The organism is Xanthobacter flavus, from assembly GCF_017875275.1.
Classification (GTDB): Bacteria; Pseudomonadota; Alphaproteobacteria; order Rhizobiales; family Xanthobacteraceae; genus Xanthobacter; species Xanthobacter flavus_A.
This window is the reverse complement of sequence record NZ_JAGGML010000001.1, coordinates 1-112867: the sequence shown is the minus strand read 5'-3', so window position 1 is coordinate 112867 and position 112867 is coordinate 1. Positions and strand designations below refer to the sequence as shown.

The window sequence follows — 112867 nt, the reverse complement described above, 5'->3', positions numbered from 1 at the left end:
GCTGCCAGCTCTCGTATTGCTGATATATTTCCCTCATATAAATCATACGCCTCTTGAAATAAATCGTGGGCGGCTGGAATCAGCCCCCTCATGCGAAGCTGAAATCCCTGAAGATATTTTACATTGCTGCGTATCCAGTGATCCTTGGATCGTGCCTGCAGTTTGGCGATCGCGCGAGTGAATACAGGGTCGTTTCCCGTTCGCGCCGCAGCAAGACAAACAGAACGGCAAGCGGAGATCAGTCCATTTGTTGAGAGGCGTGCTTCGCCCTTGAGAGCTTCCAGGCCGAATCGGATACTCTCTAGCCAATCGCGCTGATCGTAGCGGAGTTTCGCTAGCCAGACGTAGTGAGAGGGCAGCAAGAATGCGGCAGCCAATTCGGTTAAAGCCTCTCCGCTTTCCACGCTGGCGAGGACAGCCGAATCGACGAGCGAAACTGGCGCGGTTCCGTCTTCTATCCGAAGGCTCAGCGAGTGAGCCACAACTGAGGTGGCTTGCACTTGCAGGTCGGGCGGCATCTTGATGCGCGCGTCTCGTTCAATCGCTGTCCTTAAGGCGGGAGATAGGCGAAAGCGATCGCCTTCGCTATCTACGACATGTAGAAGCGTCAGCTTCTGCAGGCAGTCCGACAAAACATCCGGAGCAGTTTTCAGAGCCGCCGAAATGGTATCAAAATCTAATACCGGAATGTTCTTCAAAATTGTTAAAACGAAGCAATCGACATCAGAAAGATCAATTTTTTCAATATACTCGGATGTCTGGAGATGTTTCCATTCGATATAATTTGAGGGGTTTGCCAAAAACGCTTTGACGCCAACTTCATGAATATCTTCAACTATTCGATAGATATTGAATGGGTGCCCGTCTGTAAGGGAAATAATTTGGTTTAGTGAATTTTCGTCAATTTCGACGGATTTCCGTTTAAGAAGGGTTGATGTTAATCTAAACGCGTCGCTCCATTCCATAGCCGTGATGGGTAGAAAGGCGACGTCCGGGAATTGTGTACGATAGCGCTTGGGCACCATTCGCGGGGAAATGAATGTGGCTGGTGGATGTGGGCGAGCTTCGAGGTGCTTGATTAGCATCGTCATTTCAGGTGTCAGTGCGCCCGCCTGTGTAAGGACGCCGCCTTCATCAATCAAAAATGCCGCTTCATTGCTCGGTAGTAGAGAATTTAATAGATGAGCGGCAATGGTCATTATTTGATCGGCGCTCGAAATTGAAATGCTCGTCATTCTTGTTCTCAGATCGCTGACTGAAATTGTAGGTCTGAGCTCCCTTAGAATGTTGAAATATAGTTCATATGCGCCATCATATTTAGATATATGGACTTCAGGAAATATGCGTCCCACATGTGTAAAATGATTTTCGTAAAATTTAGCTGCGAGAGACCGCCGGCCAGTTCCAGAATTGCCAGATATATAAAGGCATTTTAGTGGAGGTCGTTGGTAGTCGGAGGCCTGTGCTTCGAGATTCTTAAGTTCGTCGGTCCGTCCAACAAAAGGGTGTGTGAAATGTTCAAGCTTATTGGACGCGGAAACTAGTTGCCCCATTATAAGGCGGGCGGATGCTTCTGGCGTGAGAGATTTGCGAACTATATTGTAGAATTTAATATTATCGCTCGCCAGAGTGAAAGCCTCATCATCGAGGCAAATTGCTATAAAGCGAGAAATGGAGCCGCGCGCGAGAAATTCGGTTCCAAGCAATACCTCGAAGTCAACATAGGAGGATCGTACGGATGAGCGTGACAGAAAAAGGCAAAATAGATCGCACCGCTTCAATGCCGCCTGAATTGCTGCGGAGTTCACAAGCCCCGCATCGAATGTGATCGAATCTAACTCATACGTGCCCGCCCGCATGGTTTCAGCGACAGCCTCCACGAAGCCCTTGTCTAAGGACGAATGAGAAAGAAATGCTCGCAAATCTACCTCCCCCAGGCGTGGCCGCGAGCTGATCCTACGACATTGCCTGGCCCATGGCCTAGTGCCTGGTGCCACGCCAGGAGTTTGGACCCTATCAGCTTGCCCTGACCCCCTATATCTCGTGGCCGGTTCTCCTTTTGTTCTCATAGGATCCATAACAGCAGATCAGCGCCGGAGACGACCATGTCCAGCGAGCCGCAGCCCGCCGAGCGAACCCCTTTTGACGTCAGCGGTGCGGAGATAAACGAGGCCTTGGAGGCCTGCGATGGGGATCCCCGGGCGACGATCCGCGCTCTCCTGGTCGGGCAAGCTTACCTTGAGCAGGATGTTCTGCGTTTAGGCGGATGCACCCTCGGCTCTCTCCGGGGCGCATGTCGAGGCTGAACAGCGTGCGAGCCGCACCGATATCGGCTAAGCGCCATCCTTTTTAATTCCTCGCGCCAGGATCTGCAGCGCACCGGCCGGCAACGGTCGTTGGAGCGCCTTCGCGTCTTCCCACGGTGCGTGCATCCAGGCGTCGATCTCTGTCGGCTCCGTCAGGATGACGGGCATCGCCTTCGGATGGATGCTGGCGACGGGTTCGCTTGGCTCGGTGGTAAGGAAGCCGAACAGGTCTACGGTCTCCACGCCGGTCTTCATCTTGCGGACGCAGGTCCATCCGGCCGTCCAGATCCCGGCGAAGAAGGCGAGGGGCCTTTCCTCCGAGAAGGCGAACCACACGTCCCCCCCGGCGGCCTTGTTGAATTCGCTGAAGCTGGTGAACGGCACGAGGCAACGGTTCTCGGGCGCCAGCCAGCGCTGCCAGTGCCTGCTCGAAGTGTTGCGTATGTTCGTGGTGCCGCTGTCCGGCTCTAGGCGCAGCAGCTCCTTGAAATCGACGGCCTGCCCCTTGGCCTCCAGCTTCGCCGCGCGCTTCTTTGCCGCCTCGATCAGCGCCAGTTGCGAAGACGGCATGCCCCAACGCGCCATGGCTATCTCGCGTGCGCCGTCGGCACCCGTCTTAACGATGGGCGCCTCATAGTCCGGGAAAATCCCCGGCTGCGGAGCCAGATTGCCGACGAGGCTCCGCGTGGCGCGCGTCAGGTCGATGATCGCTTGGACGTTCGAGGTGTGGCTGTAGAGGTTGCACATGGGCCGAAGCTACGGCACAGCGCCGGCCATGCGCCAGCCCCTATATCTCGTGGCTTGTTCTCTTTTCGTTCTCATGGAATCCATAGGCGCAGATCAGTGCCGGAGATGACCATGTCGAGCGAGCCCCAGCCCGCCGAGCGAGCCCCTTTTGACGTCAGCGATGCCGAGATAGACGAGGCCTTAGCGGCCTGCGACGGGGATCCTCGGGCAACCATCCGCGCCCTGCTGGTCGGACAGGCCTATCTCGAGCATGAGATGTCCCGGCTCATGGTGTTGGTGTCGGCCGGCTTCCGGCGCGGTGGGGCGGCGTCCGGATCATGACTCGCCGCACAAAGCGTCATTGGTCAACGACCCAGACGGAGGAGTTCATCCAGACCGTCGCAGCGGCCCGGCGTAGCGTTGTTCAGCTGATGGCCATCGCGCCTATCAGCTCTCCCGAGTATCGGGCGCTGTCCGCGTTCCTCGCAGCGATCCTGGAGGCTGCTATCTTCCTGGATAAGGACTGGACGAAGCCGGAGCAGAGCAGGGCAGGGCGGGAATGAGTCGTGCGGCGACATCGGCGGCCATTCTGAGCCTTGCCGCAATGGCGGCTGCCAATGCCGAGTCTCTTGCCGGCCGGGCCTCTGTGATCGACGGGGACACGATTGAGATCCATGGCGCCCGGATCCGGCTGGAGGGCATTGACGCGCCAGAGAGCCGGCAGACGTGCATGTCCAAGGAGACGGGCCAGGTGGTCCGCTGCGGCCAGAAGGCGGCCTTCTTCCTCGCCGACCTTCTGGCGGAGCACACCGTCACTTGCACGGAGGCTGGAAAGGACCGCTACGGCCGGATGCTCGCCCATTGCGCGGTGGAGGGGCAGGATGTCGGCGCCTCTATGGTTCGCGCCGGCTGGGCGCTCGCCTTCGTTGGGTACAGCCGGGAATACCTCCCTCAGGAGGACGAGGCGCGCACCGCCGGCGCGGGCATGTGGGCTACCGAGTTCGTCGCCCCTTGGGACTGGCGTAAAGGGCATCGGTGACGTTTCGGCATGGTCGAACGTCGTCGCCCCGGGTGATAACCTCCCGCCTCCGGCTTCGTCCGTGGGAGGGAATCATGAAGACGCTCGTAATCGCGCTCGCCCTGCTGTCGCTTTCGGCTGCCGCCGCCTCGGCGGATACCTGCGTCGCAAACGCCGACGCGAAGAAGCTCGCCGGCGCGGCGCGCACGAGCTTCCTCACCAAATGCCAGAAAGACGCGACTGCGGCCTGCACCACTCAGGCGGCCGACAAGAAGCTGCACGGCGCCGCGCAGACCAGCTTCACCACCAAGTGCGTGAAGGATGCCGTGGGGCAGTGAAACCGTCGGCAGGTCAGCTCGCCGGCTGGGCCGTGGGCTCGCCCGGCTTTGCCATTGGCGCGTGCCCCTGCGGCCAGACAATGTTCGGTGCGGCGTCGGCGGGCTTCTTCCCCTTTGGATAGAGGATGATCCGCAGCGGGTTCGGGGTGTGCTCCAGGGTCGCCCCGGACGCCGCATCGGCGGCGAGGCCGATTACCCCGCCCACGATCGCGTTGCCGACAATCCCCGCCGCGGCGCCCTCACCGGCGATTCGCGTCTTCACCTCGACCTCCTCCGGCTCGAAGCCCGCCTTGGTGAAGGTGACGGAGAACTCGTCCTTCCTGTTCACTGTCATGGTGCACGGGGTGGTGCAGGTGAAGCCGGTGGAGGTGCGGACATCCGCTCCGCTCGGCTCAGACTGGATCTGCACCTGGCTCGTGGTGCCCCGTGTAATCGTCGCGCAGGCGGCAAGCGACACCGTGGCGCCCATTGCGAGCGCCAGCCTCATCTTCTTGTTCATGAATAACCCCTGACCTAGCGGAACAATGCCAAGGGCCGGGTTGCGAGTCTATCGCAATTCTACCGCTGGGTCAGGCTGAGCAACTGCGCTTGCGCCGATTCGAGGAACGAAGCGGGATCACGAGGGGCGCGAGGTAGGTATGGGTGCGCTCAAATCGCGCCCCCGCAACCATCTCGACTTGCGATCGGCCCGCCCCTCTGGCGGGCCGTTTGCTTTTGAGCGAAATCGCAAGAGTTTCAGCCACTTCGCACGTCGATCCGAAGCTCGCCTTCTGCCGGCGTCAGGATGATCTCCTTCACCGGCGAGCAAATCAGGTCGGCCGCCGTCATCCGCTTTTCCTCCGAAACCTCCTGAAGCGCCGCATACAGCTCATCCACCTGGGCGTGGTTGTGATGCGCCATGTTTGGATGCAGGAGGGGCGGCGGCTCCTGGGCGTCCTGCAGGAACGCTTTTAGCTCCTTCTGGCGAGCCTCCAGCTCCTTCATGTGCTTCATCATCGGGGTGGGGGCGTCGTCGCTGTCGGACGCGAGGATGAGCTTCATCAACTTGTCGAGCTCCCGGTCAATTCGCTTGATCTCTGCCTCGGCCGCATCGAGGCCGGGTGCCGGCCGCTGGCGCTCGATGGCCATGGCGAGGGCTTCCAGCGCGATCTGTGTGTGCAATGTCTCGCGCATGGACCAGCCGACCAGCTTGCGGGTGTGCATGTCGAGCACGCCGGCAAGGGTGAGCCAGCCTTCGCCTGTGGGGATGTAAGTGAGGTCCGCCAGCCAGACCTGGTTCGGGGCCTGGGTCATGAAGTTGCGGGCGAGCCGGTTGGGAGCGATCGGTTAGGAATGGCGGCTGTGGGCGTCCGCGTGCGCCTTGGCACGGCGGCCAGGCCCCGGATGCCGGCGCGGCGCATGAGCCGCTCGATCCGGGACCGGCCCACGCGCCGACCGTGCCCTCTCAGGACCGCATGGATCCGGGGCGCGCCATAGGTCCCGCCGCTCTGCGCATGGATCAGCCGGATGTCGTCGGTGAGTGCCCGGTTGGTCTGCGCACGCAAGCTCTCCGGCCGGGCGCGCCAGGCATAATAGCCGCTGGCCGACAGCCCGAGGGCCGCGCACATCACCCGAACCGGCCACACAGCGCGATGCTCATCGACGAACCCGAACGTCATCGGGAGGCCGCTCCGAAGATGAGCGCGGCTTTTTTTAAGATGTCGCGCTCCATCCGCAGGCGCTCGTTCTCCCGCCTGAGCCGGGCGTTCTCCGCCGCAAGGTCGGCCGGCGACGGGCCCGCCGCCTGCAGGATCGGGCGCCGCGCCGGCCCCGTCGCCTGTGGTGCCAGATCTCTCACCCACCGCCGCAGAACCGTCTCGTGCAGCCCCAGCTCCTGCGCCACCTGCCCGGCGGAAAGACCGCTGGAGGTTACCCGCTCAACGGCCTCCCGCTTGAACGCCTCTGGAAACACCCGGCGCCGTGTGCCCATCGAACACTCCTCTGAAGCTCGCAAAAGCTAACATGGGTGTCGAAGCCGAGCGCGTTCTGGTCACCGGCGACGCCCTGCACGAGCACGTTGTCGTCCTCCGAAGCGGTGAAGCCGCCGCGGCTGGAGTGTTCCTTGCCGACGATGGCGGCGGTGAAATAGTCGTAAGTGCCGGAATCGACACCTGCTCCGTAGAGCGCCAGCGGACGATCGGGGAAGCTGTCGCGGACTTACTTCCAATTGGTGATCTTGCCTTGGGCCTCGGGCTCCCAGATCTTCTTCAGCTCCGCAACGGTCATCTCGCTGGCCCATGTATTGGACGGGTGGACGATGACAGTGAGAGCGTCGAGCGCCACGGGCAATTCGATATATTCGATGCCGGCTTCCTTGCAGGCCTTCTGCTCGCTCGCGGTGATCGGCCGCGAGGCGTTGGAGATGTCGGTCTCGCCGCGGCAGAACTTCTTGAAGCCGCCGCCCCTGCCGCCGATGCCGACAGTGACCTTGATGTCCTTGTTCTGCTTCTGGAACTCCTCTGCCATGGCCTCGGTCACGGGGAACGCCGTAGACGACCGTCAGCCTTGACCAGAGCCTGGGCCGCCGCGCCGTTGAGCGCCGCGCCGGCGGCAAGTAGCGCGAAGGCGCTCGCGAGAGTGGTGATCTTCATGGATGCGTTTCCTGGACGATGTCGCCAGGGCCTTGGAGCTCGCGCCCAGCATAAGCGGCTCTAGTAATTTATGTAACTAAATGATGACATTTGGTGTATATATAGAATTTCCGTCAATGTTGATTGTAATATTAGGCGTTCTTAAAATTATATATTCCATTCTTGGTGGAATAAGTACAATACAAAGTTCGACAATGGGATGGATTCAGGTACAATATGATACTAGGCGACAGTATATAGAGACGGACTCGCGGGATAATAACATCCTGAATCGGTCGAATATATAAATTCTACGAGTGAAAAATGCACCATGTGCGAAACTGTACCTTGAGGCAGTCCGCCATGCCTTTTAAATTATTTCTGCTAGCATGGACGCATCGACAATTGCGCTGTCGCTGCGGAAGGTGTGCCTCTCAGGTGCGTCACGGAAGTGACATAAGCATAATATAGCGATCTGTCTACGCCAATCGACATAACGACGCTGATAGGGTAAGCCTTGGAGCGGTTGTCGATGGAACAGGGAGGCAGCCGTGAACCGCATTTTTGCCTTGACCACCGCCACTGCGATTGCGGCCATATCCTTTCTCACGCCTGCCGCTCATGCGGGCGAGGTGCGGGGTGCCGGCTCCACCTTCGCCTATCCCATCATTTGGGAGTGGGCAGAATTGTTCCGTGAGCGAACGGGCCACCTTGTCGGCTACCAGTCGGTGGGCTCATCCGCCGGCATCAATCGCATCAAGGATGGCGCCGCCGATTTCGGAGCCTCCGACAAGCCCCTGAAGCCCGACGAATTGGAGAAATACGGCCTCGGCCAGTTCCCTATCGTGTTCGGCGGCGTCGCACCGGTGTTGAATGTGGACGGCGTGGGCCCTGGCCAGATCCGGTTCACCGGAGCCCTTTTGGCCGACATCTATCTGGGCAAGGTCGCCACCTGGTCCGATCCCGCCATCAAGGCCCTAAATCCCGATCTGAAATTGCCCGACGCGAAGATCGTGGTGGTGCATCGTGCCGATGGATCTGGCACCACGTTCAACTGGGTGTCTTATCTCGCCAAAGCGAGCCCCGAGTGGAAGCAGCAGGTGGGTGAAGGCAGCTCCGTGGCTTGGCCCGTAGGGACGGGCGCACGTGGCAACGAGGGCGTGTCGACCGAGGTCAAGCGAGTCAAGAATTCCATTGGTTATGTCGAGTTCACTTACGTCGTGCAGGCGAAGCTCGCCTACGGCCTGGTGCAGAATCGCGCCGGCAAGTTCATAGCGCCGAGCGCAGCATCGTTTCAGGCTGCAGCATTGAGCTTTGATTGGACCGCTGCGAGGGATTTCTTCGTGGTCATCAACGATTCCGCTGCGCCCGACGCTTACCCGATCGCTGCGACGACCTTTGCGCTCATGTACAAGGAACCGAAAGTCCCGGCCAACAGCCAGGTGGCGTTCGAATTCTGGAGGTTTGCTCTCGGGGACGGGGAAAAAGCCGCCTCGGAGCTTGGCTATGTTCCCCTGCCGCCGGCGCTGGTTCAGCAGGTGAAGGATTATTGGGCGAAGACCTTTAAAGGTGGGGTCTGACAGGTCTGGCCCTCGTGCACAGACCCATCTGTTCGGTGAGGTGAGATGGACGCGACACGGTTGAACGCAGACGACGCAACCCGGATTTTCGATGCGCTCTCCCAGGGCACGCGTCTCGAAACCTATCGCCTGCTGTTGCGCTATGTGCCCTATGGCCTACCGGCAGGCGACATCGCGCGCCTGTTGGCCGTGCCGCACAACACCATGTCCGTCCATCTCGGCTTGCTGGAGCGCGCGGGTCTCGTGACGTCGCGGCGCGAGGGGCGATCCATCATCTATGCCGCCAGCCTGACGACAGCCCGTCCGGTGCTGGCCCAAATGATGGCGGAGATGGGCTTCGCTGTCTCTCCCGGACGCGGAGCACGTGCCGCCGCCTTCCCTCAGCTCCGGCCTGCCGCCGCGAACGACCGTGTCTACAATGTGCTGCTCGTCTGCTCGGCGAACTCCGCCCGCTCGCTGATCGCCGAGGCGCTGCTCAACCGGGAGGGCCGCGGCCGCTTCCGCGCGTTCTCGGCGGGCAGCCGGCCGAAGCTGAAGCCGCATCCGATGGCGATCGACCTGCTCGGCTCGCTCGGCTACGACACCGCCCCCCTTGCCTCCAAGAGCTGGAACGGCTTCGCCGAACCGGACGCACCGCAGATGGACTTCGTCATTACCACCTGCGACGCCGCCGCGGGCGAGATCTGCCCCGCTTTCCCCGGGCATCCGCTGCAGGCCCATTGGGGCCTACCCGATCCTCTGGCGGTGAAGGAAAGCGAGGCGGAGCAGAAGGCGGCCTTCCTTGCCACCTACCGCCGGCTTGCCGGGCGCGTCTCCGCCTTCGTCAACCTGCCATTCGAGCAGCTCGATCTGGCGTCGCTGAAAGAGCGCATCGGCGAGATCGGCAAGATGGAAGGCGCGACGGATCTTACACTTGCCGGGCAGGCGGCGTGAGCCGTCGTCATCCTGAAACAGACCGCGCCCACGCTGTCGCCGCCGCCGGCCGCAGATCGTAGCCCTGGGAGATTCCACGCCGTGTCCGTGTTTGAACGCTACCTCACGCTCTGGGTCTTCCTGTGCATCATCGCCGGCGTCGCGCTCGGCGCGCTGGCGCCGTCCGTGTTCCAGGCCATCGGGGGGCTGGAAGTGGCGCGGGTCAATCTGCCGGTCGCGCTCCTCATCTGGCTGATGATCGTGCCCATGCTGGTGAAGATCGACTTCGCCGCGCTCAAGGAGGTCGGTCGGCACTGGCGCGGCATCTCGGTGACGCTGCTTGTCAACTGGGCAGTGAAGCCGTTCTCCATGGCCTTCCTCGGCTGGCTGTTTATCGGCCACCTGTTCCGGCCCTATCTGCCAGCCGACCAGATCGACAGCTATATCGCCGGCCTCATCCTTCTGGCGGCGGCCCCCTGCACGGCCATGGTGTTCGTCTGGTCGAACCTTACCAAGGGCGAGCCGCATTTCACCCTGTCCCAGGTGGCGCTGAACGATGCCATCATGATCGTCGCCTTCGCGCCGGTGGTGGGACTGCTGCTCGGGCTCTCCTCCATCACCGTGCCGTGGGACACGCTCTTGCTGTCGGTGGTGCTCTACATCGTCGTGCCGGTGATCGCGGCGCAGCTTCTGCGCGGACGCATTCTGGTGCGCGGGGGGCAGGGGGGGCTCGATCGCCTCCTCGGCGTGCTCCAGCCCCTTTCCCTTGTGGCGCTGCTTGCCACCCTGGTGTTGCTGTTCGCCTTCCAGGGCGAGCAGATCCTCGCCCAGCCGCTGGTGATCGCTCTTCTGGCGGTGCCGATCCTGATCCAGGTCTATTTCAACTCGGGCCTCGCCTATCTGCTGAACCGCATCAGCGGTGAAGCCCATTGCGTGGCCGGCCCTTCGGCCCTCATCGGCGCCTCCAATTTCTTCGAGCTGGCGGTGGCCGCCGCCATCAGCCTTTTCGGCTTCAAGTCCGGGGCTGCGCTCGCCACCGTGGTGGGCGTGCTCATCGAGGTTCCGGTGATGCTGTCCGTCGTGTGGATCGTGAACCGTTCCAAGGATTGGTACGAGGCCGGCGGCGTGAAGGTGACGGACGTCGCCGATCATACCAAGGCCTGAGGCCGCCGCGGCAACGCCGCACCATCTCAAGATCACAGGGAATGACGCTGCCATGAGAGTTGGGATCAACGGCCTCGGCCGCATCGGACGATTGTCGCTGCGCGCGGCCCTGGGGGCGGCGCACCGCCCGGACAACGACCCGCGTGGCAACAACCGGCTCGACATTGTCCACCTCAACGAGATCAAGGGCGGCGCCGAGGCGTGCGCCCACCTGCTGGAATTCGACAGCGTGCAGGGCCGCTGGCGCGCGCCCATCTCCCACGATGAGGGCAGCGTGCGCATCGGCGAGAAGGCCATGTCCTTCTCGTCCCATGCCAAGCCGGAAGACATCCCCTGGGGCGACCTCGGGGTGGATGTGGTGCTGGAATCCACCGGCAAGTTCCTCACGCCGCAGGTGCTCGAAGGCCACCTGAAGCGGGGCGCCAAGCGCGTCATCGTCGCCGCGCCGGTGAAGGACCCGTCCGTGCTCAACGTGGTGGTGGGGGTTAACGAGCAGCTCTATGACCGCGAGAGGCACCCCATCGTCACTGCCGCCTCCTGCACCACCAACTGCCTCGCACCGGTGGTGAAGGTGGTGCACGAGGCCATCGGCATCCGCCACGGCCAGATCACCACCATCCACGATCCCACCAACACCAACGTGGTGGTGGATGCGCCCCACAAGGACCTGCGCCGGGCCCGCTCGGCCATGCTCTCGCTACAGCCCACCACCACCGGCAGCGCCACCGCCATCGCCCTCATCTATCCCGAGCTGAAGGGCAAGCTGAACGGCCATGCGGTGCGCGCCCCCGTGCTCAACGCCTCGCTCACTGACTGCGTGTTCGAGCTGAACCGCGAGACCACGGCGGACGAGGTGAACGCGTTGTTCGCCAAGGCCGCCGCGGGTGCGCTCAACGGTATCCTCGGCTTCGAGCCGCGCCCTTTGGTGTCGGCGGACTATGCTCGCGACACGAGGTCCGCCATCGTGGACGGACCCTCCACCCTCGTCACCGACGGCACCCTGCTCAAGGTCTATGCCTGGTACGACAACGAGATGGGCTATGCCTGCCGCATGGTGGACCTCGCCTGCCATCTCGAACGGGCGGGCCTGTGATGGCGGCGTCCTCCTCCGCGGGCCTGCGCAACTACGCCATCGTCACGGCGGCCTATTGGGGCTTCACGCTGACCGACGGCGCCTTGCGCATGCTGGTGCTGTTCACCTTCTTCAAGCTCGGCTACTCGCCCTTCACCCTCGCCTTCCTGTTCCTGCTCTATGAGGCGGCGGGCATCGGGGCGAACTTCATCGGCGGCTGGCTCGCCGCGCGCTTCGGTATCACCCGGATGCTCACGGTGGGGCTCACCACCCAGATCGCCGGCTTCCTGCTGCTCTCGGCCATGTCCCCCTCGTGGGAGACCGCTTTTCTGGTGGCCTGGGTGGTGGCGGCACAGGGCGTGTGCGGGGTGGCCAAGGACCTCACCAAGACCGCCTCCAAATCCGCCATCAAGGTCACGGAAGCGGAAGCGAAGGGCAGTGCCGAGGGGCGCCTGTTCCGCTGGGTGGCGTGGTTCACCGGCTCGAAAAATGCCATGAAGGGCTTCGGCTTCTTTCTCGGCGGTGTATTGCTGGAGGCGTTCGGCTTCCGCCTCTCGCTGTGGCTCATGGCGGGTGTGCTGGCGATCGTGCTGCTCGGCGTCCTGCTGTCCCTGCCACCCATGATGGGCAAGGCCAAGGCGAGCAGCTCGGCGAAGGAATTGTTCGGCAAGAGCCGGGGGGTGAACCTGCTCGCTGCCGCGCGCGTCGCCCTGTTCGGCGCGCGGGACGTGTGGTTCGTGGTGGGTGTGCCGGTGTTTCTCTATGGCACCGGCTGGACCTTCCCCATGGTTGGTGGCTTCCTGGCGCTGTGGACCATCGGCTACGGCATCGTTCAGGCGGCAGCCCCGGCGGTGGTGAGCCGCAGCCCGGACGGATTGTCGAAGGAGGTTCCGGCGGCGCGCTGGTGGGCGCTGGGCCTCGCCCTCGTTCCCGTGGCCATCGCCGTGCTTCTCGCCGCGACGCCCATACGGCCGGACCTGATCGTGGTCATAGGGCTCGCCATTTTCGGCGTCGCCTTCGCGGTGAATTCCTCGCTGCACTCCTATCTGATCCTCGCCTATGCAGGATCGGAGAAGGCGGCGGAGGACGTCGGCTTCTATTATGCCGCGAATGCCGCGGGGCGCTTCGCCGGAACCCTCCTCAGCGGCCTGCTCTACCAGGTGGGGGGCATCACGACCTGCCTCGCCGGCTCCGCCGTCATGCTCGGCATCTGCTGGCTCACCACCCTGCTGCTGCCGACCCACGCCAGCGCCCTGGAGAAGGCCAGGCCCGGCAGTGCCCTGCCGAGCAGTTGAGCCGGCCGCATCGTAGTCGGTGCGTCACACAACAGTCGTACTCAAGATGCGATCCAATCGGAGATGAAGCCATGTCGCTCCTGCGCTCCCTGACCTGTGCCGCCATGCTCGCGGCGACCATGCTGGCGCCGTCCTTTGCCCAGGCCGAATTCAAGCTCGACCCGCGCTTCACCGACACCAATGGCGACATGGTGGCCGATACCCCGTCGGACCCGGCGAAGCAGCTCGACCCCGACACCCTCATCTTCGCCTATACCCCGGTGGAGGATCCCGCAGTCTATGCGAAGGTGTGGGCCGAATTCCTCGACCATCTCGCCAAGGTGACGGGCAAGAAGGTGCAGTTCTTCCCCGTGCAATCCAATGCGGCGCAGCTCGAAGCCATGCGCGCCGGCCGCCTGCATGTGGCCGGCTTCAACACCGGCTCCAATCCCATCGCGGTGGCCTGCGCCGGCTTCGTGCCCTTCACCATGATGGCGTCCAAGGACGGCGCCTATGGCTACGAGATGGAGATCATCACCTATCCCGGTTCCGGCATCACCAAGGTCGAGGACATCAAGGGCAAGAAGATGGCCTTCACCTCGGAGACCTCGAACTCCGGCTACAAGGCGCCCTCCGCGCTCCTGAAGTCGCAGTTCGGCATGGAGGCCGGCAAGGACTTCGAGCCGGCCTTCTCCGGCAAGCACGACAATTCCATCATCGGCGTCGCCAACAAGGACTATCCCGCAGCGGCCGTCGCCAATTCGGTGATGAAGCGCATGATCGCCCGAGGTGTCATCAAGCCCGAGCAGGTGGTGACCATCTACAAGTCGCAGACCTTCCCCACCACCGGCTATGGCTATGTCTACAATCTGAAGCCGGAGCTGGCGGCGAAGGTGAAGGAGGCGTTCTTCAGCTTCAACTGGGAGGGCACCGGCCTGCAGAAGGAGTTCAAGTCCGCCGAGCCGCCGCAGGAGAAGTTCATCCCCATCACCTTCAAGGACACCTGGGCGGTGGTGCGGCAGATCGACGACGCCATGGGCGTCAGCTACACCTGCAAATAGGCTCCGGCGTAGGCCCGGCATGAGTGAGACTGCGGGATGCTGACCATCGCCGGCCTGTCGAAGCGTTATGCCAAGGGGGACAAGGCCCTCGACGATGTCTCGCTCGGCATCCCGGCCGGCCAGGTGGTGGGACTGATCGGTCCTTCCGGCGCCGGCAAGTCCACCCTCATCCGCTGCGTGAACCGGCTGGTGGAGCCCACGTCCGGCTCCATCCGCCTCGGCGACACCGAGATCACCCGTCTCGGTGGGGCCGGCCTGCGGCGAGCGCGGCGGCGCATGGGCATGATCTTCCAGGAATATGCCCTGGTGGAACGCCTCACCGTCATGGAGAACGTGCTCTCCGGGCGGCTCGGCTATGTGGGCTTCTGGCGCGCCTTCCTGCGTCGCTTTCCCCAGGCCGACATCGACCGCGCCTTCGCCGTGCTGGAGCGCGTCGGCCTCCTCGATCATGTGGACAAGCGCGCCGACGAGCTTTCGGGCGGCCAGCGCCAGCGGGTGGGCATCGCCCGCGCCCTCGTGCAGGAGCCCGACATCCTGCTGGTGGACGAGCCCACCGCCAGCCTCGATCCCAAGACGTCTCGCCAGATCATGCGCCTCATCGTCGAAGTGTGCGCCGAGCGGCAGCTGGCGGCCATCGTCAACATCCACGACGTGGCGCTGGCGCAGATGTTCGTCCAGCGCATCATCGGCCTCAAGGCCGGGCGCATCGTGTTCGATGGGCCCCCGGAGGCCCTCGACACGGCCGCCCTCACCGCCATCTATGGCGAGGAGGACTGGTCGCGCACCATCCGCGAGGTGGAGGCCGACGCGGCCGAGGAAGCCGCCGCGGCCGACGCGGTTCGCGGCCTGAGAGCGCAGACGACGCCCGCCGCCGCCGCGAGGGCGCTGTGACAACGGCCCATGTCCCGGCGCGCCGCTGGCGCCCGCCGCCGCTCATCGCCAATCCGTATCTGCGCTATGCGCTCATCATCGGCGCGGCGCTCTATCTGGCGCTGGCCCTCGGCAGCGTCGAGGTCAATTGGGCGCGCCTCTCGGACGGGTGGGCACGCGGCCTACGTTTCGTCTCCGGCTTCCTGGAGCCGAATTTCTCCCGGCGCTGGGACGACATCGTCCAGGGCATGATCGAGAGCCTGACCATGACGGTGACATCCACCGTGGTTGGCATCGCCATTTCGGTTCCCATCGGCATCGGCGCCGCGCGCAATGTGGTGCCGCGGGCGGTCTACTACGTCTGCCGGTCCATCATCGCCGTGTCGCGGTCCCTGCAGGAGATCATCGTCGCCATCCTGCTGGTGTCCATGGTGGGTTTCGGCCCGTTCGCGGGCTTCCTCACCTTGTCCTTCGCCACCATCGGCTTCCTCTCCAAGCTGCTGGCGGAGGACATCGAGGACATCGACCCCGCCCCGGTGGAGGCGATCCGCGCCACGGGCGCGCCCTGGCCCGCGCTGATCGCCTTCGGCGTCCTGCCCCAGGTGGCCCCGCGCCTGCTCGGGCTGTCGCTCTACCGGCTCGACATCAATTTCCGCGAATCCGCCGTGGTGGGCATCGTCGGCGCCGGCGGCATCGGCGCCACGCTGAACACCGCCATCGACCGCTACGAATTCGACAGCGCCGCCGCCATCCTCATCCTCATCATCGCCATCGTGATGGCGAGCGAATATGTCTCCGGCCTCGTGCGCGGGCCGGTGAAATAATGCCGGTCATAGCCCTCCCCGAAGGCCGCCGGTCCTGGCAACGGCGCACTTCGCGCGGCCAGATCGCCGTGTGGTTCGGCTGGCTTCTCGCCGTGGCCTTCACCGTGTTCTGCTGGCGGGTGATGACGGAAGGCACCATCTGGGCCTTCGTCTGGGATGCCCCCACCCAGGCCGCCGACATCGGCGCGCGCATGGTCCCGCCGCGCTGGTCCTATTTCCCGGCACTGCTCAAGCCGCTTTGGGACACGCTCAACATTGCCACCCTCGGCACGCTCATCGCCATCGTGCTGTCGGTGCCGGTGGCCTTCCTCGCGGCACGCAACACCACGCCTAGCGCCGCCTTCGTGCGGCCGCTGGCGCTGTTCGTCATCGTCGCCTCGCGCTCCATTAATTCCATCATCTGGGCGCTGCTGCTGGTGGCGATCCTGGGTCCGGGCGTGCTGGCCGGCATCATCGCCATCGCGCTCAGGTCCATCGGCTTCATCGGCAAGCTGCTCTACGAGGCCATCGAGGAAATCGACGAGAGCCAGGTGGAGGCGATCCGCGCTACCGGCGCCTCGGGCGCCCAGACCCTCGCCTACGGGATCGTGCCGCAGATCATGCCCGCCTTCGCCGGCATCAGCGTGTTTCGCTGGGACATCAACATCCGCGAATCCACGGTGCTCGGCCTGGTTGGCGCGGGCGGGATAGGACTCAACCTGGAAAGCTCGCTCAATACGCTGGCGTGGCCGCAGGTGACGCTGATCCTCATGGTGATCCTCGCCACCGTGGTGGTGAGCGAATGGGTGTCCGCCAAGGTCCGCCACGCCATCATCTGATCTTCGGAGCCTGAACGATGACTGAGCATTCCCTTGTCACCATCTGGCACAATCCGGCCTGCGGCACATCGCGCAACACGCTCGCCCTGATCCGCAACGCCGGTATCGAGCCGACGATCGTCGAATATCTCAAGACCCCGCCCGCGCGGGAAGAGGTCGCCGCCGCCATCGCCGCGGCGGGCCTCACGGTGCGCGCCGCGACCCGCCAGAAGGGCACACCCTATGCCGAACTCGGCCTCGACGATCCCGCCCTCACCGACGACACTCTGCTCGATGCCATGATGGCCCACCCCATCCTCATTAACCGGCCGTTCGTCTTCACCCCGCTCGGGGCGCGGCTGTGCCGGCCGTCGGAAAGGGTCCTGGACATCCTGCCCGCGCCGCAGAAAGGGCCGTTTACGAAGGAGGATGGAGAGGTGGTGATCGATGCCGAGGGACGGCGCGTTTGCTGACGCGGGGAGCGCTTTCAAGTATGCCTTGATGATTGACACATTGATGATCGATGTATAGCCTTCCTGCATGTCTCGAACCTCTCCATCGGCCACCCCATCCGTTCCGCCGTCGCCCGCCCCGGTGCCGAAGCCCGGGCCCGATTTCCTGAGCCGTGCCTACTGGAACGGCACCATCAAGATGAGCCTGTCGAAATTCTTCATTCTGTGCGTGCTGCATCAGCGGCCCATGCACGGATACGACGTGGCACGGGCAGTCGAGGCAACGACGAACGGCTGCTGTTCCCCTGCAGAGGGCACCATCTATCCGGTGCTGCGGGAGTTCGAGGAGGGCGGATATGTCACCGCTGCAAGCGAGGTGGTCTCGGGCGCGAGCGCAAGGTCTACACCCTCACGGACAAGGGCCGCGCCGCCTTCAAGGTGGCGGTGGAGGCCTGGATGGACGTAACGCGCTGTCTGGTCGACGCGGAGAAGATGATTGCCGACGCGCCGGCCGAACACGCGGGCAACGCAAGATGCTGTCGGTGAGCCGCTTTTATTTGCTTTTATACATCGATCATCAATGGATCGATCATCGGAGTCTCCCGGCGTGACCCTATCTCTTCCCGTCGCCATCATCGGAGCCGGCCCCGTGGGGCTTGCCGCCGCGGCGCATCTCATTGCCCGCGGCCTCACGCCCCTCGTCTTCGAGCGGGGCGCCGGCGTCGGCACGTCGCTCAATGCCTGGGGCCACGTACGGGTGTTCTCGCCCTGGGCCTACAATATCTCGACGCGGCCGCCCGCACACTGTTGGAGGAAGCCGAGTGGAGCGCGCCTAACCCCAAGGCCCTGCCGCTCGGCGGGGAGATCGTGCGGCGCTATCTTGAGCCGTTGGCGGCTCATCCCGCCCTTGCGCCGCACCTGCGGTTCGGGGCACAGGTGAGCGCCATCGCCCGCCACGGCCTCGACAAGATGTCATCCGAGGGGCGCGCGGACACCCCGTTCGAGATCCGTTGGCGCGACCCGGACGGCGCTGAGCACCGTTCGCTCGCCTGGGCCGTCATCGACGCCTCCGGCACGTGGACCCAGCCCAACCCCATGGGCGCGGACGGCCCGCCGGTGCCCAGCGAAGAAGAGGCCGCTGCGGATATCGCCTATGGCATTCCCGACGTGTCCGGCACTGAGCGCGAGGCTTATTCCGGCCGGCGCGTGCTGGTGGTAGGCTCCGGCCATTCGGCCATCAACGTCGTGCTCGATCTTCTCCGCCTGCAGGAGGCGGCGCCAGCCACCGGCGTCACGTGAGCGCTTCGGCGCAACCGTATGGAGAAGCTGCTGGGCGGCGGCCTCAACGACGCGCTGCCCGCCCGCGGTGCCCTCGGCCTTGCGGCGACCCAGGCCATCGCCGCCGGCCGGCTCGATGTCCTTGCGCCATTCGCGGCGGAGCGGATTGTTCGCGGCGCGACGGGGCTGGACGTGTGCGGCCGTCTCGGCACGGAGCCCTGGACCGGGACCGTGGACCGGATCGTGGTGGCCACCGGCTTTCGCCCCGACCTTGCTCTGCTGCGCGAGGTGCGCATCGCCCTCGACCCCGCCGTCTAGGCGCCGCCGGCCCTCGCCCCGCTGATCGACCCGAACCTGCATTCATGCGGCACCGTCCCGCCCCATGGCGCGGTGGAGCTGGCCCACCCCGAGCCGGGCTTCTACATCGTCGGCTCCAAGTCCTACGGCCGCGCCCCCACCTTCCTGATGGCCACGGGCTATGAGCAGGTCCGCTCCATCGCTGCGGAGATCGCCGGCGATCACGACGCGGCGCGGAGCGTCCATCTGGTGCTGCCGGAGACCGGCGTCTGCAGCGTCACGCCGGTGACGCGAGGGGCATCCGGCTGCTGCGGTGGGCCTGCGCCTCAGGACGCCGATGCCTGCTGCGTGGATGATGCCCAGGCCAAAGTGGAAGGCGAGGACGGCTGCCGCCGCGAAACCGCGCCGGTGCAGGCGGAGGCGCCCCCCCTTCTGCGGTACGGCCGCGTGACCGGTGGCCTGGGCGGCGAGCTCGCGCAACCGGTGCCGGCGCGTCCGCTCTCGGGGCGCAGCCTGTTCATCACTGGCGTCGCCATCGGCCAGATCTGCTCCTGGGGCTCGCTCTACTACAGCTTTCCCCTCGTGGCGGAGGCCATGGAGCGCGACCTCGGCTGGTCGAAGCCGGATCTGTTCGGCGCCGCGACGCTCGGCCTTGCCCTCGGGGGCATTGCCGCCTTCCCCGTGGGCGCCGCCATCGACAAGGGGCACGGCAGGTGGGCAATGGCGGCTGGTGCCGGCCTTGCCGACCTCGCTTCCTGACGCCAACGCAGGATGTCAAATCTCATTTCGGTACTGGCCGCACGGACCTCCCAAGGCTCGCCGCACTGAAGCGTGTTTGGCGGGTGTCGATGGCCAGCCTCGTCTTTGCCGCTGACCGTGCCGGCAAGCTGACGCCGGCTCAGAAGAACTATATCTGGCAGCAGTTCTCGATCACCAAGATTCGCATGGCAGAACCGCCACTGATCCTCCCCCGTTTTTGTGGACACCCATGTTAGCTTTTGCGAGCTTCAGAGGAGTGTTCGATGGGCACACGGCGCCGGGTGTTTCCAGAGGCGTTCAAGCGGGAGGCCGTTGAGCGGGTAACCTCCAGCGGTCTTTCCGCCGGGCAGGTGGCGCAGGAGCTGGGGCTGCACGAGACGGTTCTGCGGCGGTGGGTGAGAGATCTGGCACCACAGGCGACGGGGCCGGCGCGGCGCCCGATCCTGCAGGCGGCGGGCCCGTCGCCGGCCGACCTTGCGGCGGAGAACGCCCGGCTCAGGCGGGAGAACGAGCGCCTGCGGATGGAGCGCGACATCTTAAAAAAAGCCGCGCTCATCTTCGGAGCGGCCTCCCGATGAAGTTCGGGTTCGTCGATGAGCATCGCGCTGTGTGGCCGGTTCGCGTGATGTGCGCGGCCCTCGGGCTGTCGGCCAGCGGCTATTTTGCCTGGCGCGCCCGGCCGGAGAGCTTGCGCGCGCAGACCAACCGGGCACTCACCGACGACATCCGGCTGATCCATGCGCAGAGCTGCGGGACCTATGGCGCGCCGCGGATCCATGCGGTCCTGAGGGGGCACGGTCGGCGCGTGGGCCGGTCCCGGATCGAGCGGCTCATGCGCCGCGCCGGCATCCGGGGCCTGGCCGCCGTGCCAAGGCGCACGCGGACGACCCACAGCCGCCATTCCTAACCGATCGCTCCCAACCGGCTCGCCCGCAACTTCATGACCCAGGCCCCGAACCAGGTCTGGCTGGCGGACCTCACTTACATCCCCACAGGCGAAGGCTGGCTCACCCTTGCCGGCGTGCTCGACATGCACACCCGCAAGCTGGTCGGCTGGTCCATGCGCGAGACATTGCACACACAGATCGCGCTGGAAGCCCTCGCCATGGCCATCGCGCGCCAGAGGCCGGCACCCGGCCTGATCCACCACTCAGATCGTGGGATTCAATACGCTGCCGAGGCCTACCGCGGGGCACTTGCCGCAGCGGGCATCACCCCATCCATGAGCCGCAAGGGCGACTGCTGGGACAATGCCCCCATGGAAAGCTTCTTCCACACCCTGAAAACCGAGCGGGTCCACCATCGCCTCTATGCCACCAGGGCCGAGGCGCGACGCGATCTGTTCGGATACATTGAGGGCTTCTACAATTCCCGCCGCCTGCACTCGGCCCTCGGCTATATCAGCCCAGCCGAGATGGAACGCAGAGCGGCTTAACCCCGTCCACTTTCTCGGGGGAAGATCACTCCTTGAGGTCTTGGGCGCTCGAGCCCCGTGCCTCCCGGTTGAGGCGGCCAGCGCGGTCGGCCGACGGAGATTCGGACTGCCGGCATGCGCCAGACCGTATGTTGTTTTATTATTTAGAACACTATTCTATATAGCGCCCTGCGCTCGCTTGTGACCGAGACAGCATTCCGACTGCGGACGAAGGAATCCGATCATGGCCGACGCCACTCTGACCTGGTCTCTCGACGACGCCGTGTGTCGCATCGTTCTGAGCCGGCCGGAGAAGGGCAATGCCCTTAGCGGGGCCGCGGTGCGCGACCTTGATCGCGCCTTCGATGCCGCCCTCACGCAGGGCGCGCGTCTGGTCGTTTTCGAGGGCGCGGGGCGCCATTTCTGCACTGGCTTTGACCTGTCCGATCTCGACAGCGAGAGCGACGGCGACCTTCTGCTGCGGTTCGTGACCATCGAGGGGTTTCTGCGCAAGGTGTTCGATGCGCCTGTCGTGACCGTGGCGCTCGGGCGTGGCAGCGTGTTCGGGGCGGGCGCCGATCTCTTCGCAGCCTGCGATCATCGCATTGCGGTGGAGACGCCCCGTTTCGCGTTTCCCGGCTCCGGCTTCGGACTGGTGCTCGGCACCGCTCGCCTTGCCAGCCGCGTCGGTCGCGACCGTGCCCGCAGCATTCTGTTGCGGGGCGAGGTCATCGACTCCGCCCGCGCCCAGGCCATCGGTCTCGTGACGGAGCAGATCGCGGAGGAGGGCATCGATGCCGCGCTGGCGGACCTCGTGCGGGAGGCGAAGCGCCTCGACCCGCAGACAGTAGCCGCCTTGCGCGGAGCCACCAAGGTAGGGGATGCCGATGCAGAGCTTGCGGACCTCTGCCGCTCCGCCGCCCGCGACGGCCTCAAGGCGCGCATCGTCGCCTATCGCGCTCACGTTCTGGCCTCGGCCAGACAGAAGACGGCCTGATCCGGCCGGCCCCGGTTGAGCAGGACCTGCCCAAGCTTGACCTCTCCGGGGAAGGCAGTTACGCCCTTTAATGCTCCGTACTGAATAGTGATACAGTGGATCGTACACTTCTCAAGGGACTGCGCGTTCTGGAGCATCTGGCCGGTCGACCCGCGCCCGGAGGCGTCAGCGAGCTCGCGCGCGAGCTCGACATGACCAAGAGCAACGCGCACCGCACGCTTCAGACGCTCGTCGCCGCCGGCTTCGTGCGGGCGTTGCCGGGCGGCACTTATGACTGCACGCTGAAAGTCTTCGAGTTGGCGGGGCAGGTGCTGGGGCGGCTCGATGTGCGGCAGGTCGCCGAGCCGTTCATGCGCACGCTGGCGGATGCGACCCTTGAGACGATCCATCTTGCGGTCCTCGATGGCGCCGAGGTCATCTATCTCCACAAGATCGAGAGTCCGCATCCGGTGCGGGCCTATTCCTCCATCGGTGGCCGGGCGCCGGCGCATTGCGTCGCGTCCGGAAAGGCGCTTCTGGCCTACCAGCAGGACGAAGCGCTGCGCGTCTTCTCCGATCCGCTCGCGGTTTTCACGCCGAATTCCATCTCCACGCTGGGCCGGCTGCGCGAGGAACTGGCGCAGATCAGGGATGCGGGATTTGCGGTGAATCGCGGCGAATGGCGCGAGAGCGTGTGGGGACTGGCGGCCATCGTCAAAGACGGCACGGGAGCCCCCGTCGCCGCGATCGGCATTTCCGGCCCTGTCGACCGGCTGCAGGACAGCTTCCCGGCGCGATACAGGGACGTGGTCATGCGGACGGCCGTCGATCTGTCACGGGCGCTCGGCCACAATCCCGCTCTCATGTCGGCGCGCGCGTTCAACCCGCCGAAGCCGATGGCCTGACGGGCCTGACCTGCGGCCGGCCGGTGACATCGCCGGCCGCGTTTTGAGCCCCCTAAGCCGTCTCGCGGCTCGGGGCCGTCTGGAAGACCTCGTCATTGTGCTCGCCAAGCTGCGGCGGCGGCCGGTCGATGCCGAAGCCCTTGCCGGAAATGCGCAGGGGCGAAACGAAGGTCTTGGTCATCACGCCCGAGGGAAGCTGCACCGGCTGAACCCATTCCATGTGGGCGACCTGCGGATCGGCCAGGGCCTGCGAATAGGTGTTGATCGGCGCGCAGGGCACCCCGGCTTTGCGGAACATCGCCAGCAAGTCCTCGCAGGTGAAGGCGGCGAATTCCTGTTCCAGGATCTCCAGGAGGTCGGCCTGGTTCTGCGCCCGCAGGCCGGTGGAGGCGAAGCGCGGATCCTCGAACAGATCGGGGCGGGAGATGGCCTCGCACGCCGCGCGATAGAGCGCATTGTTGCCGGCGGCCATGGCGAAGTAGCCGTCCTTGGCCCGGAAGGCCTGATACGGCGCGTTGCGGGGGTGCGCCGAGCCGAGGCGCCGCGGGTCCCTGCCGCTGCCGAAATATTCGCTGGTCTGCAGCGCCCCCATGGCGAGGGAGGCGCCGAACATGGAGGCGTCGATATGGCCCCCCCGCCCGCCGCCCCGCACATGGAAGAGCGCCGCGGCGATGGCGTAGGCCGCATAGAGACCGGTGCCGAAATCGGAGATCGGCACGCCGCACTTGACGGGTGGGCTGCCTGGCTCGCCGGTCACGCTCATGACGCCGCTCATCGCCTGAAGCGTGAGGTCGAAACCCGCCTCGCGAGAGCGGGGCCCTTCCTGTCCAAATGCCGAGATCGAGCAATAGACAAGGCCCGGGTGTCCCTCGCTGACCGAGGCATAATCCAGCCCGAGACGCGCCATCACGCCCGGCCGGTTGTTTTCCACCACGACGTCCGCCGCCGCGATCAGATCCAGCGCGCGCTGCTTGTCGCGCGTGCCCTTGAGATCCAGCGTGACCGATCGCTTGTTCCGGTTCAAAGAGGCGAAGTTCTCGCTGAACCCCTCGCTCAGCGGGGGCCATTGGCGCATGGAGTCGCCGCCGTCCGGATTCTCCACCTTGATGACGTCTGCGCCCATGTCTGCGAGCAGCATCGCGCAGAACGGGCCTGCGGCCACGGTGCAGAATTCGACGACTTTCACTCCGGCAAGGGGTTTCAATCTCTTCTCCTGAAAACAGGTCAGGCAGGCCATCGCCCGGGCTTTGGGGGATTGCCGTGCAAACTCAATGGATCTTGACGGCGGCCGCGCCCGCCGGCTCTCTACTTGTGCTCCCAGAAATTGGGCGTGACATTGAGAGAATAGCCGCTGCGAAATGTCTTGATATTTGCGTCTCTGGCGTACGCGTGACGGTTTATCGCGCCGATGTTTCCGCCATAGAGGTGAATGGAAACAGAGGATTTGCTGAGGCTCCCATTTTTCACCTTGTGAATGTCTCCGATGGTCGGCGAGACCATGTCGATGTCGCCGCTTTCGAGAATTTCGATGGCCCCTTCGGGTTGCATCGCCCCCTCGGCGATCTGGTAGCGCTGGGAGGTTTCCGATCCGCGCAGGACGCCAAGCAGGCCCCAGACCGTGTGGTCGTGGATCGGCGTCTCCTGGCCTGGCCCCCATACGAAACTGACCAGGCTGAACCGCTCGAGCGGGTCGCAATGGAGCAGATACTGCTGGTAGGTGCGCTCGTCCGGGCGGGCGAAGGCGTCGGGCAACCATTCGTCGTTGGAGATCAGGTCGCTCATCAGCGGCTTTGCGGCCTGCAGCATGGCCGGCTCGTCAAGGCGCTGGTCCGCGAGCAGGGTGAGCTCACGGATGAAAGTGCGGAACCTGCTGCTTCCTGACATGGGCACTCCTGCCGTCCGTGCGCCGATCTTGTCCGCCGGAAAGGCTGCCTGATGCCCCCGGGGTCCGGCAACGACCACCGTATCAATATTTGGAACGTCTTCCCATATTCTAGTCGCGGTGACTGGGAGGTCAATGATCGCGCGCCACATAGATGCGCCAGCGCCCGTCTTTCTCTTCAGCGAGCCGATAGAGGGCGCTGGATACGAAGGGATCGGCGGTCCACGCGCTGTCCTGCGGCGTGACGACAACGCCGCCGCAGCCAAAGGTCCGGCGCAGGGTCGCGACATCCTCCGCCGTTCCCATCCCGGCGAACACCCGGCCGAAGAGGGCCGCCGCGTCCGTCCGCGCCGATGCGGAGAGGGGCGCGAAGGCGAGCGCCATCTCCTCGCCGCCGAAGCACGAACGGCGGCGCGACAGGAGCGCCCACGACAGGTTGATCGGCCAGGGCGTCAGCTTCTCCAGCCGCGCCGGATTGCTGGCGATCCGCTCCTGCGGTCCCACGTGCCGCCGCACCGCCTGCCACAGCGCCGGATCGCCAGCGAATGTTCGGCCATCGGCGCTCTGTTCGCCCGCGATGTTGCGCCGGGCGAGGGCGAGGGTGTCCGGCAAGCCGATGGCAATGAGCGCGAGGCCGGCGGCCAGCAGCGCGAGCCCGGTCCGGGCGCGCGTCGTCTCGACCGCCCGAGACAGTCCCGCCGCGAGCGCGGCGCCGGCAAAGGCCGCGAGCACCAGCACCGCCGGCAGGACGGCGCGCCAGCCGAGATCGTTGTTCTCCCCCACGGTGCTTTGCAGGGCCGCGCTGACCGCCAGAGCGACAATGACGAGCGCCGCGAGCGCCCGAGCCGTCTGCTGCTCGGCCCTGCCGGCCACTCGCCCGGTAAAGACCAGAGCGAAACCCACGACGCCGGCGAACAGGACGCCGGGAAACTCCACCGGCAGCAGTACCAGCCCATAGGAGAGGGGATCGAGCACCGCGCGCAGAGCCTGCGGCCATCCCGGTCCGAGCACGGGGAAGGGGACCATCTGGACGGGCATGCCGCTCCCCCGCGCTGCCGCCGCATGGATCTGCGCCATCAGCAAAGGGGCCACCAGCGCCAGCGCCACCAGCGCCGCGCCGGCCAGTGCCGCGAGGAACCGCAGTCGCCCCACCGGAGGAGGTGAGAGGCCCAGCACCAGCGCCGCCGCCGTTCCCGCCAGAGCGAAGGTCACCCCGCCCACCCACAGGGAACTGCCGAACGCAGCCGCAGCCGCCAGCCCGATCAGGCCCGCGAGCACCGTAGCCTCCCCGGCGCACCGCCCGGCGCGCAGCCGCGCCATGAGCAGCACCGCGATCACACAGGCGGTGGCGGAGCTCACATGATGCGGGCTCCAGCTCGTCTGATAGAGAAGGCCGGCGAGGCCCGAGGCGGGATCGAGCACGTGGTCCACCCGCGCCCCACCGAACAGCGCCGCAAGGACCGGCCGCAGGGAGCCCGCCGATGCGGCGAGGAGCGCGAGGAAGGGCGCGGATAGGCTGGGGTTCAGACGGAAGGCGAGCCCCGCCACCAGCGCCAGCGCGGCGAAGCCGGTGAACCAGGTGGCCGCAGCATCTGCCGCCCAGCCTTGCGCGCCGGAGAGGAGGGCGAGTTCCGCCGCGCCGAAGTGCCAGAGATAATAATAGGCCACCGTCCCTGCCGCGCCGCCTGCCCCGAACACCGGGTTGGCTGGGGGGATGGCCCGGTTCTGGGCGATCTCGTCGATCAGGATGATCTTGGCATGATCGTAGATGGGTGAGGCGAGGGCGATGGCGCCGTCCGCCGTCACCTTCGGCAGCACCCCCAGCATGGGCACCAGAGCAAGGAGCCCCGCGAACACGAGCGCGGAGAGCGGAAAGGGCGCTTCATCCCGCGTGCGCGGCAGGGCGAGCGCGCACAGGCTCACCAGCGCCGCTGATCCGATGACGACGACCGGCGAGAGGCCGAACAGATGGGCCACGGCGAGGGCAGCCGGTGTCTGCGTCGCCCATCCGAGCGCCGGAGCGAGCGCCAGCGCCGCGGTGCGGCCTTGCCCCAGTCGCCGCGCGAGAAGCCAGCCGGGCAAGGCCCACAGGAAAAACGCCAGCAGGATGCACGGGAGAAGGCTCGGAAGGGAAACCATCACCGGGCAGCGCCGGCCGTCACAGGCCGGCGAACCAGTTGAATCCCTGCTTCTCCCAGAACCCAAGAGGGTAGGTGTTGGTCACTTCGATGGCGCGGATCCATTTGGGATTCTTGTAGCCGAGCTTTACCGCGGTGCGCAGCCGCATCGGGGCGCCGAACGGGTCGGTGATGGGTTCGCCCGCATAATGGGTGGCGAGGATAGTTTGCGGGTGGAGCGCCGAGGCCATGTCGATGCTCTCCATGTAATCGTCGTTGCCGTAGAAGGCGATGTACTTGGCCGAAAGGTCCGCACCGACGCGGGTGAGGAAATCCCTCAGGTTCGGCCCGGACCACTGGCCGATATAGTCCCAACCCTCCACGCAGATGTGGCGGATGATGACTTCCTGCTGCGGCAGGGCATTGATGCGGTCCAGCGTCCACGGCCGCTTGTCCTTGATGAGGCCGGAAAGTTCCAATTGCCAGGTGGAGACATCCACCGGCTTCACCTCGTCGATCTCATAATAGGCGTTGAAGCGGGGCGGCTTCACCACGAGGTCGCGGGAATAGGTGGGGGCGAGCCGCTTCGGGTCGAACAGGGCGGCCTGCACGCCGTCGTTGAAGTCGGAGACTGTGCGCAGAACGCCCTGAACCTCCTCGCGATTGGAGATGTCGCAGCCGGCGAGGAGCGACAGCGCGCCGAGGCTCAGCGAGCCGCGCAGCAGCTTGCGGCGGTCGATGCGCTCAAGGAGGGCGCGGTTCTCGACCATGAGGCTCTGGTCGGGCCGCGCGATGGAGGCCCGGTTCGGCCGGAAGAAGGAGCGGAGGGACATTGGCGTGGCCTCAGGTCAGCGCGAGGGATCGGGCGCGGGCGCGCCATCGGCGTGCAGGGGGGCGGGCGCGGGCAAGCGGGGGCCGCCGGTGAACATGGCGAGGAGTGTCTTCGGCACGAGCAGCGCAAGGGTGACGTGGACCACCATGAACAGCACGATGGCCGCCATGCCGAGGAAGTGGATCAGCCGCGCGGACTGGAAGCCGCCGAGCATCGAGACGAGCCCGGAGAACTGCACCGGCTTCCAGATGGCGAGGCCCGAGGCCACCTGCACCACGATGATGGTGATGACACCCACATAGAGCACCTTCTGCACCGCATTGTAGTGGGTGAGATCCTGGTGCTTCAGGCGAAAGCTCAACGCGGCGACGGCATCGGCGATCACTTCGCGCGGGCGGATGGGGAAGAACAGGCGGGCGAAGCGGCCGGTGGCGACGCCGTAGGCGAGATAGGCGAGGCCGTTCAGCACCAGCACCCACATGCCGAAGAAGTGCCACTGGAGCGCGTGCTGTGCCCACACCCCGAGCACGATGGCCTGCGGGAAATGCAGAAAGCCGAAGATCACCTCGTCATTGTAGATCTTCCAGCCGCTGCCGATCATCACGATCATGGCGATGGCATTGGTCCAGTGCATGATCCGCAAGGGGAGCGGATGCATGCGTCTTGATATGTTGTCTTTCATGTGCATCCCTCGCGTTTCGGGATTATTGAATTTCATTTTGTGTCACGTAATAAATATTGACCATTCATCGTAAATGATGACGTATATCGTCAATAAAACTATCTTGGAGACTTCGCATGCGCCCCAGTCGTTCTGTTCTCGCGCTCGCACTTGTCTTCGGCGCCACCGCCGCCGGCGCGCCGTCCTTCGCCGCCGGTCCGCCCCACGCCAGCACCCAGACGCAGCCGGCGGAGGACGCTCTCACCCCTGCCGAGCGAATGGCCGCGCGCTTTCCGCAAAAGGTGCGGGTAGGCGATCTCGTGGGCCTGCCGCTGCTCGATTTCGATGACCGCACGCTGGGCTTCGTCACAGAGGTGGCGCGGACGCCCGAGGGTGGCATCGTGCTGGTGGTGCCGGTGGGCGGCTGGTTCGGCCGCGGGGGCCGCCCCGTGCCGGTGCCCATCGAGACGGTGGCGATCCTCGGGCGGCAGATCGCACTCCTCGACATTCCGCGCGACGACCTGCCGAAGCTCGCGGCGTGGACACCGGGGGCGGGCCAGAGCGTGCCGGCGGACGACATCATCCGCATCGCCATCACCCGGCGCTGATGGGGAAAGGGCGCGGTCACGGCCGCGTCCTTTCCGTTTCCGCCAGCAGGTTCGCCGCCTCGATGGAGGGGATCTGCCACCGGTTCAGCGCCAGATGACGGCCGAAGCCGAGGGCGCGCCGTTCCAGCCGCGCGCGCAGGACCACATCCGCGATGGTCTCGAACTCGGCGATATGGGCGAGGCCGAGGATGCGGCGGATGATCTCCATGCCGGCGAAGCCCAATGCGTCCTGCCAGACGCCAGTGAGATGCGTCGTAAGCGCCACCGTCGCGCCGCCCTCATCCCCCTGCGCCTCGAACAGATCGAAGCCACCGAGGATGCCGGTGCGCTCGTGTGCCCACAGGCGCGAGAAGTCCGCCTCGAAGGTCCGCCACAGGGTGCCGGCGGTGGCGAGCAGGAATGCGCTGTACGAGCCCGCCGCCCGCGCGTCGGCGCGGTGGGCCTCCTGCGCGAAGGCGGCCATCCAGAGGTTGGCGAGGCATACGCCCACATCGAACCCCATGGGGCCATAGAGGGCGAACTCCGCGTCGATGACCCTTGTGTCGGTGGGCGTCGCCATCACCGAACCGGTGTGGAGGTCGCCGTGCAGCAGGGTCTCGGCGCAGGTGCAGAAGCGCGCCTTCATCTCCACCGCCGCGAGCTTCAGAGGGCGGTCGGCGCGGAAGGCGCTCGCGATGTCCTCCAGCCCCGGCGTATGCCGGTTGAGAGGCGCGGCCTTGAACGGGTCCGAGAAGACCAGTTCCTCGGTGATGCCGGCGAGTTCCGCATTGCCCGCGAACAAGGCGAGATCGGCCTTGCGCGCCAGCGTGGGCATGCACCAGTCCGAGCCCCGGAACAGCGTGCGGGCGAGATAGAGCCCGAGATGGGTGCCGAGCAGCGGCAGCTCCTCCCCCGCCATGAAGGCGCGGCGCACCACCTTGTGCGGTGTCAGATGCTCCATGGCGAGCATCGCCTGGGCGGGGTCGAAGAAGAGGAGTTCCGGCGTGCGCCCGGGATCGCGCCTGCCAAGGCGCGACAGCGCCTCGTGCTCGAAGAAGGCGCGATCGAGGGACATGGGCCAGCTCTCGCCCACTACGCGGGCATAGGGCAGGGCCTGCTTCACCACGACGGAGCCCTTCGGCCCCTCGACGATGAAGACGAGGTTGAGGTTGCCGTCCCCCACCTCCCGCACCTGCCAGGCCTCGGCCGGGCCGAGCCGGTCCAGAAGCTCCGGCCGTCCGCCGAGGCGGTGGGGCAGGCTTTCGGCGTCGAGGGCGAGATAGGCGGTGCGGTCGAGCATCGGGGCCGTCCTCTCAGCGGGGGTGAACGGCGCAGTGCGCCATCCAGGCCGTGGCGAAGCCGGCGGCGAGGGCGATGGAGCGCGCCGCGCCGTTGTCGTCGCCCTTCTCGAAATCGCCATGCACCTGGCCGAGTTGGTTGGTGACGTGCGCGAGGCAGAGCACCGGCCTGCCTTGCGCCTGCGCGAAGGCGTAGAGCGCGGCCGCCTCCATCTCCACCGCCAGCAGCCCCTCGGCCTTGCGCCGGGCGATGGCGGCCTCGGTTTCACGGAAGGGGGCGTCGGTGGTCCAGGTGGCGCCGGTCAGCACCGGTCCCGTGTCCTCGCTGCAGGCGGCGCGGGCGATGGTGATGACTTCCGGGTCCGCCGAGGCGAAGGGCGCGGGCGGCAGATAGTGGTAGCTCGTCCCCTCGTCGCGGAGCGCCCGGTCGATGATGATGTGGTAGGAGGGCGGCGCGTGCGCGGCGATCTGCCCGGCGGAGGCCACCGAGATCAGCAGCTCGCAGCCGCAGACGAAGGCCTGCTCCGCCACCAGCACGGAGAAGGACGCCCCCACCGCATAGCCAACGATGCCGAAGGAGAGGCCCGCCGCCTCCCAGGTCCACATGTCCGTGTGGTAGCAGGCCCAGTAGGGCGAGCGGACGGCGCCGAAATGCGCGCGCACATAGTCCACCATGTCGCCATCGGGATCGAGCAGCACCACGCGCGGCACCGGGCCGGCGTCGAGCCCCTTCTGGCGGCGCGCCTCGCGCATCATGTTCTCGGGCCGGAACACCGATGGCGCGCGATGATCGGCCCGCTCGATCAGCGGCAGAAAGCCGGAGGGGACAGGCACGGCGCGGATGCGCGAGAGGTCGTCGGTGTCATCGAGCGGCTGGAGCAGCATGGCGGTCACTCACATCTTGTTCGGCGCGACGGCGGGCGCGGCGCTCTGGGTCGCGACCCGCAGGAAGGTGGAGACGATGCGGCTGCCGGCGGTCAGCGTGGTGGAGAGGTTGCCGGCGACCTTGGAGACGCCGCCCCTGCGGCGGCGGTAGGCGACGGGAATCTCGACGATGGCGAGCCCGGCGCGGGCGGCGCGCATCTGCATCTCGATGTTCCAGCCGTAGGTGAGTTCCCGCATGCCGAGGCCGAGCAGCGCCTCCCGGCGGATGGCGCGGAAAGTGCACATGTCCGAATAGGCGACGCCGTAGAGCGCGCGCATGCCGATGCCCGCCGCCCGCCCCGCCGCCACCTGATGCCAGGCCATGGCGCCCGGCTCGCGCACGCCGCGGGTGCGGGACGCGATGACGAAATCCGCCTTGCCCTCGGCGAGCGGTTTCAGCAGGGCGGGCAGGAAGGCGGGGTCGTCCGCCCCGTCCGCATCCATGAAGGCGATGATGTCGGCGTCGCGCGCCTCGCACACGCCTGCGAGACAGGCGCGGCCGAAGCCGCGTCCGGAGGCGAGGACGGTCGCGCCGGCTGAGGCCGCGATCTCCCGCGTGCCGTCTGTGGAGCCGCCATCGGCGACCACCACGAGATCGACGATGCCTTTCGGAATCTCGGCGAGGGTGCCGGCGATGGCCTCGGCTTCGTTCAGCGTCGGGATGACGAGGGCGATCCTCGGAGCGTCTGCGCGGGCCATCTAGAGGCTCCAGCGCAGGCCGCAATTGGCACAGGCGGCCGGCGGCGTTTCGGAGAGGAGGCCGGCGCGGAACGCCTTGTAGGCGTCGCCGTGCCAGATGTCGGAGAGCGGCTGGGTTGTCGCGTCGCCCAGCGTGTAGTTCTCGTAGCCGCGCTGGGAAAAGGGGGCGATGCAGCAGGGCAGGGCGCGCCCGTTGGCGGTGAAGTACATCACCGTCCACGGCCGCCGGCACATGGACCAGGGCGAGCCGTCCTCCGATCGCTTCAGGCTCATGCCGGGCTCGGAGGCCGCGCCGGAGGCGGAGAAGACCATCCCCAGCTCCGCCGCCACCCGCGCCGCCTCGGCGATATAGGCGGCCTCGTCGGTGTTGATCTGCTCGTAGAGCGCCTGGTCCGGCCTGGCGCGGCCGATGGCTTCCTGCTCGAAGAAGACAAGGCGCTGGAGATAGACTTCCCGCACGCCGAGGTCCGCCGCCACGCGCACGAAGTCCGGCAGCTCACAGATCGTCTCCTTGAGCCCGGTGAGCCAGGCGGAGACGCGGGGATTGGTGTGGCCCTCGCGCTCCTGAAGCTCGCGGAAGGCGCGGACGTTCTTCAGGATGCGGTCGAAATAGTTCTTGCCCCGGATGGCGCGGTAGGAATGCGCGTTGGCGGCATCGAGGGAGACGCGCAGTTCGTCGAGGCCGGCGGCGATCATGGCGCGGCCGTTCTTCTCGGTCAGTACCGTGCCGTTGGTGTTGAACAAGACGTAGGTGCCGCGGTCCTTCAGGTAGCGGACCATGCGGTCGAGGTCCGGCACCAGCATCGGCTCGCCGACGCCATGGAGGACGCAGCGTTCGAGATCGGGGATCTGGTCCACGATGGAGGTGAACAGCTCCCAGCTCATGTCCGCGGGCGGTTCAAGCTCCTCATAAGTGCGCGGGCAGGTCGTGCAGAGTAGGTTGCAGCGGTTCGTGGTCTCCAGATAGAGGCAGACCGGCTTTCGCACCGGCACGCTGGTGCGCTCCGTTTCCGCCCGCTCGAAATAGCGTCGCGAGACGGCGGGTGCGCCGGGGGTGAGAGCATTCATCGGCAAGGTCCGTTGCTGGAAGTCAGGGGCAGTCGCGCTCAGGACGCGCGGCGGCAAAGCGGATCGGTGTCGGCGACGGGCAAGCCCAGCCGTTCGGCGAGGTCGGCGTGGGCGAGGAGGCGCCTCAGGAGGTTGGTGCTGTTGCGCGCGTCGCCCCGGGCATGGGGCGCGGGGCCGAATGGAATGCCGGCGATCAATTCGCCATGGAGCAGCCGCAGGGCATGGGCGTCGTCCACGTCGTACCAAGTCGGGAGCACATGGACGGGCAGGCCGATCTCGGTGGCGCGCGCCATCGTCTGCGCGAAGACGCGCTCAGTGCTCCAGTCGATGTCTGCGAACAGGTGCCAGTGGGGCGCTTTCAGCCCCAGCACGTAATAGCCGCCATCCGTGGAGGGGCCGAGAACCGCGCGGTCGCCGGGCTGGGCGAGCACATGGGCGAGTTCCGCGAGCAGGGCAGGGGGAAGCGTCGGGCTGTCCGCGTTCAGCACCGCCGCCGCCGGATGTCCCAAAGCGAAGAGGTGTGCGAGGGTCATCGTGAGGCAGGCGCCGAAGTCGGGGGCCACAGCCTCCATCCGGCCGACGCCGGGCGGCAGCACGGCATCGAAGAAATGCGCGGCCCCCGCCGGACCATAGGCCACGTAGGGCGTGACGGGCGTCATACGCCCGGCGGCGAGGATGTTGCCCACGATGTCCTGAATGAAGGCGGTGTTGAACGCCGCCGCTTCCCGGGGATCGAGCGGCGGACAGAGCCGGGTCTTGGTGCGCCCCGCCGCCGACGCTTTCGCCATCACGGCGATGGCACAGGCGCGCACGTCCTCGCACAGGTCGGTCATGGCACGCCCCCGTTCCGGCTGCTTGTCTGAGAGAGATTTCGCGGGGGACACGGCCTCCGTTACGTCGCTCACGAACGAGTGAAGCGGGGGCGTGGCGTCACATGCTGGCTTCTCCCAGACGGCCGCGCAGGCGGGCGACTTCCGCCTCCAGCGCGGCGATACGCGCCTCGCGCTCCTCCAAGGCGGCGGCGACCAGCGGCGCGTCGATCTTCTGCGGGATGTGCTGCGGGCAGTTCACGTCCCAGGCGGAGACCTTGAGGAGCAAGGCGCGCTCCGGAATGGCGCCGTAGTCTTCCGGCATCAGCCGCGCCACGAGGTCCGCGTCGCCCTCCACCACGGAGAGCTCGCCCCACACCTTGATGCGGCGGCGGTGGGTGTAATCCATCAGGAACAGGAAGGCCTTCGGGTTCTCCGAGGCATTGCCGACCGTGACGTATTGCCGGTTGCCGCTGAAATCCGCCATGCCGAGGGTGTGTTCGTCCAGCACGCGGATGAAGCCCTTCGGCCCGCCGCGATGCTGCACATAGGGCTGGCCGGCGGCGTTGGCGGTGGCGAGGAAGGCGGTGTCGATCCCGCCGATGAACTGCACGAAATCCGGCGTCAGCTCCGTGCGGAAGCCGCCGCGTGCCTCGACGCGGGCATAGGCCTGGCGGGAGCCACGCGCCTGCTGCGCGGCCTTCACCGCCGCCGTGAAGGCGACATCGCTGGAGGGCGTGATTGCAAGGGGTTCGGACATGGCAGCCTCCTTCGGAAAACAAACTGGCTTCTGGCCCTGTGGGGAGCCCGGCGGTGAGGTTTCGGCCGGCACCCGCCCGCGCTCCGCTGTTTGGGGGCGGTTCGCCCGGAAGGGTGCGTTCGGATGCCGGCCGCAGGCCTCAGGCGGCCCGCGGCGCGCCGGAGCGCACCACGGGGAAGTCGATCTCGGTGCCGGCGACGTTGTTGAGGTAGTTGGTGAAGATGTTCACGGCGACGTGCGCCACCACTTCGACCAGCGCGCCGTCGTCGAGGCCGGCGGCGCGGGCGGCGGCGAGGTCTGCATCGCTCACCTGGCCGCGACGGGCGACCACGGCACGGGCGAAGGCGATGGCGCCTTCCGCCTTGCTGTCCGCCGCGCGGCCGGCACGGGCAAGGGTGATGTCGGCCTCGGAGAGGCCGGCGCCCTTGCCGATGAGGGTGTGGGCGGAAAGGCAATAGTCGCACCCATTCACCTCGGCGACGGCAATGGCGAGGCTTTCGCGCGTCTTCGCCGGCAGGGCGCCGCCACCCAGCGCGCCGGACAGGCCAATGAGGCCTTCAAGAGCGGCCGGGGCGTTGGCGGCGACCTTGAACAGGTTGGGGGTGGCGCCGAACTTCGCCTGGACGGCGGAGAGCAGGTCCTTCGCCTTGCCAGTGGTGGTGGCGGGATCGAGGGCGGGGATGCGGCTTGAAGAGTGGCCCATGGGAGTGCCTTTCGCGTTTCGCTTCGGGTCGGGCCGGCGTTCGTTCGCGGCCCGGTGACGAATAGCTAAGGCTTCCCGCTCTTGTGCAGAACGGCTATAATCTGAAAGCAATTGTTTCACTTTTTGAAATCGAGCCATGGACCGCATCGACGCCATGACCGCCTTCGTCGCCGCGCTCGACGAAGGGAGCCTCGCCGGAGCGGCGCGGCGTCTCGGGCGCTCTCCGGCGGCCATCACGCGCGCCGTGGCGCTTCTTGAGGAGCGGCTGGGCACGCGCCTCCTCCACCGCACCACCCGCGCGCTGCACCTCACCAGGGCGGGGGAGCGCTATCTCGCCGCCTGCCGCGCCATCCTGGCCGAGCTTGCCGAGGCGGACCAACTCGCGGCGGGAGAGCGCACCGATCCGCGCGGTCTCCTCTCCCTCACAGCGCCCGTCACTTTCGGGCGGTTGCATGTGGCGCCGCTGGTGGAGGAATTGCTGGAGGCGAACCCGAAGCTGGAAGCGCGCCTTCTGCTGGTGGATCGCGTGGTGAGCTTGATCGACGAAGGCCACGACGCAGCGGTGCGCATCGGTCATCTGCCGGATTCCAGCCTCGTCGCGACGCGGGTGGGGGAGGTGCGGCGCGTGGTCTGCGCCAGCCCCGCCTATCTCGCCGCCCATGGCGTGCCGCAGGTGCCGGCGGACCTCGCCGGCCACCGCATCGTCTCCTTCTCGCAGGTCACGGACAATGCCACCTGGAGCTTCGCGCCCGGCCCCGGCGGCGGCTCGCGCAAGCAGGTGAATGTGCGCGCGCACTATGTGGTCAACGGCGCCGAGGCCGCCATCGATGCCGCCGTGCGCGGGCGCGGCATCACCCGGGTGCTCTCCTATCAGGTGGAGGAGGCGGTGGCCGCCGGGCGCCTCGTGCTGCTGCTGGAGGACTATGAAGGCCTGCCTTTGCCCGTGGCCATAGTCTATCCCGAGGCGCGCCTACCGGCGGCGAAGCTGCGCGCCTTCGTGACGTTCATCGTCCCCCGCCTCAGGAGCCGGCTCGCCGCCTTGCCGGTGTCGTCTGCCTCCAGACATCTGTCCGGTCGGGATTGAGCGGGCCCCGTTCCGGCGTCGGGGCATCGGCCGTCCGCGTCAGCCTTCCGTGCGCAAGGCCACCAGCTCGGACAGGCTCGTCACCACCACGTCCGGCGCATGACCGAGAGCTTCCTCCTGCGTGCGCAGCGCGCGGTAGAAAGCTGAAGCCGCCAAAGGCCCGGGCGCGGCCAGCTCGGCGGCGAGGGCAGCTTCCGGCACGCGCGAGATGCGAGCCACGTTGAAGCCGAACTTCTTCGCGCCGGCGATGTCGAAGCCGTTGGAGGAGACGAACATGACCTCGCCGGGCGTCACGCCCAGCCGCTCCTCCACCAGCTCATATGCGCGGGGATCCGGCTTGAAGCAGCGCTTGGCATCGACGCTGATCGTCTCCTCGATGAACGGCGCCAGCGGCGATTGGCCGACCAGCGCCTGCAACATGGCGGGGCTGCCGTTGGAGAGAATGGCGCGGCGCACGCCCGTCAGCCCGGCCAGCGCCTCGGCCGCGTCGGGATAGGCGGCGAGGCGGTGGTAGGCCTCGGCGACATCCTCGAACAATTGCTCCGTGGGCCTCAGCCCGAGGATGCCCAGCGTGTAGGTGAGGGCGCGGCGGGTGACGGACCAGAAATCCTGATAATCCCCCATGAGCGAGCACAGCCAGCTGTATTCGAGCTGCTTCATCCGCCACACCTGGGTGATGATCTCGCCATGGCCCGGAAAGGCCGCGTCCGTGACGGCGCTCACCGATTGCACATCGAACAACGTGCCATAGGCATCGAACACATAGGCCCGGATCATGGGCGGCATCCCGACATGGAGGGGCTGGGATCGCGCGCCGGATCAGACCGGCGCGCGCGGATTGAGGGCGGCGAGGGCGGGCTTCACCACCCCCTCCAGCAGGTCGCGGCCGGGGCGAAGGCGCGCCAGCACGCGCAGGCCGAGATGGACGCCGAGGAGCATGCGCGCCAGCTCCTGCGCCGGTTCCCGGTCCTGGATGGTGCCATCGGCGCGGCCGGCCTCGACGCGGCGAGTGAGGAAGGCTTCCACCTGCCCGAGGGAGGCGAGCGCCGCGGCGCGCAGCTCGGTGTCGTGCGGCCCCATCTCCACCGCCGCATTCACCACGAAGCAGCCCTTCATCTCCGGGTCGTCGATCGCCCGCTCCAGCGTCTCGCGAAAGAAGGCGGCGATGGCCTCGCGGGGGGAGATGTCGGGTGCTTCCAGCCGGCGGATGCGTTCCGCCATGCTATGGCTGGCATAGCGCTCCAGCGCCTTCTCATAGAGCGTGCGCTTGTCGCCGAAGGCGTTGTAGAGGCTGGCACCGGTGAGGCCCATGGAGGCGGCGAGATCGCGCACCGAGGTGGCCTCATAGCCACGGGTCCAGAAGCAGCGCAGCGCCGCATCCAGTACCTCGCCCTCGTCGAACGCCCTCGGCCGCGCCATGGTCCCCGTCTTTCTGCCTCTATCTCCGGCACAGCGTAACCCGCGCCGGAGAAGGCGTCATCCGGCCGGCCGGGCGGTCTGGCCGAACAGGACCTTCTTGCCCTCTTCGGTCACCGTCGGCCGCTTGGTGAAGGGTTCGCCCTTGGCATAGGCGGCGATGGTCGCCGGCCGCGCCGCCACCGCCTCGAACCAGCGCTTCAGGTTCGGGAAGGTGTCGAGGTCCTGCTGCTGGCGCTGGTGCGGCACGATCCACGGATAGATCGCCATGTCGGCGATGGAATAGTCCTCGCCCGCCACGTTGGCGCTCTTGCCGAGGCGGGTGTCGAGCACGCCGTAGAGACGGTTCGTCTCCTTCACGTAGCGCTCCATGGCGTAGGGGATGCGCTCCGGCGCGTACTGGACGAAATGATGGTTCTGCCCGGCCATGGGGCCGAGCCCGCCGACCTGCCAGAACAGCCATTCCAGCACACTCTTGCGGCCGCGCACGTCGGCGGGAATGAAACGGCCGGTCTTCTCCGCGAGATAGAGCAGGATGGCGCCGGATTCGAAGATCGAAATGGGCGCCCCGCCGTCTGCCGGTGCGTGATCGACGATGGCCGGCATCCGGTTGTTCGGGGCGATGGCGAGGAAGTCGGGCTTGAACTGGTCACCGGCGCTGATGTCAACCGGGATGATCTTATAGTCTAGGCCTGCTTCTTCCAGAAACAACGTGATCTTGTGGCCATTCGGGGTTGGCCAATAATGCAGGTCGATCATGCGGGATCATCCCTCTACTGGCATTCACGCGATCTAAAACCGCGCAGAACGCATTTTCCGATGCCGACAGCTTGCGCAGCCGTCTGATGCGTGCATTCTATATCAGTCGTTCTAAAACGCAATGCGCCGCTTCGGCGTCTGCCAGCGAAGGGTGGTCCCGGTGATCCGCTTCTATTTTCATCCCACGCCCAACCCGGCGAAGGTCGCGCTCTTCCTGGAGGAGACCGGCCTTCCCTACGAGATCGTGCCCGTCGACACGGCGAAGGGCGAGCAGCACGAGCCGGCGTTCCGCGCCATCAATCCCAACGGCAAGGTGCCGGCCATCGTCGATACGGAGGGGCCGGGGGGCGGAGAGGCGCGGGTGTTCGATTCCACCGCCATTCTCATCTATCTGGCGGAAAAGACGGGCCGCTTCGGCGGTGATCCGAAGGACCGGCCGGAGCTGCTCTCCTGGCTGCTCTTCATCGCCAGCGGGCTCGGGCCGTTCTCCGGCCAGGCGGTGCACTTCCAGCACGCCGCGCCCGAAGGGCTCGGCTATGCCGTCAACCGCTACCGGCGCGAAGCGGAGCGGCACTATCAGGTGCTCGACGACCTGCTGGCGACCCGCCCCTATGTCACCGGCAACGACTACACCATCGCCGACATGTCGCTTTGGGGCTGGGTGCTTCGGGCCGGGCGGGTGTTGAAGGGCGAGGAGGATCCGCTGGCGCGCTTCCCACACATCAAGCGGTGGTTGGCCGAGATCGATGCCCGCCCCGCCGCAGTCCGTGCCCGCGAGGTGGGCAAGGACCACAGCTTCAAGCCCATGGGCGACGAGGAATCGCGCAAGGCGCTCTTCCCCTCCAATTACCCGCCGGCGGCGTAGAGATCACGCCTCCACCCGGATGCCCACGTCGCCCTGTCGGTTGATCACGGACAGGGCGGCTGTGGCGTCCACCCGCTCCACCTTCACGTCGATCCGACCGTCCGCGACGGCGAGACCGGTGAGGGTGAGGGTGTCCAGGAATTCGGGCAGCATCGGCCGCTCGAACACCGCGCGCCGCTCGGCCACGTCGAAGCTGAGGCCGAGCGAGGCCTGGAGAAGCGCGAGTGGCGCCGCCGCTGCCCAGGCCTGGGGGGCGCAGGCGACCGGATAACCCACGGGCCCCCGATTGCGCTGGCGGGCGAAGCCGCAGAACAATTCGGGAATGCGCCTCAGGTCGAAATAGACGGACGCGCGAAACAGCCCCTCGAAGATGCGCGCCGCCTCGGCCCGGAAGCCATAGCGGGCGAGGCCCATCGCCACCACGGCGTTATCGTGCGGCCACACCGAGCCATTGTGGTAGCTCATGGGATTGAAGCGCGCCTCGCCCGCCGCCAGCGTCCGCACGCCCCAGCCGGAGAACGAACTGGTGTCCATCAGGCACGCCGCCACCGCTTCCGCCCGCTCGGGCAAAGCGATGCCGGAAAACAAGGCGTGGCCGGCATTGGATGTGCGCACGCGGCAGGGTGCCTTGTCGCCATCGAGCGCCAGCACGTACGTGCCCAAAGCCGGATCGAAGAAGGCGGCGTCGAAGGCTGTCCGCAAGTCGCGCGCCCGCGCTGCGTAGGCCTCCGCCGCAGCCGGTTCGCCGAGTGCCCGGGCGATGGCGGCGGCCGCATTCCACGCGGCATAGGCATAGCCCTGCACTTCGACGAGCGCGATGGGGCCGTTGGCGAGCCGGCCATCCGCGTGGAAGATGCTGTCGTGGCTGTCCTTCCAGCCCTGGTTCACCAGCCCGTCGCCGCGCCGGCGGCCATATTCGATGAAGCCGTCCCCATCGCGGTCGCCGTGCTCACGCATCCAGCCCAGCGCCGCATCGAGAGACGGCCACAGCTGGCGCAGCGTCTCGATGTCGCCGGTGCGCTCGAGATAAGCGCCGGCCAGCATCACGAACAGCGGGGTAGAATCGATACTGCCGTAATAGCGACGGAACGGCACCTCCCCGAGTTCCGCCATCTCGCCGAAGCGCACCTCGTGAAGGATCTTGCCGGGCTCGGCATCCGCCTCCGGATCAAAGGTGGTGGCCTGATTGGCGGCGAGATGCAGCAGTACGCCGCGCGCCAGTGAGGGTGTCACCCACAGGGTCTCGAACGCCGTGATCAGGGCGTCGCGCCCGAACACGGTCGAGAACCAGGGCACGCCCGCGTAAGGGTAGGGGCCCTCCGGCAGATCGGTGATGAGCACGTTGAGGTCGCTCACCGCCCGCCGCAATCCCTCGTTGAAATGATCGTTGGAGGAGGACACGCCCGCCGAGCGCGCCGTTCGCGCCCGCATGTCGGCCCGGATGTCCTTGAGGCCGAGCCGGAACGCCTGCCGCGCATCACGCCCCGGCTCAACACCGTCACAGCGGATTTCCACGAAGATCAAGAAGCCCTCGCCGGGCTTCAGCGTGAGCCGGTAAAGTGCGCGGTCGGCCTTGAGCGAGGTCGGCGTCGGGGCGAAGGCGAGGCGCGTGGTCCGGGTGCGCGCATCAAGGCCGCGATAGGAGAGACCGACATGGCTTTCGCCAACGACCGGCGCCGCGATGCGGCCGCGCTTCGCCCGATGGGAGCCACGCACCTCGAAGAGGTCCACGAAATCGGCATCGAAGAACAGGCCGATCTCGAAGGTCCGGGTCTCGCCGTCGAAATTGCGGATGGACAGGCACTCATGGCACGCCCCCCGGAACAGGAAGCGCGACCGGCGCAGATGGATGAGGTCGTGCGCCAGTTCGGACTGGTCGCTGCGGGCGGGAAGGTCCGGATTGGTGAGGTCGCAGCTCAGCGTCGCGTTGTCATCGCGCACTGTGGAGCCGAGCAGCAGCGGGCGCACGCCATCGATGGTGAGGAAGAACTGCGAGAGATGCCGCGTGTCGCGGTGGAACAGGCCATGGTTGCTGGCAAGGCCGGGGACGGCGTCGCCATGGGCATCGAACACGGCGAAGGTCTCGTCGTGCTTGAGCGTGCGCGGCATCGCCTCGATCTGCGAGGCGCTGGCCGCGATGGCATAGCCCGGCTCCTGCGGGTCTGCGGCAGCGGCGCGGGCCGCGGCATCAGGTGGGGGCATTGACGCGCCCGTCGATCAGTTCGCGCAACGTCATGCGGGGGGGCACGGGTGCGGCAAGGCGCTCGTAGAGGGCCACATAATCCCGCGCCATTCGCGCCGCCGAGAAGCGTTTCACGAAGGTGCGGCGAATGGCGGCCCGATCTAGCCGGTCAAGCTCGCCGACGCGCGCCACCGCCTCGTCCTGATCGGCGACGATGAAGCCGGTAAGGCCGTTCTCCAGCACCTCCGGTACAGAGCCGCACCCATAGGCGATGGTGGGCGTGCCGCAGGACATGGCCTCGATCATCACCAGTCCGAACGGTTCGGGCCAATCGATCGGGAAGAGCAGAGCCCTGGCATTGCCGAGGAACTGCGCCTTCTGCCGCTCGTCGATCTCGCCGATGTACTCGACGCCGGGGGTCGCCTCGACCATGGGGCGGATCTTCTGTTCCCAGTAATCCTCGTCCACCCGATCCACCTTGGCGGCGATCTTGAGCGGCAGGCCGGAGCGGGCAGCGATCTCGATGGCGCGGTCCGGCCGCTTCTCCGGCGAGATGCGGCCGAGGAAGGCCAGATATTCGCCGCCCGCCGCATTGAAGGGCAGCAGGCTCTCCGGCAGGCCATGATAGACGGTCGACGCCCAGTTCACCGGCGGCATGGGCTTGCGCTGGTGGTTGGAGATCGAGACCAGCGGAAACTCGTCATACAGCGCATAGAGCCGGTGCGCGGCGACGCTGTCGAGGCGGCCGTGCAAGGTCGTGAGCGTGCGCGGCGCGTGCTCCTTCAGCACGGGATAGTGCAAAACGTCGACGTGCACATGGATTACGTCGAATTCGTCCGCCCGCCGGCGCACCCGCTCCAGCATGAGCATGTGGAACACGATGGGGTCGACCGGACCCGGCGACAGGCGCAGGCCCATCTCGCACATGGGCTCCAGCTGTGCGGACGTGAGCGAATCGCCGCTGGCGAACAGCGTTACCTCATGACCCTGCGCCACCAGCTCCTCGGTAAGATAGGAGACGATGCGTTCGGTTCCTCCGTAACGACGCGGCGGCACGCTCTCGATGAGCGGCGCGATCTGGGCGATGCGCATGTGTCTCTCCTCCGGCGTCGCCGGCGCGATGTGGACCGAGGATGCGGACGTGGACCGGGTTCTTTCGCCTGAACGCGGCGGGTCGGGTCGTGGTTTCACTGCAGGTGCGAAAGAGTTGCGCCGGCCGACCTGCACTGGACGCGTCAGCTTGGCGGTGGGGCGATGCCGCGGTGCTGCGGATATACGAAATGTTATCCACACGCTGTGGACGAAAGAGAACATATTGCGAACTGAGAACAAAACAGGTACAACTGCTACGTTCTTATTTCCCTTGCACCAGCACCGGAGCGCGGCGATGACTCAGGCGACACTCCGACTCGTCGAAGGTTCTTCCATGGACAAGACCAAGGCGCTGGATGCCGCCCTCTCGCAGATCGAGCGGCATTTCGGCAAGGGCTCCATCATGCGGCTCGGCAAGGGTGGAAAAGCCCTTGAGATTGAGAGCATTCCCACCGGTTCTCTGGGGCTCGACATCGCGCTGGGCATCGGCGGCCTGCCCAAGGGGCGCGTCGTCGAGATTTACGGTCCCGAATCCTCGGGCAAGACCACGCTCGCACTTCACACCATTGCCGAATCTCAGAAGCGCGGCGGCACCTGCGCTTTCATCGATGCCGAGCACGCGCTCGACCCGATCTATGCCCGCAAGCTGGGCGTGAACCTCGACGATCTGCTCATCTCCCAGCCCGACGCGGGCGAGCAGGCGCTGGAGATCGCCGACACGCTGGTGCGCTCCGGCGCAGTCGACGTGCTGGTCGTCGATTCCGTGGCGGCCCTCACCCCACGCGCCGAGCTTGACGGCGAGATGGGCGACAACCAGCCCGGCCTGCAGGCCCGCCTCATGAGCCAGGCGCTGCGCAAGCTCACGGCCTCCATCTCCAAGTCCAACACCATGGTTATCTTCATCAATCAGATCCGGATGAAGATCGGCGTGATGTATGGCTCGCCGGAGACCACCACCGGCGGCAACGCGCTGAAGTTCTACGCCTCGATCCGCCTCGACATCCGCCGCATCGGCGCCATCAAGGAGCGCGACGAAGTGGTGGGCAACCAGACCCGCGTGAAGGTGGTGAAGAACAAGCTGGCGCCGCCCTTCAAGCAGGTCGAGTTCGACATCATGTATGGCGAGGGCGTCTCCAAGACCGGCGAACTGCTCGATCTCGGCGTCAAGGCCGGCGTGGTGGAGAAGTCCGGCGCGTGGTTCTCCCACGACAGCCAGCGCCTCGGCCAGGGCCGCGAGAACGCCAAGACCTTCCTGAAGCAGAACCAGGAGGTGGCGGCGCGCATCGAGGCGGCCATCCGCCAGAATGCCGGCCTTATCGCCGAGAAGATCCTCGCCGGCGATCCCGAGGAGGATGCCGAGGGGTCGGCCGCCGACGCCTGACCCTGACTTCGGGCGTGGCGGCTGCCGTGTCCACAGGTTCAGCGCGGGCGGGGCCGGACAGGCTCCGCCCGTTCGCGTTCCGGGTGCCCTTTCGTCTGCCCGGCTTGGCCTTGTGGCCTGGCGTTTCTGGACAAGCGGCGGACCCATCGTTAAACGAACCCGGTTCCGCCCGCCGCAAGGTCCGGGGAACCGCGCGACGCCCGAGGGATCGGCCCCGATCCGGCCCGAGGCGCTGGCGCGCGCAGTGATCACCAGAGCCGGCCGCCGCAAGGCCCGGCCTCCTAAGGACAGTGCCGGCACCATGAGCGGCGTCAACGAGATCCGGTCGAGCTTCATCGACTACTTCGTCAAGGAGGGCCACGAGGCCGTCGCCTCGTCGCCCCTCGTGCCGCACAACGACCCCACGCTGATGTTCACCAATGCCGGCATGGTGCAGTTCAAGAACGTCTTCACCGGCGTCGAGAAGCGGCCCTATTCGCGGGCGGTGACATCGCAGAAGTGCGTCAGGGCCGGCGGCAAGCACAACGATCTCGACAATGTGGGCTACACGGCGCGGCACCACACCTTCTTCGAGATGCTCGGCAATTTCTCGTTCGGCGACTATTTCAAGGACCGCGCGATCGAGCTTGCCTGGAACCTCGTGACCCGCACCTTCGAGCTGCCGAAGGACCGCCTGCTCGTCACCGTCTACAGCGAGGACGAGGAAGCCTACGGCCTGTGGAAGAAGATCGCCGGCCTCTCCGACGACCGCATCATCCGCATCTCTTCCTCCGACAATTTCTGGTCCATGGGCGACACCGGCCCCTGCGGCCCCTGCTCGGAGATCTTCTTCGACCACGGCCCGCACATCTTCGGCGGCCCGCCCGGCTCGGCGGACCAGGACGGCGACCGCTTCATCGAGATCTGGAATCTCGTGTTCATGCAGTATGAGCAGCTGCCGGGTGGCGAGCGCGTCGGGCTGCCGCGGCCGTCCATCGACACCGGCATGGGCCTTGAGCGAATCTCAGCCGTCCTGCAGGGCACCCACGACAATTACGAGACCGACCTCATGCGCGCCCTCATCGCCGAGGTCGCGGAATTCACCGGCGTCGATCCCGAGGGGCCGCAGAAGGCCAGTCACCGGGTGATCGCCGATCATTTGCGTGCGTCCGTCTTCCTCACCGCCGACGGCGTGCTGCCCTCCAACGAGGGGCGCGGCTATGTCCTGCGCCGCATCATGCGCCGCGCCATGCGCCACGCGCAGCTGCTCGGCGCCAAGGACCCGCTGATGCACCGCCTCGTGCCCATCCTGGTGCGCGAGATGGGCCGGGCCTATCCCGAGATCGTGCGCGCCGAGCCGCTGGCGGAAGAGACGCTGCTGCTGGAGGAAACGCGCTTCCGCCGCACGCTGGAGCGCGGCCTGTCCATCCTGGAGGAGGAGAGCCAGGGCCTCGTCTCGGGCGCCAGCTTCCCCGGCGACGTGGCGTTCAAGCTCTACGACACCTACGGCTTCCCCCTCGACCTGACCCAGGACGCCCTGCGCGCCCGCGGCATCAGCGTCGATACGGATGCGTTCGATGCCGCCATGGCCCGCCAGAAGGCGGAAGCCCGCGCCAACTGGGCCGGCTCCGGCGAGGCCGCCACCGACACGCTCTGGTTCGCCGTGCGGGACAAGGTCGGCGCCACCGATTTCCTCGGCTACGACACCGAGAAGGCGGAGGGCGTGGTCACCGCCCTGGTGCGCGACGGCGCCGAAATTGGGGCTTTGAACGCCGGCGAGACCGGGCTCGTGGTGCTGAACCAGACCCCGTTCTATGCCGAATCCGGCGGCCAGGTGGGTGACACCGGCCGCATGACCGGTGAGGGCGGCATCGTCGTCGAGGTGCGGGCCACCCAGAAGAAGCTGGGCGACCTCTTCCTGCACGATGTCAAGGTGGAGAGCGGCACGCTCAAGCCCGGCACCGCTCTGGTGCTGGAGGTGGAGCACGGCCGCCGCGCCGCGGTGCGCGCCAACCATTCCGCCACCCACCTCCTCCACGAGGCCCTGCGCCGGGTGCTCGGCGAGCATGTGGCGCAGAAGGGCTCGCTGGTCGCGCCCGATCGTCTGCGCTTCGACTTCTCCCACCCCAAGCCTCTCAGCGAGGCCGAGGTGGCCGAGGTAGAGGAGATCGCCAACCGCTTCGTGCTGCGCAACGAGCCGGTGGAAACCCGCATCCTCGCGGTGGACGACGCCATCAAGTCGGGCGCCCGCGCCCTGTTCGGCGAGAAGTACGGCGAGGAGGTGCGCGTCGTCTCCATGGGCACGGATGACGGCAACGGCGCGCCCTATTCGGTGGAGCTGTGCGGCGGCACCCATGTGAAGCGCACCGGCGACATCGGCCTCATCTCCGTGGTTTCCGAAGGCGCGGTGGCGTCTGGCGTCCGCCGCATCGAGGCGCTCACCGCCCGCGCGGCCCGCAAGCATCTCAACGGTGCGAATGCCGCGCTCATCGCCACCGCCTCGGCGCTCAAGGCCCCGGTGGCGGAGGTGGAGGCGCGCGTCGCGGCCCTCGTCGAGGAGCGGCGCAAGCTGGAGCGCGAGCTGGCCGAGACGCGCAAGAAGCTCGCCATGGGCGGCAGCCGGGGCTCGGCGGACGCCGTGCGTACGGTCGGCGACATCAAGCTTTTGGCCCGCCAGGTGGAAGGCATCGAGATCAAGGATCTCAAGGGCCTCGTGGACGAGGGCAAGAAGCAGATCGGCTCGGGTGTGGTGGCCATCGTCGGCGTCACGTCCGATGGCAAGGCGGGCATCGTGGTGGGCGTCACCGCCGACCTCACCGCCCGCGTCGATGCGGTCGCTCTGGTGCGTCGCGGCGCCGAGGCGCTGGGCGGCAAGGGCGGCGGCGGTCGTCCTGACATGGCCCAGGCCGGCGGACCGGATGGCGACAAGGCCGAAGCGGCCCTCTCCGCCATCGAGGCGGCGCTGGCGAACTGATCGGCGGCGCGGTCTCATTCTCGCGCGCGGGGTGGATTTGATCCAGCCCCTTGCGTTGCGTCGGTCCTTGTTGCCACACAGGGGTGGGGCGCCGTGGAAGGCAGCGGAGTGGCGACGCGGTGAACGACAGCTTCCTCAAGGATGCGTTCGTCTATCTCCTCGCCGCGGGCGTGCTGGTGCCGCTATTCCATCGCGCCCGCATCGGGGCCGTGGTGGGGTTCATCGCGGTGGGCGCGCTGGTGGGGCCACATGGGCTCGGCCGCCTCGCCGATACGTTGCCGCTGATACGCTTTATCACGATCTCCAGCCCGGAGCGGGCGGCGCCCTTCGGCGAGCTCGGAATCGTATTCCTCCTGTTCCTGCTGGGTCTGGAGTTCTCCACCGCGCGCCTGTGGGCGCTGCGGCGCGAGGTGTTCGGCGTCGGCTGCCTGCAGGTCGTGCTGTGCGGCGTGCCGCTCGCGTTCGGCGCGATCCTCGTGGGATATCCGCCCAGCGTGGCGCTGGTGCTGGGTTCCGTCCTCGCCCTTTCCTCAACGGCGGTGGTCAGCCAGTTGCTGATCGACCAGCATCGCGCCCTTGCGCCGCTGGGCCAGCTCGTGATCGCCGTGCTGCTGTTCCAGGATCTGATGGTCGTGCCGATCCTGCTGGCGGCCGAGCTTCTGACCGGCAATGCGCCGGACGTGCTCACTCTGGCCGGCCTGGCGCTGGCCAAGGCGGCGGGCGCGGTGGCGCTGATCCTCGTGGCGGGGCGCTTCGTGCTGGCGCCTCTGGTCGCGGCGGCGGCATCGACGCGCTCGCGTGATCTCATCATGGCCATCACGCTGGTTGTGGTCGTGGGCTCGGCGGCGGTCACCCACCGGGCCGGGCTCTCCAGCGCGCTCGGAGCCTTTCTCGCCGGCATGCTGCTGTCGGAGACGGCCTACCGCCATCAGATCGAGGTGGACCTCGAGCCATTCAAGGGCCTGCTCATCGGCGTGTTCTTCGTCACCGTGGGCATGAGCGTCGATTTTGCCGTGGTGCTCCCCCGGCTCGGCTGGGTGGTGGCCGGCGTCGTCTGCATTCTCGTTGTGAAGGTTGCCTTCACGTTTGCCGCCGGGCGTCTCATGCGGGTGGCGGCGCCGACGGCGGCCGAGGCGGCCGTGCTGCTGGCACAGACCGGAGAATTCGCCTTCGTGGTGCTGGCGCTTCTGGCGGCGAGCGGAGCGCTTGCTCCAGCGGATGCTGGCGTGCTCGTGGCCATGGTGGGCCTCAGCCTCGCGGCGACGCCGCTGCTCGCGCGGGCGGGGCGGCGCCTGGGGCGGCGGCTCGATGCCCGGCTTCATGAAGGTCTGGCGGTGCCACCGCCCACACGTCCGGAGCGGCATGTGATCATCGGCGGTTTCGGGCGGGTGGGCCGCACGGTGGCAGAAGCGCTGGATGAAGAGGGTGTCGCCTATGTGGCGCTCGATAACGATCCCCGCCGCGTGGCCGAGGCGCGAGGGGCCGGCCTGCCGGTGTATTTCGGCGATGCAGGACGGGCGGAGATGCTTGAGCGCCTTGGCGCCGAGCGGGCCAGTGCCTTCGTCGTCACGCTGGATGCGCCCAATGCGGCCGAGCGCATGGCGGCGGCCGTGCGCCAGCATTGGCCGGCTGCCGCGATCATCGCCCGGGCCAAGGATGCGGAGCACGCCCACCGCCTGTCCGCGCTCGGGGTGGCGGGCGTGATCCCGGAGGCGCAGGAGGCGAGCCTCCAGCTCGCCGCGCGGCTCTTGACGCAGCTCGGTCTCCCGGACGAGGTGGTCACCGCGCGCACCGAGACTGCCCGGGCTCGCATCGAGGCGGCGCTTGCACGCGCACGAAGCCAAGGCGGGCAGCGAATCTGAGGGCGAGATGAAGGTGCAACCGGTCCGGCGACGGGTATTCGACATTCTGGAACGGGACCTGCCGGGCGACCGCACGGCGGACTTTGTTCATTATTTCCTGATCGGAACGGTGCTCGTGTCGGTGGCCGGCGCGGTGCTCGCGACAGTGCGGTCGCTTGAGATCCACGATGCGTGGTGGTTCAAGGTTGGCGAGTTCGTCGCGCTGCTGATCTTCACCGTGGAATATGGCTTCCGCCTGTGGGTGGCGCCGGAGCACCCGCTGCGGCGCGGCATGTCCGACGCCAGCGCCCGCTTCAGCTATGCGCTGACCGTGCCGGCGCTGATCGACCTCGTTGCCATCCTGCCCTGGTTCGTGGCCCTCGCGACCGATTTCGACCCCCACGCACTGCTGGTCCTGCGCCTCGTGCGCTTCCTCAAGCTCGCGCGCTATTCCTCGGGCTTCAACGCGCTCTATCTCTCCATCCGGCGCGAGCGCTACGCGCTGTTGTCGTGCCTCATCATCCTGTGCTCGGGCGTGCTCATGTCGGCCACCGCCATGTACCTGACCGAGCGGAACATCCAGCCAGACAAGTTCGGCTCCATCCCGCTCGCCATGTGGTGGTCCATCACCACACTCACCACGGTGGGCTATGGCGACGTGGTGCCGGTGACCAACCTCGGCCGCGTCATCGGCGGGATCACCATGATTTCCGGCCTCATGATGCTGGCGCTGCCCATCGCCATCATTGCCGGCTCCTTCGCCGAGGTGATCTCCAAGCACAATTTCGTCGTCACCTTCTCGATGATTGCCCGGCTGCCGCCCTTCTCCGAACTCGATGCGCCCGTGCTGGGCGACATCCTGCCGGTGCTGCATTCCCGCAGCTTCGACCGTGGCCACCATGTGGTGCGGCGTGGCGAGGAGGCGGCGCATCTGTTCGTGGTGCTGGAAGGGCGGGTGGAGATGGAGACGCCGGACGGCATGCGCACGCTGGGGCCAGGCGAGGTGTTCGGGCTCCTGCCCGGCCACACCAAGCCCGATCCGGTGGCGGTGCGGGCGGTGGCCAAGACCAAGATCCTCTCCATCGAGGAGAACGAGCTTTACATGCTCGCCTTGCGCCACCCGGACGTGATCGGCCGGCTTTCGGAACTGCATCCGGACGTGAAGCCGGAGGGCGAGGCGCCGGCCGCCTGACGCCCGAAAAGAAAAGGGGCCGCGCACGGCGACCCCTTGATTTGCGGACCAGATCGCCAGCGGAGGCTCTGTGAGCTTCCGCCGAAGCGTCGGCTGCCTCAGGCCGCCATGGCCTTGGTGAGGTTCTCGGACACCTTGTCGAGGAAGCCGGTGGTGGAGAGCCACTTCTGGTCGGCGCCGACGAGGAGCGCGAGGTCCTTGGTCATGTCGCCGGCCTCGACCGTGTCCACGCACACCTTCTCCAGCGTATCGGCGAACTTGGCGAGGTCCTCGTTGCCGTCGAGCTTGGCGCGATGGGCAAGGCCCCGGGTCCAGGCGAAGATGGAGGCGATGGAGTTGGTGGAGGTCTCCTTGCCCTTCTGATGCTCGCGATAGTGGCGGGTGACGGTGCCGTGGGCGGCTTCCGCCTCCACCGTCTTGCCGTCGGGCGTCATCAGCACGGAGGTCATCAGGCCGAGCGAGCCGAAGCCCTGGGCCACGATGTCGGACTGCACGTCGCCGTCGTAGTTCTTGCAGGCCCACACATAGCCGCCGGACCACTTGAGGGCCGAGGCCACCATGTCGTCGATGAGGCGGTGCTCATAGGTGAGGCCGCGCTTGTCGAACTCGGCCTTGAACTCGGCCTCGTAGACTTCCTGGAAGATGTCCTTGAAGCGGCCGTCATAGGCCTTGAGGATCGTGTTCTTGGTGGAGAGGTAGACCGGATAGTTGCGCAGCAGGCCGTAGTTCAGCGAGGCGCGGGCGAACTCGCGGATCGACTCGTCGAGATTGTACATGGCCATGGCCACGCCGGCGCCGGGGAAGCTGTAGACTTCCTTCTCGATCTTGGTGCCGTCCTCGCCCACGAAGGAGATGGTGAGCTTGCCCTTGCCGGGCACCTTGAAGTCGGTGGCGCGATACTGGTCGCCGAAGGCGTGGCGGCCGACGATGATCGGCTGCGTCCAGCCCGGCACGAGGCGCGGCACGTTCTTGCAGATGATGGGCTCGCGGAAGATCACGCCACCGAGGATGTTGCGGATGGTGCCGTTGGGCGACTTCCACATCTCCTTGAGCTTGAACTCTTCGACGCGGGCCTCGTCCGGCGTGATGGTGGCGCACTTCACGCCCACGCCGTGCTTCTTGATGGCCTCGGCGGCGGCGATCGTGACCTGATCGTTGGTGGCGTCGCGATTCTCGACGGAGAGGTCGTAATACTCGAGGTCGATGTCGAGATAGGGGTGGATCAGCTTGTCCTTGATGTACTGCCAGATGATCCGGGTCATCTCGTCGCCGTCGAGCTCGACGACCGGATTTGCCACCTTGATCTTCGCCATGGGACGGCCTTTCGCGACTGCTCAATGAGCCTTGGTAAAGCGGGGGAGGCGATGGCGACGGTTTCGGCGCCAGCCGGCCTCCGGCAAGGGCCGCTATAGCACCGGTGCAGTGCGGCGCAAGACGGAAACCCGGCTAATGCGGTGAGATCGTTTCTCACGCAGCGTCGACCGGGCTGCCCTGGCCCTCGACACGTCCGGCCGGCCTGTGCGAACAGAGCCGGCATAAGGAGAGCACATGCCGGGTTCGGGTACCGACAGCACCAAGCCGTGGACGGCCGGAGGGCCGCTCGTCATCCTGGTGGAGCCGCAGCTCGGGGACAATATCGGCTCGGCGGCGCGCGCCATGGGCAATTTCGGCCTGTCGCGCCTGCGCATCGTCAACCCACGCCAGGGCTGGCCGAACGACCGCGCGCGCACCTTCGCCGCCGGGGCCGACCGCATCCTCGACGAGGCCCAGCTCTTCCCGGACCTGCGCGCGGCGCTGCATGACGTGAAATTCGCCTTCGCAACAACCGCCCGCGAGCGCGGCATGGCAAAGACCGTGGTGGGAGCCGATGCCGCCGCCGCGGAAGCCCGTAGCCGCATGGCGGCGGGCGAGGAGGTGGCGCTGGTGTTCGGCCGCGAACGCACGGGGCTCTATACCGAGGAGGTATCCTTGTGCGATGCCATCCTCACCCTTCCGGTCAACCCGGCCTTCGCCTCGCTCAATCTCGCCACCTGCGTGGCGGTGACGGCCTATGAGTGGTCGAAGGCGGAAAGCGGCGGGGCCTTGCCCTTCGCGCCGCCGGATCGCTCGCCGCTCGCCGACAAGGGCGACCTTTTCGCCTTTTTCGACCATCTGGAGACGGCGCTGCAGACCTCCGGCTTCTTCCGCTCGCCGGAGAAGGCGCCCTCCACCATCCGCAACCTGCGCAACATTTTCCACCGCCTCGGCCTGACCCGGCAGGACCTCGCGACCCTGCATGGCGCGGTCACGGCGCTGGAGGAGGGGAGGGAAGGGCGCGAGGCCCGCAAGGCGGAGAACAACGCCCGTGCCGCGGCGCGCAAGTCCGGCACCGGCGAGGCCGGCTGAGCCGGCCTTCCAAAGAGATCGCCCCAAACGAAAACGGGCGCCCGCAGGGGCGCCCGTTCTCTTTTTGAAGGAAGGTCGATCAGACCGAGTAGTACATCTCGAACTCGACCGGGTGCGGCGTCATCTCGAAGCGCATGACCTCGGCCATCTTCAGGTCGATGTAGGACTCGATGAAGTCCTTCTGGAACACGTCGCCCTTCAGCAGGTACTCGTGGTCCGCCTCGAGGGAGGCGAGGGCCTCGCGGAGCGAGCCGCAGACGGTGGGGATCTGCTTCAGCTCGGCCGGGGGCAGGTCGTAGAGATCCTTGTCCATGGCCTGGCCGGGGTCGATCCGGTTCAGGATGCCGTCCATGCCCGCCATGAACAGGGCCGCGAAGGCGAGGTAGGGGTTCGCGCCGGGATCGGGGAAGCGAACCTCGACGCGCTTGGCCTTCGGGTTGTTGGTGTAGGGGATGCGGCAGGAGGCCGAGCGGTTGCGCGCCGAATAGGCGAGCAGCACGGGAGCCTCATAGCCCGGGACCAGACGCTTGTAGGAGTTGGTCAGCGGGTTGGTGAAGGCGTTCAGCGACTTGGCGTGCTTGATGATGCCGCCGATGTACCACAGGCAGTAGTCGGAGAGGTCGGCATACTTGTCGCCGGCGAAGAGGGGCTTGCCCTCCTTCCAGATCGACTGGTGCACGTGCATGCCCGAGCCGTTGTCGCCGAACACCGGCTTCGGCATGAAGGTCGCCGTCTTGCCGTAGATGTTGGCCACCTGGTGGATGCAGTACTTATAGACCTGCAGGTGGTCGGCCATGGTCACCAGCGAGCCGAACTTGAGGCCGAGCTCGTGCTGGGCCGAGGCCACCTCGTGGTGGTGCTTCTCGACCTTGGCGCCCATCTTGGCCATGGCGGCCAGCATCTCGGAGCGCATGTCCTGCGCCGAATCGATGGGGGGCACGGGGAAGTAGCCGCCCTTGGTCTTCACCCGGTGGCCGAGGTTGCCACCCTCATACTCGGTGTCGCCATTGGTCGGCAGCTCGATGGAGTCGAGCTTGAAGCCGGTGTTGTACGGGTCCGCCTTGAAGCGCACGTCGTCAAAAATGAAGAACTCGGCCTCGGGGCCGAAATACACCGCGTCGCCCACGCCGGTGGACTTGGCGTAGGCCTCGGCCTTCTTGGCGATGGAGCGGGGGTCGCGGCCGTAGGGCTGGCCCGTGGTGGGCTCGAGCACGTCGCAGACGATGGAGATCGTGGTCTCCGAGAAGAAGGGGTCGATGCAGGTGGTCGTCGGATCCGGCATGAGCAGCATGTCGGACTCGTTGATGGCCTTCCAGCCGGCGATGGACGAACCGTCGAAGGCGGTGCCCTCGGTCAGGAATTCCTCGTCGACCATGCCGATGTCGAACGTGACATGCTGCCACTTGCCGCGCGGATCGGTGAAGCGCAGGTCGACATATTTCACGTCCTCGCTCTTGATGAGGTCGAGGACGTCCTTGGCCGTCTTGGTCGTCATGGGGTTTGCTACCTTTCTGCTGGCCTGCAGTTCGTTTCTTGGACGATTTGTTTCGAACGCGTCAGATCGCGTCGAGGCCGGATTCGCCGGTCCGGATACGGATCGCCTCTTCGATGGATGACACGAAGATCTTCCCGTCCCCGATGCGCCCGGTCTGGGCCGCGCGGCGAATGGCATCGACGGCCCGGTCTACCATATCGTCGGAGAGGACAACCTCGATTTTCACCTTCGGCAGGAAATCGACCACATATTCGGCACCGCGGTACAGCTCGGTATGGCCCTTCTGGCGGCCAAAGCCCTTGGCTTCCGTCACCGTGATGCCTTGCAGGCCGACGTCCTGAAGGGCTTCCTTCACCTCATCGAGCTTGAAGGGCTTGATGATTGCCTCGATCTTCTTCATCCGCTCCGTCTCCCTGACCCGGTCCGCCGCCGCACGGTCGAGCCGCCTTTTGTAAGCATGATATGTGCCATGCCTTGCGCCATTTGCCCATGCAGAAGACGCGCAAGCGGGGCGTCCCGATGTGCCCAGTTAATAATCTAAACGATGAAATATTAGGCGTAGTTCTAGAGTTATCGCACGCCGACATGAGCATGATCTGAGCATCTGAGGACCGGGAAGCCGATGCACGCACTGCTTGATCCCAACGAAATGGCGCGCGCGGACAAATTCGCCGTCGAAATGGGCACGCCGTCCCAGACTTTGATGGATCGCGCCGGCACGGCCGTCGCCGATGCGGTCGCGCGATATCCCTATCCCACCCGCATCCTCGTGCTCTGCGGGCCGGGCAACAACGGCGGCGACGGATTCGTGGCGGCGCGGGTTTTGGCGCAGCGCGGCTTCAAGGTGCGGCTCGCCCTCCTCGGAGACCGGGACAGGCTCACCGGCGATGCCCGCCGCGCCGCCGAGCGCTGGCGCGGGCCCGTGGAGGAGCCGGCCGCTGTCGATCTCGATGAGGCGGGCGTGATCGTGGACGCCCTGTTCGGCGCCGGCCTCGCCCGCGACCTCGACGGCGCGGCCCGTGCGCTGGTGGAGCGCATGGCGCGGTCGGGCAGGCCGATCATCGCCGTGGACCTGCCCTCAGGCCTCGACGGCGCCACCGGCAAGGTGCGCGGCGCGGCGGCGCAAGCGGTGGAGACGGTCACCTTCTTCCGCCGCAAGCCGGGGCATCTCCTGGAACCGGGGCGCAGCCTGTGCGGCCGGGTGCGGGTCGCCGACATCGGCATTCCCGACGAGGCGTTGGACGCGATTCGCCCGCAGGCCTTCGTGGACATGCCCGACCTCTGGCGCGATGCCTTCCCGGTTCCCGCCTCCAGCGGGCACAAATACACGCGCGGCCACGCCGTCGTGGTGAGCGGGCCGGCCTGGACCTCCGGCGCCGCCCGCCTTTCCGCGCGGGGCGCGTTGCGGGCGGGGGCCGGGCTCGTCACCATCGCCCTGCCGCGCGATGCCCTGCCGCTTCAGGCGGCCTCCTACGCTGCCATCATGCCGCGCCCGGTGGACGGGGCAGGGGAGCTGGCGGTCCTGCTCGCCGATGCCCGCCTCAACACGGTAGTGCTGGGGCCGGGCCTTGGCGGTGGCGAGGAGGCACGGGCCAGGATCGACATCGCCGCGCCCGGCCGCCGGCTGGTGCTCGATGCCGATGCGCTGACCAGCTACGAGGGGGTGCCGTGGGCACTGGCTCAGGTGGCGGCGCGCACCGCCGGTCTCATCGTGACGCCCCATGAGGGCGAATTCGCCCGCATGTTCCGGGGCGACGCGGAGGTTCTGGAGGCTCCCTCCAAGCTCGCCCGCACCCGGGCGGCGGCCCGGCGACTGGGGGCCGTGGTGGTCCTGAAGGGGCCCGACACGGTGATCGCCCATCCGGATGGGCGCGCCGCCATCGCCGAGAATGCGCCGCCTTATCTCGCGACAGCGGGGGCAGGGGATGTTCTGGCGGGCATCGCCGGAGGCCTGCTGGCGCAGGGCATGCCCCCTTTCGAGGCCGCCTGTGCCGCGGTCTGGCTGCATGGGGAGGCCGCGCGGGAGGCCGGGCCGGGGCTGATCGCCGACGACCTCCCGGAGGCGCTTCGCGCGGTGTATAGCCGGCTATTTTCAATGATCGAAAAATCTTGACGCGGGCTAACGAATCAGATTGCGGAAAGAACCTCCGCCATCTCGCGCCAGCCAGTGCGCCGAGACAGCGCCGTCCGAAGACGCTGGCTGCGTCTGCGGCGGCGCAAAAGTTAAGTGGCTGGTTTTAATCGCTAAACTGTCAGGCCGTGACTTGATACGTGCCCGACCCAACGACCTCTCCGTCTCCGCCACGCTGGGCGGTGACGCTCCAGGTGCCTGGTGATTGGGCCAGAAGGGCCACCCTTACTGTCGCTTTAGCCGGCACAGGAACCGTGTCGTGCCACCAGGGCTTCCATCCGTCATCGAGGCCGTCGAGGAGGCGCACGGCGTGGCCGGCCACATGAACCGACACCGGAGCGTCGAGGCTGTTGGCCAGGGTGAGAACCATTGCCTTGCCTGACTTCACGGTCCCCAGCGAAGCGGGCGCGCCACTCTTCCCCCCGATGGGCAGTTCAACGCGTACCGCATCCTTGAGCGGAATTTCAGCCGGCAAATCATTCTGCGGGAGCGGAGTGGGTGGGCCGGAGGGCATGGGGCCGGCCGGACCGACCGGCGTGACAACGGCGAGCCGGATCGGCTCCTGGGCGGTCTCGATCTCGATAATGGTGGCGTCCGCATCATCGATGGTCGCCGCCACGTCCACCCGCCCGCCCGGCGCGATCTGGATCCGGCCGTCCTTCAACTCGAAAGGTTGGGCGACAGGCTGTCCGTCGATGGCAATGACATAGGCGGCCGGCCCCTTGAGCCGCAGCCGCAGGAAGAGCGGGGTCGCGTTCACCAGCCGCAGACGGCTGCGCCCACTGGCCGGGCCCTGGAAGGTGGGGGAAAACTCGCCGTTGACCGGGAAGATCGGCACCCCGCTCTCGGGCGGAAAAGACTGGATGAACAGGAGGTTGTCCGAAGCGTAGGCGGGCGCGCCCGGCTCGTCCACGATGAGCGCGCCAGACAGCGCGCGGCGGGCGAGGGCAGGGGAGGAGGCGTGGTACCAGTAAGTGCCGGCATCCTTCGGCGTGAGCCGGATGAGCTTGTTCTGCCCGCCCGCGACGGCAGCGGAGGCGGAAGCGGCTGCATCGGCCGGCAGCCGCACGCCCTGCCACGTCAGGCCCACGCTCTCCTTGAGCGCATTGGCGAACTGGATCGAAAGCTCGCTGCCCTTCTTTACGCGCAGCACGGGGCCCGGCAGGGAATCGTTGAAGAGCGCGAGGTTGCCCTGTCCGGCGATGGCCGGGCGCGTGCCCTCGGCGGCGGTGAGCGCCACCGGCGCGGCGGCCTGTCCCTGCGCCAGCGCCCATTCCGGCAGAATGGCACCGGCAGCGCCGGCGAACGACAGGGCCGCAGCCCCCTTGAGAACGGTGCGACGAGAGGGAATCGGCGTGCTCACGCTGCATCTCCTGGCAGGGTGGTGGGACCATGTTACGCGGCCGGAAAAAGGGCAAGCGGCTTTCCTGCTCAGCTTCGTGACGCGATCGACGGTCCGCCCGTGCCTCAAGGCATTCGGCGCATGGCCTCGCGCGAGCAGGACCCTGGCATTGCACGGTTTCCAGCCATCGGGCGAGGTCATCCGCTGGCGTAGGGCAGGGTCTGGATGCGGCGTCCTGCCGTGGCCGGGGCGGGGACCGTGAGAGCACGGCTTCCGGCGCCATTTTCTTGCTGCGCGACCGCGCGGGCATGATATAAGCCGCGACCCGAACGGCGCGTGCGGCCTCGTGCGCGAGCGGTGGAGCCGTGCCCGGAGGCGTCGTGCGCTCAAGCGCGTCGATGCCGATATCGGGTGCGATCTCCCTTCGCCGGCATGAATGGCTTGGGCGCGTCGGGCCTTTGGGTGCGACGGGCCTTTGGCGAGACGGGGCCGCGGGCGTGGCGGAACTGGTAGACGCGCGGGATTTAGGTTCCCGTGACGCAAGTCGTGGGGGTTCGAAACCCTCCGCCCGCACCAATGCCGCCGCATGTTCGCGTGCCGGCCGCCGCAGGGCGGGCTGGTCGGGAGCAGGTCCACCGTGCCGCGCGGCCTCCGGCGATTGCCGCGGGATGCCGGTGACAGCGCTGAATTCAAGTTACCGCGCCTGGCGCGATGAGGATGTGAAGGCAAGACGATGCAGGTGACCGAGACCGGGGCCGAGGGCCTCAAGCGCGCGTTCCGTGTGGTGGTGTCCGCCGCCGACCTCGACGCCCGGGCCGACGCCCGGCTCAACGAGCTCAAGGGCCAGGTGAAGCTGAACGGCTTCCGCCCCGGCAAGGTGCCCGTGGCCCATCTCAAGCGCGTCTACGGCAAGACCGTGATGTCCGAGATCATCGAGCAGACCGTCAACGAGACCAACGGCAAGATCGTCGAGGAGCACGGCTTCAAGCTGGCGCTCCAGCCCCGGATCAAGGGTCCGGAGGAAGACCCCCAGTTCCAGACCCTGCTCGATGGCGGCAAGGACCTCGCCTACGACGTGGAGCTGGAAATCCTGCCGAAGATCGAGCTTGGCAATTTCAAGGACATCTCCGTCGAGAAGCCCGTGGTCGAGGTGACTGACGCCGAGGTGGACGAGGCCGTGCAGCGCATCGCCGACGCCAACCGCCCCTTCGCGACCAAGGATGGCCCCGCCGCCGACGGCGACCGCCTCACCATCGACTTCACCGGCTATGTGGACGGCGAGAAGTTCCAGGGCGGCGAAGGCCAGGACATCGACGTCCTGCTCGGCTCCAAGGGCTTCATCCCCGGCTTCGAGGAGCAGCTCGTCGGCGCCAGCGCCGGTGAGAACCGCACCCTCAGCGTCACTTTCCCCGAGGGCTATGCCGCCAAGGAGCTCGCCGGGAAGGCCGCGACCTTCGAGGTGACCGTCAAGTCCGTCGATGCGCCCGGCGCGATCACCGTGGACGACGCTTTCGCCGCGACCCTCGGCCAGGAAAGCCTCGAGAAGCTCCGCGAGACCGTGAAGGCCCGCATCGCGCAGGAATATGCCGGCGCCGCCCGCCAGAAGGTGAAGCGCGCCCTGCTCGACGGCCTCGACGCGACCCACAAGTTCGACGTGCCGGAAGGCCTCGTGGAGCAGGAATTCTACGGCGTGTGGAGCCGGGTGAACGAGGATCTCGCCGCCCAGAGCCGCACCTTCGCCGATGAAGGCACCACCGAGGAAGAGGCGCGCCAGGATTACCGCCGCATCGCCGAGCGCCGTGTGCGCCTCGGCCTGGTGCTTGCGGAAATCGGCGAGCGCAACAATATCCAGGTTTCCGATGACGAGGTGACGCGCGCGGTGGTCGAACGGGCCCGCCAGTTCCCCGGCCAGGAGCAGCAGGTGTGGGATTATTACCGCCGCACCCCCGAGGCTCTGGCATCCGTGCGCGCCCCCCTGTTCGAGGAGAAGGTCGTCGACTTCCTCCTGGAGCTCGCCAACGTGACCGAGAAGACGGTTACCAAGGAAGAGCTCTTCAAGGATGACGAGGACGAGAAGGCGGCCTGAGGCTCGGGCCGCGATCCGTCCTGCGACGAAATCGCGCGGCACGCCGGAAGCGGCGTGCCCTTACCCGCGCCCTCCCATGCGCCCCCCGGGGGATTTAAGATGCGTGATCCTGTCGATACTTACATGAATTACCTGATCCCCATGGTGGTTGAGCAGACCAACCGTGGCGAGCGGTCCTATGACATCTTTTCCCGCCTCCTGAAGGAGCGCATCCTTTTCCTCACCGGCCCGGTCGAGGACGGCATGTCCACCCTCGCGGTGGCCCAGCTCCTGTTCCTCGAGGCGGACAATCCGAAGAAGGAAATCTCGATGTACATCAACTCCCCCGGGGGAGTGGTGACGTCGGGCCTCGCCATCTACGACACCATGCAGTTCATCAAGCCGGCGGTGTCGACGCTCTGCATCGGCCAGGCGGCCTCCATGGGCTCGCTGCTGCTGACCGCGGGCGAGAAGGGAATGCGATTCGCGTTGCCTAACGCGCGAATCATGGTCCACCAGCCGTCCGGCGGCTTCCAGGGCCAGGTGACGGACATCATGCTTCACGCGCAGGAAATCCTCAGCCTCAAGAAGCGGCTGAATGAAATCTATGTGAAGCATACCGGCCAGTCGTTCGACGCCATCGAGAACGCCCTCGAGCGCGACAACTTCATGACCTCCGAGGCCGCCAAGGAGTTCGGGCTTATCGATTCCGTGATCGACAAGCGCCCGACCGACGAGGTCAGCAAGGCCGCCTGAGGTTGAGCGTCAGCTTGGCCGCGGGAGGAGGCGGGGCGATAGCGATAGTTGGGCAACACGCCCGGCGTTCTCGCAATGCCCCACTTGCGTGCGGTGCAAGATCGCGCTTGCATGTCGTTAAGCCGGCATCGGATGCCGCGTTGTCGGCCCCCGCCTCATGGTGGGGGCCTTCGCGTTTCAGGGCCATGAACCGTCGGGGTCCGGACTTCGTAATAAGTCCCGGGTTCAGGATTGCGAAAGGTCGTGAGCAGACGATCGGCGGACGGCGCGACCTTCAGGTCGGCGGCGGCGGGTCCCTTGGTCTGGGGAATGTCGTCAGCCTGCCTTGATCGCGTCGCCTCAGGGTGATTGGCTTTTGGGAAGTGGATCACCACATTCGGGTTTGGCGAGATTTTTGCTTCGTGCAAACCCCATACGAGGCCCTGACGGGTCGGCCGGTCCAAATGTCCGGTTCGTGAGGGCACTAGGAGACGTGAGATGAGCAAGACCGGCGGCAGCGACAGCAAGAACACGCTTTATTGCTCGTTCTGCGGCAAAAGCCAGCATGAGGTCAGGAAGCTCATCGCCGGACCCACCGTGTTCATCTGCGACGAATGCGTCGAGTTGTGCATGGACATCATCCGGGAAGAGTCGAAGTCCTCTCTGGTGAAGTCGCGGGATGGCATCCCGACCCCGAAGGAGATCCGCAAGGTCCTCGATGACTACGTCATCGGCCAGGACCACGCGAAGAAGGTTCTCTCGGTTGCGGTGCACAACCACTACAAGCGTCTCAACCACGCCACCAAGCACGGCGACGTGGAACTGGCGAAGTCCAACATCCTGCTGATCGGGCCCACCGGCTCGGGCAAGACGCTGCTCGCGCAGACGCTGGCGCGCATCCTTGATGTGCCCTTCACCATGGCCGACGCCACCACGCTGACCGAAGCCGGCTACGTGGGCGAGGACGTGGAGAACATCATCCTCAAGCTGCTCCAGGCGGCCGACTACAATGTCGAACGGGCGCAGCGCGGCATCGTCTACATCGACGAGATCGACAAGATCAGTCGCAAATCCGACAATCCGTCCATCACCCGGGACGTCTCGGGCGAGGGCGTGCAGCAGGCCCTGCTGAAGATCATGGAGGGCACGGTCGCCTCCGTTCCTCCTCAGGGCGGCCGCAAGCATCCCCAGCAGGAATTCCTGCAGGTGGACACCACGAACATCCTCTTCATCTGCGGCGGCGCCTTCGCCGGCCTCGACAAGATCATCTCGTCGCGGTCCAAGGGCTCCACCTCCATCGGCTTCCAGGCCAAGGTGGCGCCGCCCGAGGATCGCCGGCCCGGCGAGGTGTTCCGTGAGGTCGAGCCCGAGGATCTGCTGAAGTACGGCCTCATCCCCGAGTTCATCGGCCGCCTGCCCGTGCTGGCGACGCTGGGTGATCTTGATGAGGAGGCGCTGAAGAAGATCCTCTCCGAGCCGAAGAACGCGCTGGTCAAGCAGTACCAGCGCCTGTTCGAAATGGAGAGCGTGGACCTCACCATCCACGAGGAGGCCCTCGGCGCCATCGCCCGCAAGGCGATCGAGCGCAAGACCGGCGCCCGTGGCCTGCGCTCCATCATGGAAGGCATCCTGCTGGACACCATGTTCGATCTCCCCGGCCTCGAAGGGGTCGAGGAGGTGGTGATCAGCCGCGAAGTCGTCGAGCAGAATGCGCGCCCGCTCTATATCTACGCCGATCGCGTCGGCGACGCGGGTGCCAGTGCGTGACGTGTCGGGCTCCGCGCCTCTCCCCAAGCCTTGCGGTTTCGGGAGAGGGCGGGACATGACCAGAATTCAGCCGGCCCGGGCTCCCTCCGGTCCCCGGCTGGTCCCGGTCGGGGCATGAGGCGGGAGATGACGGCCGGAGCCGTGGCGCCGGTCCGCCCTCTTCTCCGGGCATTCGCCTGCCAGGGCGGATCCCCCAAAGAGGTCAATGGTGTGCCCTTGAAACGGGCAGGTTGCGTGTCCATCTACTTTTCGAAAGTTCCGGTCTCGGGGGTCGGACCTCGTGCCTCCTGCGGCGAAAGCCGCTTCAGCATTGAAAATCCACACCCGTCTCCGGCCGCGTGCACGCGCGGCAACGCAGTTCTGCGCCCAAATCCAGCGCGTGCAGTTCTTGAAAGGATTGCGTCATGACGAGCCAGAAGCCGCGCCCGCCGCTCGTTGCCGGAGTGTCCCAGACCTTCCCGGTCCTGCCGCTTCGCGACATCGTGGTGTTTCCCCACATGATCGTTCCCCTGTTCGTGGGTCGCGAAAAGTCCATTCGCGCCCTCGAAGAGGTGATGCGCGGCGATACCTACATCCTGCTCGCGACCCAGGAGAATGCGTCGGATGACGATCCGGCCCCCGATGCCATTTTCTCGGTGGGCACGCTCGCGACCGTGCTGCAACTGCTGAAGCTGCCCGACGGCACCGTGAAGGTGCTGGTCGAGGGCGTCAGCCGCGCCCAGGTGACCCGCTATACCGATCGGACCGACCTCTACGAGGCCGAGGCCATCACGCTCGACGATGAGGTCGGTGACCGCGTCGAGGGCGAGGCGCTCGCGCGCTCGGTGGTCACCGAGTTCGAGAACTACGTGAAGCTCAACAAGAAGGTGTCGCCCGAGGTGGTCGGCGTCGTCAGCCAGATCGACGACCATTCCAAGCTCGCCGACACGGTCGCGTCGCATCTCGCGGTGAAGATCCCCGAGAAGCAGGGCGTGCTCGAGACCCTGAAGGTGTCCGATCGCCTGGAGAAGGTGCTCGGCCTGATGGAGAGCGAGATCTCCGTGCTCCAGGTGGAGAAGCGCATCCGGACCCGCGTGAAGCGGCAGATGGAGAAGACCCAGCGCGAGTACTACCTGAACGAGCAGATGAAGGCGATCCAGAAGGAGCTGGGCGACGAGGACGGCAAGGACGACCTGCAGGAGCTGGAGGACCGCATCAAGCGGACCAAGCTCACCAAGGAAGCCCGCGAGAAGGCGACGCACGAGCTGAAGAAGCTCCGCCAGATGTCGCCCATGTCGGCGGAAGCCACGGTCGTGCGGAACTATCTCGACTGGCTGCTGTCGATCCCGTGGGGCATCAAGAGCAAGGTCAAGAAGGACCTCAACTACGCCCAGGAGATTCTCGACAGCGATCATTACGGCCTCGACAAGGTCAAGGAGCGCATCGTCGAGTATCTGGCCGTGCAGAGCCGTGCCAACAAGCTCACCGGGCCCATCCTGTGCCTCGTCGGCCCGCCCGGCGTCGGCAAGACCTCGCTCGGCAAGTCCATCGCCAAGGCGACGGGCCGTGAGTTCGTGCGCGTGGCCCTCGGCGGCGTGCGCGACGAGGCGGAGATCCGTGGCCACCGGCGGACCTACATCGGCTCCATGCCGGGCAAGGTCATCCAGTCCATGCGCAAGGCGAAGAAGTCGAACCCGCTCTTCCTTCTGGACGAGATCGACAAGATGGGCGCCGATTTCCGCGGCGATCCGTCCTCGGCCCTGCTCGAGGTTCTCGACCCCGAGCAGAACCACACCTTCAACGACCACTATCTTGAGGTGGACTACGACCTTTCGAACGTCATGTTCGTGACCACGGCGAACACGCTGAACATCCCGCCGGCCCTTCTGGACCGCATGGAGGTGATCCGCATCGCCGGCTACACGGAAGACGAGAAGGTGGAGATCGCGCGCAAGCACCTGATCCCCAACTCGCTCCAGAAGCACGGCATGACCGAGAAGGAGTGGACCATCGACAACGAGGCCCTGCTCACCCTCATCCGGCGCTACACGCGGGAAGCGGGCGTGCGCAACCTCGAGCGTGAGATCTCCACCCTCGCCCGCAAGGCGGTGAAGGAGCTGATGCTCTCCAAGAAGAAGTCGGTGAAGGTCACGGGCAAGAACCTCGAGGACTTCCTCGGCGCCCCGCGCTTCCGCTACGGCGAGGTGGAGACCGAGGACCAGGTGGGCGTCGTCACCGGCCTCGCCTGGACCGAGGTGGGTGGCGAGCTGCTCACCATCGAAGGCCTCATGATGCCCGGCAAGGGCAAGATGACGGTCACAGGCAACCTGCGTGACGTGATGAAGGAGAGCATCTCCGCAGCCGCATCCTATGTGCGCTCGCGGGCGGTGGACTTCGGCATCGAGCCGCCCCTGTTCGAGCGGCGCGACATCCACGTGCACGTTCCCGAGGGGGCGACCCCGAAGGACGGTCCCTCGGCCGGCGTCGCCATGGCAACCGCCATCGTGTCGGTGATCACCGGCATCCCCGTCCGTCGCGACGTGGCGATGACCGGCGAGATCACCCTGCGCGGCCGGGTGCTGCCCATCGGCGGCCTCAAGGAAAAGCTCCTTGCGGCTCTGCGCGGCGGCATCAAGAAGGTGCTGATCCCCGAGGAGAACGCCAAGGACCTGGCGGACATCCCGGCCAACGTGAAGAACGCGCTGGAGATCGTGCCTGTGTCGCGCATGGACGAGGTGCTGGCCAACGCGCTGGTTCGCCCGCCCGAGCCCATCACCTGGGAAGAGCGGCCGGTGAACAACCCGCCGGTTGCCGACGAGGACAACGCGGGCGTGGTCGCCCACTGACGAAAACCAGGCCGGATTGTCCGCAACCCGGCCTGTATCAACAGTTTCTGAACATTTTTAGAGGGCGTGTCGCCGCCATCTCCGGACCTTCGGGGAGCGTGGTGCGCGCCCTCAATCTTTTCAATGACTTAGCAGAGCCCGCGGGACGCTCCCTCCGCTCGCTCGCTCCTTTGCTGTTCGCAGGCGCACAGCGCAAAATCGTGCATTGGTGCGGGTTTGGCGCCGATCTCGCTTGCAAAAGCCTTATTTTCCGTGATGCTCGCGCCGTTCGTTCGGGGCTCGCCCTGCACGATTCGCGTTCTGACAACGGAAGGAAAGGTCAGATGACCACCAAGAACGAACTGATCGCCGCCGTGGCCGAAGAGGCGAAGCTGACGAAGACCGCTGCGGCTGCGGCTGTGGACGCGACCTTCGACATCATCGCCAAGGCGCTCAAGGATGGCGAGGAAGTCAAGCTGATCGGTTTCGGCAGCTTCTCCGTGGTGACGCGCGCTGCCCGTGAAGGCCGCAACCCGCGCACCGGCAAGCCGGTGAAGATCAAGGCTTCCAAGGCGCCGAAGTTCACCCCCGGCAAGGGCCTCAAGGAAGCCGTGAACGACTGATCGGGCCTTGCGGCCCGGACGCACGCTGCGCCGGCCGCGATCGCCGCTCCATGTGCCTCTCCGGACGGATGTCCGGCGGGCTATCCGGACGCTCCCGGCCCGGCCGTACCGGGCGGAGCGTCCCCGATCCGGCAAGCTACATTGCCGCCTGGCTGATTGCCGCCTGTCGGAAGACGCATCAAGCAGGTCGTGCCCTTCGCGCTTTCCGGTGTGGCACCCGCTTCCCAGAGACGGATCAAGCCCGCAGCGCCCCGTAAACGCACCCGTCGTGCGACGGGTCCATGGCGCGCGGTTTCTGCCCCAGGACTTCGCGCGGGGAATTGGACCCGACATTCGCACGTTGCGGGATCCCTCCCGATAACGGCCGGCCCCACGCCATGCCGCCCATCAGGATGCCTGCCCTTGCCGCTGGGGCCGGAGCGGATTATAGCGCGCAAAGGTCCTGCGACGACCGGGCGGTTAGCTCAGTTGGTAGAGCATCTCGTTTACACCGAGAGGGTCGGCGGTTCGAGCCCGTCACCGCCCACCATGTCCAGCCCCACCGCTTTCCTTCGTGACCCTGATGATTCCGGCCGCGGCGCAAGCCTCCCCTGACGGTGACAGGTGCGCCCTTGCGGCGTCCTCGGCGTGTCGGAATCCCCATCTCCGCGCCTGCCGCAAAGCGTTGCGGTTGCGCGGTTTTGCGGAGCCTGTGGACAACTTCCCGGCAAAAAATGCGCGGCTTGCTTGACTTGGGCGGAGGGGTGCCGTACCACGCCGCTCTCCTCGGCGGTCGGCAAGACCTGCCGCCGGTTCGGGGGTGTAGCTCAGTTGGTTAGAGCGCCGGCCTGTCACGCCGGAGGTCGCGGGTTCGAGCCCCGTCACTCCCGCCACTTCGATATTCTCCCATATCCGACCGAATAGACAGCCCCCACAGGGGTGCCGCTGTGTTGCGTCGTTGCAATGACATTGCTGCGCAACCATCCTAGGATCGCCGGGATTCACGGGAGGGGCGATGTCGGGCGTCCGGGTGCTGCTTCTCTATCCGCGGTTCGCGCAGGCGAGCTTCTGGCGCAATCTGGAGCTGGCGCGGCTCAAAGGCGCCCGCTGCATGGCTCCGCCTCTGGGACTGATCACCGTCGCCGCGCTGCTGCCCGCCCACTGGGAGGCGCGGCTGTGCGATCTGAATGCCCGCCCGCTGGACCCGGCCGACCTCGCATGGGCGGACGTTGTTTTCGTGAGCGGCATGCTGCCCCAGCGCCAGGAGGCGCTGGCCGCCGTCGCCGCCATGAAGGCGGCGGGCAAGGTCGTGGTGGTCGGCGGGCCGGATGTGTCGTCCAGCCCCGAAGCCTATGAGGCAGCCGATTTTCGTGTTCTCGGCGAGGCGGAGGCCACGCTCTCCGCTTTCGTGGCGGCCTGGGAGCGGGGCGAGCGCACCGGCCTCATCGCCGCGCCGGACGAGAGGCCGGACGTGACCCGGACGCCGGTGCCGCGCTTCGATCTGCTCCACCTGCCGGACTATCTGTTCGTGGGCGTGCAGTTTTCCCGCGGCTGCCCGTTCACCTGCGAGTTCTGCGACATCATCGAGCTGTATGGCCGGGTGCCGCGCACCAAGACCACCGAGCAGATGCTCGCGGAGCTCGATGCCCTTTACGCGCTCGGCTACCGGGGCCATGTGGATTTCGTCGACGACAATCTGATCGGCAACAAGAAGGCGGTGAAGGCTTTCCTGCCGCATCTTATCGCGTGGCAGCACGCGCACGGTCACCCGTTCCACTTCTCCACCGAGGCCTCGCTCAACCTCGCGGACGATCCGGCGTTGCTGGATCAGATGGCGGCGGCCGGATTTTATCTCGTCTTCGTGGGCATCGAGAGCCCCGATCCGGAGGTGCTGCGCTCCACCCAGAAGAAGCAGAACACCCGGCGCGACATCGCCGCCAGCGTCCACCGCATCTATGCGGCGGGTATCGTGGTCATCGCCGGATTCATCGTCGGTTTTGACAATGAATCCCCCGACGCGGCGGACGCCATGGCGGAGTTGATCGAGGAGGCCGCGATCCCGGTGGTGTCGCTGGGCCTCCTTTATGCGCTTCCCGACACCCAGCTCTCGCGCCGGCTGGAGCGGGAAGGGCGGATGTTCCCGCTGCGGGAAGAGGATTTCCGCAATGGCGACCAGACCAGCGCCGGGCTCAATTTCGCGACCCTGGAGCCACGGGTCGACGTGCTGCGGCGCTATCGCGAGGTCTATGCTCGGGTCTACGCGCCACGCGCCTTCTTCGGCCGTATCCGCCGGCTGTCGGAACTCGTCGGCCGTCAGGAGGGTGCGGTCAAATCTCCCGAGCCGCCTCCGCCACCGGCCCCCATCGACATCAGGCAACTCGTCGCCGATCTCGGGCGGCTGTTCGGCGTGCTCGCCACGGTCACCTGGCGCCATCCGCGCACGGCGGTGCATGTCTGGCCGGTGGTGCTGCGCGGGCTGAAGCGGCTGGACAGGCTGGAGCAGTTGCTCTCGCTGGCGCTGTTCTACATGCACCTCGGGCCATTCTCGCGGAAATTGGTGCGCGATATCTCCCAGCAGATCGCCGAGATCGAAGCCGGCGCGTGGGTGGATCCCCGCGCGGCGCAGCCGGCGCAAACCCCGCTGCGCGCCGCAGAATAGCCCGACGTTCCAAGCATTCAGGTTGACGCCGGCCTTCCCTTGGGTTCAATCCGGGGCGCGCTCCGGACTGGTCGGCGCTGCCTCATACTTCGGTCTTGCCATGCGCCGTCTTCGCCGTTTCGCCCTGCCCCTGATTGCCGTGGCGTTGTCCGTGCTCAGCCCCGCCGCCGCGTCGGCGGCCGGCGGCTGCACCGCGCGCCCGTCTCCGGCCCTGTCCATGCCGGCCGGCGTGAAGGCGCTGAAGGACGGCCAGCCGCTGCGCATCCTGGCCATCGGCTCGTCCACCACCGCCGGCGCGGGCGCATCGAGTTCGGACCAGACCTATCCGAGCCAGCTGGCCCGCCGTCTGGCGACGCTCATGGGCGAGGGGCGCGTCACGGTGATGAATGCCGGCGTCTCGGGCGAGACCGGCCCGTCCACCCTCGCGCGCCTGGAGGCGCTGGTGAAGGCGCAACCCGCGCCGCATCTGGTGATCTGGCAGGTGGGCACCAACGATGTCATCTTCGGCGGCGATCCCACCCGGCTGCGCGCGATCGTTACGCAAGGCCTCTCGGCCATCGCGGCCGCGGGCGCGGCGGCGATCGTGATCGACCAGCAGTATTTCCCCGGCATCACCGATGTCGCGCGCTACGAGAGCTTCGTGGACGCGGTGGATTCCACGACGGTCGGGCGTGGCGTGCCGCTCCTGCGCCGCTACGCCATGATGAAGCAGTGGGCCGCGCAGGATCCGCAGGGCTTCCGCAAGACGCTCGCGTGGGACAGCTTCCATATGAATGACGCCGGCTATACCTGCCTTGCGGACGCGCTTGCGCCGGCCATCGTCGCCGCCTCGCGGGTCAGCGGCGGAAACGCCGCCATGGCGACCCCGGCCGCCCCTGCGAAGCCAGCGCGCTGAGCATCGCGCCCGGCGCGCCGGCCCTCGTTTCGTCCGGGTATCAGGCGGCCGGGGCGGTCCGCGCAAGCCAGTCGCGCATGGCGGACATGTCCGCGGGCATCAGGCCGTGACCGCCCGGCAGCACACGATGCTCCACGCGGGCGCCGCGCGCGCCGAGCTGGGCCGCGAGGCGGGCCGCGTTCGCCGCCGGCACGATCGGATCGGCGGAACCCGAGAGCAGCAGCACCGGCGTTCCGGCGATAGAGCCGGCAGGCGGGTTCGCGAGCGGCACCATGGCCCGCAGCAGCGCCGCGCCGGAGAGCGCGTCCGGACGCAGCATCAGCATCGCCGCGGCGATATTCGCGCCGTTGGAGAAGCCCACCGCCACGGGGGCAGCCAGACCATAGGCGGCGCGGGCCTCGCCGATGAAATCGGCCAGCTCGTTGGCGCGCCGCACCACGTCCTCCTCGTCGAAGACGCCTTCCGCCAGCCGGCGGAAGAAGCGGGGCATGCCGCCTTCGCTGATCTTGCCGCGCGGCGACAGCAGGGCCGCGCCAGGCGACAGCATCCGGCCGAGGGGGAGAAGATCGTTCTCGTCGCCGCCGGTGCCGTGGAGCAGCAAGAGCGGCGCGGCAGACGGATCGGTGGCCGGAACGAAACGGTGGGTGAAGGAAAGGGGACCCCGCGCGGTGGCGGCGGGGCCCAGGGGCAGGGCGGTCATTGAAGTATTCCTTGCGGCCCGGCCGCGGGAACGGCCGGGCGATGATGGGGGTTCGGGCCTTTGCTCAGGCGACCTGCGGGAGAACCCGCTCGATCTCGGCGCGGTGCGCCTCGTACTGGGCCGGCAGCTTCAGCGCCTCGCCGAGATGCTCGGGCGCCTCGTCCACGGCGAAGCCAGGATCGTCGGTGGCGATCTCGAACAGGACGCCGCCGGGCTCGCGGAAGTAGACGGAGCGGAAGTAGTTCCGGTCCCGCTGCTCGGTGACATGGCGGCCGTGGCGGGCCGTCAGCTTCTCCACCATCTCGGCCTGTGCCGCGTCGTCGGCGGCGCGGAAGGCGATGTGGTGGACGCTGCCGCGTCCCTGCCGGCCGGAGAGGAAGCCGCCGGCCTCGCGGATGTCCACGATGCCACCGACCGCAACCCCGGGCGCCCGGTAGCGGATGCGGGTGCCCTCGCGACCGGCCTCTTCGAAGCCGAACACGTCGGTGAGGATGTCCGCGGTGGCGCCGGCCTCCTTCAGGAGGAGGGTCACGGAATGCATACCGCGAATGGCGTGCGCCTCCGGCACCTCGCCGCCGCCCCAGGCGGGCTCGGCCTCGATGCCGGGGACGCCGACGAGGGCGATGCGCATCCCGTCCGGGTCCTTGAAGGCGATCACGGTCTCACCGAAGCGCTTCTCCGGCAGGTCCGGTGACAGGCCGGCGGTGACGAGCCGCTCCGTCCAGTAGCTCACGGCGGCCTCCGGGATACGGAACGCGGTCTCCTGCGTCTCGCCCACGCCCGCCCGGCCGATGCCGGCCGCCTCCCAGGGGAAGAAGGTGAGGATGGAGCCCGGCGAGCCGGCGGCATCGCCGAAATAGAAGTGATAGGTGCCGGGATCGTCGAAATTGACGGTCTTCTTCACCAGCCGCAGCCCAAGGGTGCGGGTGTAGAAGTCGAGATTGCGGCGGGCCGGGCCGGCGATGGCGGTCACGTGATGAAGTCCGATGCTGCGCATGGTCTGCTCCTGATCCTCTGGGCGGCACCCCGGCCGCCGTTGAGACCAATCTATGCAAACAATTCCCGATTTAAAGTTCTTACTCATTGCATTAACGCAATGTCAGAATGCGACACGCGTTGGTTGGCGGAGGCCATGCCGTTGCGAAATGAGAGCGAAACACGGGTGGGCGGTATGATCGTGGCGTCTTGCGGCGACGCCTGTGACAAAAATGCTTTTCTCTCCCGGAAATGCGCATGAATCCTTGGCTTGTGCAGCCACCTGGAATCCCCTTCCGACACACGCAATGGTAAAGATCGCTCCACGGGCAAGGGGCGGGGCCTTGCCAGCAAGAGCCGGATGGTCAGGCATGCTGGTAAAGCGGTACATTACTCGGGCGTCTCGCTCGGGCAGGGGTGGTTTGTGCGCGTGGGCGTGCAGGCGCGGAATCGTGCTGACTGTGGCGCTGGGCGCGCTGTCGGCGCCGGCGCTGGCAGCGCAGCAGACCGCGCTGGCGGACTCCGATCCGGAATTCAACACTCTTTTCGACCAGTCCCTGAAGCGTCCGGCGGACGTGGAACTGGCCTTCCGGCTCGCGCGGCGCGCGGTGGAGGTGGGTGACTACGAGGCCGCCATCGGCGTCTACGAGCGCATCCTCTTCTACAATCCCAGGCTGGTGCGGGTGCGCCTGGAGCTGGCGCGGCTTTACTACCGGCTCGGTGCGTATGAATCCGCACGCGCCTATTTCGAGCCCATCGCCCAGTCGCCGGAGCTGTCGGGGCAAGAGCGGGACAACATCGCCGCCTATCTGGTGGAGATCGACCGCCGCCTCGCCACCAGCCAGTGGAGCTTCTACGGACAGGTGGGCGTGCGCTACCAGTCCAACGCCAATTACGGCCCCTCCAGCCGCCTCGTGATCGGCCAGGATGTGGGCGCGCTCCTGCCGCCGAGCGCCGCCGCGCAGGCGGATGGCAATGCCTTCGCCCTCGCCTCCATCCGCCACGTCTACGACTTCGGCAACCAGCGCGGCGATGTCTGGGAAACCAACCTCAATCTGTATTATTCGCAGCAGTTCCAATTGCAGCAGCTGAACCTCGGCTTCGCCGAGTTCAACACCGGCCCGCGCTTCGCGCTGGCGCCGGATGCGCTGCCGGGCTCCTCCATCCGCGCCTATGTGCTCGCCGGCGGCGTGACGCTGGGCGGGGACGGCTATCTCGGCACCTACGGCGCGGGCGCCTCGCTCTATCTGCCGTTCAGCGCCTGGTTCGGGCTCGAGCCGTTCGTGGAGATCCGCCAGCGCGACTACCAGTCCTCGCGGGATTATCCCACCGCCTCCTTCCAGAGCGGCGACATGTGGACAGTGGGCGGCAACGCCTTCGGCCGCATCACCGACGACTGGCGCTGGCGCGCGCGCCTCTCCTACAACGATGCCTCCGGCGAACTGCCCTGGCTCTCCTACAACACCTTCGCGGTGGACCTCGCGGCGCCGTTCGAGTTCCAGGGCCTGTGGGGCGTGCGCCGCTGGATCGCTATCCCGAGCGTCGGCTACTCGCGCTACAGCTACGACGCGCCCAACCCCTTCATCTCCAAATTCATCACCGAGCAGGACAACCAGTATCGGGTCGGCCTCGCGCTTGACGTGCCGATCCACGAGCAGTGGGGGCTGCTGACCCAGGTCCAGTACAGCTGGTCCACCTCGACGCTGCCGAACTATGCGTTCGACAATTTCAGCGTTTCCATCGGCCCGAACGTGCGGTTCTGAGGAGCAACGCATCATGCCCATCAGCACCCCCGCCCGCCTCCTGGCCCGTCTCCTGGCGTCCGTCGCCTCCCTCGCCATCGTGGCCGCCACCGGCCCCGCCCTCGCGCAGAACAGCGTCGGCACGGCCGCGGCGGTCAACCCGCGCTCCACCGGCAACGCCGGCTCGGGCGTCCGCACGCTGGAGCTTGGCGCCAGCATCATCCACCGCGAGCGCATCGAGACCAGCTCCGCCGGCAGCGTGCAGGTCCTGTTCGTGGACAAGACCACGCTGAACATCGGCCCCAACTCGAATCTCGTCATCGACGAGTTCGTCTACGATCCCAACGCCAAGGCCGGCTCCATGGCGCTCACCCTCACCAAGGGTGCGGCGCGCTTCGTCGGCGGCAACGCCAGCCACACGGGCGGGGCCGAGGTGAAGACGCCGGTGGCGACCATCGGCATCCGCGGCGGCGTCGCGGCCGTCATCCACCGCGACGGCGAGACGACGGCCATCCTCCAGTTCGGCACCCTCACCGTGGTGGGGCCGGGCGGGGAGACGGTGGTGATCCGCCGCCCCGGTTTCATGGTCACCGTCGGGCGCGGCGGCATGACGGGTCCGGTGCGCGTGTCGCAGGCCCAGATCGATGCGGTGATCGCCCAGACCCGCAGCCAGACAGGCCAGAACGGCGGGCGGCCCGGCCCCATTCCGGACATCACCGGCCTCGACCGGGGCTCCAGCCACCCGTGCGGCGTGCCGGTGCAGGGCCAGACCACCATGGACCTCGCCGCGGCCACGTGCCGTTCGGTGAACACGCAGCTCCAGGGCGAGGCGGACACCATCGCCCAGCAGGCCTCCCAGCAGAACCAGAGCAACGTCGTCATCCCCATCACCCCGCCGCCCTATGGCTACGGCAGCGGCGGTGGGTTCCCCGGCGGCTATGGCGGTGGCGGCGGCTTTCCGGGCTTCCCCAACCTGCCGACCTTCCCCGGCTTCCCGGGCTTCCCCGGTGGCGGTGGTGGTGGCGGCGGCGGCGGCGGACCCATCGGCTACTGAGCGAGCTTAAAGGAGCGCGCGGCAGCGCTCCGTCAGCGCGTCCAACGGATCGCGGGCGGCGAGTTCCGCCCGGTGCATCCTGCCCGCAGCAGCTGCGACCAGCGCCATGTCCCCGTCTTCCAGCGCTGCCAGCACCGGCTCCACCGCGATCCGCGCATTGGGATGGAACAGGGGGAAGTTGCGGCTGAGCCCGGCGGCCGCAAGCGCTTCGCCGTTCAGCCAATGCTCCACATGCACCGAGAAGGTGACTTGCGGCACGCCTGCCGCGAGCGCATCCGCTGCCACGCCGGCGCTGCCCTGGTGGATGAGCAGGCGGCTTCGGGCCATGGCCTCCGCCATGGAAACCGGTCGCCCATGCACCGTTGCCCCCGCAGCCGACAGTGGCGCGAGCCATGACGGATCGACCCCCGGCACGTAGATCTCCAGCCGCGGGGCCAGAGCCATCAGCACGGCGGCCACGTCCGGGCGCGCGGCCACGTCGGTGTGGATATAGGCAAAGATGGTACGGGTACCGGGCGAGGTCTCGCGCATCGTCTCGGCCATGACAGGCCCCTCCGCCTGCCGGCTGCGGAGGTCGGCATACGGGTCGAGCAACTGAAAGCTGCGCACGAAGGCGTCGTCGCCGGTGAACAGGGCGCCGATGCGATCGATGGGGGCAAGCCCGGTCTGTGCCAGCGCGGTGTTGACCGCCGCGACGACCTCGTCATCGGTCTGCTGGGACGGCATGAAATCGTGGAATACCGGCATGGCTTCCAGGTCCGCAGGCGGCAGGCAATAGGCCGTGCTCGCCTGCATCACCGGACAGCGCCCGCGCGCGGCGAGGCCTGCGAGGGGGGCATAGTCGCAGACCATCAGGTCCGGCCGCTCGGCGGCGAGCATATCGAGCCATGCGCGCAGCACCGGCCGCACGCTGTCCGGATCGCGCAGGCCGACGCGGGCGAGGCTATCCGTCAGGGTGGCGGAGGCGGGGATGTGATCGCCCGGACGCGGAGCGGGGGCGGGCCATGGCGGCGCCTGGATGAGGCGGATGCCGGCCTCGATCAGAGGCCCGGCGTTCTGCAGGTGGCGCACGGCCGCCACAACCTCGACGCCGGCATCAGCGAGCCGCCGGCCGAGGCGTGCCAGCTGGATGGTGTGGCCGAAGCCCGCGCCCTGCTCCCAGGTGAGCAGTACCCGCCGCGTCATCGCCGCTCCTTTGATTGACCTCTGGTGGAGTGGCCCAAGCCGCGGCGCCTGTCCAGCAGCGGTGGCGGGCAAGCCCGCATGCTGAATATATAAGCAATACGCCCATCTTGAGGGCAGCCGCCAAGTGCCTCATCGTGCGGCAATCGGCGATCCCAGCCGATGCGGGCGCACTCGGCCTGCCGCAGCGGTGTCTCGGGCCGCTGGCATGGCCGTTGCAGTCCACCGCAGCGAAACCGAGGAGCCTTTTCATGAGCCTGATGCGTTCCGTTTTCGCCGCGGTCCTCGCCACCCTGGCGGCGGCGCCGGCGCTGGCCGAGACCGACGTGAAGTTCGCGCTCGACTGGAAGTTCGAGGGGCCGTCCGCCCCCTATTTCGTGGCGCTGGACAAGGGCTACTACAAGGCCGAGGGGCTCAACGTGACCATCGACAGCGGTCCCGGCTCGGTGGCCGGCATCGCGCGCGTGGCGGCGGGCACCTATCCCATCGGCTTCTTCGACATCAATTCGCTGATGAAGTTCCGCGACCAGAACCCGGACAAGAAGGTCGTCGCCGTCCAGATGGTCTATGACGAGCCGCCGTTCGCCATCGTCAGCCTGAAGAAGACCGGCATCGCCAAGCCCAAGGATCTTGAAGGCAAGATCCTCGGCGCGCCGGCACCGGATGGCGCCTTCGCCCAGTGGAAGGCCTTCGTGAAGGAGAACGGCATCGACGCCGAGAAGGTGAAGATCGAGAATATCGGCTTCCCCGTGCGTGAGCCCATGCTGGCCGACGGCAAGGTGGACGCCATCACCGGCTTCTCCTTCTCCTCCTTCTTCAACCTGCGCCAGAAGGGCGTGCCGGCGGACGACATCGCGGTGATGCTCATGTCCAAGCACGGCCTCGTGCTCTACGGCAACGCCATCATGGTGAACCCCGACTTCGCCAAGGCCCATCCCGAGGTGGTGAAGGGCTTCGTGAAGGCGACCATCAAGGGCATCATCGACACGGCCAAGGACCCCAAGGGCGCCATCAAGTCGGTCATGAAGCGCAACGAGACGGCTGACGAGGCCATCGAGCTGGCCCGCCTCGAAATGGCGCTGAAGGACAATATCGTCACCGACTGGGTGAAGGCCAACGGCACCGGCGACGTGGACCCGGCGCGGCTGGCGAAGTCCATCGAACAGGTAGGCATCACCTACGACTTCAAGGCCAAGCCCACGGCGGCAGACATCTTCACCAGCGAGTTCCTGCCGCCCGCGAGCGCGCGGAAGATGTGAGGCCATCTCGTACCCCGGACGCATGCAGCGTGAGCGGAATGCGAGCCGGGGTCCAGCGCAAGGGTGCGCCGAAGGCGGCCTGAATTGAGGCAGCCGGGGCGATCGCCGGCTTCGCCGACCTTTCTCCTGGACCCCGGATCTGCGCTCCACCTGTGGTGTCGCTTGTCCGGGGAACGGTCGACGCAGAACCGAAAGGCCTTCCCGTGATCGTCCTCGACAATGTGACCCTCACCTATCCCGGCCGCACCGGCCCGGTGACGGCACTGGCCGGCACCACGCTCACCGTGCGCAAGGGCGAGTTCGCGGCGGTGGTGGGGCCGTCGGGCTGCGGCAAGTCCACGCTGATGAAGCTTGTCACCGGCCTTATCCGGCCAACCTCCGGCACCGTCTCCATTGACGGCAAGGAGGTGAAGGGGCCGGTGAAGGTGGCGGGCATGGCCTTCCAGCACGCCAATCTCCTGCCGTGGCGCACCGTGCTGCAGAACGTGATGCTGCCGCTGGAGATCGTCGAGCCCTATCGCCGCCGCTTCTCCCGCGACAAGGCCGCGTTTCAGGACAAGGCCATGGCGCTGCTCAACGTGGTGGGCCTTGGCGCCTTCGCCGATCGTTTCCCGTGGGAGATGTCCGGCGGCATGCAGCAGCGCGCCTCGCTCTGCCGCTCGCTCATCCACCAGCCGGCGCTGCTGATGCTGGACGAGCCCTTCGCCGCGCTGGACGCCTTCACGCGCGAGGAATTGTGGTGCGTGCTGCGCGATCTCTGGCAGGAGTTCGGCTTCACCGTCATCCTCGTCACCCACGATTTGCGCGAGGCGGCCTTCCTCGCCGACACCATCCATGTGATGAGCGCGCGCCCCGGCCGCATCGTGGAGACGCGGCAGGTGCCGTTCCCGCGGCCGCGCGATCTCGATGTCTGCTATCGGTCCGAATTCACGGAACTGGTGCACGAACTGCGCAACAAGATCGCCGAAGTGCGGCAGGCGGCGTGACATGAAAATCTCAAACGAAGACCTCGCCCCCGTCTATTTCACAGTTGCGCTGTTCGTGATCTGGGAGGTGGCCTGCCGACTGTTCAGGATCGACACCTTCATCCTGCCCGCGCCCACCGAGATTTTCGCCGCGATGGTGAAATACTGGTGGCCGCTCCTGAAGAACTCCTTTGTCACGCTCTGGACCACCATGGCGGGCTTCGCCATAGCGGTGGTGTTCGGCATTGCGCTGGGCGTGGTGGTCGGCTGGTCGCGCACCATCTATCGCGGGCTCTATCCGGTGATGATCGGCTTCAACTCCGTGCCGAAGGTGGCGGTGGTGCCCATCCTCATCATGTGGTTCGGCATCGGCGAGGTGCCGGCCATCCTCACCGCCTTCCTCATCTCCTTCTTCCCCATCGTGGTGAACGTTGCCACCGGCCTTGCCACCACCGAGCCGGAGCTGGAGGACGTGCTGCGCGCGCTCGGCGCCTCCAAGCTCGACATCATGCGCAAGGTTGGCATTCCCCGCACCGGGCCCTATCTCTTCGGGGCGCTCAAGGTGGGCATCACCCTCGCCTTTGTGGGCGCGGTGGTGTCCGAGACCATCGGCGCCAATGCGGGGGTGGGCCATCTCATGGTGCAGGCGGGCTCCAACTTCCAGATGCCGCTGGTGTTCGCCGGCCTCATCTCCCTCGCCATCCAGGGCATCCTCATGTACGCGATCTTCGCCGTGTTCGAGCGGCGGATGGTGGCCTGGGCCTTCCGTTCATCCCAGAGCGCGGGAGGCTGAGGGCGTGGCCATCGCCTTCCTGCTGAACGGCGAGCGGATCGAGGCGGCGGACGCCGCCCCCTCCATGACGGTGCTGGACTTCCTGCGCACGCGCCAGCGCCTCACCGGAACCAAGGAAGGCTGCGCGGAGGGCGATTGCGGCGCCTGCACCATCGCCATCGGTCAAGGGGTGGGCGGGGCGCAACGCTGGCAGGTCGCCAACTCCTGCATCCTGCTTCTGTCCCAGATAGACGGCGCCGAGGTGAAGACCGTGGAAGGGCTCGTCGGCTCCGCCGGCCTCCATCCGGCTCAGACCGTGCTGGCCGAGAGCGACGGCACCCAGTGCGGCTTCTGCACGCCGGGCATCGTCATGTCGCTTTATGCGCTCACGCAGGGGCGCGCGGACGATGCGTTGGTGAGCGATAGCGACATCCACGAGGCGCTGGCGGGCAATCTCTGCCGCTGCACCGGCTATCGCCCCATCGTCGATGCCGCCCGGGCGCTCTGCGCCGCGCCGCCGGTGGTGGAGCCTGAGAGCCTCCCGCCGATTGCCGGCACGCGCATCGCGGCACAGGGGGAACTGCATCTCGTGCCGCAGACCCTTTCGGAACTGGTGGCGCTGCGCTCCGCCTATCCGGACGCGGTGCTGATCGCCGGCGCTACCGACCTCGGCCTCATCCCCGCCAAGAAGCGGCGCGGCTTCCGCCTCGCCATCTCCACCCGCCGCGTGGCAGAGCTGAAGCGGATCGGATGGGAGGGCGACCACCTCGTCCTCGGTGCCGCCGTCACCTATGCGGAGGGGCTGGAGACGGTGGAGGCGGCGTTCCCGGCGTTCGGCGCCCTCATCCGCCGCATCGGCTCGCGGCAGATCCGGACCATGGGCACCTTCGGCGGCAATCTCGGCACCGCCTCGCCGGTCGGCGACACGCTGCCGGTGCTGCTGGCGCTCGATGGGGAGGTGGAACTGGCCGGGCCCGCCGGGATGCGGCGCATGAGGATCGCGGATTTCCTCACCGGCTATCGCCAGACCGCTCTGGCGCCGGACGAGGTGATCGCCGCGATCCGCCTCCCCCGCCTCGCCGAGGGAGAGCAGCTCTTCGCCTGGAAACTCTCGCGCCGGTTCGATCAGGACATCTCCACCTTGCTCGGCGCCTTCCGCCTGCGGGTGGAAGGCGGCCGCGTTACGGATCTGGCCGCAGCCTTCGGCGGCATGGCCGAGCGGGCGAAGCGTGCCCCCGCTCTGGAAGCGCTCCTCACGGGCGCGCCATGGGCTGATGCGCCGCCCGAAGGCATCGAAGCCGCGCTGGCCGCTGACTTCGCGCCCCTCTCCGATCACCGCGCCAGCGCCGCCTATCGCGCCAGCGCCGCCGCCAATCTGGCGCGGCGCCTGCATTTGGCCATCACACGCCCCGGCGTGCCGCTGGAGCTGGAGGCGCTATGACCCGCGCCGTCCATGTCCCCGCCCGGCACGAGAGCGCCAATGCCCATGTGAGCGGCCGTGCCGTCTATCTGGACGACATGCCGGAGCCGCCCGGCCTGCTCCACGCCGCATTGGTGCTGAGCCCCCATGCGCGCGCCCGCATCGTCGCCATCGATCTTTCCGCCGCCCGCGCGCTGCCCGGCGTGGTGGCGGTGGCGGCGGGCGACATTCCCGGCACCAACGACATCGCCCCCATCCGCACCAATGAGCCGCTGCTGGCGGCGGGCGAGGTGGAGTATGTCGGCCACCCCGTCGCTGCTGTCGCCGCGCCGACCCTCGATGCTGCCCGCGCTGCCGCGGCGCTGGTGCGGGTGGCGTATGAGCCGCTGCCCGCGCTCCTTGATCTGGATGCAGCCTATGAGGCCGGCGCCCGCGTCGGGCCGGATCAGCAGGTGGGGCGGGGCGATGTTGCGACCGCCCTCGCCACGGCTCCCTTGCGCCTCTCCGGTGAAGTGCGCTGCGGCGGGCAGGATCATTTCTATCTGGAAGGGCAGATCGCCATCGCCGTCCCGGGCGAGGACCGGGACATGCAGGTCTATTCCTCCACCCAGCATCCCACCGAGGCGCAGCATGGCGTCGCGCATGTGCTGGGCCTGCCGTTCGCGGCCGTGACGGTGGAGGTGCGGCGCATGGGCGGGGCCTTCGGCGGCAAGGAGAGCCAGGCCACCATCATCGCCGCCATCGCCGCATTGTTGGCCCATCACGCCGGAAGGCCGGTGAAGCTGCGCCTGCCGCGCGAAGTGGACATGGAGGCCACCGGCAAGCGTCATCCCTTCCGCGTGCGCTGGGCGGCGGGCTTCGATGCGGAGGGCCGCATCGCCGGTCTCGACATGGAGTTCGCCGCCGACTGCGGCAACGTGGCGGACCTCTCCCCCGCCGTCGTCTCGCGCGCCCTGTGCCACGCGGACAATTGCTATTTCATCCCGGCGACCCGCTTTCGCGGCGTGCTGGTGAAGACAAACACCGTCTCCAACACCGCCTTCCGCGGCTTCGGCGCGCCTCAGGGCATGCTCGCCATCGAGGCGGTGATGGACGAGATCGCCCGTCACCTCGGCAAGCCGATCGAAGAGGTGCGCGCCGCCAACCAGTATGGCGACGCCCCGCGCAACATCACGCCCTATGGCCAGGAGGTGGAGGACAGCCTGATCGAGGAGGCCATGGCCCACCTCGACGCCAAAGCGGACCTTGCGGCGTGGCGGGCGGAAATCGACGCCTTCAATGCGCAGAGCCCGGTGATCCGCAAGGGCCTCGCCACCATGCCCATAAAGTTTGGCGTGTCGTTCAACCTGACGACGCTGAACCAGGCCGGGGCGCTGGTGCATGTCTACACGGACGGCTCGGTCCACCTGAACCACGGCGGCACCGAGATGGGGCAGGGGCTGTTCGTGAAGGTGGCGCAGGTGGTGGCGGACGCCTTCGGCATCCCGCTCGACCATGTGCGCGTGTCGGCCACCAGCACCGCCAAGGTGCCCAACACCTCGCCCACGGCGGCCTCCTCAGGCTCCGACCTCAACGGCATGGCAGCGCTGATCGCGGCGAAGGAGATTCGCGGGCGCATGGCCGGGGTGGTGGCGGCGCATTTCGGCACGGCGGTGGAGGAGGTGGTGTTCGCGGAGGGCCGTGTGGCGGTGGGCAACCGCCGCCTCTCCTTCGGCGAGGCGGCGCATCTGGCGTGGCAGCAGCGCGTGCCGCTTTCCGCCACAGGCTTCTACAAGACGCCGAAGATCCACTTCGACATGGCGAAATCGGAAGGGCGGCCCTTCTATTATTACACTTATGGCGCCGCCGCCGCCGAGGTGGCGGTGGATACGCTCTCCGGCGCCGTCCGTGTGCTGAGGGCCGAGATCGTCGGGGATTGCGGGCGCTCGCTGAACCCGGCCATCGACATCGGCCAGATCGAGGGCGCCTTCGTGCAGGGCATGGGCTGGCTCACCTGCGAGGAACTGAAGTGGGATGCCCAAGGCCGCCTCGCCACGCGCGGCCCTTCCACCTACAAGATCCCCGGATCGCGCGACGTGCCGCCGGTGCTGAACGTCCATCTGCTCGACAGGCCGAACGCGGAGGAGACGGTGCTGCGCTCCAAGGCGGTGGGCGAGCCGCCGCTGATGCTCGCCATTTCCGTCTGGCTCGCGATCCGCGACGCCATAGCCGGGCTGCCCGGCGAGGGGCCGGTGGCGCTCGATGCCCCCGCGACGCCCGAGCGCGTGCTCCGCGCGGTTGCAGCGCGGCGTGCCGGAAGCTGAACACCACCGTCCCAGCCGCCATTCCCCTGTGTCAGCGGGTGGAAGCACCGCGATTTGCGTTGCCTGACAGGGGCGGTGTCGGATATGTCCCGGCGACGGCGCCACTGCGGGGCGCGGGCGTGATTGAGAGGACGTACAAGATGGCGCTTACCGGTCTCATCCCCTCCTTCCGTCTCTCGCTCCTGTCCGCCGTGGTCGCTGCATCGGCCTTCGCGCTGCCCGCCGCCGCCCAGACGGCCGCCGCGCCGGCGCCTGCCGCGGCCCCCGCCGCCGACCCGACCGAGACCCATTCGGTTCACGATGACTGGACCGTCCGCTGCAAGGGCAAGGACGAAAAGCGCGCCTGCGAGGCGGTGCAGACGCTGCAGACCCCCGATCTCGCGCACATCCTCGCCCATATCGCGGTGCGGGCCGAGAAGGACGGGCTGGTGCGCCTCATCGTCCTCACCCCGCCGGGCGTGTGGCTGCCGTCCAACGTCGCGCTGAAAGTCGGTGGCGTCGCCGACGTGGTGCTGACCTTCAAGCGGTGCGGCCAGCATTGCGTCGCCTCCGCCGAGCTGACGAAGGATCAGCTCGCCGCGCTCAAGGCCAGCTCCGGCAAGGGCGACATCGTGTTCGAGGACGGCTCGCGCCGCCCGGTCATCCTGCCGCTGTCATTCAAGGGCCTGGGCGCCGCCATGCAGGCCAGCCTCAAGGGCTGACCGTCCGCGCAACGCCGATCGGACAGACCAAAGGCCGGTGCCAGTGCGCCGGCCTTTTTCGTTGCGGCTTCCCAATTCGAGCTGCGCGAGCAGCCTCAGTTCGCCGGCGCCTGCTGCCGATCATCGGTCGGCGCCGCAGCGCCATCCATGGCCCGCTCTGCGCCTGCGGCCGCACGGGCCTTCACGGCTTCGAGCAGCGGGAGAGCGGCGCCGGAGCGCTCGATGAGGCTGAGCGGGTCGGCCATGATGCTGGGCTCGTTCCACGGTCCCCGAACGCTGAACGGCAGGTCGATGGCACCGGTCTTCGCGCCTTTGGCGGCCGGAAGCGCCGCGTGGCCGGCGAGGTCCAACGAGCGTTGGGCGATGGAGAGGGAGCCGGTCATCTCGATCTGCGCGCGCGGACCGCGCATGGCGAGCTCTTCCACGGTGCCAACGCCGTCGCTGATGGCGATGCGCCCGTTGAGATCGGCGAAGGCGGTGCGGCCGCCCCGCCAGTCGCTGCCGGCGGAGAGGGGCCTGCGCTCGATCCTCTGAAGAAGCTGCGCGACGTCGAAGCCGTTCAGATAGCCGTTGGCTGCGGTCAGCACTGCGCTGCCCTGGAGGTTCGTGGCGATGTCCTGGATGCTCCGTCCGGCACCCGTCACATCCACCTGGAACGTGCCGGTGCCCTCGATGCGGCGGAAGCCGCCGATGTCGTCGAGGGCGCGGGCAAGCTCCACTTCATTCGCTTCCGCTTCGAGCTGCAGTTCGGCCCCCGATGGGCGGCGGGCGATGGCAGCGGGGTCGGGCGCGGTGGGCGCGAGGGTCAGGGAGGCGCGCAGCAGGCCGCCCCAGCCATGGGCCTCGCCGATGGCGAGCACCAGCCGGCCGCCCGAGAGCACGGCGCTGGCGGCGACGGTGGAGAGCGCGGTGTCGCCAACGTCCACCCGCGCCGCCGAGAGCCGCAGGTCGAGGTCGCAGGCGCCCAGGGCGGAGAGATTGAGCGGTCCCCGGTCCCAGCCCTGCCTGTCTCCGCCGGTCAGACGCATGGTCCCGTAGGGCGCGAGGGTGATGCGATCGGCCGCGAAGGTGCCCTGGATCAGCGGCCTTGGGCCGGAAACCTTCACCAGCAGTCCGCCGTCACCCCGGTTGCCATCGAGATCGAGGCTCGCCTCGGTCAGCGCGACCTCGCCCTGCTCCAGCTTCAGGCGCGAGGCGAGCGAGAAGGGACCGAAGCCGCTGCGGGTGGGGGCCTCCATGCCGGCCCAGTCGAACAGGTCGCGCAGCGAATCGGCATCCGCCGTCACGGCGCCGTCCATGGTGGGCGCCTTGCCCAGCGCGGCGCGGCCGTGGAATCGGGCCCTGGCGCCGTCTGTCCCAACGGTCGCGCGCATTGGCGCCGGCGTACCGGCCATGAAAGCGGTGATGTCGTCGATGAACAGGGTGGCGTTGACCGGCTGCTCGCGCCAGTCGAACTGCACGGCGACGGCGATGCCGGCGCGGTCCAATACCCGGTCGAGGCTGGCTGTGATGCCGCTCACCAGCTCGCGGGTCAGTCCGCTGCTTGAACGCCATGCGATCGTGCCATCGACGATGCGCAGCTCCGGCCGGTCGGTCGCGGCGAGTACCGGCGCGATGCCGAGGGCGGGCGCCATGCCCTCCCCGGTGAGGACCAGGGTGGGATGCTCCACGATCACGTCGTTCACCACCACACGGCCGGCCAGGAGCTGCAGCAGGTCGAGGCGGGTCACCACATTCTCGGCGTCGAGCGACTGGCCGGCGGGCAGGGGAAAGCTGACCTTGCCGAGCACCACACGGGGGGAGGGGAGGAGGCGGATCGACGGCTCGCCGAGAATCTCCACCTTCTGTCCGGTCGAGCCGGCGAGCGCGTGGGCCGCCACCCGGCGCAACTCGGCGGCCGGTACCAGCAGCGGCACGACCGCCATGGCGACGAGCAGCATCGCCGCGCCCGCGCCGAGCACGGAAGCGGCGATCAGCCCGGCCCGGCGGGTGTTCTTGCCGACACGCAGCATGAAGATACAGAGGTCTCCGAGGGAGCAGGCGGGGCGATGCGCGCGACGCCTGAGGCCACGTTGGATCGTGGCCGCACCTTTAGCGGCCTCTGTGTCGCTTTGATGGCCTGGGGGCGCCGCGCCCTGAGTGTCAGTCGCGCGCCGAGGAACCGCCGCGCGCGCCGTCAGCCGATGCCGCGAGGGCGGAGGACGACATGCGGGCGAGGAGAATCACCGGGCCGAGGCCGACCAGCAGAATCACCAGCGCCGCCAGCGCGCCGTCCTCATAAGTGCCGCGCGCCGCCTCGCCATAGACGTGCGTGGCCAGCGTCTCGAGGCCGAGTGGCCGCAGCAGGAGGGTGGCCGGCAGCTCCTTCATGGCGTCGACGAACACCAGCAGCGCCGCCGTGGCGAGGGCCGGCCGCAGCAGCGGCAGCAGCACCCGGCGCACGGTGCGCGGCTGCGTCGAGCCGAGGCTGCGGGCGGCCATGTCGAGATGCGGTGACAGCTTGGCGCATCCGGCCTCGATGCCGCCCACCGGGATGGCGAGAAAACGGATGGCGAGCGCCATCACCAGCGCCGCCCCCGAGCCCGACAGCAACAGCCCGGTGGAGATGCCGAAGGACTGCTTCATCGCCGCATCCAGCATATTGTCGAATGAGGCGAGGGGGCTGAGGAGGCCGACGGCGAGCACGGTGCCCGGAACCGCATAGCCGAGGCTCGCAACCCGCGCGAAACCGGAGGCGAGCGGCGCGCGCGTCAGCCGCTGGCCGAGCGCCACCACAAGGCCGAGGCCGAGGGCCAGGGCCACCGTCGCCGCGGCGAGGGCGGCCGTGGTCGCGGCCTCGCCGAGGATACGGGTGGGAAAGCCGGTCTCCGCCATGCGTCGCACGGCCGAGATGGAGAGGTGCAGCAGCGGCACCAGAAAGCCGAGGGTGACGGGCAGGGCGCAGAAGGCGGCGGCGGCGATGCCTTTCAGGCCGGTCAGGCGCAGCGGCGCCTGCGGCCGGGCCGAGCCGGTGGCGACGAACCGCCGCGCGCGCCGCGCCCATCGCTCCAGCAGGATCAATCCCAGGACCAGCGCGAGCATGACGAGGGCGATCTGCGCCGCCCCGGGCAGGTTCGAGCGGTTCACCCAGGTGGAATAGATGGAGACGGTCAGGGTGCGCACGCCGAGGAATTCGGAGGCGCCAATGTCGCCGAGCACTTCCAGCAGCACCAGCGTCAGCCCCGCCACGATGGCCGGGCGGGCCAGCGGCAGGCCGATGCGCAGGAAGGCGCGCCAGCGGCTGGCGCCCAATGTGCGCGCCACCTCCAGCGCCGCCGCCGATTGCAGCACGAAGCTCGCCCGCGCGGAAAGGTAGACGTAGGGATAGAGCACCGCCGAGAGCACCAGGATGCAGCCGCCGGTGGAGCGCACATCCGGCAGGCGCAGGCCGCGCGGGCTGTCGATGCCGAGCATCGCGCGCAGCGCCTCCTGCACCGGGCCGAGGGGGTGGAGCACGTCGAGATAGGAGAAGGCGACGATGTAGCCCGGCACGGCCAGCGGCAGCAGCAGCGCCCATTCCAGCACCGAGCGGCCGGGGAAGGTACAGGTGGCCACCAGCCACGCGCACGGCACGGCCACCACCAGCGTCACCACGCCGACACCGAGAATCAGCAGCCCAGTCTCGGCCAGCGCATCGGGCAGCACGGTGGCGATGAGGTGGGGCCACATGTCGCCGGACCCGCGCGCGGCGATGCCGGCGAGGGCAAGAAGGGGCAGCAGAACGAAAAGCGCCACCAATCCCGACGCCAGAAGGAGAGGGGAGAGGTGGCGGGGGAGGCGGAGCCGCGTCGCGCGCGGCTCGCCAGTCAATGCGGTCTCAGCCATCGGCCGTCAGTTGTCGAAGCCGACCTTGTCGATGAGCTCGCTGGCGCGCTTGCGGTTCTTGGCGATGTCCACCAGCGGGATGGGATCGACCTTGAGCGGTCCCAGCGCGCCAATGACGGGATCGACCTCCGCTGAGGTGATGACCGGGTATTCCATGTTCTGCTTGGCGTAGACCGCCTGCATCTCCGGGGAGATGGCGAATTCGAGCAGCTTCACCGCGGCGTCCTTGTGGGGCGCGTTCTTCGCCACGGCGGCGCCGGAGACGTTCACATGGGTGCCGCCGCCCTGGAAGGTCGGGAGCAGCACGTTGATGCCGTCGCCCCACTTCTTCTGGTCGGCGCCGCCCTTGCCCGAGCGCATCAGGCCCACATAGTAGGAATTGCCCACCGCCAGATCGCAGATGCCGCCGAGAATGTCGCGGGCGCCCTCGCGGTCGCCGCCGGCGGGCTTGCGGGCGAGGTTGGCCTTCAGCCCGCGCAGCCAGGCTTCGGTCTTCTCCTCGCCATGATGGACGATATAGGCCGCCACCAGCCCGACATTGTAGGGGTGCTGGCCGGAGCGGATGCAGACCTTGCCCTTCCACTTGGGGTCGGCGAGGTCTTCATAGGTGATGGCCGAGAGCTTCACCTCGTCCTTCGCCGCATAGACGAGGCGGGCGCGCAGGGAGAGGGCGTACCAGTTGCCGGCCGGATCGCGCAGGTTGGCCGGAATGGCGGAGAGGGCCGGGGAGGTCACCGGCTGGGTGACACCGGCGTCCACCACGTCGAGCAGATTGCCCACGTCCACCGTCATCAGCACGTCGGCCGGGGAGCTGGCGCCCTCCGCCTTCACGCGCTCGGCGAGGCCATCCTTGATGAAGACGCTCTTCACCTCGATGCCCGTGGCCTTGGTAAAGGCCTCGAACAGGGGCGCGGCCAGGCCGGGCTCGCGGGTGGTGTAGACGTTGACGACCTGCTGCGCGCTGGCGCCCTGCGCCGCGACAAGCAGTGCGCCACCGGCGAGAAGGCTCCGCAAGAGATGAAAGCGACCCATCGAAATCCCCACGCCCGGGCTCAGAGAGAGCACCATGAGACTATGGAGATTTGGCTAGCCCGAGGCCTTACGAAGGGTCAATGAAGAAGGGCGTGAGCCCGGAAACATTGGAAGTTATCTAATTGTGAAATGAGCTAAGTCCGCCTCATCCAGTTTATACTTTCTCCAATCTGATCGTCGGCCAAAACAAAAAAAGCCCGGCATGAAAGCCGGGCTTTGGGTGTCGGGCGATGGAGAGGATCAATCCTCGTCGAGTTCGCCGATGTGGTGCTGGGCGTACAGCTGCAGGCCGAGCTTGGACACGAGGTCGAGCTGGGTCTCAAGGAAGTCGATGTGGCCTTCCTCGTCCGCCATCAGCTCTTCGAAGAGGTCGCGGCTCGGATAGTCCTTCACCGTCTGGCAGTAGGCGGCAGCTTCCTGGTAGAGGGCGCGGGCATCGAGCTCGGCGGCGAGATCGCAGTCGAGGATTTCCTTCACGTCCTGGCCGATTCGCAGGGGATCGAGCACCTGCATGTTCGGGAAGCCGTCGAGGAACAGGATACGGTCGGTGAACTTGTCCGCGTGGACCATCTCCTCGATGGACTCGGCGCGCCACTTCTTGGCCAGCGCCTTGTAGCCCCAATTGTCGAGCATCCGGTAGTGGAGCCAGTATTGGTTGATGGCGGTCAGCTCAGAGCGCAGGCCCCGATTGAGGTATTCAATAACCTTCGGATCGCCCTTCATCATCAGCTCCTGGTGCCGTAAGGCAGTTAGTTTCAATCAATCCTTAGACTAATTCTAAGGTGAGTGCAAGGTACGCAGAGGTGGCACCCGGCTTTTCACCGGGTGTTTCGGAAAATCGGTTTATGCAGCTTACTCGGCCGCGACCATTCCGGTAAGTCCCGCGACGGGACACTCATCCGCGCACGCACCGCAGTCGTGGGCCTGCACCTGATCCATCAACGTGCGGATGGTCCGGGCGCAGCGTCCGCACTGGGGCGAGCAGCCGAGGCAGCGATAAACTTCGCTGGGAGAGCGCAATGGGGTTCCGGCAAGTGCGTCGAGCACTTGCCGGTCTGAAAAGACGTTGCATGAACAAACGATCATGGCACGGCCCGAAGCTAACTTGGAAGGCTTCTAAAAACTTGTTTCTATTGCATTTTTTGCAGATGACGGGAGGCGCCGTCAACTCCGTACATATGCGATATGGAGCCTCGAAGGCCGTTCGGACAGCATTCTGCCTGCACAATGGAGTTGTTCCATTGTGCGGATACCACCAAAGTGGTGTTAGGACACCGTGTGCAAGCCGGTTCAGGCCGGCAGGGTGAGCCGGGCGATCATGCCGCGCCGCCGGCCCGGATCCTCGCCGGTCGCGGCGCTCCCGGCCGGATCGATGTCCAGCATTCCGCCGAGTCTCCGCGCGGCTTCGGCCATGCGGGCGAGGCGGAGCGGGCGTCCATCGGCGGCGAAGCGGTCGTCGGGCGGAAGACCGGAGAGCGGGTCGAGGGCCGCCGCGGCCGCCTCCGCATCGAGGCCGGCGCCCGCGTCGCTCAGTTGGACGACCGCGCGCGAACCTTCCGTCCCTTCCTCAGTGCCGAATACCGACACCGCGACCGCCCCGCCGGCCGGCGTCGCCGCGATGGCTTCCTCCAGCAGCATGGACAGCAGATTGGCGAGCGAGGCTTCATCGGCTTGAGCGATGACGTCGCCGGCATCGTCGAGCCGCAGCGCCAGCCGCCTGCGCCGGGCGTCCGGCAGGTGCGCGGCGATGGCAGCGCGCACCGCAGCCGAAACGTTGCACGCCGCTGCGGTCGTCTCGGCTTTCGGCGGCTCCGACAGGGCGGCAAGGTCGGCCAGCGTGGCGTTCAGGGATCTGAGCGCATCCCGCAGCGGCGCGTCGAGGGCCTCGGCCGGGGCATCCCGAAGAACAGCCATGGGTCCTTCCAGCCCGGCGCGCACCCGGCCCGCGAGGCGGGGGAGGAGGTTTTCCGGAGGCGCGGCCTCCGTGAGCATCGGGACGGGCGCCTGAGGCGCGGGAGCAGGCTCGGCCGGCTCGGGCGCCGGTCCGATGACGACGCACAGGAGCTGGTCCTCTGCGCCGGCGCGGGTCACGGCCGCGCGGCCGGGCAGAAGCTCGCCCGCGCGATTGCGGAGCGCGAGGGCCACCTGCCCCGAGGTGCCATCGTCCCGCACGCGATCGAGGGTCGCGATCGCCTCGGCGCGATCGGTCGGCGCGACGGCGATGGTGAAGGGCTCGCCAGCGAGATCGTGGGCCGGAAAGCCCAGGCGTTCGGCCGCGGCGAGATTGGCGAGGCGGATCGTACCGTCCATTTCCAACAGGAAGACGGGCCACGGCACCATGTCCAGCGCGGCGCGGCGGGCGCTCGCGCGGGCTTCACGGTCATCCGCAGTGCTGTCCAGCGGGCGGATGACGTGAATAAGCGCCGGCCGGCCGAGGAAGGGCGCGGCGACGAGACGGACCTCCACCGGAAGGCGGGCGCCCTCCGGCGTCAGCACATGCAGGGCGCCGGCTTCGCGGGAGAGGACTCGCTCCAGCCCTCCGGCGTCCTCCAACGCGTCGAGCCCGCTCCAGCCGGTCAGCGCCAGAAACGCCCGGTTGGCGTGGACCAGCGTGCCCTCCTGCTGCACGAGCAGGCTCACCGGCAGCTTGTCGAGAAGTTCCGCCTCGTCGCCGGAAGGGGCGAAAGCTTCGGGCGGGGCCTCGGTCGTCTCGAAGCCGGCGGGCGGCTCCGTGTCCGGCGGGATTTTGGGCCAGTCCTCGATGGCGGCGGCAAGCGTGCGGGCGATCTCGCGGAAGGCGGAGCTTTCCTGCGGGGAGAGGCTGCCCTGCCGGAGCGGCACCACATTGCGCCCGAAGGTGATCGGCGGCGGCGCCGTCGGGGTCTCCGGCTGCGCGGGTTTCTCGCCGAAGGCGGGTGTCTCCGCCGCCGTGACGATGCCGAAGCCGCGCACGCCCTTGAGCCGGCGTTCCGCATCAAACAGCGGCGCGCCGCCCAGGCTGAGGTCGAGCGGGGCTTCGGCGCCGGCGGCCGGAACCCTCGCGGTCCGTTCGGTGAAGCTCTCGCCTGAGGCCATGGCCTCCACGAGCGCATCGGCGTCGTCCAGATGCCCGCCGCGCTCCAGTTCGGCGAAGCTCGCGCCCAGGAACCGGCCCTTGCGGCTGCCGAGCGCCGCCGCGAACAAGGGCGACAGCGCGCGCAGGCGCCCGTCCGCGTCGCACTCCCAGGTCACCCGAAGCGGCTGGGCGAGGAGCGGGCGCAGCGCGGGTGGAACGGCAGGCGCATCCGCCGCACGTGTGGCCTCGGCCGGCGCGGAGACAAAGGCGGACGGGTCGGCGAACAGGATCGCGGGCCCCGAGGGCAGGGCGAGGGCGGCAAAGCGCAGGGTGCGCGGCGAAAGGTCTCCCGGCAGGCGCAGCCGCGCGACGCCGAATCCGGCCGCCGTGCGGCGGGCGAGGTGGGTAGCGGCCGTCATCACCACTTCGGGCGCCGTCCGGCCGGCCTCAATGGCGGCATGTGCGGCGGCCCGCGTCGCCGCAAGCACGCGGCCGGAGGCGACGTCGATCAGGAAGGAGGGGAGGTCCTGTCGCGCGAGGGGTGCCAGCACCGCCTCCGCGCCGGGAAGAGCGGACGCTATGGCCTCCACGCTCTCCCGCGAGAGGGGAGACGGGTCGTCCGGGCTGCCGTGGTGCTGCGTCATCGTGTGCAGGATCGCACCTTGCGGTGGAGGAGTGAACCGAGGCGGGGCATCCCGCCGCCCCTTATTCTCGGCGCCATTGATTAACGTCAGTGCAACTTCGCCGCGCTGCCTGCCATTCATAATGGCGAAGCGGCGACACGGTAGACTAAGATGGGTCGCTGCGCGGTGGCTTGCGCCGCCCGACACCCGGAGGAGAGACGGCCATGACGACGAAGTTCGGTCCGGATCTGGAACTGCCCCCAGAAATGCGGGCCATTGCCGAGAAGAACGTGGCGCAGGCCCGGCAGGCGTTCGAGACCCTGTTCCAGAATGCGCGGGAAACGGTCGGCGAGAGCGAAGGCCGTATCGAGGAAGTCAGCTCCAGCATCAAGGACTTCCGCCAGAAGGCCATCGGCCTGATGGAAGCGAATGTCGAGGCGAGCTTCGATTTCCTGCACAAGCTCGTGGCGGCCAAGAGCCCTCAGGAGATGATGGGCCTCCAGGCGGAGTTTCTCACCAACCAGCTGAAGACCGTGTCCGAGCAGGCGAAGGCCTTCGGCGACGATGCCAAGGCCCTCGGCGAGAACGCCGTGCGCACCATGGACGAACACGCCCGCACCCTCGCCGAGCGCCTGAAAACCCTGGCCGCCGCCGCCGCCCAGAGCGCGCAGACCGTGGCCCAGGATATGAAAACCGTCGGCGAGACCGCGGTGCGCGAGGCTCAGGCCGCAGCGGCGAAGGCGACCGATCCCAGCCAGCAGGGCTGACGGGATTACTCTACCGGCTGGCGCCGGCCCGCTTGGTTTCGAAACCTTGACTTGTGCAGCGCAGAATTTCATTTTGCGCTGCACGTTTACTGTTGTATAACCCCTTGGTCGGGGTAACACAGCTCATCTAGAATGCTCGCAATGCAAGCGCTTCCCGGCGCTTGGCGTGAAGCTGCGTTCAGGTGGCACTGCAGCAACGCACCTCGGCACGGATCGCCACGCCCCGGTTCCGAGGATGACATGAACGATACCTTCATCAAGGCTTATCAGGATCAGATCGAAGCGGCGAAAAAGGCGTTCTCGACCAATGCCGTTCCCGGCGTCGAGGTGCCCCCGGCCGTCCGCGAGATCGCCGAGAAGGGCCTCGCCACCTACCGCGAGAACTACAGCAAGCTGAAGGCCGCCGCCGAGCAGGTGAACGCCGCCTTCGAGGACAGCGCCACCACCGCCTCCAAGGGCGTGGCGCAGTACAATGCCAAGGTGCTCGAGGCGGTTCAATCGAACGTGAATTCCGCGTTCGACTATTTCAATTCGCTGCTGACCGCCAAGACCGTCGCCGAAGCCGTGGAGCTTTCCACCGGCCACGCCCGCAAGCAGTTCGAGGCCCTGACCGGCCAGGCCAAGGATCTCTCCGCGCTCGCGCAGAAGGTCGCTTCTGACTCGTCCGAGCCGATCAAGTCGTCGGTGGAGAAGACGATCCGTCCGGCCGCCTGAGCCTTCGTTCCATACTGACCGCCGCGTCCAGGCCAGCGTGCTTGACGCGGCGGTTCCGCCTTGTCATGACGCGGGGCGTTCCACCCCGCGAGTTGTCGCATGCGTGCCCTTGGTTCCGTTTCGCCGCTTCTGCTCGTCGGTCCGTCCTGGGTCGGCGACATGGTTATGGCGGCGAGCCTTGTGGACGTGCTGCGCCTGCGTGAGCCCGGCCGGCCCATCGATGTGCTGGCGCCGCCCGCCGCCCTTCCCGTCGCCCGCATGATCCCCGGCGTTCGCCGCACCATCCCGCTCGGGCTGGGCCATGGCGAACTCGGCCTCCTCGCCCGCTGGAAGGCGGGCCGCGCCCTGCGGGGCGAGGGCTATGGCAAGGCGATCATCCTGCCGCGCGCGTTCAAGGCCGCCATCGTGCCGGTCGCCGCCGAAATTCCCGAGCGCGTGGGCTATCGCGCCGAATTGCGCAGCGCGCTCCTCACCGACGCGCGCCCCGACCCCGACCGCAAGACCGCACGCACGCTGGACCGCTTCGTCGCTCTCGGCCTTCCGCCCGGCTCCATCGCCCGCGCGCCGCGCCCGCGCCTGATGCTGCCGGACGGCGCGCTGGACGTCGCCGCCGCCAAATATCCCCTCGCCGGCGAAGGGCCGGTGATGGTGCTGTGCCCCGGCGCGGAATATGGCCCCGCCAAGCGCTGGCCGGCGGCGAAGTTCGCGGCGCTTGCCGCGCTGGCGGTGAAGGACGGCTACCGCATCCGCATCCTGGGCTCGCCCAAGGATGCCGAGGCGGCGAGCGCCATCGAGGCCTCGGCCGGCGTGCCGGTGGACAATCTGGTCGGCCGCACCACGCTGATCGAGGCCGCCGCCATCCTCGCCGGCGCCGATGTGGTGATTTCCAACGATTCCGGGCTGATGCACATCGCCGGTGCGTTCGACCGCAAGCTGGTGGTGATCTATGGCGCGTCGTCGGAGAAGATGACGCCGCCGGCCTCGCCCTTCGCCCGCGTGGTTTCGCGCGATCTGCCCTGCCGGCCCTGCCACAAGCGCGAGTGCCCGCTGAAGACGCTGGCCTGCCTCGAAGGCATCGCCGCCGAAGAGGTTCTGGCCGCGGCCGAGCAACTGCGCCGATGAAGCTGCTGCTGGTGAAGCTGTCGTCGCTGGGGGATGTGGTCCACACCTTCCCCGCGCTGACGGATGCGGCCGCCCGCGTGCCCGGCCTCACGGTGGACTGGGCGGTGGAGGAGGCCTTCGCGCCGGTCGCCCGACTCCATCCCGCCGTTCGCCGCACCATCACCGTTCCGCTCCGCCGGATGCTGCGCCGGCCGCTCGCGGCGCTGTCCGGCGGCGAGGCCGGGCGCGTGCGGGCTGCGCTGGCGGCCGAGCCATATGATCTCGTGATCGACGCGCAGGGCCTGATGAAGAGCGCCGCCGTGGCCGCTCTCGCCCGTGGCCCCCGGCACGGCTTCGACCGAGGGAGCGCGCGCGAGGGGCTGGCGAGCCTGCTCTATGGCGCGCGCCACCACGTCCCCGAGGTGGAGCATATGGCCGTGCGCCTCCGCAAGCTGTTCGCGGCGGCGCTCGGCTATGGGCTCGATGGCCTGCCCGCGGATACGGGGCTTCGGCCGGCCCCCGGCGGCGCTCCCTATCTCGTCTTCCTGCACGGCACCACCTGGCCCACCAAGACATGGACCCTCGACGGCTGGCGCGCCCTGGCGGCGCGGGCGGGCGCGGCGGGCATGCAGGTGCGCCTGTTCGCCCACGGCGCCGAGGAGCGCGCCCGTGCCGAGGCCATCGCCGCCGGGCAGGGGAATGTGCGTCTTCTGCCGCCGCAGGGGCTGGAGGGTCTCGCCCCCGAGATCGCTGGCGCAGCCGGGGTGGTGACGGTGGACACGGGCCTCGGCCATCTGGCTGCTGCCTATGGGGTGCCGACCATCGGTCTGTACGGCCCGACCAACCCGGTGCTTACCGGCCTTTTCGGTGCCCGTGTCACCGAACTGAAGGCGCGGCGCGACTGCGCGCCCTGCGAGAAGGCCAGCTGCCGCATCGCCCCTGATGTGCGCGAAGGGCCGCCGTGCCTCGCCGATATCTCCGCCGCCGAGGTGTGGCAGGCGCTCGAAAAGCTGCGCGCTGCAGGCTGAGCCGCCGATTTGCCTCTCGGTAGTGCGGGGCAGGGGAGGGGAATCGATCCGCGTCAGCCTCTGCCGGCCGTCATCGGCGCAGACGTCGGTCCCTTTGCATGCGGAGCAGTGCCATGCCCGTGCCCTGCGCCCTTGGAGCACCTGAAAGCGTGGGTGCAAAGGCGCGGATGAGCTTCGCCCTACGGTTCAAAAGACATCAGCGGGACGTTTTGCTCCCCCGGGCAAAGGAGCCGGGGCAGGGCCTGTTTCGGACCAGGGCGGGGGAACGAAGATCTAGGAATTTTCTCCTAAACCAGAAATTATGTATATATCTCATATATTTATAATGAATTCATGAGAGATTAACTTAATACATTAAGTGGTAAATTAATGCCATTAATACCTCATGAAAATGGCATATGTATCTGATTTTCAATACAATTCTCTAATCTGCACGACTCTTGATTGGTCATTAAAGTCAGATATTAACCATAAAATATTGATATTTATGGTTAATTTTCCATCCTTAAAGTGCTTCTCGATCTTCCCCCAACTCAAGCGCCCGGCAGCCTGCGTCGCCTAGCGCCAACCGAAAAGACGACGAGTCGGTGTTTGATCGGAGGTATCTTGGCGCCGCTTGTGCGTCGCAGGCCTCCGGCTCTCCTCAGCTTGCGGGCCTGCTGCCGGCCCCTATAGTCACGCCGTTCTGGAGCGGCGGTGGTGGGAGGAAACGGGATGAGGACGCGCCGCGCCGGCCGAACCGGCCACCGCCGAGGCAAGGGGGCTGGGTCGGCCCATGCGTCGGCCGGAGGCCGGATCTGATGGCGGAGGCGTCGTCCGCCGGTTCTCTGGTCCTGGTGCTCGGCGGCGCGCGGTCCGGCAAGAGCCGGTTCGCGGAGCGGGAGACCATGCGCCACCCCGGCCCCTGGACCTATATGGCCACAGCCCAGCTTGGCTACGGCGGCCAGCCGGACACCGAGATGGAGGCGCGCGTCGCGCTCCATCGCGGCCGCCGGGGCGTGGAGTGGGAGACGGTGGAGGCGCCGTTCGCTCTCGCCGCTGCGCTGGCCACGCTGCCGCCCGCCCGTCCCGTGCTGGTGGATTGCCTGACCCTCTGGCTTTCCAACCACCTGCTCGCCGAGCACGACCTCGACGCCGAGGCGGCCGCGTTGGAGGCGGCCCTCGTCGCCCGGCCGGGCCCGACCATCTGCGTCGCCAACGAAGTCGGCTTCGGCATCGTCCCCGACAATACCTTGGCTCGCCGCTTCCGCGACGCCGCCGGCCTCCTCAACCAGCGCCTCGCCGCCCGCGCCGGCAGGGTGGTGCTGGTGGTGGCCGGCCTGCCCCTGACCCTGAAGGAGGAGACGCCATGAGCGACCCCATCCCCCCGTCTCCCGACGATGAGGCCGCCGCCCGCCATCGCGCCAAGATGGAAAAGCGCAAGGCGGTGCAGGACAAGGAGGTGGCGGAAAAGACCATCGAGAAGGGCCTGCTGGTGGTCCATACCGGCCCCGGCAAGGGCAAGAGCACGGCGGCCTTCGGCCTCGCCCTGCGCATGCTGGGGCGGGGCGGACGGGTGGGGGTGGTGCAGTTCATCAAGGGTGCCTGGCAGACCGGCGAGCAGGAGGCCTTCCAGGCCTTTGGCGACCGTGTGAGCTGGCACACCATGGGCGAGGGCTTCACCTGGGAAACGCAGGATCTCGCCCGCGACAAGGCCGCCGCCACCCGCGCCTTAGGCAAGGCGCGCGAGCTGATGGCCGACGAGACCATCTCGCTCGTCATCCTCGACGAGCTGAACATCGCCCTGCGCTACGACTATCTCGACCTCGCCGAGGTGGTCGCGACCCTCGCGGCGCGGCGGCCGGGGCTGCATGTGGTCGTCACCGGCCGCAATGCAAAGCCCGAGCTTCTCGCCGTGGCCGATCTCGTGACCGAGATGGGGCTGGTGAAGCACCATTTCGCTGCCGGGGTGAAGGCGCAGCCGGGCATCGAGTTCTGATGGCCCGCGCGCTCATGTTTCAGGGCACGGGCTCGGATGTGGGCAAGTCCCTCATCGTCGCGGGTCTCGCCCGTGCCTTCACGCTGCGCGGTCTCAGGGTGCGGCCGTTCAAGCCGCAGAACATGTCCAATAATGCCGCCGTGACGGCAGACGGCGGAGAGATCGGCCGCGCGCAGGCCTTGCAGGCGCGGGCCGCGCGGGTGCGCGCGAGCGTGCATATGAACCCGGTGCTGCTGAAGCCGCAGGGCGAGACTGGCGCGCAGGTGGTCGTTCAGGGCCGCGTCCACGGCACGGCGAAGGCCGCCGCCTACCAGTCTCTGAAACCCACCTTGATGCCGGCGGTGCTGGACAGCTTCTCGCGGCTCAAGGCCGAGGCCGACCTCGTGCTGGTGGAAGGCGCGGGCAGCGCCTCCGAGGTCAATCTGCGCGCCGCCGACATCGCCAACATGGGCTTCGCGCGGGCGGCTGACGTGCCCGTGGTGCTGATCGGCGACATCGACCGGGGCGGCGTCATCGCCAGCCTCGCCGGGACGAAGGCGGTGATCGAGGCCGCCGACGCGGCCATGATCCGGGGCTTCATCGTCAACCGTTTCCGGGGTGATCCGGCGCTGTTCGCCTCCGGCATGGATCTGATCGCGCGCCTCACCGGCTGGGACGCCCTCGGCCTCGTGCCGCACTTTCCCGATGCGGCCCGCCTTCCGGCCGAGGATGCGCTCGCCTTGTCGGCTCCGCCGCCGCCCAAGGCCGGGGCGCGGCTGCGCATCGCCGTGCCGATCCTGCCCCATGTCTCCAATTTCGACGATCTCGACCCGCTCGATGCCGAGCCGGGCGTCGAGGTGCGCCGCCTCCGCCCGCACGAGATATTGCCGCTCGATACCGATCTGGTGCTGATGATCGGCTCCAAGGCGACCATCGCGGACCTTGCCGCGCTCAAGAACGGCGGGCTCCACCACGACATCCTCGCCTTCGCCCGGCGCGGTGGGGCGGTGATGGGCCTGTGCGGCGGCTATCAGATGCTTGGCCAGACCATCGCCGATCCGGATGGAGTGGAGGGCGAGGCGAAGATCGCCCGTGGCCTCGGGCTGCTCGATGTCCACACGGTGCTGACCGGCGAAAAACGGCTGGAGGAGGTGAGCGGCACGGCCGAGGGCGCGCCCTTCCATGGCTACGAGATGCACATGGGGGCAACCCGGGGCGCGGATTGCGACCGCGCCTTTGGCCATCTCGCCGATGGGCGGCCGGAAGGCGCGCGCTCGGCCTCGGGCCGTGTCGCCGGCTCCTATGTCCACGGGCTGTTCGCCTCGGACACCTTCCGCGCCGCCCTGCTCGGCCGGCTGGGCGGGGCGGGCGGCGCCGTGGCCTATGAGGACGGCGTGGAGGCGACGCTGGACGCACTGGCCGCCCACTTGGCCGCCCACCTCGACCTCGACCGACTTCTGGCGCTGGCGCGCTGATCCCTCAGACGAGCAGGGTGAGGCCGGCACCCGCCAGCACCAGCAGGATCATGAGGGCGTCGGCGCGCCGGTACACCTTCAGCGCCATGCGCACGTCCCCAGCGGTCGCCTCGCGCCGGCCATCGCCCATGTAGGCGTCTTGCGTGAGCACGCCCGCATAGACCTTCGGGCCATTCAGCCGCAGCCCCAGGGCGCCGGCCATGGCCGCTTCCGGCCAGCCTGCATTGGGCGAGCGATGACGCGGCGCATCCCGCAGCATGGCCCGGCGGGCGTCGCCGGAATGCGCGCCGGCCGTGAGCGCCGCACCGGCGATGATGAGCGCTCCGGCGAGGCGCGAGGCCGGCAGGTTCACGTAGTCGTCCGCCCGGGCCGCGGCCCAGCCGAAGGCGGCGTGGCGCTCGGTGAGGTGGCCGATCATGCTGTCAGCCGTGTTGAGCGCCTTGTAGGCCGCCCCGCCCGCGAGCCCGCCCACGCAGAGCCACAGGGTGGGGGCCACCACGCCGTCGGAAAAATTCTCCGCCAGGCTCTCGATGGCGGCGCGGGCGACGCCCTCCGCATCCAGCGTCTGCGGATCGCGTCCGACGATATGGCCGACAGCCGCGCGGGAGGCTTCAAGGTTGCCGCTCTCCAGGGCCTCCGCCACACGCTCCACATGCCAATGCAGGGAGCGCTGGGCGATCAGGCTCGATCCTGCGAGGCCGAGGATCACGATGCCGAAGGGGAGGGGGCGCAGCAGCCATTCCAGTGCGAAGGCCGGCAGAGCGGCGGCCGCCAGCACCAGCGCCACGGTGACGACACCCAGGAGCCGGCGCCGGCCCGGTGCGAAGTCCGGTCGATTGAGGCGCCGGTCGAGGACGAGGATGAGCCGGCCGATCCAGATGACGGGGTGGCCGATCCGCCGCACCAGAGCAGCGGGATATCCCAGCAATACCTCCAGCAGCACGGCCAGCGCCGCGATTTCAAACGCCATTCGCTCCCCCGCTACCGCGTCGCGAAGAAATTATTGCGCCGCTCACGTCTGATCGTGTGGTTATTGTTGCGTTGCAACTAAAACATCGCCAGAATCGAACTTGTGGGTTATATTAGGGGCTTACCAGTGGTTCGTGCGGGGGCATTGACACCAGCAGGGATGTTGCGGACATGACGATGCTGAAGCTCCGCCCGAACAGCACCGTGACAGAACACTATCGCGATCCGGCCATCCCGCTCGTCCCGGACCACATGCGCATCTATGCCGTCGGCGACATCCACGGCCGGCTCGATCTGCTGACCGCGCTGCAGGCCGCGATCGACGAGGATATGGCCGCCAATCCCGGCCCCGACTGCATCGAGGTCTATCTGGGCGACTATGTGGACCGCGGCGCGCAGTCGTCCGGCGTGCTGGATGCGCTCATCAAGCGGCGGCAGGATCACAAGGCGATCTGCATCTCCGGCAACCACGAAGCGGTGATGCTGGAGTCCCTCCTGTCGCAGGAGGCGTTCTCGCGTTGGCTGCGCATGGGCGGCCTCGAGACCGTCTATTCCTATGTCCGCCCGGCCCCCGGTGTGGACGAGTCCCGGCTGTGGAACGAGTGGCGGGCCGCCGTGCCGACCCAGCACATCTCCTTCCTGCGCATGCTCTCCAGCCATTTTGTCTGCGGCGACTATGCCTTCGTCCATGCCGGCCTTCGCCCCGGCATTCCGCTGGAGGAGCAGACCCGCGAGGACATGATGTGGATCCGGCGGGAATTCCTCGACCATCCGGACTGGTTCGGGCACTGCATCGTTCATGGGCACACCCCCATGAAGGACCCCGAGGTGCTGAGCAACCGCATCAATATCGACACCGGCGCCTATGCCACGGGGCATCTCACCTGCCTGGTGCTTGAAGGCGCGGATCGCTTCCTCATCGCCACCTGAACGGCCGCAAAGAGGCGGCCGGCGCCTGCTGCGCGGTCGAGTCGCCGCTACGGCAGGGCTTGCAAAACGCAAGACTATCGCGGGTTCGGGGGCGTTAACCTTGACATCGTTGGCATGCCGTATCCTGGTACGGTTTTAGCTGTGACTCTTCTGCCACACGGGCGGTAGAACTGGCGTCGTTGAGCCAATCTCTGCTGCCCTGCAATATGCCCGCCCGCTTCCCTCGTGTTAGGTAGAAGCACGTAATTCACGGGGGCTTTGGCAGTGAATCTTGCCACCGAAAATTTGATTGGCCGGTTCCGTCGCACGACGCGAATCGCCGTCTCGATTGCCGTCTCCATGGCACTGGCCGGCTGCAATCTCCTGCCCGCCTCCGGACCTTATTCGGTCGAAGTCACAAGTGCCGCGACTCAGGATACCGACGGCGTCGGTTACAAGCTGGTGCCGGTGACTGCCCAGGTGGTCCAGGTGCTTGCATCCATGGATTCCAAGGGGCTCATCGGGACCTTCCGCAACGATCGCCGGTCCATTCCGGACATCAAGATCGGCGTCGGCGATGTGGTCGGCGTGTCGATCTTCGAAGCGTCGTCGGGTGGCCTCTTCATTCCCGCCGAAGCGGCGTCGCGCGCTGGTAACTTCGTCGACATCCCCGCCCAGACGGTGGATCCGAACGGCATGATCTCGGTGCCCTACGCCGGGCAGGTGCGGGCGGCGGGTCTCCAGCCCTCGCAGGTCGAGAAGGAGATCGTCGATCGTCTGCGCAACCGCGCCATCGAGCCCCAGGCCGTGGTGTCGGTGAAGTCGCAGCGCTCCAATTCGGTGACGGTCATCGGTGAGATGACCACCCCCGCGAAGTTCCCGCTGACGTCCTCGGGCGAGCGCGTCCTCGACGCCATCAGCCGCGGCGGCCAGATCACCAGCAAGGGCTACGACCTGTTCGTGACCCTGCAGCGCGGTAACCGCGAGGCGACGATCAGCTTCAACCGGCTGATCCGCGAGCCGGCCAACAACGTCTATCTGCAGCCGGACGACACCATCTACGTGTTTAGCCGTCCGCGCACCTTCCTCGCTTTCGGCGCAACCGGACGCCAGGGCCAGTTCAATTTCGGCGATGACAGCATCAGCCTGAGCGAGGCCGTGGCCAAATCCGAAGGTCTGGTGGACCAGCAGGCGGATCCCCAGTCGGCCTTCCTGTTCCGCGTTGAAAACCGCACCACGCTGGAGCGGATGGGCGTCGATGTCTCCCATCTGCCGGAGGCCCGCATCCCCACGATCTATCAGGTGAACTTCCGCGAGCCGACGGGCTACCTGCTCGCCACCAAGATCCCCATGCGGGACAAGGACATCATCTACATCGGCAATGCCGGTTCGGTGGAACTCACCAAGTTCCTCAACCTCGTGCTGCTGGGTGCCCTGACCGTGGAATCCATCACCAACGCCAACAGCAACATCTACGGCGTGAACTGAGGACTGCCGCCCCGCGCGGGGCGGTCTGTTCCGACATCAAGGAAATGCCCTGGCCCTCGCCGGGGCATTTTCGTTTTGGCAGGCGCGACGGCGGGACAGGGCGCTTTTGCGTCACCACGCGAGAGCGCTATGCTCTGGCCCAGATGGCGGACGGGGCCGCGCGACGCGGCAGTGGAAGGACCGGGACGGGATGTTCATTGCCTTCTTCGAGGCCCTCAAGGCGGCGGGCGTGCCGGTCTCGGTGCGGGAATATCTCACCCTCATGGAGGCCATGGACCGCGACGTGGCCGGCCGTCAGGTCGAGGCGTTCTACTATCTCGCCCGCGCAAGCCTCGTGAAGGACGAGCGCCACCTCGACCGTTTCGACCAGGTCTTCGGCCGCTGCTTCAAGGGGCTGGAGCAGGCGCTGGGAGAGGAGGGCCATTCCATCCCCGAAGAGTGGCTGCGCAAGCTCGCCGAAAAGCACCTCACGGACGAGGAGAAGGCGCAGATCGAGGCCATGGGCGGCCTCGACAAGCTCATGGAGACGCTCAGGAAGCGGCTGGAGGAGCAGAAGGGACGCCACCAGGGCGGCTCCAAATGGGTCGGCACCGCCGGCACCTCCCCCTTCGGTGCCTACGGTTACAATCCCGAGGGCGTGCGCATCGGCCAGGACGGCAACCGCAACTTCCGCGCGGTGAAGGTGTGGGACAAGCGTGAGTTCAAGGACCTGGACGACGGGGTCGAGCTGGGCACCCGCAACATCAAGGTGGCCCTGCGCCGGCTGCGCAAATTCGCCCGCATCGGCGCCCCGGATGAGTTGGACCTTGACGGCACCATCCGCGAGACGGCCCGCCAGGGCTATCTCGATGTGAAGCTGCGGCCGGAGCGGCGCAATGCGGTGAAAGTGCTGCTGTTCCTCGACGTGGGGGGCTCCATGGACTGGCACGTGGAGCAGGTGGAGGAGTTGTTCTCGGCCGCGCGCATGGAGTTCAAGCACCTCGAGCACTTCTACTTCCACAATTGCGTCTATGAGAGCGTGTGGAAGTCCAATGCCCGCCGCGCCTCCGAGCGCATCCCGCTGTTCGATGTGCTCCACACCTACGGCCACGACTACAAGCTGATCTTCGTGGGCGACGCCTCCATGAGCCCCTACGAGATCATGTTCGCCAATGGCTCGGTGGAGCACAACAACGCCGAGCCGGGAAAGCTGTGGCTTGAGCGCCTGCTCACCACCTATCCCAAGGCCGCCTGGCTGAATCCGGTGCCTCAGCCGCACTGGGGCTATACGGACTCCATCCGCGTCATGCGCCAGATCCTTGAAGACCGGATGTTCCCCCTCACCGTTCAGGGCATCGACGCCGCCATGCGGGAACTGACGTGACGGCCGCTTCTTCGACCGGGACGATCGCCTATGCCCATCTGCCCCGCCTCGGCGGGGCGGGCGTGCGGCTGGAACTGCTGCCGGAGGCCCTTTTGTGGAGCATAGGCCCGCGCGAGGGCCGGCTGCGGCTGGCGGACATTACGGCCGTACACTTGCGCTTCCTGCCGGCGAAATTCGCCGCGCCCAGCTTCGAGATGGATATCGCGGGGCGCGACGGGCCGCGCCTGAAGGTCGGTTCCGCCTCGCGCATCTCGCTGACCGGCGTGCGGGACCAGCGGGAAGATTATGCCGCCTTCGTCCGGGCCTTCCATCGCGCGCTCGCCGTCTCCGGCGCCACCCCTCGCTACCGGGGCGGATATGGCCCGCTGCGCTTCTGGGCAATGGTCGTTGCCGGGCTCGCGGCGCTGGCGGGCCTTCTTGCGGTGCTCGGCTTCGCCATCCTGCAGCAGGAATGGGCGTTCGCCATGTTCCTCGCGGCGATGGGCGCCTTCGTGGTGTGGCCCACCGCCGAGATGATCTGGCGCAACCGGCCCGTCACCTACGCGCCCGGCGCCCTGCCGCGCCATCTGCTACCGGCGTGAGGCGGCCGCCTCCTCTTCCTCCACCTTGCGCATCAGGCCTGTTGCGACATCCGCGAGGCGTGGGGCGGGAAGGGCGGTGAAGGGCAGAGGCCGCGTCACCGCAATGGCGGCAAGCCCAAGCCGGGCGGTGAGCAGGCCATTCACCACGCCCTCGCCCAATCGGGCGGAGAGCCGCGCGGCGAGGCCTTGGCCGACGAGTTGCTGAACCAGCGTATCCCCCGCCGCCATGCCGCCCGTAACGGCGAGGTGCCCGAGCACATGGCGCACCAGCCGGAAGGTGCCGAGCGTGCCCGGCCGCCCGCCGTAGAGGTAGGCGAGCCGGCGCATCAGCGTCACGGCGCTGTAGAGCACGAAGGCAAGGTCCACCGCCGCGCGCGGCGACACGGCGGTGACGACGGAAACGTTGCGGGCAGCGTCCGACACCATCTGACGCGCCTGCGAATCCAGCGAGGGCAACAGCGAGCGCTCGGCGAGGCGCACGAGGTCCGCGCCATCGATGATGCCGGAGAGATGGCCCTCCAGATCCATGCGCGCGCGGGCGAGAGTGGGGGCATGGGAGGAGAGCTTGAGCACGTCCCGCACCACGCCTTCCGCCAATGGGCGGTCGTCCTCGGCAAGGGCGCGCTCGGCGCGGTCGCGGATGTCGTCGAGCCGCGCCAGCCGCGACAGGCCGGCCACCTCCCGCGCCACGATCAGCACGGCGGCGATGAGCAGGAGGGCTGTGACGCCGATGCCCACCCAGCCGAGCCACGGCGCGCGGGAATAAAGGTCTTCAATCAGCTTGCTCAGACCCACATAGGCGGCGAGGCTCAGCACGCCGCCAAGGGCGGACCAGAACAAGGTGGCGAGCGACATGCCCCAGCCACGCTTCGGCTTCACGGGCACCGGGACGGGCAGGGCGGCTTCTACCTCCGCCATTTCGGGCGGAGCCAGGGTGATGTTCGCCTCGTCGAGGCGGAACACCTGCGGCCGCCGTGGGGAAGTGCGCTCGTCGCTCATGGTCCTGAAATGTCCTTCAAATGCGGCGACCGCAAGGGGCGCGGACGCGCGGATGGGGCGCGGGAGCGCCGCTCACAAGCCGGCGAGCGCGGCGATGTGTGGCTTGCCCCGGCCGGCCTGGGGCTTCAATAGGGGCAATAAGAGGGGCATTCCCGTCCACGAGAAGAGAGCCGCGACCCAAGAATGGCCGACGTGACCCTGCCTGCCGCCTTCCTCGCCGGCCTTGCGAGCTTCGTCTCTCCGTGCGTCCTGCCTCTGGTGCCGCCCTATCTGTGCTTCCTCGGCGGCAGCACGCTGGACGACCTCGCCGGTGCCGAGCCGGTGAAGGAGGTGGAGCGGCGGGCGCTGGTCGGCGCCGCCCTGTTCGTCGCGGGCTTCAGCGTTGTTTTCGTGGCGCTGGGGGCGGGGGCCTCGGCCATCGGCGACCTTCTGCGTGCGCATCTGGACGTGCTGTCCATCATCGCCGGCATCGCCATCATCATCATGGGGCTCAATTTCCTCGGCGTGTTCCGCATTCATCTGCTGCACCGCACGGCGCGCGCGCATGTGCATGCGCCAACGGGGCTGTGGGGCGCCTTCGTGATGGGCCTCGCCTTCGCCTTCGGCTGGACGCCCTGCCTCGGCCCGGTGCTCGGGGCCATCCTCGCGGTGGCGGGGTCGGAGGCGACCGTCTCCAAGGGTGCGGGGCTGCTGGCCGTCTATTCGCTGGGCCTCGGCGTGCCGTTCCTTGCAGCGGCATTCGCGGTGCGGCCGTTCCTGCGCGGCCTCGTCCACATGCGCAAGATGCTGCCGGTGGTGGAGAAAGCCATGGGCGCGCTGCTGGTGCTCACCGGGATCGCCTTCATGTCCGGCTGGATCGCCCATGCGAGCTACTGGCTGATCGAGACCTTCCCCTCGCTCTCGACCATCGGCTGAGGAGATTGCGCGTTCGCGGGGCTTCCGGGATACTCCGCGCCCCGAACCCTTCCCCGCGCGCCGGCGCAATGCCGGACCATCCCGCGCATGCATGAAGCCACCAGAGGCAATCCCATGAAGATCACCTGGTACGGCCACGCCGCCTTCCGGCTTGATTTCGACGACAAGGCCGTCCTCATCGATCCCTTCTTCACCGGCAACCCGAGCTTTCGCTCCACGGTCGAGGACGCCGCGCGCGGGGTGACGCACATCCTGCTCACCCACGGCCATGGTGACCATATCGGCGACACGCTTTCGCTGGTGGAAGATGCGGCCGACGCCAGCCGGACGCTGCCGGTGGTCGCCAATCCCGAGCTGTGCGCCTACCTCTCGGCCAAGGGCGCCGGCAATGCGCCGCAGATGATGAACACCGGCGGCAAGATCGACCTCGGTGGTTTCAGCGTGACCATGGTGCGCGCCGACCATTCCTCCGGCGGCCCGGCGGCGCCGTCCGAATATCTCGGCAACCCCACCGGCCTCATCATCAAGGCGCCGGGCGAGCCGACCGTGTGGCACATGGCGGACACGGACATCTTCTCCGACATGGGGCTCCTGTGCGAAATCCACGCGCCGAAGGTGGTGTTTATTCCCATCGGCGACCGCTTCACCATGGGGCCCGAAGTGGCTGCGCTGGCGGTGAAGCGCTTCCTGCCGGGCGTGGAGATCGTGGTGCCGATCCACTACGGCACCTTCCCCATCCTGGTGCCGGATGCCTCCGCCTTCGTCGAGGCGCTGAAGGGTCACCCGGTGAAGGTGGTGGTGCCCGAGAGCGGCGGCTCGTTCGAGGTCTGAGCGGGACGGGGCCTTTCGGTCCTTCCCATTGCGTCCCGGCGCCCGCAAGGCTAGGCCTTGCGGGATCAGAACAGGCTGAAGACAGGCCGCATGAGCGAACACACCGTCCGTACCGCCATCTATGGCGGCTCCTTCGATCCGCTTACCAACGGCCATCTGGACGTGGTGCGCTCCGCCTGTCGCCTCGCCGACCGGCTGGTGCTGGCGGTGGGCATCCATCCCGGCAAGGCGCCGCTGTTTGCCGCCGAGGAGCGTCTCGCCATGCTGCGCGAGGTGTGCGGGCCGGTGGCGGCGGAGGAGAATGCGACGCTCGAGGCCGTCACCTTCGACAATCTCATCATCTCCACCGCCCAACAGCTCGGCGCCACGCTGCTCATTCGCGGCCTGCGCGACGGGACGGATCTCGACTACGAGATGCAGATGGCCGGCATGAATGGCACGCTGGCGCCGGGCATCCAGACGGTGTTCCTGCCGGCTTCCCCCCGCGTGCGCCCCATCACCGCCACTCTCGTGCGCCAGATCGCCTCCATGGGCGGGGATGTCTCCGCCTTCGTGCCGCCCGAAGTGCTGGCGCGGCTTAATGCCAAGTTCAAGCGATAGCGCCCTCATTCGCCGCCGCGCCCATGCGGCCAAACCGCCCCGAGGCCGGGGCTTTCCGGGAGAGACCCATATGACGCGCCTATTCGGCCGCTTCCTCGCCGCAGCCTTCGTCGTGCTCGCCTTCGCGCTGCCGGCGGCGGCGCAGACCAAGCAGGAGGCAGAGAACATGCTTTATCTCGACACGGCCTACGGGCGGGTCGTTATAAAGTTGCGCCCCGATCTCGCTCCCAAGCACGTCGCGCGCATCAAGGAACTCACCCGCACGGGCTTCTATAACGGCGTGCCGTTTCACCGGGTGATCGCCGGCTTCATGGCGCAGACCGGCGATCCCACCGGCACCGGCACGGGCGGCTCCGGGCAGAAATTGGCGGCGGAATTCTCCAGCACCCCCTTCACGCGCGGCGTCGTCGGCATGGCGCGGGCTTCCTCGCCCGATAGCGCCGATTCCCAGTTCTTCATCATGTTCGACTCCACCCCGAGCCTGAACGGCCAGTACACGGTCGTGGGCCAGGTGGTGTCGGGCATGGAGTTCGTGGACAAGATCAAGAAGGGCTCCGGTGCCAGCGGCACGGTGTCCAATCCCGACAAGATCGTGAAGATGCAGGTCGCCGCCGACGCCAAGTGAGGCGCGGCCAGAAGATGCCCCGCCGCGGCCGGCTCAGCAGCCGCAGCAAATTCCCCGACCGGCGCCGATGCGCTGCAAGTGAAGGAAACGATTGATGAGCGATGAAGTCCTGATCCTCGAAACCACCAAGGGCCCGGTGACCATTGCGTTCCGTCCCGACCTCGCCCCCGGCCACGTTGCCCGCATCAAGGAGCTGGTCTCCCAGGGCTTCTACAACGGCGTGCCGTTCCACCGCGTGATCGAGGGCTTCATGGCCCAGACCGGCGATCCGACCGGCACCGGCATGGGCGGCTCGGGCAAGAAGCTGAAGGCGGAGTTCAACGCCCAGCCCCACGTCCGTGGCACCTGCTCCATGGCCCGCGCGCAGAACCCGGATTCGGGCGACAGCCAGTTCTTCATCTGCTTCACCGACGCCCGCTTCCTCGACCGCCAGTACACGGTGTGGGGCGAGGTGATCGACGGCATGGACAATATCGACCAGATCAAGCGCGGCGAGCCGGTGAAGGATCCGGACAAGATCGTCACCGCCAAGCTCGCCCCCAAGGCAGCGTGATTTTAGGCGGCGTGATTTTCGGCCATCGAGGCCGCTGAAATGAAAGGGCGCCCGCCGGGGCGCCCTTTTTCGTTCGGCCGAAGCTTGTCCTCAGATATCGTTGACCGCGCGCGGGCGGGCGTTCTTGAGGTAGGGCGGCTTGGGGATCGAGGCGTGGGCCGAGCGCAGCGCGGCGGACCAGCGCTCGCGCAGGTCGTGGAAATAGGGCTCGCCGGGCTCGATGCGGTAGATCAGCTCGGAACGCAGCGTATCCGGCGTCACCACCATCACGTCGATGGGCAGGCCGACCCCAAGATTGGAGCGCATGGTGGAATCCATGGAGATGAGGCTGGATTTCAGCGCCTCGGAAATCTCCATGTCGTAATTCACCGCCCGGTCCAGCACCGGCTTGCCGTATTTGTGCTCGCCGATCTGCAGGAAGGGCGTGTCCTGCGTACATTCGATGAAATTGCCGGCGGAATAGACCATGTAGAGCCGCAGGCTGTCGCCCGCGATCTGGCCGCCGAGCAGGAACGACACGTCGAAGCTGACATTGGACTGCTCCATGAATGGCCCGTTCACGCGGTGCACCTGCCGGATGGCGATGCCGACCAGCTGGGCGGCCTGGAACATGGTGCGGCAGTCGCGCAGCTGGCGCCGCTCGCCCATCTCATGATCTTCCACACCTTCGTGCAGCATGCTGACGACCGACTGGGAGACGGACAGGTTGCCGGCCGTGGCGAGGCCCAGCACGTGATGGCCCGGCTCCTCGAAGATGTGGAGCTTGCGGAAGGTGGAAATGTTGTCGAGGCCCGCATTGGTCCGCGTGTCGGCGATCAGCACCAGACCGTCACGGACCAGAACCCCACAGCAATACGTCATCGCCTGTCCCCAGATTGGCGGGGGACTATAGCGACCCGCCGGTGAGCCGGGCAACCGGGCGGATGATGTCGCGTCGCGATGAGGGCCGACGAAAGCGTGATGCCACTTGCGGCACGCGTCAGTCCTGCTCCTCCTCCACGCACCGGCGAAACGGGCCGAGTTCGGTCAGCACGGCCGAATCCTCTTCCACATGGCTGCGCTCGCGCTCCAGATACTGCGCGACGGCCCCGGCGAGGCCCGGGTGCACGATGTAGTGAGCGGAGTGGGTGGCCTTGGGCAGATAGCCCCGCGCCAGCTTGTGCTCGCCCTGCGCGCCGGCCTCGACGACCCTCAGGCCGGTGGCGATCGCATAGTCGATGGCCTGATGGTAGCAGACCTCGAAATGAAGGAAGGGGTGGTGCTCCACCGCGCCCCAGTAGCGGCCGTAAAGCGTTTCCGCGCCAATGAAATTCAGCGCGCCGGCGATGTAGCGCCCCTCCCGCCGCGCCATCACCAGCAGGATCTGGTCGGCCATGTGCTCGGCGGCCAGCTGGAAGAACTGGCGGTTGAGATAGGGCGTGCCCCATTTGCGGCCGCCGGTGTCCAGATAGAACATGAAGAAGGCGTCGAAAGCCTCTTCCGTCAAGGACTTGCCGGTGAGCCACTCGATGGAGATGCCCTCGCAAACCGCTTCGCGCCGCTCCTTCTTCAGCGCCTTTCGCTTGCGGGAGGCCAGCTCGGCGAGGAAGTCGTCGTAGGTGGCATACCCCGCATTGGTCCAGTGGAACTGGCGGTCGGTGCGCTTGAGGAAGCCGAGGGAGGCCAGCGCCTCCCATTCGGTTTCGGTGGAAAAGGTCACATGGGCCGAGGAGGCGCCGCGCAGCCGCACCAGCTGCTTGAGGCCGGCGCCGAGAGCCAGCTCGGCCGCCGCATCGTCCGGGTCCTTCAGCAGCAGGCGCCGGCCGGTGACGGGGGTGAAGGGCACGGCCACCTGTACCTTGGGGTAATATTCGCCGCCGGCCCGCATGTAGGCGTCGGCCCAGCCCTGGTCGAAGACGTATTCTCCCCGCGAGTGGGACTTCAGATATGCGGGGCAGACGGCGGCGGGCTTTCCGTCCGGCCCGTCGAGCACGAGGTGCTGTGGCAGCCAGCCGGTGCGGGCGGCGGCGCAGCCCGATTGCTCCAGGGCTGAAAGGAAGGCGTGGCTCACGAACGGCTCGGGGCGCATCGCCCCACCGGCCGCACACGCGTCCCAGTCGGCCGCCTTGATCTCGGACAGGTTGGGCAGGATGCGGATGTGGGCGTCGGCCATCGGGCTTAAGTGTGCATTGCGGTAGAAGCTGACCACCGCGACAGGACGCCGCAGATTTACGCCCCTATGCCTGCGGGGTGAAGCCCTCGAACACGATCTGGTCGGCCCCGGCGAGCGCGCGGGCGGCGTCGGCGGGGCTCCGGACCGTCCAGGCAGTCACGGGCAGCCCCTGTGCCCGGGCGGCCACGAGGGCGGGGTGGGTCAGGTCGGCGAAGCGATAGGAAATGAAATCGTAGCCGCTGGCAGCGCGGTGATCCATGTCCGCGAGCATCCGTCCCCGCTCGGGCGTCATGCCGGGCCAGTGGGCACCGTCATAGCGCGCCTGGGCGATGATGCCGCGCGGGATATGCGGCGCGCGCGCCTTGGCCTCGGCCAGCATGTCGGGATCGAAGGAGATCAACGCGACCTCGCCGCCATACCCCGCGATCGCATCCACAGCCCGTCTCGCGAGCCGTGTATCGCCGGAAAACGCGCTCTTGATCTCGATGAAGAGAGGCACCCGACCACCCACGCGGGCGAGGAAGGCCGCGAGGGTCGGGATCGTGTCCGCCGTTCCCGCGAGCGGAATGCGCCCAAGCTCCGCCGCGCTCAGCGCCGAGATCGCACCCTTCGCCGCCGTCAGGCGATCGAGGGTGAAATCGTGGAAGACCATGGCTTCTCCATCGGCGCTGATCTGGATGTCCAGCTCGATGGGATAGCCCGCGACGGCCGCCGCCTCGGCCGCCGACAGGGCGTTCTCGATGAGACCGCGCGCGGCGTCGTGCAGGCCGCGATGGGCGACCGGGCGGGCGGTGATCCAGCTCAGGTCGCCCATGCTCGGCTCCGCTCAGGCGATCTCGACGATGGCTTCCACCTCCACCGAGCAGTCGAACGGCAGGCCGGAGACGCCCACCGCCGAGCGCGCATGGCGGCCCTTGTCGCCCAGCACCTCGACGAAGAAGTCCGAGCAGCCGTTGACGACCTTGGGCTGGTCGGCGAAATCGCCGGTGGCGTTGACGAAGCCCACGAGCTTCACGATCCGCACCACCTTGTCGAGGTCGCCGATGGCGGCCTTCACCTGGGCGAGGATGTTGATGGCGCATAGCTTCGCCGCCGCCTGTCCGGCCTCGATGCTCACGCCCGCGCCGAGCTTGCCGGTGGCGATCTTGCCGTCCGCGTCGGCGGAGACCTGGCCGGACACGAACAGCAGGTTGCCGGTGCGCACCACCGGCACATAATTGGCGACGGGCGGCTTGGGGCTGGGCAGGGTGATTCCGAGTTCGGCGAGCTTCTTTTCGACGGATGACGTTTGGGCGGACGCGGTCATGGGAATCTCCTGCCTTATGCAGCGCGCAATTAAGCCATCCTCTTCGCCGAAGAGCCGCTTCGGCGCAAGCAAAGGGTCCGCTCGGGCGGTAGCACTGTGTCGCCCGAACCGGACGGCCGGAAGGAGTTGAGACATGACGAAGCATTTGCGCCTCGCCGCGGCGACGGTGGCCGGCCTGTGGTGCTTTTCCGCTCTGCCCGCTGGCGCGGTGACCCTGCTGCCGCACAAGGCGACCTACCGCCTCTCCCTCGACGGCTCCAAGCCTTCCGGCCAGCTGGAGGAGATGAACGGGGAGATTCGCTACGAGATCACCGGCGATGCCTGCGCCGGCTACACCACCCTGACCAGCCAGCAGAGCGCCGCCTCCACCGGCGGCGAGCCCGTGCGCCAGAGCGTCATCTCCAAGGCCTGGGAAGATGGCGCGGGCAAGTCCTATCGCTTCACGTCGACCACCGAGGGCGGGGACGACGACGGGCTGGAGCTTGAGGCCAATGTGGAACGGCAGGAGCCGCCGGCGCTCCGGGTGGTCGTCAGCAAGCCCGAATCGGCCACCTTCACGCTCAAGGGCGACATCCTGATGCCCACAGAGCATGTGAAGAAGGTTCTGGCCGCTGCCAGCGGCGGCGAGAGCGTCTATCAGGCCAAGGTCTATGACGGCGCGAGCGATCCCCAGAAGGTCTATGACACGCTGGCGGTCATCGGCCGCCCGAGCACCGACGAAAGCCGCATCGCGGCGCCCGCCCGGGCCGCGCTCGCCGGGCGCACCTTCTATCCCGTGACCATCAGCTATTTCGACGAGGGGGGCGTGGACCGCACGCCCGCCTACGTCATGAGCTTCTCCCTCTATGACAACGGCGTCGTCGGCAGCCTCAAGATCGATTACGGCCGTTTCGCGCTGGTCGGCGCCATGGCGACGTTCGAGGCCCTGACGCCGTCCGGCGCCTGCCCCCAATAGGCACTCCCATGCGCCATGTTCATGTGATGCTGCGCGGCCGGGTGCAGGGCGTCGGCTATCGGGCCTGGTGCGCGCGGGAGGCCGAACGGCGCGGCCTGCTCGGCTTTGCCCGCAATCGCCGGTCGGGCGCCGTGGAAGCGGTATTCGCCGGACCGGCGGAAGAGGTGGAGGCCATGCTCGCCGCCTGCCGCACCGGTCCGGCGGGCGCCCGGGTCGACGAGATGCTGGTCCACGAGGTGTCAGACGCGGCGCTGGCGGTCGGCGGCCGAGACCGCTTCGTCGTCCTCGAAACGCTCTAGCTGATTGTCGAGCCGCGCGACGGAGCCCGCCCTGGCGCGGGAGGCCCACGCTCCGCGCGGTGGCGCCTCGTCTGTCACGGCGGTATAGAGGCGCGGATGAGGAGTGCCCCGGTGACCGATACCTATCTCGACAGGGATGTGCCCGCGGCGGCCGCCGCCACCGGTTCCCACGGGGCGAGCACTTTGCAGGCTCCGTTCTGGGCGCGGCCCGAGGGCGTGGCGCTCATCGTCGCCCTCTGGATGGTGCTCCACGCGGCGATCGCGGTGGTCTTCGAGATCGCGGTGAACGCTGACGACGCCATCGAAAGCTACATGGTCCAGTCGCTGGAGCTTTCCTACGTTCCGCGCAATCCGCCGCTGTACGACTGGCTCCTGTGGGGCCTGCAGCGGATCTTCGGCGTCGGCACGCTGTCGTTCGCCGTGCTGCGCTACACGCTGCTCTTCGCCTGCGCCATGCTGGTCTACCGGGTGGCCCGGCGCATGATCGCCGATCCCCGACTGCAGGCGCTCGCCACCTTCTCGCTCTCGTTCATATGGGTGATCGGGTACCACAGCCACCGGATCCTCACCCATTCCAACGTGATGATCGTGGCCATCGCCGGCACCTTCCTGACGGTGATGGCCCTGAGCCGTCACAAGAGCCTCGGCCTCTATGCGGGGCTTGGCCTGTGGATCGCCGCTGGCGTGCTGGGCAAGTTCGGCTTCGTCGCCTTCCTCGGCGCCCTTCTGGTGGCCTGCCTGCTGGAGCCGGCCTATCGCAAGGTGATCCTGGACCCGCGCCTGCTCGTCACGGTCGCGGTGGCGGCTGTCCCGCTCGGTATCTACGGCTTCGCACTCTGGCGCTACGGCCAGAACGTGGCCGAGGCCACCGCCCAGACCATCGGCGCCACGGGCGCGGGGTGGGATGCGGTGGTCTCCAGCATGGTCGGTGCGCTGTTCGGCTATGTGCTGCCGCTGGTGCTGGTCGTGGCGCTGGTCTTCCTGCCCTACAATCGCGGCGAGGGCGCAATAGCCGA

General features: G+C 67.3%; 100 protein-coding genes, 3 tRNA genes and 3 pseudogenes (1 of these 106 cut by a window edge). 65 read left to right on the top strand and 41 right to left on the bottom strand.

The features are described from left to right. A protein-coding gene (locus J2126_RS00535; RefSeq protein WP_281066354.1) for a tetratricopeptide repeat protein crosses the window boundary here: on the bottom strand, window positions 1-2069 show its 5' portion. 595 nt of this gene lie to the left of the window's left edge; the window shows 2069 of its 2664 coding nt (coding positions 1-2069); the start codon lies at window positions 2067-2069; the stop codon falls past the left edge of the window. A gap of 264 nt (window positions 2070-2333) precedes the next feature. Then, window positions 2334-3053, bottom strand: coding sequence for an SOS response-associated peptidase (locus J2126_RS00530; RefSeq protein WP_209483139.1), 720 nt, complete (start codon window positions 3051-3053; stop codon window positions 2334-2336). Window positions 3054-3164: 111 nt separating this feature from the next. Between J2126_RS00530 and J2126_RS00525 the strand changes: the two genes are divergently transcribed. The 3 genes from J2126_RS00525 to J2126_RS00515 all read left to right on the top strand — a co-directional run bounded on the left by J2126_RS00525 (window position 3165) and on the right by J2126_RS00515 (window position 4388). Further along, on the top strand, window positions 3165-3374 hold the full coding sequence (locus J2126_RS00525) for a hypothetical protein (protein ID WP_209483137.1): 210 nt from the start codon (window positions 3165-3167) through the stop codon (window positions 3372-3374). Window positions 3375-3591: 217 nt separating this feature from the next. Beyond that, window positions 3592-4071: a thermonuclease family protein gene (locus J2126_RS25140; RefSeq protein WP_209483135.1), complete on the top strand. Its 480-nt coding sequence runs from the start codon at window positions 3592-3594 to the stop codon at window positions 4069-4071. A 74-nt stretch (window positions 4072-4145) separates the two neighbouring features. Then, window positions 4146-4388, top strand: coding sequence for a hypothetical protein (locus tag J2126_RS00515; protein WP_209483133.1), 243 nt, complete (start codon window positions 4146-4148; stop codon window positions 4386-4388). A 13-nt stretch (window positions 4389-4401) separates the two neighbouring features. Here J2126_RS00515 and J2126_RS00510 read toward each other — a convergent pair whose 3' ends face one another. The 3 genes and pseudogenes from J2126_RS00510 to J2126_RS25135 form a co-directional block, all read right to left on the bottom strand. Further along, complete coding sequence (locus J2126_RS00510; protein ID WP_245327166.1) at window positions 4402-4887, bottom strand: PEGA domain-containing protein; 486 nt, start codon at window positions 4885-4887, stop codon at window positions 4402-4404. A 593-nt stretch (window positions 4888-5480) separates the two neighbouring features. Continuing rightward, window positions 5481-6357: pseudogene (locus J2126_RS00505) on the bottom strand (IS3 family transposase); the annotation flags it as partial. A 227-nt stretch (window positions 6358-6584) separates the two neighbouring features. After that, window positions 6585-6905, bottom strand: coding sequence for a substrate-binding domain-containing protein (locus J2126_RS25135; protein ID WP_348634203.1), 321 nt, complete (start codon window positions 6903-6905; stop codon window positions 6585-6587). Window positions 6906-7548: 643 nt separating this feature from the next. Here J2126_RS25135 and pstS point away from each other — a divergent pair. The 16 genes and pseudogenes from pstS (at window position 7549) to J2126_RS00415 (ending at window position 22632) form a co-directional block, all read left to right on the top strand. Next, window positions 7549-8577: a phosphate ABC transporter substrate-binding protein PstS gene (gene pstS, locus J2126_RS00495; RefSeq protein ID WP_209483131.1), complete on the top strand. Its 1029-nt coding sequence runs from the start codon at window positions 7549-7551 to the stop codon at window positions 8575-8577. A gap of 60 nt (window positions 8578-8637) precedes the next feature. Beyond that, window positions 8638-9510 carry a helix-turn-helix domain-containing protein gene (locus J2126_RS00490; protein ID WP_245327165.1) on the top strand — a complete coding sequence of 291 codons (873 nt, stop codon included), beginning with the start codon at window positions 8638-8640 and terminating at the stop codon, window positions 9508-9510. Between the two features lie 81 nt (window positions 9511-9591). Continuing rightward, the gene (arsB, locus tag J2126_RS00485; protein ID WP_209483127.1) at window positions 9592-10653 is read left to right on the top strand and encodes an ACR3 family arsenite efflux transporter; all 1062 of its coding nucleotides are present in this window, start codon (window positions 9592-9594) and stop codon (window positions 10651-10653) included. 52 nt (window positions 10654-10705) lie between these two features. After that, a complete protein-coding gene (locus J2126_RS00480) occupies window positions 10706-11746 on the top strand; it encodes an ArsJ-associated glyceraldehyde-3-phosphate dehydrogenase (RefSeq protein WP_209483125.1) in 1041 nt (346 codons plus the stop codon). Continuing rightward, window positions 11746-13020, top strand: coding sequence for an organoarsenical effux MFS transporter ArsJ (gene arsJ, locus J2126_RS00475; protein WP_209483122.1), 1275 nt, complete (start codon window positions 11746-11748; stop codon window positions 13018-13020). The genes J2126_RS00480 and arsJ overlap by 1 nt, the downstream gene beginning before the upstream one ends. Window positions 13021-13124: 104 nt before the next feature. Further along, a complete protein-coding gene (gene phnD / locus J2126_RS00470) occupies window positions 13125-14060 on the top strand; it encodes a phosphate/phosphite/phosphonate ABC transporter substrate-binding protein (protein ID WP_209489729.1) in 936 nt (311 codons plus the stop codon). Window positions 14061-14096: 36 nt separating this feature from the next. Continuing rightward, window positions 14097-14951, top strand: a complete 855-nt coding sequence (gene phnC, locus J2126_RS00465) for a phosphonate ABC transporter ATP-binding protein (RefSeq protein ID WP_209483120.1) — start codon at window positions 14097-14099, stop codon at window positions 14949-14951. Next, entirely contained in the window at window positions 14948-15754 is an 807-nt protein-coding gene (gene phnE, locus J2126_RS00460; protein WP_209483118.1) for a phosphonate ABC transporter, permease protein PhnE, read from the top strand. Before phnC ends, phnE (J2126_RS00460) begins: the two co-directional genes overlap by 4 nt. Continuing rightward, window positions 15754-16572: a phosphonate ABC transporter, permease protein PhnE gene (gene phnE / locus J2126_RS00455; RefSeq protein ID WP_012115937.1), complete on the top strand. Its 819-nt coding sequence runs from the start codon at window positions 15754-15756 to the stop codon at window positions 16570-16572. Before phnE (J2126_RS00460) ends, phnE (J2126_RS00455) begins: the two co-directional genes overlap by 1 nt. Before the next feature lie 17 nt (window positions 16573-16589). Continuing rightward, entirely contained in the window at window positions 16590-17024 is a 435-nt protein-coding gene (gene arsC / locus J2126_RS00450) for an arsenate reductase (glutaredoxin) (protein ID WP_012115938.1), read from the top strand. 67 nt (window positions 17025-17091) lie between these two features. Then, entirely contained in the window at window positions 17092-17469 is a 378-nt protein-coding gene (locus J2126_RS25695) for a PadR family transcriptional regulator (protein ID WP_348634202.1), read from the top strand. A gap of 114 nt (window positions 17470-17583) precedes the next feature. Further along, window positions 17584-18968: pseudogene (locus J2126_RS00440) on the top strand (FAD-dependent oxidoreductase); the annotation flags it as partial. A gap of 458 nt (window positions 18969-19426) precedes the next feature. After that, window positions 19427-19573: a hypothetical protein gene (locus J2126_RS00430; protein WP_209483116.1), complete on the top strand. Its 147-nt coding sequence runs from the start codon at window positions 19427-19429 to the stop codon at window positions 19571-19573. A gap of 27 nt (window positions 19574-19600) precedes the next feature. Further along, window positions 19601-20772 (top strand): annotated as a pseudogene (locus J2126_RS00425) (IS3 family transposase). A 223-nt stretch (window positions 20773-20995) separates the two neighbouring features. Continuing rightward, window positions 20996-21748 carry an enoyl-CoA hydratase/isomerase family protein gene (locus tag J2126_RS00420; RefSeq protein ID WP_209483114.1) on the top strand — a complete coding sequence of 251 codons (753 nt, stop codon included), beginning with the start codon at window positions 20996-20998 and terminating at the stop codon, window positions 21746-21748. Window positions 21749-21843: 95 nt separating this feature from the next. Then, window positions 21844-22632, top strand: a complete 789-nt coding sequence (locus tag J2126_RS00415) for an IclR family transcriptional regulator (RefSeq protein WP_209483112.1) — start codon at window positions 21844-21846, stop codon at window positions 22630-22632. 52 nt (window positions 22633-22684) lie between these two features. Here the strand turns inward: J2126_RS00415 and J2126_RS00410 are convergent, their stop codons facing one another. From J2126_RS00410 to J2126_RS00390, 5 genes are all read right to left on the bottom strand, one after another. Beyond that, window positions 22685-23836 carry a CaiB/BaiF CoA transferase family protein gene (locus J2126_RS00410; protein WP_209483110.1) on the bottom strand — a complete coding sequence of 384 codons (1152 nt, stop codon included), beginning with the start codon at window positions 23834-23836 and terminating at the stop codon, window positions 22685-22687. Between the two features lie 101 nt (window positions 23837-23937). Then, window positions 23938-24516 carry a cysteine dioxygenase gene (locus J2126_RS00405; RefSeq protein ID WP_209483108.1) on the bottom strand — a complete coding sequence of 193 codons (579 nt, stop codon included), beginning with the start codon at window positions 24514-24516 and terminating at the stop codon, window positions 23938-23940. Window positions 24517-24646: 130 nt separating this feature from the next. Continuing rightward, window positions 24647-26653: a hypothetical protein gene (locus tag J2126_RS00400; protein ID WP_209483106.1), complete on the bottom strand. Its 2007-nt coding sequence runs from the start codon at window positions 26651-26653 to the stop codon at window positions 24647-24649. 19 nt (window positions 26654-26672) lie between these two features. After that, the gene (locus tag J2126_RS00395; RefSeq protein WP_209483104.1) at window positions 26673-27464 is read right to left on the bottom strand and encodes a molybdopterin-dependent oxidoreductase; all 792 of its coding nucleotides are present in this window, start codon (window positions 27462-27464) and stop codon (window positions 26673-26675) included. Window positions 27465-27479: 15 nt separating this feature from the next. Continuing rightward, window positions 27480-28121 carry a cytochrome b/b6 domain-containing protein gene (locus J2126_RS00390; protein ID WP_245327164.1) on the bottom strand — a complete coding sequence of 214 codons (642 nt, stop codon included), beginning with the start codon at window positions 28119-28121 and terminating at the stop codon, window positions 27480-27482. A gap of 140 nt (window positions 28122-28261) precedes the next feature. On the opposite strand from J2126_RS00390, the gene J2126_RS00385 reads away from it, so the two are divergent. Further along, window positions 28262-28732 carry a PRC-barrel domain-containing protein gene (locus J2126_RS00385; protein WP_209483100.1) on the top strand — a complete coding sequence of 157 codons (471 nt, stop codon included), beginning with the start codon at window positions 28262-28264 and terminating at the stop codon, window positions 28730-28732. A gap of 16 nt (window positions 28733-28748) precedes the next feature. Here J2126_RS00385 and mtnK read toward each other — a convergent pair whose 3' ends face one another. The 7 genes from mtnK to J2126_RS00350 all read right to left on the bottom strand — a co-directional run bounded on the left by mtnK (window position 28749) and on the right by J2126_RS00350 (window position 34972). Then, on the bottom strand, window positions 28749-30011 hold the full coding sequence (gene mtnK / locus J2126_RS00380) for an S-methyl-5-thioribose kinase (protein ID WP_209483097.1): 1263 nt from the start codon (window positions 30009-30011) through the stop codon (window positions 28749-28751). Window positions 30012-30024: 13 nt separating this feature from the next. Beyond that, window positions 30025-30894 carry a nucleoside phosphorylase gene (locus J2126_RS00375; RefSeq protein ID WP_209489727.1) on the bottom strand — a complete coding sequence of 290 codons (870 nt, stop codon included), beginning with the start codon at window positions 30892-30894 and terminating at the stop codon, window positions 30025-30027. A gap of 9 nt (window positions 30895-30903) precedes the next feature. After that, complete coding sequence (locus tag J2126_RS00370) at window positions 30904-31632, bottom strand: glycosyltransferase family 2 protein (RefSeq protein ID WP_209483095.1); 729 nt, start codon at window positions 31630-31632, stop codon at window positions 30904-30906. Further along, window positions 31633-32700, bottom strand: coding sequence for a radical SAM protein (locus tag J2126_RS00365; RefSeq protein ID WP_209483093.1), 1068 nt, complete (start codon window positions 32698-32700; stop codon window positions 31633-31635). 38 nt (window positions 32701-32738) lie between these two features. Continuing rightward, window positions 32739-33533 (bottom strand): TIGR04282 family arsenosugar biosynthesis glycosyltransferase, encoded by a 795-nt coding sequence (locus J2126_RS00360; RefSeq protein ID WP_209483091.1) that lies wholly within the window; start codon window positions 33531-33533, stop codon window positions 32739-32741. A gap of 97 nt (window positions 33534-33630) precedes the next feature. Next, complete coding sequence (locus J2126_RS00355) at window positions 33631-34269, bottom strand: pyridoxamine 5'-phosphate oxidase family protein (protein ID WP_209483088.1); 639 nt, start codon at window positions 34267-34269, stop codon at window positions 33631-33633. A gap of 139 nt (window positions 34270-34408) precedes the next feature. Further along, complete coding sequence (locus tag J2126_RS00350; protein WP_209483086.1) at window positions 34409-34972, bottom strand: carboxymuconolactone decarboxylase family protein; 564 nt, start codon at window positions 34970-34972, stop codon at window positions 34409-34411. Window positions 34973-35108: 136 nt separating this feature from the next. On the opposite strand from J2126_RS00350, the gene J2126_RS00345 reads away from it, so the two are divergent. Continuing rightward, window positions 35109-36056 (top strand): LysR family transcriptional regulator, encoded by a 948-nt coding sequence (locus J2126_RS00345; RefSeq protein WP_209483084.1) that lies wholly within the window; start codon window positions 35109-35111, stop codon window positions 36054-36056. Window positions 36057-36095: 39 nt separating this feature from the next. On the opposite strand, the gene J2126_RS00340 is transcribed toward J2126_RS00345, so the two are convergent. From J2126_RS00340 to J2126_RS00330, 3 genes are read right to left on the bottom strand one after another with little or no spacing between them, the layout of a single operon-like run. Beyond that, entirely contained in the window at window positions 36096-36833 is a 738-nt protein-coding gene (locus tag J2126_RS00340) for a haloacid dehalogenase type II (RefSeq protein ID WP_209483081.1), read from the bottom strand. Between the two features lie 42 nt (window positions 36834-36875). Then, window positions 36876-37475 carry a TetR/AcrR family transcriptional regulator gene (locus tag J2126_RS00335; protein ID WP_209483079.1) on the bottom strand — a complete coding sequence of 200 codons (600 nt, stop codon included), beginning with the start codon at window positions 37473-37475 and terminating at the stop codon, window positions 36876-36878. A 57-nt stretch (window positions 37476-37532) separates the two neighbouring features. Continuing rightward, window positions 37533-38231 (bottom strand): glutathione binding-like protein, encoded by a 699-nt coding sequence (locus J2126_RS00330; RefSeq protein ID WP_209483077.1) that lies wholly within the window; start codon window positions 38229-38231, stop codon window positions 37533-37535. Between the two features lie 160 nt (window positions 38232-38391). On the opposite strand from J2126_RS00330, the gene J2126_RS00325 reads away from it, so the two are divergent. Further along, window positions 38392-39096, top strand: a complete 705-nt coding sequence (locus J2126_RS00325; RefSeq protein ID WP_209483075.1) for a glutathione S-transferase family protein — start codon at window positions 38392-38394, stop codon at window positions 39094-39096. Between the two features lie 3 nt (window positions 39097-39099). Here J2126_RS00325 and J2126_RS00320 read toward each other — a convergent pair whose 3' ends face one another. Together J2126_RS00320 and J2126_RS00315 are read right to left on the bottom strand one after the other, a co-directional pair. Continuing rightward, on the bottom strand, window positions 39100-41298 hold the full coding sequence (locus tag J2126_RS00320) for an amylo-alpha-1,6-glucosidase (RefSeq protein WP_209483073.1): 2199 nt from the start codon (window positions 41296-41298) through the stop codon (window positions 39100-39102). Further along, on the bottom strand, window positions 41285-42370 hold the full coding sequence (locus tag J2126_RS00315) for a glycosyltransferase family 4 protein (protein WP_209483071.1): 1086 nt from the start codon (window positions 42368-42370) through the stop codon (window positions 41285-41287). Before J2126_RS00315 ends, J2126_RS00320 begins: the two co-directional genes overlap by 14 nt. A gap of 295 nt (window positions 42371-42665) precedes the next feature. Here J2126_RS00315 and recA point away from each other — a divergent pair, with 295 nt between their 5' ends. The 4 genes from recA (at window position 42666) to J2126_RS00295 (ending at window position 49737) form a co-directional block, all read left to right on the top strand. Next, complete coding sequence (gene recA, locus J2126_RS00310) at window positions 42666-43751, top strand: recombinase RecA (RefSeq protein WP_209483070.1); 1086 nt, start codon at window positions 42666-42668, stop codon at window positions 43749-43751. 301 nt (window positions 43752-44052) lie between these two features. Continuing rightward, the gene (alaS, locus tag J2126_RS00305) at window positions 44053-46704 is read left to right on the top strand and encodes an alanine--tRNA ligase (RefSeq protein WP_209483067.1); all 2652 of its coding nucleotides are present in this window, start codon (window positions 44053-44055) and stop codon (window positions 46702-46704) included. Between the two features lie 119 nt (window positions 46705-46823). Then, on the top strand, window positions 46824-48566 hold the full coding sequence (locus J2126_RS00300) for a cation:proton antiporter (protein ID WP_209483065.1): 1743 nt from the start codon (window positions 46824-46826) through the stop codon (window positions 48564-48566). Between the two features lie 7 nt (window positions 48567-48573). Beyond that, entirely contained in the window at window positions 48574-49737 is a 1164-nt protein-coding gene (locus J2126_RS00295; RefSeq protein WP_209483063.1) for a cyclic nucleotide-gated ion channel, read from the top strand. 98 nt (window positions 49738-49835) lie between these two features. On the opposite strand, the gene J2126_RS00290 is transcribed toward J2126_RS00295, so the two are convergent. Beyond that, complete coding sequence (locus J2126_RS00290; RefSeq protein WP_209483060.1) at window positions 49836-51050, bottom strand: NADP-dependent isocitrate dehydrogenase; 1215 nt, start codon at window positions 51048-51050, stop codon at window positions 49836-49838. Between the two features lie 235 nt (window positions 51051-51285). Between J2126_RS00290 and J2126_RS00285 the strand changes: the two genes are divergently transcribed. Next, complete coding sequence (locus tag J2126_RS00285; protein WP_209483058.1) at window positions 51286-52122, top strand: RNA methyltransferase; 837 nt, start codon at window positions 51286-51288, stop codon at window positions 52120-52122. A gap of 79 nt (window positions 52123-52201) precedes the next feature. Here J2126_RS00285 and glnA read toward each other — a convergent pair whose 3' ends face one another. Continuing rightward, the gene (gene glnA, locus J2126_RS00280) at window positions 52202-53617 is read right to left on the bottom strand and encodes a type I glutamate--ammonia ligase (RefSeq protein WP_209483056.1); all 1416 of its coding nucleotides are present in this window, start codon (window positions 53615-53617) and stop codon (window positions 52202-52204) included. 61 nt (window positions 53618-53678) lie between these two features. Further along, window positions 53679-54017 (bottom strand): P-II family nitrogen regulator, encoded by a 339-nt coding sequence (locus J2126_RS00275; protein WP_012115561.1) that lies wholly within the window; start codon window positions 54015-54017, stop codon window positions 53679-53681. A gap of 222 nt (window positions 54018-54239) precedes the next feature. Between J2126_RS00275 and J2126_RS00270 the strand changes: the two genes are divergently transcribed. Continuing rightward, window positions 54240-55730 (top strand): NAD(P)H-hydrate dehydratase, encoded by a 1491-nt coding sequence (locus J2126_RS00270; protein ID WP_209483054.1) that lies wholly within the window; start codon window positions 54240-54242, stop codon window positions 55728-55730. A 139-nt stretch (window positions 55731-55869) separates the two neighbouring features. On the opposite strand, the gene J2126_RS00265 is transcribed toward J2126_RS00270, so the two are convergent. Then, window positions 55870-57111, bottom strand: coding sequence for a multicopper oxidase family protein (locus tag J2126_RS00265; protein ID WP_209483052.1), 1242 nt, complete (start codon window positions 57109-57111; stop codon window positions 55870-55872). A 470-nt stretch (window positions 57112-57581) separates the two neighbouring features. Between J2126_RS00265 and J2126_RS00260 the strand changes: the two genes are divergently transcribed. The 10 genes from J2126_RS00260 to J2126_RS00215 all read left to right on the top strand — a co-directional run bounded on the left by J2126_RS00260 (window position 57582) and on the right by J2126_RS00215 (window position 68617). Continuing rightward, window positions 57582-57666, top strand: a tRNA-Leu gene (locus tag J2126_RS00260). Window positions 57667-57823: 157 nt separating this feature from the next. Continuing rightward, entirely contained in the window at window positions 57824-59176 is a 1353-nt protein-coding gene (gene tig, locus J2126_RS00255) for a trigger factor (protein WP_209483050.1), read from the top strand. A 99-nt stretch (window positions 59177-59275) separates the two neighbouring features. Then, entirely contained in the window at window positions 59276-59911 is a 636-nt protein-coding gene (locus tag J2126_RS00250; RefSeq protein ID WP_209483048.1) for an ATP-dependent Clp protease proteolytic subunit, read from the top strand. Window positions 59912-60388: 477 nt separating this feature from the next. Further along, the gene (clpX, locus tag J2126_RS00245) at window positions 60389-61657 is read left to right on the top strand and encodes an ATP-dependent Clp protease ATP-binding subunit ClpX (RefSeq protein WP_024278720.1); all 1269 of its coding nucleotides are present in this window, start codon (window positions 60389-60391) and stop codon (window positions 61655-61657) included. A 404-nt stretch (window positions 61658-62061) separates the two neighbouring features. Next, on the top strand, window positions 62062-64482 hold the full coding sequence (gene lon, locus J2126_RS00240; protein WP_209483047.1) for an endopeptidase La: 2421 nt from the start codon (window positions 62062-62064) through the stop codon (window positions 64480-64482). Between the two features lie 323 nt (window positions 64483-64805). After that, window positions 64806-65084, top strand: a complete 279-nt coding sequence (locus tag J2126_RS00235) for an HU family DNA-binding protein (RefSeq protein WP_024278722.1) — start codon at window positions 64806-64808, stop codon at window positions 65082-65084. Between the two features lie 453 nt (window positions 65085-65537). Continuing rightward, window positions 65538-65613: transfer RNA gene (locus J2126_RS00230), tRNA-Val, on the top strand. Window positions 65614-65879: 266 nt separating this feature from the next. Continuing rightward, a tRNA-Asp gene (locus tag J2126_RS00225) sits at window positions 65880-65956 on the top strand. A gap of 122 nt (window positions 65957-66078) precedes the next feature. After that, window positions 66079-67722 (top strand): B12-binding domain-containing radical SAM protein, encoded by a 1644-nt coding sequence (locus tag J2126_RS00220; protein WP_209483045.1) that lies wholly within the window; start codon window positions 66079-66081, stop codon window positions 67720-67722. A 100-nt stretch (window positions 67723-67822) separates the two neighbouring features. Further along, window positions 67823-68617: an SGNH/GDSL hydrolase family protein gene (locus J2126_RS00215; protein WP_209483043.1), complete on the top strand. Its 795-nt coding sequence runs from the start codon at window positions 67823-67825 to the stop codon at window positions 68615-68617. A gap of 40 nt (window positions 68618-68657) precedes the next feature. Here the strand turns inward: J2126_RS00215 and J2126_RS00210 are convergent, their stop codons facing one another. Continuing rightward, a complete protein-coding gene (locus J2126_RS00210) occupies window positions 68658-69317 on the bottom strand; it encodes an alpha/beta hydrolase (RefSeq protein WP_209483041.1) in 660 nt (219 codons plus the stop codon). 64 nt (window positions 69318-69381) lie between these two features. Further along, window positions 69382-70314 carry a ring-cleaving dioxygenase gene (locus J2126_RS00205; protein ID WP_209483039.1) on the bottom strand — a complete coding sequence of 311 codons (933 nt, stop codon included), beginning with the start codon at window positions 70312-70314 and terminating at the stop codon, window positions 69382-69384. Window positions 70315-70744: 430 nt separating this feature from the next. Between J2126_RS00205 and J2126_RS00200 the strand changes: the two genes are divergently transcribed. Further along, entirely contained in the window at window positions 70745-72055 is a 1311-nt protein-coding gene (locus tag J2126_RS00200; protein ID WP_209483037.1) for a tetratricopeptide repeat protein, read from the top strand. Between the two features lie 13 nt (window positions 72056-72068). Continuing rightward, the gene (locus J2126_RS00195; protein ID WP_209483035.1) at window positions 72069-73088 is read left to right on the top strand and encodes a FecR family protein; all 1020 of its coding nucleotides are present in this window, start codon (window positions 72069-72071) and stop codon (window positions 73086-73088) included. A gap of 6 nt (window positions 73089-73094) precedes the next feature. On the opposite strand, the gene J2126_RS00190 is transcribed toward J2126_RS00195, so the two are convergent. Further along, window positions 73095-74273 carry a hypothetical protein gene (locus J2126_RS00190; protein WP_209483033.1) on the bottom strand — a complete coding sequence of 393 codons (1179 nt, stop codon included), beginning with the start codon at window positions 74271-74273 and terminating at the stop codon, window positions 73095-73097. A gap of 248 nt (window positions 74274-74521) precedes the next feature. Between J2126_RS00190 and J2126_RS00185 the strand changes: the two genes are divergently transcribed. From J2126_RS00185 to J2126_RS00160, 6 genes are all read left to right on the top strand, one after another. Then, window positions 74522-75529: an ABC transporter substrate-binding protein gene (locus J2126_RS00185; protein ID WP_209483031.1), complete on the top strand. Its 1008-nt coding sequence runs from the start codon at window positions 74522-74524 to the stop codon at window positions 75527-75529. A gap of 203 nt (window positions 75530-75732) precedes the next feature. After that, window positions 75733-76515, top strand: a complete 783-nt coding sequence (locus J2126_RS00180) for an ABC transporter ATP-binding protein (protein ID WP_209483029.1) — start codon at window positions 75733-75735, stop codon at window positions 76513-76515. A 1-nt stretch (window position 76516) separates the two neighbouring features. After that, the gene (locus tag J2126_RS00175) at window positions 76517-77287 is read left to right on the top strand and encodes an ABC transporter permease (RefSeq protein ID WP_209483027.1); all 771 of its coding nucleotides are present in this window, start codon (window positions 76517-76519) and stop codon (window positions 77285-77287) included. 4 nt (window positions 77288-77291) lie between these two features. Next, complete coding sequence (gene xdhA / locus J2126_RS00170; protein WP_209483025.1) at window positions 77292-78707, top strand: xanthine dehydrogenase small subunit; 1416 nt, start codon at window positions 77292-77294, stop codon at window positions 78705-78707. Beyond that, window positions 78704-80989 (top strand): xanthine dehydrogenase molybdopterin binding subunit, encoded by a 2286-nt coding sequence (gene xdhB / locus J2126_RS00165; RefSeq protein ID WP_209483023.1) that lies wholly within the window; start codon window positions 78704-78706, stop codon window positions 80987-80989. Before xdhA ends, xdhB begins: the two co-directional genes overlap by 4 nt. A 140-nt stretch (window positions 80990-81129) precedes the next feature. Continuing rightward, the gene (locus tag J2126_RS00160; RefSeq protein WP_209483021.1) at window positions 81130-81690 is read left to right on the top strand and encodes an invasion associated locus B family protein; all 561 of its coding nucleotides are present in this window, start codon (window positions 81130-81132) and stop codon (window positions 81688-81690) included. Window positions 81691-81785: 95 nt separating this feature from the next. Here J2126_RS00160 and J2126_RS00155 read toward each other — a convergent pair whose 3' ends face one another. The 6 genes from J2126_RS00155 to J2126_RS00130 form a co-directional block, all read right to left on the bottom strand. Beyond that, entirely contained in the window at window positions 81786-83702 is a 1917-nt protein-coding gene (locus J2126_RS00155) for an AsmA family protein (RefSeq protein ID WP_209483019.1), read from the bottom strand. Window positions 83703-83832: 130 nt separating this feature from the next. Beyond that, on the bottom strand, window positions 83833-85554 hold the full coding sequence (locus J2126_RS00150) for an ABC transporter permease (RefSeq protein ID WP_209483017.1): 1722 nt from the start codon (window positions 85552-85554) through the stop codon (window positions 83833-83835). A gap of 6 nt (window positions 85555-85560) precedes the next feature. Beyond that, window positions 85561-86586 (bottom strand): extracellular solute-binding protein, encoded by a 1026-nt coding sequence (locus J2126_RS00145; RefSeq protein WP_209483015.1) that lies wholly within the window; start codon window positions 86584-86586, stop codon window positions 85561-85563. Window positions 86587-86826: 240 nt separating this feature from the next. Continuing rightward, window positions 86827-87309, bottom strand: coding sequence for a bacterioferritin (gene bfr, locus J2126_RS00140; RefSeq protein ID WP_024279492.1), 483 nt, complete (start codon window positions 87307-87309; stop codon window positions 86827-86829). A 129-nt stretch (window positions 87310-87438) separates the two neighbouring features. Next, a complete protein-coding gene (locus tag J2126_RS00135) occupies window positions 87439-87672 on the bottom strand; it encodes a (2Fe-2S)-binding protein (protein WP_081762651.1) in 234 nt (77 codons plus the stop codon). Between the two features lie 204 nt (window positions 87673-87876). Further along, the gene (locus J2126_RS00130; protein ID WP_209483013.1) at window positions 87877-90285 is read right to left on the bottom strand and encodes a PAS domain-containing protein; all 2409 of its coding nucleotides are present in this window, start codon (window positions 90283-90285) and stop codon (window positions 87877-87879) included. 203 nt (window positions 90286-90488) lie between these two features. On the opposite strand from J2126_RS00130, the gene J2126_RS00125 reads away from it, so the two are divergent. The 7 genes from J2126_RS00125 to J2126_RS00095 all read left to right on the top strand — a co-directional run bounded on the left by J2126_RS00125 (window position 90489) and on the right by J2126_RS00095 (window position 97306). Further along, window positions 90489-91031, top strand: coding sequence for a phasin family protein (locus J2126_RS00125; RefSeq protein WP_209483011.1), 543 nt, complete (start codon window positions 90489-90491; stop codon window positions 91029-91031). A 240-nt stretch (window positions 91032-91271) separates the two neighbouring features. Then, entirely contained in the window at window positions 91272-91745 is a 474-nt protein-coding gene (locus J2126_RS00120) for a phasin (RefSeq protein WP_245327160.1), read from the top strand. 99 nt (window positions 91746-91844) lie between these two features. Next, window positions 91845-92867: a lipopolysaccharide heptosyltransferase II gene (waaF, locus tag J2126_RS00115; protein ID WP_209483007.1), complete on the top strand. Its 1023-nt coding sequence runs from the start codon at window positions 91845-91847 to the stop codon at window positions 92865-92867. Continuing rightward, window positions 92864-93874, top strand: coding sequence for a lipopolysaccharide heptosyltransferase I (gene waaC, locus J2126_RS00110; protein ID WP_209483005.1), 1011 nt, complete (start codon window positions 92864-92866; stop codon window positions 93872-93874). The genes waaF and waaC overlap by 4 nt, the downstream gene beginning before the upstream one ends. A gap of 800 nt (window positions 93875-94674) precedes the next feature. Then, on the top strand, window positions 94675-95226 hold the full coding sequence (gene cobU, locus J2126_RS00105; RefSeq protein WP_209483003.1) for a bifunctional adenosylcobinamide kinase/adenosylcobinamide-phosphate guanylyltransferase: 552 nt from the start codon (window positions 94675-94677) through the stop codon (window positions 95224-95226). Next, window positions 95223-95852 carry a cob(I)yrinic acid a,c-diamide adenosyltransferase gene (gene cobO, locus J2126_RS00100; protein ID WP_209483001.1) on the top strand — a complete coding sequence of 210 codons (630 nt, stop codon included), beginning with the start codon at window positions 95223-95225 and terminating at the stop codon, window positions 95850-95852. Before cobU ends, cobO begins: the two co-directional genes overlap by 4 nt. Continuing rightward, window positions 95852-97306: a cobyric acid synthase gene (locus tag J2126_RS00095; protein ID WP_245327159.1), complete on the top strand. Its 1455-nt coding sequence runs from the start codon at window positions 95852-95854 to the stop codon at window positions 97304-97306. Before cobO ends, J2126_RS00095 begins: the two co-directional genes overlap by 1 nt. 4 nt (window positions 97307-97310) lie before the next feature. Here J2126_RS00095 and cbiB read toward each other — a convergent pair whose 3' ends face one another. Continuing rightward, complete coding sequence (gene cbiB / locus J2126_RS00090) at window positions 97311-98276, bottom strand: adenosylcobinamide-phosphate synthase CbiB (RefSeq protein ID WP_209482999.1); 966 nt, start codon at window positions 98274-98276, stop codon at window positions 97311-97313. A gap of 170 nt (window positions 98277-98446) precedes the next feature. On the opposite strand from cbiB, the gene J2126_RS00085 reads away from it, so the two are divergent. The 4 genes from J2126_RS00085 to J2126_RS00070 all read left to right on the top strand — a co-directional run bounded on the left by J2126_RS00085 (window position 98447) and on the right by J2126_RS00070 (window position 102616). Then, complete coding sequence (locus J2126_RS00085; RefSeq protein ID WP_245327158.1) at window positions 98447-99205, top strand: metallophosphoesterase family protein; 759 nt, start codon at window positions 98447-98449, stop codon at window positions 99203-99205. A gap of 339 nt (window positions 99206-99544) precedes the next feature. After that, entirely contained in the window at window positions 99545-100672 is a 1128-nt protein-coding gene (locus J2126_RS00080) for a polysaccharide biosynthesis/export family protein (protein WP_209482997.1), read from the top strand. Window positions 100673-100862: 190 nt separating this feature from the next. Beyond that, window positions 100863-102035: a vWA domain-containing protein gene (locus tag J2126_RS00075; protein ID WP_209482995.1), complete on the top strand. Its 1173-nt coding sequence runs from the start codon at window positions 100863-100865 to the stop codon at window positions 102033-102035. After that, window positions 102032-102616: a hypothetical protein gene (locus tag J2126_RS00070; RefSeq protein WP_209482993.1), complete on the top strand. Its 585-nt coding sequence runs from the start codon at window positions 102032-102034 to the stop codon at window positions 102614-102616. The genes J2126_RS00075 and J2126_RS00070 overlap by 4 nt, the downstream gene beginning before the upstream one ends. On the opposite strand, the gene J2126_RS00065 is transcribed toward J2126_RS00070, so the two are convergent. After that, window positions 102605-103615 (bottom strand): YcjF family protein, encoded by a 1011-nt coding sequence (locus tag J2126_RS00065; protein WP_209482991.1) that lies wholly within the window; start codon window positions 103613-103615, stop codon window positions 102605-102607. The genes J2126_RS00070 and J2126_RS00065 overlap by 12 nt on opposite strands. 183 nt (window positions 103616-103798) lie before the next feature. Between J2126_RS00065 and J2126_RS00060 the strand changes: the two genes are divergently transcribed. From J2126_RS00060 to J2126_RS00040, 5 genes are all read left to right on the top strand, one after another. Beyond that, the gene (locus J2126_RS00060; RefSeq protein ID WP_209482989.1) at window positions 103799-104530 is read left to right on the top strand and encodes a cytochrome c biogenesis CcdA family protein; all 732 of its coding nucleotides are present in this window, start codon (window positions 103799-103801) and stop codon (window positions 104528-104530) included. A 114-nt stretch (window positions 104531-104644) separates the two neighbouring features. Beyond that, a complete protein-coding gene (locus tag J2126_RS00055) occupies window positions 104645-105361 on the top strand; it encodes a metal-dependent hydrolase (RefSeq protein ID WP_209482987.1) in 717 nt (238 codons plus the stop codon). Window positions 105362-105451: 90 nt separating this feature from the next. Then, window positions 105452-105961, top strand: coding sequence for a pantetheine-phosphate adenylyltransferase (gene coaD / locus J2126_RS00050; protein WP_209482984.1), 510 nt, complete (start codon window positions 105452-105454; stop codon window positions 105959-105961). Window positions 105962-106031: 70 nt separating this feature from the next. Beyond that, entirely contained in the window at window positions 106032-106586 is a 555-nt protein-coding gene (locus J2126_RS00045) for a peptidylprolyl isomerase (RefSeq protein ID WP_209482982.1), read from the top strand. A 94-nt stretch (window positions 106587-106680) separates the two neighbouring features. Continuing rightward, window positions 106681-107139: a peptidylprolyl isomerase gene (locus J2126_RS00040; RefSeq protein ID WP_169121089.1), complete on the top strand. Its 459-nt coding sequence runs from the start codon at window positions 106681-106683 to the stop codon at window positions 107137-107139. A 90-nt stretch (window positions 107140-107229) separates the two neighbouring features. Here the strand turns inward: J2126_RS00040 and J2126_RS00035 are convergent, their stop codons facing one another. From J2126_RS00035 to J2126_RS00020, 4 genes are all read right to left on the bottom strand, one after another. Beyond that, complete coding sequence (locus J2126_RS00035; RefSeq protein ID WP_209482980.1) at window positions 107230-108000, bottom strand: proteasome-type protease; 771 nt, start codon at window positions 107998-108000, stop codon at window positions 107230-107232. A 118-nt stretch (window positions 108001-108118) separates the two neighbouring features. After that, a complete protein-coding gene (locus J2126_RS00030) occupies window positions 108119-109291 on the bottom strand; it encodes a GNAT family N-acetyltransferase (RefSeq protein ID WP_209482978.1) in 1173 nt (390 codons plus the stop codon). 64 nt (window positions 109292-109355) lie between these two features. Further along, window positions 109356-110105, bottom strand: coding sequence for a glycerophosphodiester phosphodiesterase family protein (locus J2126_RS00025; protein WP_209482976.1), 750 nt, complete (start codon window positions 110103-110105; stop codon window positions 109356-109358). Window positions 110106-110117: 12 nt separating this feature from the next. Then, window positions 110118-110597 (bottom strand): RidA family protein, encoded by a 480-nt coding sequence (locus J2126_RS00020; protein WP_209482973.1) that lies wholly within the window; start codon window positions 110595-110597, stop codon window positions 110118-110120. Window positions 110598-110730: 133 nt separating this feature from the next. On the opposite strand from J2126_RS00020, the gene J2126_RS00015 reads away from it, so the two are divergent. The 3 genes from J2126_RS00015 to J2126_RS00005 form a co-directional block, all read left to right on the top strand. Next, window positions 110731-111552 (top strand): cell envelope integrity EipB family protein, encoded by an 822-nt coding sequence (locus J2126_RS00015; protein ID WP_209482971.1) that lies wholly within the window; start codon window positions 110731-110733, stop codon window positions 111550-111552. 8 nt (window positions 111553-111560) lie between these two features. Beyond that, window positions 111561-111851 carry an acylphosphatase gene (locus J2126_RS00010; protein ID WP_209482969.1) on the top strand — a complete coding sequence of 97 codons (291 nt, stop codon included), beginning with the start codon at window positions 111561-111563 and terminating at the stop codon, window positions 111849-111851. Between the two features lie 111 nt (window positions 111852-111962). Continuing rightward, a partial coding sequence (locus tag J2126_RS00005; RefSeq protein WP_209482967.1) for an ArnT family glycosyltransferase occupies window positions 111963-112867 on the top strand: 905 nt, incomplete at its 3' end.

Excerpts from the sequence above, each read along its gene's own strand:
- J2126_RS00530 (WP_209483139.1), bottom strand. The coding sequence starts at position 3,053 with ATGTGCAACCTCTACAGCCACACCTCGAACGTCCAAGCGATCATCGAC.
- J2126_RS00525 (WP_209483137.1), top strand. The coding sequence starts at position 3,165 with ATGTCGAGCGAGCCCCAGCCCGCCGAGCGAGCCCCTTTTGACGTCAGC.
- J2126_RS25140 (WP_209483135.1), top strand. The coding sequence starts at position 3,592 with ATGAGTCGTGCGGCGACATCGGCGGCCATTCTGAGCCTTGCCGCAATG.
- J2126_RS00515 (WP_209483133.1), top strand. The coding sequence starts at position 4,146 with ATGAAGACGCTCGTAATCGCGCTCGCCCTGCTGTCGCTTTCGGCTGCC.
- J2126_RS00510 (WP_245327166.1), bottom strand. The coding sequence starts at position 4,887 with ATGAACAAGAAGATGAGGCTGGCGCTCGCAATGGGCGCCACGGTGTCG.
- J2126_RS00480 (WP_209483125.1), top strand. The coding sequence starts at position 10,706 with ATGAGAGTTGGGATCAACGGCCTCGGCCGCATCGGACGATTGTCGCTG.
- arsJ (WP_209483122.1), top strand. The coding sequence starts at position 11,746 with ATGGCGGCGTCCTCCTCCGCGGGCCTGCGCAACTACGCCATCGTCACG.
- phnD (WP_209489729.1), top strand. The coding sequence starts at position 13,125 with ATGCTCGCGGCGACCATGCTGGCGCCGTCCTTTGCCCAGGCCGAATTC.
- phnC (WP_209483120.1), top strand. The coding sequence starts at position 14,097 with ATGCTGACCATCGCCGGCCTGTCGAAGCGTTATGCCAAGGGGGACAAG.
- phnE (WP_012115937.1), top strand. The coding sequence starts at position 15,754 with ATGCCGGTCATAGCCCTCCCCGAAGGCCGCCGGTCCTGGCAACGGCGC.
- arsC (WP_012115938.1), top strand. The coding sequence starts at position 16,590 with ATGACTGAGCATTCCCTTGTCACCATCTGGCACAATCCGGCCTGCGGC.
- J2126_RS25695 (WP_348634202.1), top strand. The coding sequence starts at position 17,092 with ATGTCTCGAACCTCTCCATCGGCCACCCCATCCGTTCCGCCGTCGCCC.
- J2126_RS00430 (WP_209483116.1), top strand. The coding sequence starts at position 19,427 with ATGGCCAGCCTCGTCTTTGCCGCTGACCGTGCCGGCAAGCTGACGCCG.
- J2126_RS00420 (WP_209483114.1), top strand. The coding sequence starts at position 20,996 with ATGGCCGACGCCACTCTGACCTGGTCTCTCGACGACGCCGTGTGTCGC.
- J2126_RS00405 (WP_209483108.1), bottom strand. The coding sequence starts at position 24,516 with ATGTCAGGAAGCAGCAGGTTCCGCACTTTCATCCGTGAGCTCACCCTG.
- J2126_RS00400 (WP_209483106.1), bottom strand. The coding sequence starts at position 26,653 with ATGGTTTCCCTTCCGAGCCTTCTCCCGTGCATCCTGCTGGCGTTTTTC.
- J2126_RS00395 (WP_209483104.1), bottom strand. The coding sequence starts at position 27,464 with ATGTCCCTCCGCTCCTTCTTCCGGCCGAACCGGGCCTCCATCGCGCGG.
- J2126_RS00390 (WP_245327164.1), bottom strand. The coding sequence starts at position 28,121 with ATGCATCCGCTCCCCTTGCGGATCATGCACTGGACCAATGCCATCGCC.
- J2126_RS00385 (WP_209483100.1), top strand. The coding sequence starts at position 28,262 with ATGCGCCCCAGTCGTTCTGTTCTCGCGCTCGCACTTGTCTTCGGCGCC.
- mtnK (WP_209483097.1), bottom strand. The coding sequence starts at position 30,011 with ATGCTCGACCGCACCGCCTATCTCGCCCTCGACGCCGAAAGCCTGCCC.
- J2126_RS00375 (WP_209489727.1), bottom strand. The coding sequence starts at position 30,894 with ATGCTGCTCCAGCCGCTCGATGACACCGACGACCTCTCGCGCATCCGC.
- J2126_RS00370 (WP_209483095.1), bottom strand. The coding sequence starts at position 31,632 with ATGGCCCGCGCAGACGCTCCGAGGATCGCCCTCGTCATCCCGACGCTG.
- J2126_RS00365 (WP_209483093.1), bottom strand. The coding sequence starts at position 32,700 with ATGAATGCTCTCACCCCCGGCGCACCCGCCGTCTCGCGACGCTATTTC.
- J2126_RS00360 (WP_209483091.1), bottom strand. The coding sequence starts at position 33,533 with ATGACCGACCTGTGCGAGGACGTGCGCGCCTGTGCCATCGCCGTGATG.
- J2126_RS00355 (WP_209483088.1), bottom strand. The coding sequence starts at position 34,269 with ATGTCCGAACCCCTTGCAATCACGCCCTCCAGCGATGTCGCCTTCACG.
- J2126_RS00350 (WP_209483086.1), bottom strand. The coding sequence starts at position 34,972 with ATGGGCCACTCTTCAAGCCGCATCCCCGCCCTCGATCCCGCCACCACC.
- J2126_RS00345 (WP_209483084.1), top strand. The coding sequence starts at position 35,109 with ATGGACCGCATCGACGCCATGACCGCCTTCGTCGCCGCGCTCGACGAA.
- J2126_RS00340 (WP_209483081.1), bottom strand. The coding sequence starts at position 36,833 with ATGATCCGGGCCTATGTGTTCGATGCCTATGGCACGTTGTTCGATGTG.
- J2126_RS00335 (WP_209483079.1), bottom strand. The coding sequence starts at position 37,475 with ATGGCGCGGCCGAGGGCGTTCGACGAGGGCGAGGTACTGGATGCGGCG.
- J2126_RS00330 (WP_209483077.1), bottom strand. The coding sequence starts at position 38,231 with ATGATCGACCTGCATTATTGGCCAACCCCGAATGGCCACAAGATCACG.
- J2126_RS00320 (WP_209483073.1), bottom strand. The coding sequence starts at position 41,298 with ATGCCCCCACCTGATGCCGCGGCCCGCGCCGCTGCCGCAGACCCGCAG.
- J2126_RS00315 (WP_209483071.1), bottom strand. The coding sequence starts at position 42,370 with ATGCGCATCGCCCAGATCGCGCCGCTCATCGAGAGCGTGCCGCCGCGT.
- recA (WP_209483070.1), top strand. The coding sequence starts at position 42,666 with ATGACTCAGGCGACACTCCGACTCGTCGAAGGTTCTTCCATGGACAAG.
- alaS (WP_209483067.1), top strand. The coding sequence starts at position 44,053 with ATGAGCGGCGTCAACGAGATCCGGTCGAGCTTCATCGACTACTTCGTC.
- J2126_RS00295 (WP_209483063.1), top strand. The coding sequence starts at position 48,574 with ATGAAGGTGCAACCGGTCCGGCGACGGGTATTCGACATTCTGGAACGG.
- J2126_RS00290 (WP_209483060.1), bottom strand. The coding sequence starts at position 51,050 with ATGGCGAAGATCAAGGTGGCAAATCCGGTCGTCGAGCTCGACGGCGAC.
- J2126_RS00285 (WP_209483058.1), top strand. The coding sequence starts at position 51,286 with ATGCCGGGTTCGGGTACCGACAGCACCAAGCCGTGGACGGCCGGAGGG.
- glnA (WP_209483056.1), bottom strand. The coding sequence starts at position 53,617 with ATGACGACCAAGACGGCCAAGGACGTCCTCGACCTCATCAAGAGCGAG.
- J2126_RS00275 (WP_012115561.1), bottom strand. The coding sequence starts at position 54,017 with ATGAAGAAGATCGAGGCAATCATCAAGCCCTTCAAGCTCGATGAGGTG.
- J2126_RS00270 (WP_209483054.1), top strand. The coding sequence starts at position 54,240 with ATGCACGCACTGCTTGATCCCAACGAAATGGCGCGCGCGGACAAATTC.
- tig (WP_209483050.1), top strand. The coding sequence starts at position 57,824 with ATGCAGGTGACCGAGACCGGGGCCGAGGGCCTCAAGCGCGCGTTCCGT.
- J2126_RS00250 (WP_209483048.1), top strand. The coding sequence starts at position 59,276 with ATGCGTGATCCTGTCGATACTTACATGAATTACCTGATCCCCATGGTG.
- clpX (WP_024278720.1), top strand. The coding sequence starts at position 60,389 with ATGAGCAAGACCGGCGGCAGCGACAGCAAGAACACGCTTTATTGCTCG.
- lon (WP_209483047.1), top strand. The coding sequence starts at position 62,062 with ATGACGAGCCAGAAGCCGCGCCCGCCGCTCGTTGCCGGAGTGTCCCAG.
- J2126_RS00235 (WP_024278722.1), top strand. The coding sequence starts at position 64,806 with ATGACCACCAAGAACGAACTGATCGCCGCCGTGGCCGAAGAGGCGAAG.
- J2126_RS00220 (WP_209483045.1), top strand. The coding sequence starts at position 66,079 with ATGTCGGGCGTCCGGGTGCTGCTTCTCTATCCGCGGTTCGCGCAGGCG.
- J2126_RS00215 (WP_209483043.1), top strand. The coding sequence starts at position 67,823 with ATGCGCCGTCTTCGCCGTTTCGCCCTGCCCCTGATTGCCGTGGCGTTG.
- J2126_RS00210 (WP_209483041.1), bottom strand. The coding sequence starts at position 69,317 with ATGACCGCCCTGCCCCTGGGCCCCGCCGCCACCGCGCGGGGTCCCCTT.
- J2126_RS00205 (WP_209483039.1), bottom strand. The coding sequence starts at position 70,314 with ATGCGCAGCATCGGACTTCATCACGTGACCGCCATCGCCGGCCCGGCC.
- J2126_RS00195 (WP_209483035.1), top strand. The coding sequence starts at position 72,069 with ATGCCCATCAGCACCCCCGCCCGCCTCCTGGCCCGTCTCCTGGCGTCC.
- J2126_RS00190 (WP_209483033.1), bottom strand. The coding sequence starts at position 74,273 with ATGACGCGGCGGGTACTGCTCACCTGGGAGCAGGGCGCGGGCTTCGGC.
- J2126_RS00185 (WP_209483031.1), top strand. The coding sequence starts at position 74,522 with ATGAGCCTGATGCGTTCCGTTTTCGCCGCGGTCCTCGCCACCCTGGCG.
- J2126_RS00175 (WP_209483027.1), top strand. The coding sequence starts at position 76,517 with ATGAAAATCTCAAACGAAGACCTCGCCCCCGTCTATTTCACAGTTGCG.
- xdhB (WP_209483023.1), top strand. The coding sequence starts at position 78,704 with ATGACCCGCGCCGTCCATGTCCCCGCCCGGCACGAGAGCGCCAATGCC.
- J2126_RS00160 (WP_209483021.1), top strand. The coding sequence starts at position 81,130 with ATGGCGCTTACCGGTCTCATCCCCTCCTTCCGTCTCTCGCTCCTGTCC.
- J2126_RS00155 (WP_209483019.1), bottom strand. The coding sequence starts at position 83,702 with ATGCTGCGTGTCGGCAAGAACACCCGCCGGGCCGGGCTGATCGCCGCT.
- J2126_RS00150 (WP_209483017.1), bottom strand. The coding sequence starts at position 85,554 with ATGGCTGAGACCGCATTGACTGGCGAGCCGCGCGCGACGCGGCTCCGC.
- J2126_RS00145 (WP_209483015.1), bottom strand. The coding sequence starts at position 86,586 with ATGGGTCGCTTTCATCTCTTGCGGAGCCTTCTCGCCGGTGGCGCACTG.
- bfr (WP_024279492.1), bottom strand. The coding sequence starts at position 87,309 with ATGAAGGGCGATCCGAAGGTTATTGAATACCTCAATCGGGGCCTGCGC.
- J2126_RS00135 (WP_081762651.1), bottom strand. The coding sequence starts at position 87,672 with ATGATCGTTTGTTCATGCAACGTCTTTTCAGACCGGCAAGTGCTCGAC.
- J2126_RS00130 (WP_209483013.1), bottom strand. The coding sequence starts at position 90,285 with ATGACGCAGCACCACGGCAGCCCGGACGACCCGTCTCCCCTCTCGCGG.
- J2126_RS00125 (WP_209483011.1), top strand. The coding sequence starts at position 90,489 with ATGACGACGAAGTTCGGTCCGGATCTGGAACTGCCCCCAGAAATGCGG.
- J2126_RS00120 (WP_245327160.1), top strand. The coding sequence starts at position 91,272 with ATGAACGATACCTTCATCAAGGCTTATCAGGATCAGATCGAAGCGGCG.
- waaF (WP_209483007.1), top strand. The coding sequence starts at position 91,845 with ATGCGTGCCCTTGGTTCCGTTTCGCCGCTTCTGCTCGTCGGTCCGTCC.
- waaC (WP_209483005.1), top strand. The coding sequence starts at position 92,864 with ATGAAGCTGCTGCTGGTGAAGCTGTCGTCGCTGGGGGATGTGGTCCAC.
- cobU (WP_209483003.1), top strand. The coding sequence starts at position 94,675 with ATGGCGGAGGCGTCGTCCGCCGGTTCTCTGGTCCTGGTGCTCGGCGGC.
- cobO (WP_209483001.1), top strand. The coding sequence starts at position 95,223 with ATGAGCGACCCCATCCCCCCGTCTCCCGACGATGAGGCCGCCGCCCGC.
- J2126_RS00095 (WP_245327159.1), top strand. The coding sequence starts at position 95,852 with ATGGCCCGCGCGCTCATGTTTCAGGGCACGGGCTCGGATGTGGGCAAG.
- cbiB (WP_209482999.1), bottom strand. The coding sequence starts at position 98,276 with ATGGCGTTTGAAATCGCGGCGCTGGCCGTGCTGCTGGAGGTATTGCTG.
- J2126_RS00085 (WP_245327158.1), top strand. The coding sequence starts at position 98,447 with ATGACGATGCTGAAGCTCCGCCCGAACAGCACCGTGACAGAACACTAT.
- J2126_RS00080 (WP_209482997.1), top strand. The coding sequence starts at position 99,545 with ATGGCACTGGCCGGCTGCAATCTCCTGCCCGCCTCCGGACCTTATTCG.
- J2126_RS00075 (WP_209482995.1), top strand. The coding sequence starts at position 100,863 with ATGTTCATTGCCTTCTTCGAGGCCCTCAAGGCGGCGGGCGTGCCGGTC.
- J2126_RS00065 (WP_209482991.1), bottom strand. The coding sequence starts at position 103,615 with ATGAGCGACGAGCGCACTTCCCCACGGCGGCCGCAGGTGTTCCGCCTC.
- J2126_RS00060 (WP_209482989.1), top strand. The coding sequence starts at position 103,799 with ATGGCCGACGTGACCCTGCCTGCCGCCTTCCTCGCCGGCCTTGCGAGC.
- J2126_RS00055 (WP_209482987.1), top strand. The coding sequence starts at position 104,645 with ATGAAGATCACCTGGTACGGCCACGCCGCCTTCCGGCTTGATTTCGAC.
- coaD (WP_209482984.1), top strand. The coding sequence starts at position 105,452 with ATGAGCGAACACACCGTCCGTACCGCCATCTATGGCGGCTCCTTCGAT.
- J2126_RS00045 (WP_209482982.1), top strand. The coding sequence starts at position 106,032 with ATGACGCGCCTATTCGGCCGCTTCCTCGCCGCAGCCTTCGTCGTGCTC.
- J2126_RS00040 (WP_169121089.1), top strand. The coding sequence starts at position 106,681 with ATGAGCGATGAAGTCCTGATCCTCGAAACCACCAAGGGCCCGGTGACC.
- J2126_RS00035 (WP_209482980.1), bottom strand. The coding sequence starts at position 108,000 with ATGACGTATTGCTGTGGGGTTCTGGTCCGTGACGGTCTGGTGCTGATC.
- J2126_RS00030 (WP_209482978.1), bottom strand. The coding sequence starts at position 109,291 with ATGGCCGACGCCCACATCCGCATCCTGCCCAACCTGTCCGAGATCAAG.
- J2126_RS00025 (WP_209482976.1), bottom strand. The coding sequence starts at position 110,105 with ATGGGCGACCTGAGCTGGATCACCGCCCGCCCGGTCGCCCATCGCGGC.
- J2126_RS00020 (WP_209482973.1), bottom strand. The coding sequence starts at position 110,597 with ATGACCGCGTCCGCCCAAACGTCATCCGTCGAAAAGAAGCTCGCCGAA.
- J2126_RS00015 (WP_209482971.1), top strand. The coding sequence starts at position 110,731 with ATGACGAAGCATTTGCGCCTCGCCGCGGCGACGGTGGCCGGCCTGTGG.
- J2126_RS00010 (WP_209482969.1), top strand. The coding sequence starts at position 111,561 with ATGCGCCATGTTCATGTGATGCTGCGCGGCCGGGTGCAGGGCGTCGGC.